This is a genomic window from Synechococcus sp. CS-1329 (assembly GCF_025128055.1).
Taxonomy (GTDB): domain Bacteria; phylum Cyanobacteriota; class Cyanobacteriia; order PCC-6307; family Cyanobiaceae; genus Regnicoccus_A.
Genome location: NZ_JAHLYS010000048.1, coordinates 1 through 111524 on the forward strand (window position 1 = coordinate 1; position 111524 = coordinate 111524).

The window sequence follows — 111524 nt, forward strand, 5'->3', positions numbered from 1 at the left end:
ATCTTCCAATACGCCAGCTTCAACAACAGCCGCAGCCTGCACTTCTTCCTGGCCGCCTGGCCTGTGGTCGGCATCTGGTTCACCGCCCTGGGCGTGAGCACGATGGCCTTCAACCTGAACGGTTTCAACTTCAACCAGTCGGTTCTGGATTCCCAGGGTCGGGTGATCAACACCTGGGCCGACGTGCTCAACCGCGCCAACCTCGGCTTCGAGGTGATGCACGAGCGCAACGCCCACAACTTCCCGCTGGATCTGGCCGCCAGCGAGATCGTGCCCCTGCCACTCACAGCCCCTGTCATCGGCTGACCGGCCTGAGCAGAGCCCACCCTTCTCGGGCTGTGGCGCTCCTCACCCCTGCTTCGGCGGGGGTTTTTCATGGACGCCGCCCGGCGGCCCTGCTCAGCGCCCGGCCGTGGCTGGTGCCGTGTCACAGACCGTTGCACGATCCAGGGGGCACCTCGGGGCTCCTCAGCACGGTTTGTAACGTCGCTTACAAAATCCCCAACTCCCCCATGGATCGTCGATCGGCTTGCTTCAGCCGCCGCCTGCCCATGGGGAGCCGGTTTGGAGGTTCTCTCGGGGCGGCGCTCGCTGCGCTGCTGCTGGTTGCCTGCGGCTCACCCAGCCCCAAGGCCCCCGAGGCCGCCGCGGATCAGCGCCCGGTGGTGCTCACCACCTTCACGGTGCTGGCGGACATGGCGCGCGAGGTGGCCGGCGATCGACTGCAGGTGGAGTCGATCACCAAGCTGGGCTCCGAGATCCACGGCTATGAGCCCACGCCCAGTGACGTGGAGCGCGCCAGCCGGGCCGACCTGATTCTGGAGAACGGCCTCAATCTGGAGCTCTGGGCCCGCAAATTCACGGCGGCGGCCGGCGACGTGCCCGTGGTCACGCTCAGCGAAGGCATCACACCGCTGCCGATCGCCGAGGATGCCTATGCCGGCAAGCCCAATCCCCATGCCTGGATGTCGCCCCAGAAGGCCAAGCGCTACATCGACAACATCGTGACCGCCTTCAGCCGTTTGGATCCGGACGGCGCCGAGAGCTTCCGGGCCAATGGTGAGGCCTACAAGCAACAGCTGGCCCAGCTGGATCAGGAGCTGCGGGCTTCCCTGGCCACCATCCCGGAAGGTCGTCGGGTGCTGGCCACCTGCGAAGGCGCCTTCAGCTATCTCGCCCACGACTACGGCCTCACCGAGGCCTACCTCTGGCCGGTGAACGCCGAGAGCCAGGTCACTCCCCAGCGGATGGCCCGCCTGATCGCCACGGTCCGCGACCGCCAGGTTCCCGCCGTGTTCTGTGAGAGCACCGTGAGCGACACCACCCAGCGGCAGGTGGCCAAGGCCGCCGGCGCCAGCTTTGGCGGCACCTTCTTCGTCGACTCCCTCTCCAAGCCCGACGGCCCCGCCCCCACCCTGCTCCAGATGCAACGCCACAATGTGGGTCTGATCCAAAAGGGTCTGGGTGCCCCTGGGGCGAACGGAGTGACCCCATGAGCGCAGCCCGACCACCCCTGGGCCCCGACAGGCTGCGCATCGAGGCCGACCAGGTCTGCGTTGATTACAACGGCACCATGGCCCTGCACGACGCCAGCCTGCGGCTGGAGGCGGGCTGCATCTGCGGCCTGGTGGGCATGAACGGCGCCGGCAAGACCACCCTGTTCAAGGCCCTGATGGGCTTCCTGCGCCCCTCCAAGGGCTACATCCGCATCAATGGCCTCTCGGTGCGCCAGGCCCAGCGCCAGCAGGCCGTGGCCTATGTGCCCCAGAGCGATGGCGTCGACTGCGCCTTCCCCGTGTCGGTGTGGGATGTGGTGATGATGGGCCGCTACGGCTCGATGAATCTGCTGCGGGTGGCCGGCGCCTCCGACCGCGCCGCGGTGCACCATGCCCTTGAGCGGGTGGAGTTGCTGGAGCTGCGCGACCGGCCGATCGGTGCCCTCTCCGGCGGCCAGCGCAAGCGGGCCTTCCTGGCCAGGGCCATCGCCCAGGACGCCTCGGTGCTGCTGCTGGATGAGCCCTTCAACGGCGTGGATGTGCGCACCGAAAAACTGATGGCCGATCTGTTCATGCAGTTCCGCAAGGAGCAGCGCTCGATCCTGATCTCCACCCACGACCTCAGCCATGTGCGCAATTTCTGCGACCGCGTGGTGCTGATCAACAAGACCGTGCTGGCCTACGGCGAGACCTCTGAGGTGTTCACGCCGGAGAATCTCTCCCTCACCTTCGGTGGCCTGCCGCCCAATCTGTTGATGGGCCCGACGCCCTCCCGCGAGAACGAACGATGACGCTCCTGCTGGCGGCCAGCACGCCGCTCACCTGGCTGCTGGAGCCCATCAGCCATGGCTTCATGCTGCGGGCCCTGCTGGTGAGTGCCCTGGTGGGGGGCGTCTGCGGCCTGCTCTCCTGCTACATGACGCTCAAGGGCTGGGCCCTGATGGGCGATGCCGTGTCCCACGCGGTGATGCCCGGCGTGGTGGTGGCCTATGCCCTGGGCCTGCCGTTTGCGGTGGGGGCCTTCGTGTTCGGGGTGGGCTCGGTGGCGGTGATCGGCTTCGTCAAGCAGAAGTCGCGGGTGAAGGAGGACACGGTGATCGGCCTGGTGTTCACCGGCTTCTTCGCGCTCGGCCTGGTGCTGATCTCGAAGATCCGCAGCAACATCGACCTCACCCACATCCTGTTCGGCAACGTGCTGGGCATCTCCGACAGCGACATCACCGACACCCTGGTGATCTGCGCCATTGTGCTGGCGGTGCTGCTGGTGCTGCGCCGGGATCTGATGCTGTTCTGCTTCGATCCCACCCACGCCCGCTCGATCGGCATCAACACCGGCCTGTTGCACTACCTGCTGCTCTCGGTGTTGTCGCTGGCGGCGGTGGCGGGCCTGCAGACCGTGGGCATCATCCTGGTGGTGGCGATGCTGATCACCCCCGGCGCCACGGCCTACCTGCTCACCGACCGCTTCGACCGCATGACCCTGCTGGCAGTGGCCAGCAGTGTGTTCTCCAGTGCGGGAGGGGTGTACGTGAGCTACTGGACCGACAGCTCCACGGCGGGTTGCATCGTTCTGGTGCAGACGTTCCTGTTCCTGCTCGCCTTCTTCTTTGCCCCTCGCCACGGCATCTTCAGGCAGCACCAGAGCTGAGCCCTGGCAAGGATGGAAGGCGTGAAGCCAGCACCGCTTGCGGTTCAACAGCCGCACTCCAGCAATGCCGATCAGCACTGGCCCTGGTGGCCCCTGCTGCCGCTCTACCCCTATGGACGCCGCCGCACCCTGGTGCGCACGCTGATCCCCGAACAGGTCTGGAGCTTTGAGCAGCTGCAGGGGATTTTCTATGTGGCGGTGCCGATCCGGATGACGGTGCTGCGGCTGCGCCAGGGGCTGCTGCTGCATGCGCCGGTGCCCCCCACCGAGGAGCTGCTGGGGGAACTGCGGGCCCTGGAGCGTCGCTACGGGGCGGTGCGCACGATCGTGCTGCCCACCAGTTCGGGGCTGGAACACAAGCTGCCGGTGCCGGCCATGGCCCGGGCCTTCCCCGGCGCCGAAGTCTGGGTGAGCCCGCAGCAGTGGAGCTTTCCGCTGGCACTGCCCCTGTCGTGGCTGGGGTTTCCCCGCAGCCGCACCCGGGTGCTCCTGGCGGATGGCCTGCCCCACGCTGACGAACTCAGCTGGCATCCCCTCGGTCCCCTCGATCTGGGGATCGGCACCTTCATGGAGCTGGCCTGCCTGCACAAGGCGAGCGGGACCCTGCTGGTCACCGATGCCCTGGTGGCGATCCCGCCGGCGCCACCGCCACTGTTCGAAGGCGACCCCACACCGCTGCTCTTCCATGGCCGCGACCGGGGCGATCAGCCCCTGATCGACACCCCTGAGCAGCGGCGGCGCGGCTGGTGGCGGATGGTGCTGTTCGCCTCCTACCTCCAACCCCAATCGGTACAGGTGCCCAGCTTCAGTGAGGTGCTCAGCCAGGCCTGGCAACCGGGGCTGCGTCAGCCCAGGGCCTATTTCGGCCTCTATCCCTTTCGCTGGTCGCCCGGCTGGGAGGCGGAGTTCAGGGCCCTGCTGGGACCCCGCGGTGAAGCCCGCCTGCAGGTGGCGCCGGTGCTGGAGCGGCTGGTGTTCCCCCGCTGCCGGGAGGCCCTGCTGACCTGGCTGGAGAAGCTCGGCGAACTGGGGCAGCTGCGCTGGATCGTGCCCGCCCACTACGACGCGCCGGTGGCCTGCTCAGCCGGTGATCTCCTGGCCCTGGCCAGCGCCATCAGGCAACGGCCGTGGGCCAGTTCCGAGGGCTCCTGGGGCTACCTGGCCGGCATCGATCAGACCCTGCTGCGCTGGGGTGTGGTGCCCAGCGCAGCAGGGGGAGACCCGAACCTCAGAGCTTGAGTTCGCCTGGATCCACATCCAGGCCCCCTTCGCCGAAGAGGGTGGTTTCCAGCTCCATCCGCTGCTCCATCTGGCGCAGGAAATAGCCGGTCATCATCGCGGAGGCCAGCAGGCCGGCGAGGTTGTCGCGGTTGGTCTGAATCTTCACCTCGAACTGCTCACCGGGGAGCATCCCCAGCAGTCCTTGAACGTTGTGGCGAATGATGTCCTGGATGTCGCCGCTGGCCGAGCGGGCCACCCGCTGAAGCACATCAGGTGACTGATCCTGGAGATACTGAATCAGGGAATTCCCGCTGATCGCTTCGCTGTCGGTGGTCAGGAACTCCGGGTTGAACATGCCCCTCCGGCGTGATCCGTTTCTGGTACGGAACCCTAACGCAAGGTTTCAGATCAACCGATCGCCGCAGGTGGTGAAGACCGAAGGGGGCCGAGATGGCTCAGGGGCCAGTAACGGAACACGGCGGTGCCGATCACGTGGTCGGCCGGCAGCGGACCCCAGAGGTGAGAATCGAGGCTGGCATTGCGGTTGTCTCCCATCACCAGCAGGTGACCCGCCGGCACGGTGAGGGCCGCGAGGTCGTAATCGATCGGCTCACTCAGCCAGGGTTCACTCACCGCCTCACCGTTGCGGCGCAGTTCTCCGGCGGCCACTTCGATCAGGTCGCCGGGTACCCCCACCACCCGCTTGATCAGGGCGGCGCGGGGGTCGTAGCCGGCGGCCAGCAGTGGATCGGGCGGACGAAAAACCACGATCGTTCCGAGCGGCAGAGCCGGCGCCAGCCGAGGCCTGAGTTTTTCCACCAGAATCCGGTCCTCCAGCTGCAGGGTGGGCAGCATCGAGCCCGAGGGGATCCAGCGGGGCTCCATCACCTGCCAACGCAGCAGCAGGGCCACCGCCACCCAGAGCAGCAGCGGAACCAGCTGGCGGGCGAACCCCCAGCGGCGGCTGGGGCCGGCGGGCGTCATCGCGGTGGGGGGCGGGAGGGGATTGGGCATGATCGCTCCATCCTGAAGCGGTGGCGGACCCAGTGAGCCAGGAGCTGCCTCCCCAGCACGGTGATCGGGCTGAGGCCAACCTGCGGGCCGCGGCACAGCTGCTGCTGGAGCTGATGACCCTTGGGGTGAGGCGGGTGGTGCTCTGCCCGGGCAGCCGCTCGGGGCCCCTGGCGGCGGCGGCAGGGCTGCTGCTGCAGCGGGGCCTGGAGCTGCACACGGCCATCGATGAGCGCTCGGCGGGGTTCTTCGCCCTGGGGTTGGCCAGGGCCGAGGGCCGGCCAGCGGTGGTGATCACCACCTCCGGCACCGCCGTGGCCAACCTGCTGCCGGCGGTGGTGGAGGCGGGCAGTGGCGCCATCCCGCTGCTGCTGCTCAGCGCCGACCGTCCGCTGCGCCTGAAGAACTGCGGTGCCAACCAGACGGTGAACCAGGAGGAGTTCCTCGCCCCCTGCTGCCGCTGGTTCGCCCAGGCCGATGACCGGGGCCTGGGCGCCATGGAGCCCAGGGCCATCCGGGAGCTGGCCCGCCAGGCCCACCGCAGCGCCCTGGCGGCCCCGATGGGGCCGGTGCACCTGAATCTGCCCTTCGAGGAACCGCTCCATGCCAGCGCAGAGGCCCTGCAGCGCCTGGCCGCTGAACTGGGCACCGCAGCCGAAGCCAGCGCTGCTATCCCGGCTGACGCCTCAACTGACGCCCCAGCGGAAAGCAGCGGAGAGCTCGGTCTGCTCGGGTTGGATCCCGATCGCCCCGGCCTGATCGTGGCGGGTCCCTGGCGGGGCAGGCCCCAGCAGTGGCCAGCCTTTGTGGAGGCGCTGAGGCGCTGGCAGCGGCGCAGTGGCTGGCCGCTGCTGGCCGATGGGCTCTCCGGCCTGCGGGGCCTGGCCGATCTGGAGCTGGTGAGCGGCTACGACCTGATCCTCGACGACCCCGACCCCGGGCTGACGCCCCCCCAGCTGCTGAGGCTCGGCCCTCTGCCCGCCAGCAGGCGGCTGCAGCGCTGGCTGGCGCAGGGCGGCGGCCGGCAGGTGTTGATCAGCGAAGGGGATCCGCGACCGCTCGATCCGCTGGGCACAGTGACGGCCAGCTGCAGTGTTGGCCTCTCGTCCTGGTGCGCCGCCCTGCCGGTGGCTCTCTGGCAGGGCGGCGACGGCACCACCGCCCACCAGGGCGATCTGGCGCGCTGGCGTGCCGCCGAGGGCGACACCCAGCAGTGGCTGAACACCCAACTGAACCAGCCTGGGGCCAGCCAGCCCGACGAACCCAGCCTGGCCCGGGCCCTGAGTCAGCTGCTGCCACCGGGCCTGGCGGTGATGCTGGCCAGCAGCAGCCCTGTGCGCGACTGGGAGAGCTTCGCCGATCCCAGCGGCCCCGCCCGGCCCGTTCATGGTTTTCGCGGGGCCTCCGGCATCGATGGCACCCTGTCGCTGGCGGCCGGGCTGGCGGAGAGCCTCGGCAAGCTGGTGCTGCTCAGCGGCGATCTGGCCCTGCTCCACGACGCCAACGGCTGGCTCTGGCACCACCGCCTGCGGGGGCAGCTCACCGTGGTGCTGATCGAGAACGGTGGCGGCGGCATCTTCGAGCAGCTGCCGATCCGGGCGGCGGCTGGGCTGGATTTCGAGCGCCTCTTCGCCATGGCTCAGCCCCTGGATCACACCGCCCTGGCCACCGCCCATGGGGTGCCCTGGCGGCGGGTAGGGGCCCTGGCCGAACTGGGCGAAGCCCTCGCCTGGGCCCTGGAGCGGCCCGTGGCCCTGCTGGAGGTGAGAACCGACCGCCAGGCCGATGCCCGGTTGCGCCAGCGTCTGCGCCAGGACCGGCCGCGCCCACAGCTCAGAATGACTGCGCCCCAGCCCCCGCCGCGATGAGCGCTGATCCCCAGCCGGCCGCTGCCCCCGCTTCTGGCCCGGTGTTGCCGGGGGAGAGCCTGGTGGACTGGCAGCCCGCCGCCAGCTACGAGGACATCCGCTTCGACCTCTGTGGGGAGGGGATCGCCCGGATCGCCATCAACCGTCCGGCCAAGCGCAACGCCTTCCGCCCGCGCACGGTGGTGGAGCTCTACGACGCCTTCAGCCGGGTGCGCGACAACCCGCGGGTGGGCGCGGTGCTGTTCACCGGTGTGGGCCCGGCCGCCGACGGTGGCTACGCCTTCTGCGCCGGCGGCGATCAGAGCGTGCGTGGCGATGGCGGCTACCTCGATGAAAGCGGCCTGCCGCGGCTGAACGTGCTCGATCTGCAACGCCAGATCCGCTCCCTGCCCAAGGTGGTGATCGCCCTGGTGGCGGGCTACGCCATCGGCGGCGGCCAGGTGCTGCACCTGCTCTGCGACCTCAGCCTGGCGGCGGAGAACGCCGTCTTCGGCCAGACGGGTCCGCGGGTGGGCAGCTTCGATGGCGGTTTCGGCGCCGGCTACCTGGCGCGGCTGGTGGGCCAGCGCAAGGCCCGCGAGATCTGGTTCCTCTGCCGCCGCTACAGCGCTGAAGAGGCCCTGGCCATGGGCCTGGTGAATGCGGTGGTGCCGCTCCATGAGCTGGAGGCCGAGGGGGTGCGCTGGGCCCGGGAAGTGCTGCAGCACAGCCCCACGGCGATCCGTTGCCTCAAGGCCTCCTTCAACGCCGAAACCGATGGATTGGCCGGCATCCAGGAGCTGGCGGGCCAGGCCACCCACCTCTTCTATCGAACGGCCGAGGGTCAGGAGGGGCGCAACGCCTTCCTGGAGAAGCGCGACCCCGACTTCAGCGATTCCCCTTGGTTGCCCTGAACCAGGCGCCGCCACCAAAGGGCGCTTGAATTGCAGCATCGGATACAGAACCCATGGTCTGGCGGCAGCTGGAGATCCATCGGCTGTGCTCGCCGGCCGCCCGGCGCAGGGCTCCCCCCTCACTGCGCTGCCACACCCTCACCAGTAGCTCCAGCGCCTGCTGCCGGCCGACATCGCCGGGGTTGCCGTCGGCCGGCACAGGCTCCGGCAGCGACTGGCGCTGCAGCGGCATCGACCGCTGCTCTCCCTGCTCCAGCAGGGCCAGGGCGATCAGATAGGGAGCATCAGCCATAGAACTGGGCAGCGGAGGTCCCTGACACAGTGGCTCCCGGCTCGGCGCGGCTGCTCTTGAGCCGCTTGGCTAACTTGAGAATCAAGAGCGTCTGAATCAACCCCTGGCTGCGCCCCCCCGCTTCACCGTCCCCCTGGCGACCCTGCTGCTCGGTGGCCTGCTCAGCCCGGTTGGCGCCCTGGCCGAAGGCCAGCCCCTGCCACTGGCTACGGCTCCCCAGGCCTGGCATCCCCCGGTGGCGCTCCCCCACACCCCTGCACTCCAACCGCTGCGCCAGAGAGCGCTGGAAGCTCAACCCAGTGCGCAGCCCCGGGCGGCCGTGGCGGTCGCCTCGCCAGGTCCCCAGCGCAGCCTGGTCCTTCACCGCGGCAAGCGGCAGGTGGTGGTGGTGGAAGAGGGCCGCGAATTACGGCGTTTCCCTGTGGCGGTGGGCATGCCCGGCTGGGAGACGCCCCTGGGCCGTTTCCAGGTGATCGAGATGGCTCCCAATCCCACCTGGAAGCATCCGGTGAGCGGCAAGCTCTATCCCCCAGGCCCCAGCAACCCCCTGGGCAGCCGCTGGATCGGCTTCCACCGTGACTGCGCCGGCAGAAGCGGCTTCAACGGCCAGCAGCACCTGGAGGTGAAAGGCTGCGTCACCGCCGGCTTCCACGGCACCCCCCAGCGGGAGAGCATCGGCCAGGCGGTGTCCCACGGCTGCGTGCGCATGTACGACGAGAACGTGCGTGACCTGTTTGATCTGGTGCGCATGGGCACCGTGGTGACGGTGCTGCCCTGAGTCCCTGGACCTGGAGTCCGGCGGTCTGAGCAGGGCAGCAAACGTAGAGTTCGGCCCTCCCCTGCGTTCTCCCCATGCGCGTGTTATTCGCCGCCGCCGAGTGCGCCCCGATGATCAAGGTGGGGGGCATGGGTGATGTGGTGGGGTCGCTGCCACCGGCGGTGGCGGCCCTCGGCCACGACGTGCGCACGATCATGCCGGGCTACGGCAGGCTCTGGAGCCGCCTGGAGGTCCCCACCGAGCCGGTCTGGCGAGGCCGGGCCATGGGCAATGATTTCGCCGTCTATGAAACCCGGCATCCGACCCATGGCTTGCCGCTGTATCTCATCGGCCATCCGGTCTTCGATCCCGAGCGCATCTACGGCGGCGAGGATGAGGATTGGCGCTTCACGTTCTTCGCCAACGCCGCCGCTGAATTCGCCTGGAATCACTGGAAACCAGAGGTCTTTCACTGCCACGACTGGCACACCGGCATGATCCCGGTCTGGATGCACCAGGACCCTGAGATCAGCACGGTCTTCACCATTCACAACCTCGAGTATCAGGGCCCCTGGCGCTGGAAACTCGAACGCATGACCTGGATTCCCTGGTACATGCAGGGAGACCACACCATGGCCGCCGCTCTGCTCTATGCCGATCGGGTCAATGCCGTCTCCCCCACCTATGCCCAGGAGATCCGCACGCCCGAGTATGGCGAGCGCCTCGATGGCCTGCTGAATTACATCAGCGGCAAATTGCGCGGCATTCTCAACGGCATCGACACCGAAGCCTGGAATCCCGCCAGCGACACGCTGCTGCCCGCCTGCTTCAGCGCCACCGACATGGCCCCGAGAGCCACCAACAAACAGGTGCTGCAGGAGCGCATGGGGCTGGAGGTGAACCCCGACACCTATCTGATGGGGATGGTGAGCCGGCTGGTGGACCAGAAGGGGGTGGACCTGCTGCTGCAGGTGGCCGACCGGGTGCTGGCCTATTCCGACAGCCAGATCGTGGTGCTGGGCACCGGCGACCGCAGCTATGAGTCGGGCCTCTGGCAGATGGCTTCCCGCCATCCCGGCCGCTTCTCCGTCTTCCTCACCTACGACGATGCCCTGGCCCGGTTGATCTATGCCGGTGCCGATGCCTTCTTGATGCCCAGTCGCTTCGAACCCTGCGGCATCAGTCAGATGCTGGCGATGCGCTATGGCTGCATCCCGATCGTGCGCAAGGTGGGGGGCCTGGTGGACACCGTCCAGCCCCATGTGCCCGCCGAGCACAGCGGCACGGGCTTCTGCTTTGATCGCTATGAGCCGGTGGATTTTTACACCACCATCGTTCGTTCCTGGGAGGCCTATCGCCACAGCCACAGCTGGCGGGAGCTGCAGTTGCGTGCCATGGCGGTGGACCACAGCTGGACCCGCTCGGCCCTGGAGTACGACGCCATGTACCGCGATGTGCGCGGGGTGAAACAACCCACCCCCTCAGCCGCCGATGTGGAGCAGTTCTCCCTCGGTCAGGAGGCCGACCCCAGCCTCGTCCCCTCCGCTGGATCGACCCAGGCGGCGACCTCAGGACAAACGGCTGAAGCCTCGGCCGCCGCCGCCCGGCCGGCCGGGGGCGGCGGTCCCCGCAATCCCCTCTCCGCTCTCTTGCGCCGCGGCCAGGGCTGAGCATGGAACGCTCCGGCTCTGAGCTGCCGGTCGTTTACGAAAGCCCCTGGCGGGCCCTGGGGCGGGATCTGCGCGCCGTGGCCGCCAGCTGCGGGCTGGCCCTGAGGCGGCTGTGGCGGCGCCAATGGCAGGGAGATCTACCCCTGCCGGCGTTCTGGCCCCGGCGTCAGGCCACCCTGTTCTGGCCCGCTGTGCTGCTGCTGGCGGTGATCCTGCTGACGCTGGCGGGACATCTCTCGCATCGGCAGTGGCGCCCAGCAGCAGCCAAGAGCCCAGCCATCGATCCGCTGGCGGCGCCGCTGAACGCCGGCGAGGGCTCCAGGGAGGAAGCAGCCGTGACCAACGACTCAGCTGCAGCCATGGACTCCTACTCCTCTGAAGCCGGGGACACCACGCCCGAGCGAGAGCCAGAGCCCCAGAACGATCTGCCTGACAGCGCAGGCAGCAGTGACAGGAGCACCCTCAGCAGCGCCCCAGTTGTGCTGCCCCAGGGCTTCAACGACGACTCAGGCCTGCTGCTGTCGGCCCCAGCCAGCCGCAGCGCCACGCTGCTGAACCTGCAGATTTCAGCGGCGTTCGGGACCCTGCCTGAGGGCGAGCGGCAACGGCTGGCGCAGCAGTGGTGGCAGCAGGCCCTTGGCCTGGGCTATGAGCAGCTGCGGCTGATCGGGCCAGGCGGCGCGGCCGTGGGCCGGACCGCCGTCGTGGGCGGCGGCATGATTCTGCTCGATTCATTCAATGCGGGCGGAAGCGATGCGGCTGGAGACTCTGGTGGAGCTGTGGGGACCGCCGATCGAAGCCGCTCCCGCTGATCCAGGGGCCAGCTTCAGCCGCATCAGCAGCGACAGCCGCGAGCTGGAGAGCGGCTGTCTGTTCGTGCCGCTGGTGGGGGAGCGCTTCGATGGCCACCGCTTCCTGGCGTCGGCACTGGAGCAGGGAGCCCTGGGGAGCCTGGCCCAGCGCGACCGCCTCAGCCCCGGGCAGGCCGAAGCTCTGGTGCACGCCAATGGCGGCCGGATCTGGCTGGTGGACGACACCCAGGCGGCCTACCAGGAGCTGGGGCGCCTCTGGCGCCGCCAGGGCAACGCTCCTGTGATCGCCGTGACCGGCTCAGCCGGCAAGACCACCACCCGCGAGCTGATCCGTTCCGTGCTGGCCCCCCTCGGGCCGGTGCTCGCCAGTGTGGGCAATGAGAACAACGACATCGGCGTGCCGCTCACCCTGCTCAGGGCCGACGCAGGGCACCGTGCCGTGGTGGTGGAGATGGGCATGCGCGGCCTGGGGGAGATCGAGAGGCTCAGCCGCTGCGCCGAACCCGACATCACCGTGATCACCAACCTCGGCACGGCTCACATCGGCCGTCTGGGCAGCCGTGAGGCCATCGCCACGGCCAAGTGCGAGATCGTCACGGCTCTGCGCCCCGATGGACTGGTGGTGATCCCTGCCGGTGATCCCCTGCTGGAGGCCAGCCTCGCCGCCGTCTGGAGTGGCCGGGTGGTCCGCGTGGCCCTTCAAGGCGACCCGCCGGGCCCTCAACCGGCCCAGCTGCTGGGCCGCCTGGAGGCCGCGGCCGACGGCGAGCGGCTGATCTGGGGGCACGCCCAGCCGGGGGCGGCGGAGCACAGCACCGAGCTGCCCTTGCCGGGCCGCCACAACGCCCGCAACCTGCTGCTGGCCCTGGCGGTGGCCTGCGAGCTGGGGGTGGATCCCCTGACGCTTCAGCGGCTGGAGGTGGACCTGCCGGGCGGGCGCAGCCGGAGGATCCACCTTCAGGGGATCGAGGTGCTTGATGAGACCTACAACGCCTCCCCCGAAGCGATGCTGGCGGCCCTGGACCTGCTGGCAACCCAGCCTGGCCGCCGCTTTGCGGCCCTGGGCACCATGCTTGAGCTGGGGGAGCAGAGCACCGAGCTGCACCGTCGGGTGGGGGAGCGGGCCCAGGCCCTCGGGCTCGATGGCCTGGTGATCGTGGCGGGAGGCGCCGAGGGGGACGCCCTTCTGGCTGGTGCCGCCGGCCTGCCGCGGCTGCAACGGCTCGAGGCGCCCGCTGAAGCCGCCGAAACACTGCTGGGCTGGCTGGAGCCCGGCGATCACCTGCTGCTGAAGGCCAGCCGTGGGGTGGCCCTGGAGCGGCTGCTGCCCCTGCTGGAGCAGGGGCTCAGCCCCGCGGCGGACTCCAGTCGGTCTTGATCAGCTGGGGGGCGCGGCCCAGGGCCAGGGCACCGGCGGGCACATCACGGGTGAGGGTGGAGCCCGCCCCCACCGTCACACCGGCACCGAGCACGATCGGGGCCACCAGCACCGAATTGGCGCCCGTCTTGCTGCCGGCACCCACCACCGTGCGGTGCTTGCGCACGCCGTCGTAGTTGGCGGTGATCGTGCCCGCCCCCACGTTCACCCCCGCCCCCAGATCGGCATCCCCGAGGTAGCTGAGGTGGTTGGCCTTGCAGCCGGCGGCCAGGTGGCTGTTCTTGACCTCCACAAAATTGCCGATGCGGCAGCCGCTCTCCAGCCGCGCCCCCGCGCGCAGCTGGGCGAAGGGACCCACCACGCAGCCGCCGGCCACACTCACCTCACGCAGCACCGAATAGAGCACGTCCACGTCGTCCTCGAGCTGGCTGTCCTCAATCAGGCAGCCGGGGCCGATGCGGCAACCGCTGCCGATACTGGTGCGGCCCCGGAAATGGCACTGGGGCTCCACCAGCACATCCCGACCGAAGCGGGTGCCCTCGCTGAGGGTGCAGCTGGCTGGATCCACGAAGCTCACCCCCTCCGCCATCCAGTGGGAGCGCAGCCGCTCCTGCAGCGCGATCTCACACTGGGCCAGCTGCATCCGGTCGTTGATGCCGGCGATTTCAGCGGCGTCCGCCACCTCCACGTGCACCGCCGGGCTGAGCATCGCCACGGTGTCGGTGAGGTAGAGCTCGCCCTGGTCGTTATCCGTGCTCAGCTGGGGCAGCACCTCAGCCAGGGCGCGCCAGTTGAAGCAGTAGATGCCGGCATTGGTGAGGTCGTTGCGGCGCTGCTCCTCGCTGCAGTCGCGGTGCTCCACGATCGCCTCCACCTGACCCAGCTCATCGGTGAACACCCGGCCGTAGCCACTGGGGTCGGCCAGCCGGGCCGTGAGCAGGCTCACCGCGGCACCCGAGGCCCGATGCCGCTCCAGCAATGCCGCCAGGGTGGCGGGCCGCAGCAGGGGCACATCGCCATTGAGCACCAGCAGCTCCCCCTCAAACCCCTCCAGGGGTCCGAGCAGCTGTTGCACGGCATGGCCCGTGCCGTTCTGGGGTTGCTGCAGGGCGAACTCCAGGCCCTCCAGATAGGCGAGGGAGGAGCGCACCCGCTCGGCCTGGTGGCCCACGATCAGGAGCTGACGCTGGGGGTCGAGGTGGCGGCAACTGGCCAGCACCCGCTCCACCAGGGTGGCCCCCGCCAGGGATTGCAGCACCTTGGGTCGATCGCTCTTCATCCGGGTGCCCTTTCCTGCAGCCAGCACGGCAACGGCGAGCATCGGCGGATCAAGGCGGCTGGGCACGGAATCTACCGGGCCCCTCCGGGCAGGCCCCAGCGCCGCCGCCAGACGCTGGCCGGCTCCGCCCCGCTGAGGGCCTGGGCGCTGAGGCGCTCGGTCAGGATCGTGCTGGCGGCGGCTGTACCGCTGGGGTCGCGGTAGGGCTCACCGGCCCGGCTCAGCAGATGCTCCCGCTCCATCGCCGAAAGGGGCCGCCACCAGGGCGACGACGGCTCCAGCTCCGGGCCTGCCACGGTGCCGGCGCTCCAGGCCCCGTTTGGGTCGTCACCAAGATCGTCACCAGCCTCAGCCCCTGGATCACTGGCTTCGGATCGCAGCGCCGCCAGCGGCAGGCCCGCCGCCATCAGGCTGCGCCGGGGGGCGGCGGCCGAGCAGTAGGTGAGCAGGCGGCCGCGGGGAGCCAAGAGCCCAGAGAGAGCAGCCAGGAACTCCTGGCTCCAGAGCTGGGGGCAATGGCGCGGCGAGAAGGCATCGAGCATCACCAGATCGCAGCGCCCGGCAACCTGCCCCAGCAGCGCCTCGATCTGCCCGCGGGCATCCCCCCAGAGCATCTCACCCCGGCCGTGGGGGCTCAGCCAGCGGCCACTGGTCTGAAGCTGCTGGAGCAGATCCAGACCGAGCGCCGGCTGCCACTGGCGGCGGAAGCAGGGCTGCGCCAGCGCCAGGGCCAGAGGGGACGGATCGATCTCCAGGCCGAACCAGCGCAGGCGGATCCCCAGCGGCACCGCCGCTTCCAGCAGCGCGGCGCTGTTGGTGCCCAGCCCCACACAGACGTCCACCAGCGTCAGCTCCTCACCGGCGCTGAAGCGCTCCAGCTGGGCTGGGTTCACATAGGTGCAGTGCGCTTCAAGCAGGGCGCCCCTGCGGGAATGGAACCCCTCGGCGAACTCAGCGCTGTGCAGACTGAAGCTGCCGTCGTCGGTGATCCGCGGGCTGAGATGACCCGTGGCCGGGGCCTTGGGCGTCACCCCGCCGGGCCGGTGGGGTCGGCCTGCAGGCGCGCCAGATCCTCCCAGAAGCCCGGGTAGGACACGGCCGCTGCCTCACTGCGGTGCAGCCAGCTGGCGGAGTCGGCCACCTGGGCCGCCACCGCCAGGCTCATGGCCACCCGGTGATCGGTTTCGCTGTCGAGCTCAGCGCCATGGAGCGGACGGCCACCCTGAATCACCATCCCATCGGCGGTTTCCTCCAGATCGGCCCCCATCGCCCCCAGCTGGCGGGCCATCACCGCCAGGCGGTCAGTTTCCTTGACGCGCAGTTCCTCGGCATCGCGGATGCGGCTCACCCCCTCGGCGCAGCAGGCCGCCACCGCCAGGATCGGGATTTCATCCACCAGGCGCGGGATGAGATCGCCACCGATCTCGAAGGCCTTGAGCGGACCATGGCTGACGCGCACATCCCCCACCGGCTCACCGGCCACATCGCGGGGATTGAGCACCTCCAGCTGCACCTCCATCTGCTCCAGCACCTCGAGGATGCCGGTGCGGGTGGGGTTGAGACCCACGTTCTCCACGGTGATCTCGGCCCCGGGGGTGATGGCGGCGGCCACCAGCCAGAAGGCCGCCGAACTGATGTCACCCGGCACCACCACCGTCAGCCCCCGCAGGCTGGAGCCGGGATGGAGACAGATCAGGCGTCCCATGTCGCCACCCACCTCGAGGTTGGCGCCGAAGGCCCTGAGCATGCGTTCGCTGTGGTCGCGGGAGCGGGCCGGCTCGATCACGGTGGTGGAACCACTGGCCGTGAGGGCCGCCAGCAGCAGCGCCGATTTCACCTGGGCCGAGGCCACAGGGGTGCCGATGACGGCGCCATGGAGCTGGTGCCCCTCGATCGCCAGGGGGGCGAAGTTGGCGCCAGCCCGGCCATGGATCTGGGCGCCCATGGTGGCCAGGGGCTGCCCCACCCGGGCCATCGGCCGCCGCCGCAGCGACGCATCACCATTGAGCACGAAATGGCGGCCGCAGCGGCCCGCCAGCAGCCCCAGCATCAGGCGCATGGTGGTGCCGGAATTGCCGCAATCGAGCACATCCTCGGGCTCCTGCAGGCCGTCGAGGCCCACGCCCTGCACCAGCACCGCTGCACCGGCCTGGATCGGGCTGATCCTCACACCCATGGCCCGCAGGCAGGCAGCGGTGCTGAGGGGGTCCTCGGCGGGCAGAAGTCCCTCGATGCGGGTTTCACCTTCGGCGATGGCACCGAAGAGCAGGGCCCGGTGGGAGATCGATTTATCACCCGGCACCCGTACCGTTCCCCGCAGGCTGTGCCTGCGACCCGCACCGGCGTTGGAGCCCAGGGTCAGGGGGCTGCCGGAGGGGGTGGCGACGGCCATGAGCTCGAGGGGCGAGGCGAAGGGGGGAATCGTGCGAGCCTAGGGCTGAGCTTCCGCTGGAAACTGCGGCGACTGGGAGCCGTAGAGGCGATCGCCGGCATCGCCGAGGCCAGGAACGATGCGGAAGGCCCCGTCCAGCTCGGGATCGATGCAGGCCGTGTACACCTTGAGATCGGGGAAGCGCCTGCCGACGGCCGTGAGCCCGGGTCTGGCCGCCAGGGCCGTGATCACGAGCAACCGTTGGCCGCTCACTCCCCGGGCCTCCAGACGCTCCAGCACCTGGATCAGGCTGCCACCGGTGGCCAGCATCGGATCGAAGACCATCACCCCCACCCGCTCACCGATGCGCTCCGGCAGGGAATCGAGATAGCAGCTGGCCTCACCCGTGCGCTCATCCCGCACCAGACCCACATGGGCCACGCGGGCGGAGGGCAACACCGCTCTGGCGCCTTCCCACAGCCCCAGCCCGGCCCGCAGCACCGGCACCGCCAGCACGGGCACCGAGGGATCCACCACCGTCCCGTCGCAGACGGCCAGAGGGGTCTGCACCTGCAGGGAGCGCTGGGGCAACCATTCGCGCACAGCTTCATAGGTGAGCCAGTGCCCCAGTTCGGCCATGGCGGTGGCGAACAGCGGCGAAGGGGTCTGCTGATCCCGCAGCACGGTGAGCCAGTGGGCGATCAGGGGATGGGGTGGAACGACCACCCGCAGCGACATGCTCATGTGCCATAGCTTGAGCGGTCACGCTACGTGCGCCTTGTCGTCTGCTCCTCGGGGCTTCAGCCCCCACCCGTCTTCCTGGCAGCGCGTCCTGCGCCCTGTCTGGCCACTGCTGGCGGGGCTGATCCTGCTGGTGGGCAGCTGGCTGGTGGTGGGGGTGGGCAGCGCTGAGGCGATCACGGCGCCGGAGCTGCGCGGCCAGCGGGCCCTGCAGGATCTCCAGCCCGACATGCACGGCCGTGATCTGCGTCAGCAGGAATTCCTCAAGGCCTCGATGGGCGGCTACGACCTCAGCGGCAGCGATCTGCGCGGTGCCGTGTTCAACTCCAGCGATCTCAGCAACAGCAATCTGAGCGAGGCCAACCTCGAAAACGCGGTGGCCTTCGCCACCCGCTTCGATGGGGCCGATCTGAGCGGGGCCGTGTTGCGCAACGCCATGCTCATGCAGAGTCGCTTCACCGGGGCTCAGATCGATGGGGCCGATTTCAGCGATGCCGTGCTGGATCTGTCCCAGGTCAAGGCGCTCTGCTCCCGCGCCGATGGCGTCAACCCCAGCACCGGGGTGTCCACCCTTGAAAGCCTGGGCTGCCGGTAGCATCACAGTCCGGTTCCGGTGGAGAACAGCCACCGGGGGCAAGGGGGAAAGACCGGTGCAAATCCGGCACTGTCCCGCAGCTGTGAAGCCCGTGCTCCGGTCGATCGCCGCCGCACGAGCCAGTCAGAACACCCGCCGGTTCTTCCCCCTTGCTCCGGCGCGGACCGGCTTTCCAGACCATGCTCTCCCTGTCACGGGATCCAGGTCAGCTGCCCCAGCCGGCACGGACCACACCCCAGACCTCCCGCCCCAGCCACTCCTCAGCAGGCGGTGTGCTCGCCCTGATCGGGTTGCTCCCCCTGCTGCTGCTCTCGCTGCTGGCGGCGCCGGCCTCAGCCCACCACGTGATGGAGATCTTCGGCTTCAAGGAGGGGCCCATGGCCGGCTTCCTCAGCGGAGTGGGCCATCCGCTGCTGGGTCCTGACCACCTGCTCTTTCTGCTCAGCCTCGGTCTGGTGGGTCTGCAGCAGCCGCTGCGCTGGGTGATCGGCCTGCTGGCCATCGGCCTGAGCTCCACCGCCCTCGGTCTGGTGCTGCCCGTGCTGCCCGGCAGCGAGCTGCTGGTGGCCCTCTCGCTGGTGGCCACCGGCCTGGTGGTGCTGGGCCGCTGGCCCCGCTGGATCCTTCTGCCCGCCATCGCTCTGCACGGCAGCGTGCTCAGCGAGGCCGTTCTGGGCTGGTCGATCTCGGCCCAGATTCCCTACCTGCTCGGTCTGCTGATCAGTCAGGGAATCCTGCTGGTCGTGGCCGTCACCCTGGTGCGCTCCTGGGCCCGGAGGCTCCAGCCCGCCAACCTGCGGCTGCTGGCGGGGCTGCTGATGGGCATCGGCGGCACGTTCGCCTGGACCCAGCTGGTGCCCTGACCATGACCTCCCCAACCTCAACTCCACTGGCGCCCCCCGCCAGTGGGCGGCTGCCGGTCACCGTGGTGACTGGATTTCTCGGCGCCGGCAAAACCACCCTTCTGCGCCAGCTGCTGCTCAACAGCGGCCAGCGCCTGGCGGTGCTGGTCAATGAATTCGGCGAGGTGGGCATCGATGGAGCCCTTTTGCGCAGCTGTGGCTTCTGCCCTGAGGAGGAGCTGGAGGGCCGGCTGGTGGAGCTGGCCAACGGCTGCCTCTGCTGCACTGTTCAAGACGAGTTCCTGCCCACCATGCAGATCCTGCTGGCCCGGGCCGATCGCCTCGACGGCATCGTGGTCGAGACCAGTGGTCTGGCGCTGCCCGAGCCGCTGGTGCAGGCCTTTCAGTGGCCTGAGATCCGCACCCGCACCCGCGTCAATGGCGTGGTGGCGGTGGTGGATGGTGAAGCTCTGGCCCAGGGCAGCGTGGTGGGTGATCCGGCGGCCCTGGAGCGTCAACGGGCGGCTGATCCCAGCCTCGATCACCTCAGCGACCTCGAGGACCTCTTCCGCGACCAGCTGGCGGCGGCGGACCTGGTGCTGATGAGCCGGGCCGATCGGCTCGAGACCTCCCAGAGCGAGGCCATCCAGCGGCAACTGGCGCCCCTCTGCCGGCCTGGAGTGCAGGTGCTGCCGATGGTGCGTGGAGCCGTCCCCACCGAGCTGCTGCTGGGTCTGGAGCGAGTGCAGCCGGCCGGCGCCGCCCAGGGCTCGGATCATCACCACCATGACGATCACGATCACGACCACCACGACAACGACCACGACCACGTCCATGACCACAGTCATGTGCCGATGCAATCGCTGGCGCTGGAGCTGCCGGGCGACTTCGATCGCCAGGCCCTGGAACGTCTGCTGGTGGAGCAGATCGTCGAGCAGGGGATCCTGCGGCTGAAGGGCTGGTTGCGCCAGAGCGGCAAACCACGGCCCCTGCAGATCCAGGCGGTGGGTCCGCGGCTCGAGTGCTGGTACGACCGCCAGCCTGCCGAGGCCCCAGGCGACGGCAGCTCCGGCCTGCAGCTGGTGGTGCTGGGCCTGCGCCTCGACCGGGAGCGGCTGGAGCAGGCCCTGGGCGCCGCCGCCCTCAGCCGCCAGGCCTGAAACGGCCCTCAGGTCCTCAGGTCCTCAGGTCCTCAGTCCAGCGGGAAGGAGCCCTTGGCACAGAGCCCGTCCCAGCAAAGGGCGTGGTCATCCCTCCAGCGGCCACTCACCGGCTGCCAGGGGCCGCTGGCGCGACGCATCTCGACACTGCCGCGCCCATCGTGGCGAAAGACCACCCGCAGGTCCCCAAGGTCGATCTGCCAGCGCTCCCCCACCGACTGCACCGTCATCACACAGGGGTGCCAGGGGCCATCCCCCAGGCGGCATTGCACGGGGTAGGCCGGTGGCTCGGCCCCCAGTGCCGTTCGCGCCGCCCAGCCCAACCCCATCGTCAGGACCGCCGCCAGGGCCAGCAGGGGTGGAGCGCGCATGGCCCTGGCCTTCTCCAACTCACCCTTTCAAGCTGGATCTGGGCCTGGCGGGAGGGGAACACGGGCTGCCAAGATTTAACAAATGCCTCGGCTCCCTGGTGCCTCGCTTTCACGCCCGTGTGCTGGTCTCCCTGAGGCCCTCGGTTCTCGATCCGGCCGGAGAGGCCACCCGTGCCGCCAGCAATCGCCTGGGGGTCTCAGGGGTGAGCCGCCTGCGCATCGGCAAGGCGGTGGAACTGGAGATCGAAGCCCCCGATGCCGACACGGCCCGCGCGCGGGTGGAGCTGCTCAGCGACCGGTTGCTGGCCAATCCGGTGATCGAGAACTGGGAGCTGGAGCTCAGCGAAATCGCCACCGGCACTGCCGGTCTGTCGGCATGACCATCGGTGTGGTGGTCTTCCCCGGCTCCAACTGCGACCGGGACGTGGGCTGGGCGGCCGAGGGCTGCCTGGGTATCCCCACCCGCTTCCTCTGGCATGAGGAGCGCGACCTGGCCGGTCTCGAGGCTGTCGTGCTGCCCGGTGGCTTCAGCTATGGCGACTACCTCCGCTGTGGCGCCATTGCCCGCTTCGCGCCGGTGCTGGAGGAAGTGGTGGCGTTTGCCGCCAGGGGAGGGCCCGTGCTGGGCATCTGCAATGGCTTTCAGATTCTCACCGAACTGGGTCTGCTGCCCGGTGCCCTCACCCGCAACAGCCGCCTTCACTTCGTCTGTGAGCCCACAGCCCTGACGGTGCGCCCAGGCGAGTGCCGCTGGCTCTCCGGCTACGACGAGGCCGAAGTGATCCAGCTGCCGATCGCCCATGGCGAAGGCCGCTACCAGTGCGATCCCGCCAGTCTGGAGGCCATGGAGCAGGCCGGCCAGGTGGTGCTGCGCTACGAAGCCAACCCCAACGGTTCCGTGGGTGATGTGGCGGGGCTGTGCAACTCCACCGGCAATGTGCTTGGCCTGATGCCCCACCCGGAGCGGGCCTGCGACCCCCGCACCGGCGGCCTCGACGGTCAGCGCCTGTTCGCCAGCCTGCTGGGCTGAGGCGCCGCCCCGTGGTGGGCAGGCAGCAAAGGTGGCCAACAAAAAAGGGGCCCCTGGGGGCCCCAACGGGGGATCAAGGGTCTGTGGTCCCTGATCACCACCGGCAGATCACGGTCCGCTGATCAGTTGACGGCGGCGAAGAACTCCTTGCTGCCGACGGGATCCGGCTTCATGGTCTTCTCGCCTGGGGTCCAGTTGGCGGGGCAGACTTCATCGGGGTTGGCCTGGGTGTACTGGAAGGCCTGCAGGACCCGCAGGGTCTCCTCGACGTTGCGACCCACCCCCAGGTTGTTGATGGTGGCGTGCTGGATCACACCCTCGGGATCGATGATGAACAGGCCGCGCAGGGCCACACCGGCGTCCTCGTCGAGCACGCTGTAGGCGGAGGCGATCTCCTTCTTGAGATCGGCCACCAGGGGGTAGGCGATGTCACCGAGGCCGCCCTGCTTGCGGTCGGTCTGGATCCAGGCCAGGTGAGAGAACTGGCTGTCCACGGACACGCCCAGCACTTCGGTGTTGCGGCTGGTGAAATCGCCGAAGCGGTCGCTGAAGGCGGTGATCTCCGTGGGGCAGACGAAGGTGAAATCGAGGGGGTAGAAGAAGAGCACCACGTACTTGCCGCGGTACTGGGAGAGGGAGACCGTCTGGAACTCCTGGTCGACCACAGCGGTGGCCGTGAAATCAGGGGCCTGCAGACCGACGAGCCGGGACATGCTTGTGAAGGGGGTGACGAAGGGGAAAAGACCGGCTCAGTCCGAACTCGGACCGACTACCAGTTGATACGGCAACAATTTATCACGGAACCCTGGCGGAGCTGCCCTTACGATGCAGGAGGCGACGACGGCTGAGGCCCCGCCCCCTTCCACAGCCTTTTTCTGATGTCCTGGGACCCTGTCCTGCTTCGCAAGTACAACAACACCGGTCACTTCCGCCTGCTCAGCCAGCTGCGCAGCGAACTGAAAACCAGCCCCCTCAACCGGGAGGAACCCGGCGACGAGGATGGTGGCGGCCGCTCCCGCACCGGCACCCTGGTGCGAGCCGTGGATGTGCGCCCCCAGCTCTATGGCCGCGCCCGTCGCTTTGCCGGCCCGGCTCCGGCACCGAATCTGCCTCCGGCCGCCGCAGACGGGGGCTCCGGCTCCGCCAGCTTCCGCGAGCGCCTCAACGCTGTCGAGATGCGCTGAACTTCCCCGGCCGGGGCCCGTTCCAACCAAAAACCCCAGGCCTGCAAAGACCTGGGGTTGCATGGTGAGTGAACGGGCATTCACAAGCACCAAAATGGCTCGGGGGAGACTTGAACTCCCGACCTTGGGGTTATGAATCCCACGCTCTAACCAGCTGAGCTACCGAGCCGCTTGTAAGGACTTTAAACGATCGGCCTCCCTCTCCAGACCTGGGGAGAGGGAGATGGCAAAGATGGAGATCAGGCCCTGCCGGGGAGGAATTGAAGCGGATTTGCAGCCCCACGGCCAGGAGGATGAATCTCGAAATGGAGATGGGGACCGGTGCTGCGCCCGGTGCTGCCCATGGCCGAGATCTGGGTGCCCTGGGACACCTGTTGTCCCACCCGCACGAGCACGCGGCTGTTGTGGCCGTAGAGCGACTTGCTGCCGTCAGGATGGCGGATCTCCACCAGATAGCCGTAGCCGCCGTCGTGCCAGCCGGCATAGGTGACCTGACCGCCCTGGGCCGCCACGATCGGCGTTCCCACATTGCTGGCGATGTCGATGCCCTTGTGCATCCGTCCCCAGCGCCAGCCATAGCCAGAAGTGAAGACGCCGCGGGCCGGCCAGATCCAGCCACTGCCGATCTGGGGGGGCTCCGTGCGCTGATCACCCGGATTGTTGAAGCCGGGGAGATCGGGCCAACTCAGGCCACCGCTGCCCACGGGCTTAAGACCCAGCACCATGCGCGAGCGGGTCGAGCCGGCTTTGGACACGCGAATCTGGCTTCCTTCCACGAGGCGGGCCGCCTCCAGGCCGGGGTTGAGCCGCAACAGGTCCTGGATGCTCAGCTTGTAGCGCTGGGCGAGCTTGACCAGGTTGTCGCCGAAACGCACCACACCCGTGCTCTCCACAGGCGGGGGCTCCTTCAGGGGAGCCGAGCGACGCAGTTCGCTGGTGTCGAGCGAGGCCAGCTGCTTGGCCGTGGAGGCCTTGGAGGAGGGCAGCACCAGCCAGTCGCCAGTGCTGAAGGAATGGTCTTCATTGACATCGTTGAGCTTGGCCAGGGGGGTTTCCTGAACCCTCAGCTGACTGGCCAGCTCCTCAAGACTGATCTCACTGCGAACGCGGACCCAGAGCTTGTCGCGGAACGCGCTGGGAAGGGCGGCAAGAAGCTGAGGCTCGGCCGCCGGAGGCAGTGTCACCACCTCAGGATCGATCTCGAGGCGCTCAGGCATCGTTTCAAAACCGGGGCGGCGCGCGTCGGCGATGCCGGGGATGGCCCCGGCAGCCACGAGCGAGAGAACCGGCATGGTCCCCAGCAGCGGCAGGATCAGATGCAAAGGCTTCATGCAGGTATTCACGCGTTGGACAGAGCCCGATGGAGAAGCCACTATCCCCGGACCGCGCTGAGAGTAGCGGCCTGAACCATCTGGCACAAGTCTTCTTGGGTCAGCCCCTTGATCGTCAGGAATGATCTTGCCAGCGGCTGACCACTTCCATCCCTGTCTCCAACTGGCGCAGGGCCTCAAACAGCACCACCGCCACCGAGACCGAGAGATTCAAGCTGCGCACCCCGCCGCCGTGGCGCACGGAGCGGGGCATGGGGATTGTCAGGCGCAGGTCGGCCTGCTCAAGCAACTCCGGCGGCAGGCCGTCGCTCTCCCGCCCGAACAGCAGCCAATCGTCGCGGCGGTAGGTGCAGTGCTGATAGGGCTGATCGGCCTGACTGCTCAAGGCCAGCAACCGCCCTCCCCGCCGCTGGCGCTCGGCGTGCAGGGCCTCGAAACCGGGATGGACGTGCAGGGGCACCCAGGGCCAGTAGTCGAGTCCGGCCCGCTTGAGCTGGCGGTCGTCGAGGCTGAACCCCAGCGGCTCGATCAGGTGAAGCTCAGCTCCGGTGGCGGCGCAGGTGCGGGCCACATTGCCGGTGTTGGGAGGAATCTGGGGCTGGAACAGCACCACCCTGGGCAGGCCGCTCACAGCTCAGGCACCGGCAGGCTGAGGGCGCGCAGATCGAGCGCACGGCCCTGGACCACCAGCCAGCTGGCCTGGGCCAGGGGCTGCAGTCGCTGCTGGAGCGCCCCAAGCCGATCCCGGAAACGACCGCCGATCGCGGTGGCGGGCACCACGCCCCAACCGACCTCCTCCGTCACCAGCACCTGGGGCGCAGGGCAGTTCAGGAGTGCCTTCAGCAGGCCCTGTTGGCGGCGTTCCCAGGCCTCGGCATCGAGATCGAGGAAGTGGGCCAGCCAGGTGCCGAGCGAATCGATCAGCAGCTGCTGATCGGAGGATGCGCGGCCCAGGGCCGCCTCCAGCTCCCCTTGCACCTCCCAGGTGGCCCAGTGGCCGGGACGTCGGCTGCGGTGCAGCTCAAGGCGCTGCTGCCAGGCCTGATCATCCCCAGCCAGCGCTCCGGTGGCGATGTAGAGCACCGGACGGCCGGCGCGGGCCACCAGATGCTCGGCCCAGCGGCTCTTGCCACTGCGGCTGGGGCCACTCACCAGGGTCAGCCCGGCTGCAGCAGGCCGATCAACCACCGCCATTCATGTTGCGCAGGGTGGCCACCGAGGATGGCGACACACGGTTGAGATAGCGGAAGATCCAATATTTGAAGATCGTTGCCAGGATCACCGGGAACGTTGCAATAAACAGAAGAATAAAGTTCTCACGCTGCGGCAGTCCCAGGTGATTGGCTACACCATCAAGCAATACAGTCCATCCCTCTGGGCTGTGAAAGCCCACAAAGATATCAGTGAACAGAATGATCGCAAAGGCCTTGGCACTGTCACTCAGCCCATAGACAAGTTCATCGATGAACCCACGCAGCACACGAATTTCCTCCTGACCAAAGACACACACCAAAGCGAAGCCCAGCATGGCGAAGCCATCGGAGATCACGTTCTTGATGGCCCGGGTGCTCTGGCTGTCCGCCTCCAGCTTCAATTCCTCGGCCCGCAGCGCCAGCGCCTGATGCAGCTCCTCATTGGTGGGCAGCACAGAGCCCTTGAGCAGGGCATCGAACTCGATCTCCGCCTTGTAGATGCGCAGCTTCTCCACGGCCGCCTCCTCCAGCTGCGGCTTGGTGTAACTCAGAAAAGGCACATGGGGCGCAAAGCGATCCACCACGGGGGAGATCACAAAGGAGCGGCTGGCCTGCTGCATCAACAGGGGAACCAGCACCAGCAGCAGCAGGATGCGCAGGGACACCAGTGTGGTGTTGCGCTTGCGCCGGAAGCCCGCCACCACCGTGGCCTCAGCTTCTGGGTCCAGCTGCTGGCGCACCCGCTCCACCGCCCCCATCAGGCTGCGGGGAATCAAATCAGGCGAGCGGCTGAAGCTGGCGGTGCTGGAGCGCGAGTCGTAGCGGGCCTCCACCGACTCGATCAGCTGCAGCTGGCGCTGTTGCTGGGAATCCAGTTCGTGGCGGCGGGGCAGCAGTTGCTCGAGGCTCTCGCGGCAGAGCTGGAGGGCGACCCGAAAGCGGCGCAGCATCTGGCCGCGCACCTGACGGGGCACGCTCAGCTCCAGGTCGGTGCGCACAGGCCGATCTGCGAAGAACTCGATCTCGATGCTCTGGATCAGCAGGGCGGCCTCGTAGGCCCGCTCCAGCTGCATCACAAGATCGCTGGAGCGCGCCTTGCCGAACGTACCCATCCAGTCGCGCAGGGCCATCGGTGATCAGCGTGAGAAAACCCACCAGGTGAGCATCGGCACGATGGTGCCCACCGCCAGCAACACGATCACCCACTGGAAGCCGTTGCTGTTGGCGGTCTCCTCCCGGCTGGGAATGTTGCTGACCAGGGGGGCCGCTGTCTCCTCCAGGGGCGGCCCGGGATCTTCACCGCCGTGAAGCACCGTCACCAGACGGTCGAGGGCATCGAGGGAAGCCTGGCGATAGCGGGTCCCGAGCCGCAGGGGAACGGCCATGGTGCTGTCGGCGGTGTCGCGCAGCAGCGGAGCCGGCAGTTGCTCCAGCAGATCGGGGCTGGCCACCACCGCAGCGGTGTTGGTCTGGGCGTCGATCAACACCAGCAGCTCAGACTCATCGTTGGGCTCGGCAATCGCCCAGGCCTCGAGTTCCTGCTCGCCAAGCTCTTCGAGTTCCAGGCCGTAGTCGAGGCGGGGGACGGTGAGCAGCCGGGCCTGGACGTGATCGCTCTCCAGGTCGGCCAGGCGGTGTTCCAGTTCCGCGGAGGTGGAGCGACTGAACAGGTCCGCCGCATCGATCAGATGCTGAGAGGCCGGCGGTGTGGGCAGGTCACGCACCCCCACGGCCCAGGCAGGAGCAGCGCTGAGCAGGGGAATCACCAGGGCGGTGAGCACGGCCAGCAATCGGTTCAGCAGGCGCACGGGCGGTGGGGTACGGGTCGTTGACTCACAGTTTGCCCTCAGCTGGCCAGGCTGTCGCGGTTGAGGGCCTCAATCGCCGCGAGAATCTGACCGGCCTTACCCCCAGGCAGGTCGAGCTGAACCGCCAGGCTCTGCAGGAAGACCCTCTCGCTGGCCTGGACCACCCGGTCGCTGTGGACCAGCTGAGCGGCCACCGCCAGGGCCGTTTCGCGCTGTTCGCCGCTCAGGACCGGCACCGCTGCACGCACCAGCGCCTCCAGCCCCCCCTGGCGCAGCTCAGCCAGCAGGGAATCAAACAGCTCGGCCATGGCCAGATCGGAGAGGTCGGCGTAGGGACTGCGGTATTGCAGCAGCCCCCGCAGGGCCTTGGCCTCCTCGCGACCGAGGCTGCCGTCACAGGCGACAGCGGCCAGGGCGATGGCGGCAAAGGCCTGACTGACATCCATGGGGTGGGGAGCAATGACGGCCCCATTCCAGCAACGGGGCCTGCCAGGGGGCAGGCTGGCCGCTGGAATCCGTGTCAGCGTTCACGCTGACGCTCAGCTCTGCCCTCTCGACCATGCCCACTCCGGCCCGTTTCACCCTGGCGGCAGGGGTGCTCGGACTTGGTCTCTGTCTGCTCAATCAGCTCAGCGCTGGCGAGCTGAGCCCGGCCCTGCAGCGCGCCGGGGTGCTCGCCAGCCTGATGGCGGTGGGCCTGATGCTGGTGGCCGTGCTCTGGACCCGGGCTGTGCCCCTCGCCCCCGAGCGGGTGGAGCTGCAGGGGGAGCAGGGGCTGGAGCTGGCGCCCGAGATGGCCCAGGAGCTCGCCCTGGAGCTGGCCTGGGGCAGCCGCCTGTTGCTCACCGCCACCCCGGCCGCCAGCCTGCTGATCCACTGGAGGGGCATGACGCTGCTGCGGCGGGGCCTGCTGGGGACCAATCCGTTTGAACCAGGGGAGATCTGCCGCCGGGCCAGCAGCACGGCCCGGGCCATCTCCCTGGTGAGCCTCAAGCTCTACCCCGGCCGCGATGAATTCCGTTGCCTGCCAGAGGGCACACCGGCGGTGCTGGTGCAGCCCATCGGCAGCGAGGGTTGGCTGCTGGCCGGCGGCTGGTCGCCACGCTGCTTCAGCCGCAGTGATGAGGTCTGGATCGAGGGCTGGGCCGACAAGCTCAGAACGTCACTGGAGCAGGCTGACGGCGTTCCTTCGAAGCAGGAGGAATCTTCAGCTCCGAGAACACCCGTCCCCCCGGGGTCGTGAACTCAGCCAGACCCTTGGCTCCGACCTTGCCGAACAGCCGTTCGCTGCGGGTGATCTGCTGGTTCTGATCCCGCTCCAGCAGAACCCCCCCCACCGCTTCGATCTCCTGGCGGCCCCAGTTCCAGCGGCATTCCCTGGCCTGCAGCCGTTCGCCGGGCTGGCGCAGGCGGCAACCGCTGGGAATGATCGCCATCGTCTCGCCCAGCATCAGGCGCAGGGAATCACCAGCCACGTGCGTCTGGTCGGCCACGCCGGTGAAGGGCAGATCGGTGCTGAGCACCTGCTCCTTGGCGTTCCAGCGGGTGCGCTGACCGTTGAAGACCGCCTTGCGCGAGGGATCCACGAAGCGCACCGGTCCCAGCAGGTCCACCACCTCCTCCCGGGTGTTCCCCTCCAGCGACGAACCGGTGACGGTCTGGATGGTGCCTGTCTCGCCGGCGGGGCGCCGCTCCCCCTTCACCGGACCGGCCGCCACCAGAGCACCGGTCTTGGCCAGCCAGTCGGCCCGGCTCACGCGCAGATCCAGTTCCGGCTGCTGCAGGCGCGTGGGGCCGCGCAATTCCAGCTTCTCCTTGTCGAGCAGAAAGCGGGCCGTGGACGAACTCAGGCGGCTCTTCCGTTCCGTGAGCACGGGCTTGCGGTCGATCTCCATCAGCTGCTTGCTGGGCGTCCAGCGCACCCGATCGCCGCTGATCAGCGAGCCCCTGGGGCCGAGCACCTGAATGCGCACCTTGCCCTCCAGCTGAATCACCTCGCCATCGTTGATCACCAGACCACTGGTGGCCTGCACCTTGTAGCGGGGCTTGCCGGCGGCGTAGATCACCCCGCGCGGCTCGGTGGCGCGGGCCACCCGGCGCTGCAGGTCGTAACGGGCCTGGGGGCTGGTGAGCTCCCAGGCCGGCCGGCCTTGGCCATCCTGCTGACGCAGGTTGAGCGAGCGGAACACGAAGGGTTGGGGCGCCTTGGGTTTGGGCGGCTTGCGATCGCAGCCCACCAGCAGCACCAGCGCCATGCCGAGGATCAGGGCCCTGGGCAGCACAGTCCTCACAGACTCAGTCTTCGCAGGCTCAGTCCTCACAGTGGGCCGTCCAGTTCCAGGCGGGCCATCACCGGCTCCGGCTCCGGCAGCGGCGTGCCTGCCGCCAGCGATCCCCAGGTCAGGCGCTGCTGCCAGGGAACCTGCTCGCCATCGGGGCCGTCCTGGCCGCCAGCCACGGCGCCACTGGGGGCCAGGGGCTGATTGAGCTGAAGCAACATGCGGCCGGAGAGATCAGGAAGGATCGGGGCCAGCAGCAACGCCACCTGCCTGGTCGCCTCCAGCACCGCGTAGAGGTCGTCGGCCACCTGCTGCCGCTGCCCCTCCTGCTTCATTCGGCTCCAGGGCGCCTGGTCGTTGAGGTAGCCGTTGGCGCTGATGGCGAGCTGCAGGGCGGCGGCGGCGGCCTGGCGGAAATCCAGCCGCTCCAGGCCATCGATCACCTGCTCGCGGGCCAGCTGGGCCGCCTGGGCCAGCGGATGGTGGCTGCCCACGGCCTCACTGGGGGATGGGACCGCCTGATCAAACCAACGCCGGGCCATCGAGGAGGTGCGGTTGAGCAGGTTGCCGATCGTGTTGGCCAGGTCGTTGTTAACCAGGTCGCTGAAGCGCTGCTGCTGCACATCACCGTCGTCGCCGAAGGGGATATCGCGCAGCAGGTACCAGCGCACGGCATCGGGGCCGCAGCGCTCCAGCAGCTCGCCGGGATCGAGCACGTTGCCGAGCGATTTGCCCATCTTCTGTCCCTCGCGGGTGAGGAAGCCATGGCCGAACACCCGCCCCGGCAACTCCAGCCCTGCCGAGAGCAACATGGCCGGCCAGTAGACGGCATGAAAGCGCAGGATGTCCTTGCCGATCACATGGATGCTCGCCGGCCAGCCCCGCTGGCTCAGCAGCGCCAGATCAGGGGCATCGCCGGGCTCCAGCAGAGCCGTGAGGTAACCGAGCAGCGCATCGAACCACACATAGAACGTGTGACCCTGATGGCCGGGAACGGGGATTCCCCAGGGCAGGTCCAGCCGGGAGATCGAGAAGTCGCGCAGCCCCTGGGCCACGAAGTTCTCCACCTCGCGGCGACGGCTGGCGGGGGCAATGAAACCGGGTCGCTGGATCAGCTCCTCGATCGCCGACTGGTAACGGGAGAGCCGAAAGAAGAGATTGAGCTCGTCGCGCCATTCCAGCGGCCGCTGGTGGGTGCTGCACTGGGGCGTGCGGGCCTCGGGGGGATCGTCCTTGAATTCCTCGCAGGCCACGCAGTACCAGCCCCGCTGGCGCCCCTCCACCACATCGCCGGCCGCTTCCACCCGCCGGTAGAACTGCTCCACCAGCAGACGGTGGCGGGGGTCGGTGGTGCGGATGAAGCGGTCGTGGCTGATCTGCCAGCGCTGCCACAGGGCCCTGTACTGATCACTCACCAAGTCGCAGTGGGCCTGGGGGGTGAGCCCGGCCACCTCGGCAGTGCGCTGGATCTTCAGACCGTGCTCATCGCAGCCGGTGATGAACAGCACCGGCCGTCCCATCAGCCGCTGGAAACGGGCCAGGGCATCACAGGCCAGCGTGGTGTAAGCGCTGCCGAGATGGGGCTTGTCGTTGACGTAATAGAGGGGAGTGGTGAGGGTGTAAGTCATCGGCGTTGGTGAAGGGCCCGCTGCGCCGCCAGAGCGGCCCTGCGCCGGGGCCGGATCCTACCGAGTGCCTCTGCGCAGCCAGTCACGCCGGCCCTGGGCCCCACGGATCGGCACAATCGAGCAGCCGGTTTCATCCCTGTGGTCAGCGGCCCGATGCGAGCGAGAGACGATCAGGCCGCCGTGGTGGTCTGGGGTGGTGGCAGCGGCGGCGTGGCTGCCGCCCTGCAGGCCGCCCGCGGCGGTGCCGACACCCTGCTGCTGACGCCAGGACCCTGGCTGGGGGGCATGGTGAGTGCGGCGGGGGTCTGCGCGCCGGATGGCAACGAGCTCAGTCCCTGGCAGAGCGGGATCTGGGGAGCACTGCTGCGGGCCCTGCAGCGGCAGGAACCCGAAGGCCTTGACCACAACTGGGTGAGCTGCTTCGGCTGGCGACCCGCCAGCGCCGAGCGGGTGCTGCGCGGCTGGGTGGCCGCTGAGCCCCGGCTGCGCTGGTGGAGCGGCTGCCGGCTGCATCAGCTGGAGCGCAGCGGCACCCGGCTCACAGCCCTGGTGCTGGAGCACCGCGGTGAACTGGTGCGGCTGGCTCTGGATCTGGCCATCGACGGCAGCGATCGCGGCGATCTGCTGCCCCTGGCCCAGGTGCCCTTCCGCTTCGGCTGGGAGGCCAGCGACGACTGGGCTGAACCCAGCGCCCCCAGCCGCCAGCGACTGGGGAGCGAACCGTTCTTCCAGCGCCAGCCGCTGCAATCCCCCACCTGGGTGGTACTGGCCCGGGAATCGGAGGGTCCCTGCCCGCAGGGGAGCCCGGTGGCCACTCCGTTCGAGCGGGCCACCGAGACCTTTGGCCTGCAGCGCACCCTCAGCTACGGCCGGCTGCCCGGTGGCCTGGTGATGCTCAACTGGCCCCTGCATGGCAACGACTGGCACGACGGCCTCGAGCGCGGCTTCGGCGACGATCTCAGCGCCCAGGCGGAGCTGGAGCAAGCCATGCGGGACCACAGCCTGGCGTTTCTCGCCGCCCTGCAGGAGGCCTCCGGCGGCTGGCTGCAGCCCGCCCAGGTGTTCCCCGAGGCCGGCTGTGCCGGCTCTGCGCTGGCGGGTCCTTCGTCGCTGGCCCTGATGCCCTACTGGCGCGAGGGGCGGCGGCTGGTGGGCCACAGCCTGGTGCTGGAGCAGGATCTGCTGCCCCTGATCCCAGCGAGCGCCAAGGGCGGCCCCGACGACGACGGGGCCTGGATCGGGCCGATCCCGCGCGACCGGCAGGGCCGCTGCAGCTCGATCGCGGTGGGCAACTACGCCAACGATCACCACTATCCCGGCGCCGACTGGCCCCTGGCCCCCAAGAGCTGCCGCTGGGGCGGCCGCTGGAGCGGCACGCCGTTCATGCTTCCCTACGGAGCGCTGGTGAGCGCCGATCTCGACAACCTGCTGACGGCGGACAAGGCCATCAGCTGCAGCCACATGGCCAACGGAGCCACCCGGCTGCAGCCGCTGATCCTCAACATCGGCCAGGCGGCCGGGGCCGCAGCCGCCCTCTGCGTCGCCACCGGCACGGCGCCTGCCGACCTCGACGTGCGGCTTGTGCAGGAGGCCCTGATCAGCGATGGGGCGGCCCCGGCCGGACCGATGCCCCTCTGGGACACCCCCTGGCACCACCCCCAGTGGCAGGAGCGCCAGCGCCGAGCTCTCCAGGATCCCGGACTGCTGCAACCCAAGGGAAGCCTGAGTGGCAGCTCAGCCCCCAGCCCTTTCGATGCACCGGCCGAACCCCATGAACAGGCCTTCGCCGGCACCCTGGTGCCCGATGGAGCCGGTGGCTACAGCCTTGAGGGGCCCACGCGCTCCTGGCCGTTGATCACCCTGGAGCCAGGCCTGCACCACTGGCTGCGGCAGCAGACGGCCCCCCGGCCGCTGCGCCTGATCGGTGTGGCCAATCCCTGGGGTCCCTGGCTGCGGGTGTCGCGGCTGGAGGCGGGATCGCTGCCGGCCTAGCGGGCATCCAGCCGCAGCAGATCGGAGAGGGAATCCACCTGTTGGACCTGAACCGTGAGCGCATCCCCCGGCTGAGACGACTCCGGAGCGCGCACGGCCTGATCCATCGCCAGGGCCTCCAGATGCACCAGCGCCAGCCGGTCCTGGGGACGCAACCAGCGCAGGAACACCGCCGCCCAACGCTCCTCGCGGTGCTGCTCAAACCAGACCTGCTGCCAGTGGCGCTGATCCTCGCGGCTGATCTGGATGCCTTCGCGGATCACTGGATCCAGCCGCTCCAGCAGCTCAGCCATCTCGGTGGCCTCCAGGGGCTCACCGCCGCCGAGGCTGGCGGCCAGTTGCCGCTGGGCCACCAGGTCGGCGTAACGGCGGATCGGTGAGGTGGCCTGCACATAGGCCGGCAACCCCAGGCTGAAATGGGGGCTCACTGAAGCGCTGGTGCTGCCGCGACTGAGGCAACGGCGCAGGGCCGCGTGGCGCACGGGTCCTTCCGGAAGGGCCTCCAGCTCGCTCTCGGGCGGCAGCTCACTGGTCGGCTGGCCGCGGAACGGCATGGCCAGGCCCAGATCAGCGGCGTGGGAGGCCACCACCGAACCGGTGAGGATCATCGCTTCGGCCACCAGGGCCCGCGCCGCCGAGGGATCGGTGATTTCCAGGGCGGCCTCATCGCCCTGGCGGCGGATCCGCCCTTCGCTCTGCTCCATCGAGAGGGCGCCGCGGGCATGACGCCAGCGGCGGCGGCGATCCAGCAGATCCTGCAGCTGGGCCAGGTCGGGCTCCTCGGGCGGGGCCAGATCGATCAGGGCATCGCCATCGCCGTAGGTGAGGCGGTAGGTGGGGCGAATCCAGCTGCGCACGAGTTCATGGCGCTCCACGCTGCCGTCTGCGGCCAGCTCCACCGCACAGCTCCAGGCGGCACAGCGCTGCCCCTGACGCAGGCTGAACGGACCCACCGCCAGGGCCAGGGGGAACATCGGCACCACCCCGGAGGCCAGGTAAAGGCTGGAGCCCCGGCGGCGGGCCTCCAGATCGAGGGGAGAGCCGCTGGCCACCAGCCGCCCGGGATCGGCGATGTGAACCCAGAGACGCAGCCCACCCCCATCAAGCGGTTCGAGGGCCACGGCGTCATCGATCTCCTCGGTGTCGGCGTCATCGAGGGTGTAGCTGCGCAGGCCGGTGAGATCACGGCGGTTTTCATCCCCTGGCAGCTCCTGTTCTGCCTGGGCCAGCAGCCGCTCGGCCTCCGCCAGCAGGGCTGGATCGAAGCCCTGATCCCAGACGCTGCTGCGCAGCGACGGCAGGTCATGGGGCGACCACTGGCCCAGATCCACCAGCAGCCGGCGCACCGGCCCGGGTTCGGCGGCGCAGTGGGCCGCCTGCAGGCCCCGGCGCAGTTCCGGGTCGGAGAGCTCCTCGATCTCGCCGGCAGCAAAAGCCAGCAGCTGCTGCAGATGCCGGTTCTGGGCGGGATCGAGCTCCGCGGACTGGAGAGGGGTGCGCCGGCTGAGCAGGCCAAACCAGTGCTGCAGCCGCCGTTCCTCCAGCACCTGTCGGTGGCGGTCGTGGCGCAGCTGGCGCAGATCCCGCAGGGAGCGGGGGTGAACCCGGCCCTGGCGCCAGCGAAACAGGTGCTGCTCGCCCTGCTGCAACCAGCACCAGCAGGCGGCCCTGGTGGCCGGACCATCGGCACCGGCCACCAGCTCACTGAACTCCTCCAGGCTCACCCCCTGCTCAGGAGGATCCTCCACCAGCAGCAGCCAAGCCGCTCCCAGATCGCGACGACCCGGGGATGCGGCCACCAGGGCTGCAGGCACCAGCTGCCAGGGGGGCTGATCCAGGCGGGCAGGCGGATCCTGAAGGCCTGGCAGGGACGCCAGCAGGTCCAGCTGCCGCATCGGCAGCGTCTGGGAACGGGCGTCCCAGCCGGCCTTGAGACGGGCACGACTGCCCTGGATCGCTTCGATCAAGGCCAGTTCAGGACCTTTCGAGCCGTTCAGACCGACGAGATCACCCGGCTGCAACCGTCATGCTCCGCTGGGGCAGGAGAAGCACCGCTCAGCCTTCGGGATTCACGAAGGGCAGCAGCGCCACGATCCGGGCCCGCTTGACGGCATTGGTGAGGTCGCGCTGCTGCTTGGCGGTGAGACCAGACAGACGACGGGGAAGGATCTTGCCGCGCTCGGTGATGAACTTCTTGAGCAGATCGACATCCTTGTAGTCGATCGGGTCACCGGGCTTGATCGGTGAGAGGCGCTTCTTGAAAAAGGAACTGGACATGGGTGGGCGAAAACGGACAGGGGAATGAAGGACGAGCTGCTGGGGTGTGCGCCCTTGGGCGAGCGACCCCGGACCTCACTTGATCTCTTTGTGAGCCGTGCTCTTGTTGCAGTGAGGGCAGAACTTCTTCAGCTCCAGCCGTTCGGTGGTGTTGCGGCGATTCTTCTGGGAGGTGTAACGGGACACCCCGGGAGAGCGCTTGGCGGGATTGGACCGGCATTCGGTGCACTCGAGAGTGATCACGATCCGGACGCCCTTGTTCTTGGCCATAGGAAGGACGTGCGCCGCTTGATGCGAGGCGAAATGACAATCCGGCACTTTACCCTCCCGGGCTCCGCCATTCCGATCCTTAGGATCTGGACCCTGATTGATGCAGACGGATGCGGGTCTCGCTCCAGTGGTTGCGGGACCTGGTCTCCTGCGATGGGCCGGTCCAGGAGCTCGCCGAGCGGCTCTCCATCGCCGGCTTTGAGGTGGAGGCCATCGACGACCTCGCCAGCCAGGCCGCGGGCGTGGTGGTGGGCTATGTCGAAGATCGGCAGCCCCATCCCGGTGCCGACCGCCTGAGCGTCTGTCAGCTGAGGGTGACGGGGCCCGGATCTGCCGAAGCGCCGCTGCAGGTGGTCTGCGGCGCCGCCAACGTGCGCGCCGGCATCCATGTGCCCGTGGCCCTGGTGGGCGCCCACCTCAGCGCCGTGGATCTGACGATCCAGGCCAGCGAGCTGCGGGGCGTGGCCAGCAGCGGCATGATCTGCTCCCTCAAGGAACTGGGGCTGACGGGCAACTCCGACGGCATCGCCGTGCTCGACGAACTGCTGGAGGTGGTGCCGGCCGTGGGCACTCCGGTGGCGGCGGCCCTTGGCCTCGACGATCAGGTGCTGGAGCTGGCGATCACCGCCAACCGCCCCGACGGCCTCTCGATGCTGGGCATCGCCCGGGAAGTGGCCGCCCTCACCGGCGGCCGGCTCAGCCTGCCCCCCGCCGCACCCGTGATCCCCGCCGAGCCCTTGCCGGTGGATCCGGCCAGCGCCGCCGCGATCGAAGCCGGCGGCCTGTTCAGCCTCACCGCCCTGAGCGGCGTGCGGGTGGAGCCCTCGCCGGCCTGGCTGCAGCGTCGCCTGGAGCGGGCCGGCCTGCGGCCGATCAACACCGTGGTCGACATCACCAATCTGGTGATGCTGGAAACAGGTCAGCCGCTGCATGCCTTCGACCAGGGCCGGCTGGCGCTGTCGGGGGGCGGGCCAGCCGACCCGGCGGCCCTGGGCCTGCGCTCCGCCCGGGCGGCTGAAGCCTTTTCTGGCCTCGATGGCTCCAGCCATGAGCTGGGTCCTGAAGCGCTGGTGGTGACCTACGGCGATCAACCGATCGCCCTGGCCGGCGTGATCGGCGGCGCCGACTCGGCGGTGCAGGCCGACACCACGGCCATCTGGCTGGAAGCGGCGATGTTCAGCGCCGAAGCCGTGCGCCGCAGTGCCCGCAGCGTCGGCCTGCGCACCGATGCCAGCGCCCGCTTCGAGAAGGGCCTACCCCGTGAGGTCACCCTGACGGCCGCCGACCGGGCCGTGCAACTGCTGCAGGAGCTGGCGGGCGGCCAGGTGGAAGGCCGCTGGCTGCATCAGCGCCCCCATCAGCCGGTGCAGCCCCTGCGCCTGCGCCGCGATGCCCTGCACAACCTGTTGGGCCCGGTGCTGGTGGATGGTCAGGCCGAAGACCTGGCCGATGCACGGATCGAGCAGACCCTCACGGCCCTGGGCTGCAGCCTGCAGGCCGACGACGGCGAAAGCTGGCTGGTGTCGGTACCCCCCTCCCGCTCGATGGATCTCACCCGGGAGGTGGATCTGATCGAGGAGGTGGCTCGGCTGGTGGGTTACGACCACTTCGCCAGCCACCTGCCCGATCCGATCGAGTCCGGCGGGCTCGAACCCGGCCAGCAGGCGGAGCGCTGGTTACGGCAGGCGCTCTGCCAGGCCGGCCTGCAGGAAACCTGCTCCTTTTCGCTGGTGCCTGCCCAGGGCCTGATCGAGCACGCCCCGCGGCTGGGGCTCACCAATCCCCTGCTCACCGACTACGGCCACCTGCGCGACAGCCTGCTCGATGAACTGCTGCTGGCCGCCCGGCGCAACCTGCAGGCCTCAATGCCGGGCTTCTGGGCCTTCGAGATCGGCCGTGTCTTTCAGAGCGAGGGGGAGAGCCTGAGCGAGCGCAGCGAGCTGGCCGGAGTGATCTGCGGCGAGCGCCGCTCGGAGCTCTGGAGCAGCGCCGGCAAGGGACGCAACCTCGACTACTTCGAGGCCCGCGGTGTGCTGCAGCGGGCCCTGGCCGCCCTGAAGATCCCTTGCGAGGACCGGCCCAACGCTGACCATCCCCTGCTGCACCCGGGCCGGGCCGCCGAGCTGGTGGTGGAGGGCCGGGTGGCGGGCTGGTTCGGCCAGTTGCATCCGCAGCGGGCCGAAGCCCTCGATCTGCCGGAGGCCACCCACCTGTTCCAGCTCGCCCTGACTCCACTGCTGGACGCCGCCACCCGGCGCAACCGCTGGCAACCGGCTTTCGCCCCTTACGCCACCGTGCCGGCCTCCGAGCGCGACCTGGCCCTGGTGGTTCCCGATGCCGTCAGCGCCGCCCAGCTGCTGAGCGCCATCCGCAAGGCCGGCAAACCGCTGCTGGAATCGGCGGAACTGATCGACCGCTACGTGGGCAGCCAGGTGGAGGCGGGCCACGCCAGCCAGGCCTTCCGCCTGCGCTACCGCGATGCCCGCCGCACCCTGACCGAGGCGGAGGTGGAGCAGGCCCACTCCAAGATTGTGGGCGCCCTGCAGAAGCAGTTCGGCGCCGCCAGACGCTCCTAGGGCTCCGCGGCGCCGACGCAGGGCTCAGCTGCCGGGGATCTCGAAGGTGCGCTCCAGCACGGCCAAAGCCTCCACATGCTGGGTCTGGGGGAAGAAATCGATCGGCTGGACCCGCAGCAGACGCAGGGTTCCCGCCGCTGTGAGCCGGGCCAGGTCGCGGGCCAGGGTGGCGGGGTTGCAGCTGAGGTAGGCCACCCGCTCGGGAGGGGCGGCCAGGATCGCGTCGCAGACCCGCTCCGGCAGCCCCTTGCGCGGCGGATCCAGCAGCAGTCCATCGGCACCCTCTAGCGCTTCGGGCAGGGCCAGGGCCACATCGGCGGCCTCGAGGGTGAGGCCATTGAGCCCGTTGAGCCCGGCATTGAGCCGGGCCTGCTCGACGCTGGAGGGGTGCTGCTCCAGGCCCAGCACCCTGGCGCCGGCGGCGGCCAAAGGCAGGCTGAAGGTGCCGATGCCGCAGTAGGCATCCACCAGCCGGCGGCCGGGGGCGGGGCGCAGGGCCTCGATCAGCAGGGGCACCAGGCGCTCGGCCTGGGCGGTGTGCACCTGAAAGAAGGTGTCCGGGCCGATGCGCAGCTCCAGGCCCGCGAAGCTGTCGTTGAGCCAGGGGCGGCCGGCGATCTCAAGGGTGCGGGGCCCCATCAGGGTGTTGGTGGGCAGGGGCTGGATGTTGAGACCGACGCCCACCAGTTCCGGCCAGCGCTCCATCCAGATCTCCGCCATCGCCGCCAGGTCGGGCAGGTCGCTGTGGCTGCTGATCAAGGTGAGCAGCACTTCACCGCTGTGGTGGCCGACCCGCAGGGCCAGGTGACGCAGGCCGCCTCCCTCGCTGAGATCCACATCCACCGGCCAGTCGCTCTGCTCGAGATCGAGCTTGAGGGGAGCGATCATCCGATCGATGCGGGGATCGAGCACCGGGCAGCGATTCATGTTGACAATCCTGTGGGTGCCGCTGCGGTAGAAGCCCGCCCGCAGCTGCCCGTCGGGGCAGCGCTCCAGGGGAATCGTGGTGCGGTTGCGGTAAGCCAGCGGGCTGGCGGCCGCCAGAATCGGCTCCACCTCCAGGCTCTGGCCGCCGATGCGGCGCATGGCCTGCTGCACCAGGTCCTGTTTCCAGGTCAGCTGGGCCTGGTCGTTGAGGTGTTGAACACCGCAGCCGCCGCAGTCGGAGGCCAGGATGCAGGGAGGCTGACGCCGCTCGGGCGAATCGTTGTGGCGCTCCAGAGGGTGAGCCACCAGGTGACGCTGGGCCTTGTGGTGCACCCGGGCCCGCACCTGCTCTCCGGGCAAGGCCTCGGGCACGAAGACCACCAGGTCAGGGGACGACCCGTCGGTGGAGGCGATGCGTGCCACCCCCTGGCCGTGGTGGTTGAGGCCGGAGATGCACAGATCCAGGTCCGTACCTGGGACCGGCAAGGGAAGTCCCATGGGGATCGGAGCGCTGTGGGTCGTTGAGCAAACCCTAGATGCAAAGGGGCGTTACATCTGAAGACGTCCTGCCGCAAGGGGGTTCCCGGATCGATAAAGTGATCAGGCGCCTGGTGTCCTCGATGAGCGTCGTTCGGGATCTGATCCTCCAAGCCGATGATCAGCTGCGGTATCCCAGTGGCGGAGAGCTCCGCTCGATGGCGCAGTATCTCTCTGGTGGTGCCCAGCGCATCCGTGTGGCTCGCGCCCTGGCTGCCAACGAGAAAAAGGTTGTCGATGAGGCCGCCCGCCTCCTCTTCACCCGCAAGCCTGACTATGTGGCCCAGGGCGGCAATGCCTACGGCCAGAAGCAACGGGCCCAGTGCCTGCGGGACTTCAGCTGGTATCTGCGCCTGGTGACCTACGGCGTGCTGGCCGGCAGCACCGAGAAGATCCAGGAGATCGGCCTCAACGGGGCCCGCGAGATGTACAACAGTCTCGGAGTGCCCATGGCGGGCATGGTCGAGAGCATGCGCGCCCTCAAGGAAGCCTCCCTCTCCCTGCTCGGCAACGAGGATGCCTCCAGTGCCGCCCCCTACTTCGACTACCTGATTCAGGGCATGCAGACCCAGGGCTGAGCTCTGAGGCCAAAGACTTCACAAGGCAACGCAGGTTCGTCAGCCCGCCAACGGCAGTCTCACGCTGAAAAGGCTCCCAGCCCCCAGCTTTGACGACACGTTGATCTCCCCTTGATGGCGGCGAACGATCGCTGCCGCGATGGAAAGGCCCAAGCCTGTGCCACCCTGACTCCGGGAGCGCCCCCCATCACTGCGGAAGAAACGATCAAAGAGGCGCCGCTGATCGGCAGGGCTGATGCCGATGCCGTTGTCCCTCACCTGCAGTAGCGCCTGATGTCCCTCCCGGCTCAGGCTCAGCACCACCTCCCCGCCGCTGGGGGTGTAGTGAATTGCATTCAACAGCAGGTTGAACACCAGCCGATAAAGCTCGGATTCCACAGCCAGCAGCTCGAGGCTTGGATCCCCACCCAGCAGCTGCAGTTGAACCCCTGCTGCCGCAGCCGCCTCACTGGTCTCCTCCACGAGGTCGCGCCCAATCTGAGTCAAGGAACAGAGCTGTCGTGCCGCGACTGTCTCGGGAGCATCGAGGCGGGCCAGAAACAAGAGATCTGTGATCAAGCGGCTCAGCCGTTGTCCCTGCCCGTGGACCACCGTCAGGGTCTGCTCGATCCCCATGTTTTCAGCGGGCTGCTGTCTTCTGTAGGCCTCCACCACGGCTAGCAGGTTGGCCAGAGGTGCGCGCAGTTCGTGAGCTGCATCGGCGGTGAACTGCTCCTGCTGCCGGTACGCCGCCAGCAGAGGGCTCATCGCCAGACCCGACAGCCACCAACTGGCCAGGCCCGCCACCAGTAGGGCGAACACAACAATCGTCTGAGTTGCCCACCAGAGCCGTTCCCGCTCTGCGTCGAGCCCGCTCAAGCTGCGCCCGATTTGCAGATAACCCCAATCCTGCTCCTTCGCATTTGCGCCAGGGTGCGCTGGCGTATGGGAACGGTGCAGGTGGATCGAATACTGCAGAAAGCGATCGCCCCCTGGCCCCGCCACCACCGACCAGGCGGGGCCGGAGAGTTCAGTCTTGGCTCGTGGCGAATGAATTGGCGATCCCGGGGAATGGGCGATCAGAACGCCGCGGGGATCCAGCAGGCGCAGATAGAACCGCTCCGGGTCCGTGACGCTCACGGCATGACGCGAGATCAGTGAGGGGGGAAACGGACAGGGATCGCCTACCAGGCAAAGACCGGGAAGCACAGCGGCCAGCTGGGGAGAGGGCTTGGCTTCTTGTGGCAACAATGGCTTGAGACTGTCATGCAAGGTGCCGGCCAGGGTTTCCACCTCGCGCTCGAGGGCGGTCCAGTTGGCACGCATCAGCAGGCCAAACATTCCAAAGCCAGCGCTATAGAGAATCACCCCGATCACCGCCAGGTAGACAGCCGCCAGTCGCAGGCGGCTGCGGGGGATGGGTCCAGGCTTGGCCACGGCGACACCTCCTATGGCTCAGGATCCGGATCGAAGCGATAGCCCTTCGAGGGCACGGTCTCAATTGGAGAGGCCAGCCCGTAGCTGGCGATCTTGCGCCGCAACAGACGCACCTGGGCCGCGACCACATTGCTGATCGGATCCTCATCCAATGACCAGAGCTGAGAGCGCAGCCGCGCTCCCGGAATGATCACTTGTGGATGCTCCATGAAGTAGGCCATCAGCTGGAGTTCCTTGGCGGACAGGGTGATCCTGGTGGTTTTCTTTCCCCGCTGAACGGTGAGGCAGCCCTCGGCCGGATCCAGCACATAGGGCCCGGAACTGAGCAGTGGCTCGCGGTAATTGGGCTGGCGGCGTTGCAGCGCCCGGATCCTCGCCAGTAGTTCCTCCATCGCAAAGGGCTTGCTCAGGTAGTCGTCAGCGCCGGCATCAAGGCCTTGCACCCGGTGGCTGGTGTCGGCCAGCGCCGTAAGCATCAACACCGGCAGGGTCAGACCGGCCCCGCGCACCCGCCGGCAGAGCTCAACCCCGGAAAGGCCTGGCAGCATCCAATCGACGATCGCCAGGCTGTAGGTGGTCAGCTCACCACTGAGCAGGGTCCAACCTTCTAGGCCACTGGTGCAGCGATCCACCACGTGCCCTTCACGCTGCAGCACGGTCTGGATGGCCGCAGCCAGATCCTCTTCGTCTTCCACCAGCAGGATCCGCAGCGGCATCAGGGGTCGGCTCCAGCGGGCAGATGCTAGGCAGCACAGCCGATTTCACCTGTTTTTCATCGCGGTTGCGCCATCCTCCGCCTATCCACCGTTCCCATGGGCCTTGGTCAACCGATTCCTGCAGCTGGCGGCTCGAGCCAGCCTCTCCACCGCTGCCCTGCTCGCTATCGCCACGGCATCACCGCTAGCCAGGGCCCACGTGGGCCACGGTGATGAGTTCCAGCAGCAGGGCGATGCCCGCCAGGTGCAGCGCAATGCCGACAGCGATGGGCTGCTCGGTGTGGCCACGGCCAAGCCCGAACAAGGACCTGATGGCCTGACCGTGCCCTCCACAGCTCTGGTGGATGCCAATGGCAAGCCACTGCTTTTTGTGCAGACCGAGAAGACCTACGACCCAGTCTCTGTGGAGACCGGAGCCGACCAGGGAGACCGAGTCGTCGTGACGGGAGGAATCGATCCCACCGATGACGTTGTGGTCTCAGGCGCGCTCTTGCTCTACGCCGAGTCCAAGAAGACCCAGCAGGCCGAGCCTGCCGCCGCCAGTGCCAAACCGGCGGAAGCAGCAGAAACCAACGCTGCAGGAGTCAGCAACCTTCCGGTTCCTGTGCTGGCGGCTGGGGCCGTGGTCTTTCTGGCTGGTGGAGGGATCTGGCTGAGCCGCCGCAAGAAGACCAATGCTTGAACGGCTGCTCAATGCCACCCTGCGCTTTTCGATCGCCCGCCGCTGGCTGATCGTGGCTGCAGCCCTCATGATCAGCGTCTGGGGCGTGCTGGCCGTCGGCCAGATGCCGCTGGATGTGTTCCCACCGTTTGCGCCACCGCAGGTGGATGTGCAGACCAGCGCCGCCGGTCTTTCGCCGGAAGAGGTGGAATCCCGCCTCACCCTGCCGATCGAATCGGCCGTCAACGGCATCGCCGGGGTGGAGACCGTGCGCTCCTCCTCCAAGGCGGGGCTGTCGATGGTGCAGGTGGTGTTCAACCAGAACGCCGACATCTATCGGGCCCGCCAGTCGGTCGCCGAGCGGCTGCAGCAGGTCACCCCCCAGCTGCCTGCCAATGCCAGCGCCCCGGAACTGTCACCACTGGTCTCTCCGCTGGGCACGATCCTGCAGCTCGCCTTCACGGTGAACGGGGATGGCGCCACCTCGCTGCTGGATCTGCAGCAGATGGTGCTGCGCTCCTATCGCCAGGCGATCCTGGCGGTGCCGGGTGTGGCCCAGGTGACGATCTACGGCGGCGATGAACAGCAGTTTCAGGTGTTGCTCGATCCCCAGGAGCTGCAGGTCCAGAGCGTCTCGCTTCAGGCGGTGATTGAGGGGGTGTCTGAGGCGATGGCGACCAGCCCCGGCGGCTTCCTGATCGCCGGCGGCCAGGAGCGACTCATTCGCCCCCTGGCTCAGATCACCCAGGTCACCGATCTGGCCAATGCCGCCGTCCGCAATCAACAGGGCCAACCGGTCCTGCTCTCCACCCTGGCGGAGGTGAAGCGCGGTGTGGCGCTCAAGCGTGGGGACGCCAGCTTCAACGGCAAACCCTCGGTGGTGCTGATGGTGATCAAGCAGCCTGATGTCGACACCCCCACGGTGACGCGCGCCGTGGAGCAACGCGTGGCCGAACTGAACCGGACTCTGCCAGCAGATGTGCAGATTCACCGTACCTTCCGCCAAAGCGACTTCATCGACAGCGCGATTCGCAATGTGAGTGAGTCGTTGCTGCAGGGAGTAGTGATTGTCTCACTGGTGATCGTGCTGTTCCTGATGAACTGGCGCGCCGCCGTGATCAGCCTCAGTGCCATTCCGCTGTCCCTGTTGATCGGGCTGATGCTGATGAAGGCCCTGGGCCTCGGCATCAACACCATGACCCTCGGCGGTCTGGTGGTGGCGATCGGATCGGTGGTCGATGACTCGATCGTTGACATGGAGAACTGTTACCGCGGCCTGCGCAGCAACCAGGGGAGCAATAAGCCGAAATCTTCTCTGCAGGTGGTGTTTAATACCTCGGTGGAGGTGCGCCAACCGGTGCTGTTCTCCACCGTGATCATCGCGGTGGTGTTTGCGCCGATCTTTTCGCTCACCGGGGTGGAAGGGCGCATCTTTGCGCCCATGGGTCTGGCCTATCTGTTATCCATCGGCGCCTCCACGCTGGTGGCAGTTACCCTCTCCCCGGCCCTCTGTGCCATCTTGCTGGCGCCGGTGCAACTGCCGGAGGAGAACACCTGGCTGGCCAACCAGGCCGAGCGGCTCTACGGTCCGATTCTTGACCTCACGCTGGCCTGGCCCAAGCGGGTGTTTGCCCTGGCCCTTGCGCTGCTGGTGGCCACCAGCCTGGTCCTGCCGGCCCTAGGGCGGGTGTTCCTGCCCGAATTCCGCGAGAAGTCGCTGGTCAACTCGATGGTGCTTTACCCCGGGGTATCACTGGAGATGACCAACCGTGCCGGTCAGGCCCTCACCCGTTCCCTGCAGAACAATCCATTCTTTGAGTGGGTGCAGGTGCGCACCGGCCGGGCTCCCGGTGATGCCGATGGCGCTGGCGTGAACCTGGCACACGTGGACGTGGAGCTGAGCGATCAGGCCATGGCTAACCGCCCTGCCGCCATTGCCGAACTACGCAAGGCGTTCCTGAGTCTTCCCGGCGTGGCCCCAAACATCGGCGGCTTCATCTCCCACCGCATGGATGAGGTGCTCTCCGGGGTGCGCAGCGCCATCGCCATCAAGATCTATGGCACTGATCTGGGCGAGCTGCGTCGCCTTGGCGAAGCGGTGGAGAAGGCCATCGAGCCGATTGCGGGTGTGGTGGATCTGCAACTGGAGCCGCAACTACCCATCCCCCAGGTGCAGATCCACTACGACCGCCCGCTGGCAGCGGCCCTGGGGCTGACGGTGGATGAACTCTCGCAGGCAGTGGAAATCGCCCTCAACGGCAAGGTAGCCGGCCACGTGGTCGAGGCCGGGGTGCGCAGCGACGTGTTGGTGCAGCTCAAGGAGGACACCCGCCAGAGCCTCAATGCCATTCGCTCGGTGCCGGTGGCGTTTGTCAACGGAATGACGGTGCCCCTCGGCAGCGTCGCCTGGATTGAGGAAGGGCTGGGCTCCAACGTCGTCAACCGGGAGGACGTTTCCCGCTTGATCGTGGTATCCACAAACGTGAGCGGCCGCCCACTGGGCAGTGTGGTGAAAGACATTCAGCGCACGATCGCTCGCGAAGTGCGCCTGCCCCAGGGCTACACAATTCGCTATGGCGGCCAGTTTGAATCGGAGGAACGAGCGACCGCCAGTCTGGTCTCGTACAGCCTGGTTGCCGCAGTTGTGATCAGCGTGCTGATGGTGGTCTCCATCAAGTCACTGCCAGCCACGGTGGCGATCATGCTCAACCTGCCCCTGGCCCTGATCGGTGGGGTGATGGCGGTGTTACTGACTGGGGGCGTGTTGTCGATCGCCTCGCTGATCGGCTTCATCACCCTGTTTGGCATTGCCGTGCGCAACGGCCTGCTGCTGGTCGACAACTACAACCGCCGCCACGCCGATGGTCAGCCCCTGGCCCAAGTGATCCGAGAGGGAAGCCTGGAGCGACTGAACGCGATCCTGATGACCGCCCTTTCCTCGGCCCTCGGTGCCCTGCCTCTGGCCATGGCCTTCGGTGCCGGCAACGAAATCCTGCAGCCCCTGGCGATCGTGGTGCTTGGCGGTCTGATCACCTCCACGGCGCTGACGCTGCTTGTGATTCCGGCGCTTTACGCGCAGTTTGGTCAATGGCTTCTGCCCCCAGTCGCGACTCCCTCCCCTTCCCTTCCTGCTTCCCAGCTATGAATCTGAGCCTCAACCGCATCACGAATCGGCTGCGCCAGCCCCGGTTGCTGCTTGCCCTGGCCGTTGGCGGATCGCTGCTGGTGGGCTTTGCTCTGGGCCGCTTTCAAGGTGGGGCTGCCACCTTGGAAGCGCCCACAGGGGCGGCAAAAGAGAGCTCAGATCGTGGCGTTTCCATCGCCATGAGTGATGAGCAACTGCGTCGTTCGGGGCTCAGCACCATCCGCCCTGAAGTGAGCGTGGGCACCGAACGCCCGATGTCAGGTTTTGTAGAAGCAGCTGTTGGAGCGCAATCCAATGTGGGCATGCCGGTGGCGGGCCTCATCCTTCGCGTGCTTGTGGCGCCAGGCGGTGCTGTAAGCGCCGGTGAGCCGATCGCTGAAGTGCAGAGTCCCGATGCGGCGGTGGCGCGAGCCGACGCTGAGGCGGCCAAGGCCACGGCACAGTCGCTGGCTTATCAGTACCGTCTGGTCGGCCCGGCAGCACAGCAGGGTGCTCTGTCGGCACAGGAATTGGAGAGCCGCCGCATTGCCAGCGTGACCGCAGCCAGCAGCGCCCGTGCTGCGGCGGCTACGGCCACGGCGATGGGACAACCCGATGCCATGGGACGCCTGTTGGTCCGAAGCCCGATCCATGGCCAGATCACGGCGGTGAAGACGTCACCCGGAGCGGTGCTTCAAGCGGGTGAAGTAGTCGCCCAGATCAACGATGCCCGTGGCAGCGAACTGCGCTTCCTGGTGTCGCCGGTGCTGGCCGCCAACCTGAAGAGCGGCCAGCTGATGCGCGTGAAGGCGGGATCGAGAGATCTGCGTGCTCGCGTGGTGGCGGTCGCCCCCGACAGCAGCACAGGAAACAGAGTCACGGTAGTGCGCGCCCAGTTGGTGGATGCCACGATGCCTCCTGCCGGCACAGCGGTGACGGGCTTTGTGCTGGTGCCGGCCTCCGAACAACGGTTCATGGTGCCGGCCGATGCCATTCAGTTGGTCAATGGCTCGACAGTGGTCTTCCGTTACCAACGGGGTGTGGTGGAGACAGTGCCGGTGGTGGTGGGCCAGCAGTCGGCTGAGCGGGCTGAAATCCTGCGAGGCGTGCGCGGCGGAGATCTGCTGCTGAGCGGCAACACGGCCAAGCTGCGCACCGCCCTGGCCGGGCAATAGCGTTCAGACCACGACTGATGGTGGTATGGGCCGGGATTATTGAGGGCCAGCTCCCCCCGGCGGGCACCGCCGGGACGGCGTTCGTGACTGTGCCGTCCGCGCAACGGCGGTTCACGCTTCCGACCGATGCCGTGCAGCTGCGTAACGGCCAGCCCGTGGTGTTCCGCTATCGCCGCGGCATCGCTGAACTAGCGACGGTGGTGATCGCTCGCCGCAACGGCGAGCGGGTGAGCATCCTTTCGGGCTTGAGCGGAGCGGTGACGACCTGGTCCTGACAGGCAACACTTCCGTGCTGCTCTCCTGCCGGACCGATTCGAAACCGTGACGACGTGTTGCTGCGGACGTCCTCAGGGAGACGCCCGCAGCGAATGGAGGCCCCAGCGCTGGGGCTTCTCAATCATGGCAACAGACCTAAGGGGAATACTTCAGGGCCTGACCTTTTCACATACCCCCAGATACTGCAGGCGGGCTCGGGTGGTGTCTGCCACCATCACGAAGTCCAGATCCTCCGTATCAAATGAGACCCGCTCATTGCGACCCTGCACGGGAATCGTGAAGCGGACGTCATCATCACGGAACAAGGCCGGCACCGTTGTGGTTTTGCCATCGATGACAACCGCAACTTGCTGAGACCTTCGATCAAGCTGAAGCTCGAAGGTCCAGTTGCGGCGACCCCTTGGCTTGACTGGAGAAAACTTGACGTAGCCAGTCGTGCGCTTAAAACGACAGCTGTAACCGGAAGCCTCCAGATGGTTGACAGCGACAGCCGGTGCGCCATCGATCGCGATCGGCAGGAGCAGGGAAGTGGCAGCTGCGAATCGAATTGCAAACGCTCTCATGTTGGGCGTACTGGAGAGATGTACAAGAGGTAATTCTATTGATTCCCAGGGTCATCAGTGGCATTCTCTGGCGGCAAAAGCAAGCGCATCTCGCTCCCAGTCCCTCAACAGAACAGCCCTCGCATGTCTGCGGATCAGGCCTCGTGGTGTGTCGCCTTCAACGCCCCGTATCCCTGCTCTCCGTAACCGCGAGAGATCGCCACTCTATGCAGAGATCCTGGTCACATGGAAGTGCCAAGTCCTGTCGGAGTGACTGGCAGCGCGAGCACACCAGAGTCCAATTAATCTTGTTCAGAACATTTATTGGAGCGACCTATCTTTGCCCAAAGGTTGCAGTTGCTCCAGTGGGTATGAATCGTTACGGGAAACCTTTTGACGCCGATCATCGCATGCCGTGCCTACCGAGGAATCAGCACCCGCGCGACTTCCTGAGAGGATTCAATCTCAGTCTGTGTTGAGGTCTGGAGGAAGGCTGATCTCAGCCGTGCGATGGAAGACAATTCGTTGGCGCATCAGATGATGGCTACCTCGGCGCGAGTTTTGAGGCATCACAGCCTGCGCCGATGTGTTCCCAGTCTCCGGGGGAATGGCGCGGTCGTCTTACGATCAATTGGTGGACAAGCACAGTCGCCGCCACGTGGAAGGAATCGATCTCAAGGCGGTGATCCGCGGCGGCAGCCTTCAGCGCCGGAACGCAATCCTGATGACGGCCCTCACCTCGGCCCTGGGCATGCTGCCGCTGGCCCTGGCCTTTAGGGCAGGCAACGAGATCCTCCAACCCCTGGCGATTGTGGTGCTCGGTGGTTTGATCACCTCCACCAGCCCCACCCTGCTGGTGCTCCCGGCCCTCCATGCCAGTTTCGGACGCTGGTTGCTCACCCGCCTCCGGAAGCCTGCGCGAGGCTTGAAGCCATTGGCGGTGATCCTGTGACGGGAGTGAGGGGCAACCCGCAGCGCTGGGGCCTGATCGCCGGCCTGCTGGCTGCCGTGTTCTTCGGCCTCAGCGCACCGTTGATCAGCGTCATCAGCCACGAAGGTTCGCCGCTGATGATCGCCGCGCTGCTCTACGGAGGAGCTGCCATCGCTCTGGTGGTGGTGCGGGGGGTCCTGGGCCATCAGCAGGAGGAGTCACCGGTTCAGCGCCGTGACCTGCCACCGCTGCTGGGGCTCACCGTTCTGGGGGGGATGGTTGGTCCGATCTGCCTGGTGCAGGGTCTCACCCTGCTTTCGGCGGGCTCCGCTTCGCTGCTGCTGAATCTGGAAGCGGTGTTCACGCTGCTGATCGCGGTGCTGATCGGCTGTGAACACCTCAGCCGCAAGGGGCTGATCGCTGCTGTTCTGACCATAGGAGGTGCCGTACTGCTCACGAAAGGTTCCTTGAACGGTGCCAGCCTGCAGGGCGCGCTGCTGATCGGCGGGGCTTGTCTTGCCTGGGGGATCGACAACAACCTCAGCCAACGCCTCAGTTTGTGCAACCCAATTCAGATCGCGCTGCTGAAGGCGATCGGAGCCTCGGTTCCCATGCTTATCCTGGCCCTCGCTGCCCGGCAGTCCATACCGGCCTGGCCCGTTCTTCTGGCGTTGCTATCGATTGGCGCCGTTGGGTATGGCCTCTCGATCTGGCTGGATTTGCTCGCTCTTCGCCACCTGGGTGCGGCGCGGGAATCCGTGGTGTTTTCAACGGCGCCTTTCGTGGGCCTGCTCTTCTCCCTGCTGGTGCTGCGGGAAGCCTTCACCGGTGGCATGGTGATGGCGTCAGCCGCGATGCTGCTCGGCGTCGCCCTGCTGCTCAAGGAAGATCATTCCCACTTGCATCGGCACCAGGCGCTCCACCATGCCCACCGTCACCGCCACGACCTCGCCGGTGGCGACCCGCACCACAGCCACAACCATCCTGGGGATGGCATGGGCCCAGCCAACCCACAAAGGTCTTACTGGCATGCCCATGAGCATCAGCATGCTCCGATTGAACACGAGCATGCCCACGTCAGTGACGCGCATCACCGCCATGATCACAGCCAGGAACTGTGATGAACGAGAGCTCAATCAGCGGAAATGAGGAGATCCAAGCGATGGGCCAGTGCGACGAGCGGCCCGGACTTGAGCCATAGTCCGTGATGATTTACTCCAGCAACTCCAGCAGATCTCCGAGCGAAGGTGATGGAACTCTGGAGGGGATAGTCCAGCACCAAGTCGGTGTCGATCGAGAAGTCCTGCGCTGACACCCAGGCGCAGTGAGGGACTGATCAGATGAAACTGGATTGAGCTGGCGAAAGACCTGGATGAATAGTCTCATCTTGGTCTATGCATGAGTCCAGTTATTGGACATTATTGAGATAAGTGAATGTGTCGCCAGCCCTTCGACCCGAGCGCCTCCAAGGGAGCAACCAGACCAATCGGCTGCACTGACCGCAAAAACCATCAGCCTGAACTCAGCCAGCCAAGCTGAGGCAACTTCCAGAGTTGCAACAAACGTGGATGAACAGCCGCCAATTCTTCGCCCCTTTGGAATAATCTTTCTCATCTCATAAGGGATGAAATATAGGTCTCGCCTCAAGATCCATTCAGGACAAATAGGATTTATCAGGTGAGCCCCGCGCCTTGGCCGGAGGCCTGAGCCAAGGGAGAGCGAGGATCCGGATCCCGAGGTCAAGCCGTGAGTCCACGCAGCCCTAGGGAGTTGCTCAGCTGACTCACTTGGAATCCATTTCAAGACTCGCTATGCGTCTTAGCCTAGACACTTTCATCCAGATTGAGTCCAAGTCTTGGACCGAGTAGGCCTCTCATTTGAGATGGTTAAGAAGCAATTGCGCTCGGCCTCCCGGCCCAGCTGTGATCCAACCCCAAAAATCGCCCATTCAGCGTCATCGCAGCAGAGCGATGGGGCTCTGACAGACAGAATCATTCGCGTACCTGTGTCTACAGCAGGTACGCGAAATCGAAAAAGCTTGCCTTCACTGTCATTTGAGCGGCCAGATCGGCCCTGGACTGTGTGTCCAGGCCGGCTTGGACACACAGTCCAGGGTCTGCTGCTGAAGAGGGCCAATCGCTCCCCTCAAGGACTCGGCAACCTGAAGAGAACCAGAAGGAGTTCGCACGAGCAGCTCCAGCCAGAGCGGACCCGCTATTCCCTTGGTCTCATCGGCATCCAGAAATTGGTCTTGGGAACTTCGAGTGAGACTGCTACTAGGACCAGCTCAGGGTCTAGATTGAGACAACTGAAACAGGTTAGCGGGCTTCCCTTTCAGGTTTTGCGGCGGTAAAGCTCCTTGAGCCATTGATAAGCCTCATTGAGGCGGCGCATCGCATCGGCGCTGCCTCCTGAATCGGGGTGGTGGCTCATGGCCTGCTCGCGATAGGCCTCTCGGATCTGATGGAGGCTGAGTTGGTGCCCCGGTGCAGTGGGCAGGGCCAGCACCTTCAACGCACCCTGCAACGTCATCGTGTGCTCCAAGGTCTGGAAGGAGGTGCCCTGCCGCCGCCGGCGGAAGCGATTCACAAAGCGGCGGATCAAGGTGGGAATCCGCAGGGTGATGGTGCCGGTGCTGAAGGGATCCTCCAGCAAGCCAGCGGCCACGATCACCCGGTTGAACATGGGCGGTCCCGGGGGCCAACCACTGACGAAACCGCTGATCCACTGCTCGATCAGGGCCCAGGTGAAGGGCCGCCCCTCCGCCTGATCCGACTGGGCCCAGATGTCGCGGGCCAGCCAGAGCAAGGCGGCCTCCAGAACGGCCTCATTCGCTGCCGTTCCGTAAAGATTGAGCCAGTGCTCATCAGCCGCCAACAGCGCCTGATCCAGTTCCGGTGCCTGAACCGAGGGCAGCGGTTCAGCGGCGGCGGGCCGCGGATGCAGGCTGCGCTTCAACCGCGCCGACGACTGACGCACGAACCCTGGCAGGTCGATGCCGCTTCGGCCGGTGCTCTGGCGCGACTCCTGGGGCTGCCCATGGCGGGCAGGTCTGGCGATGGTCTCGAGCGCGGGCTGATCTGCCAGCCCACTCTCTTCATCCATGGCGTCGAGGGACAGCAGATCCCCGGCCAGCCCCGTGACCAGCACCAGAGCCCGGCAGGCATCCAGGCCCTCATCGAGAACCTCCTCCAGCTGGTCAGCATCCCCCTCGCCTTCGAAATCCTGGTCGCTGGGGAAGAGATCATCGAGCAAACGCTCAAGCAGGGCGCCACGACTGCGGTGCCCCAGCTGCTTGCAAAGCTCATCGATCTGCTCCACCTGGGCGACGGGCAGGATGAGCTGAATTCTCTGGCGATCCGCTTTTGTCTCGTCGGGTGGCACAGAAACCTGATCAGGACGGGCTTAACGGCCCATCAACTGCCTGAGAAAGCGTTGCTGGACATCGGCGGCCTCGTGGTAGCGATCCCGCAGCTGTTGAGTCTCCTGGGGAGAGGCTGGCTTGGATGTGCCCACAGGCACTTCCGCCAGGCTGGGTAGCGTCTGGGGCGCCTGGTTGAAGAGCCTCAGGGGCGGCAGCGGGGGCAACCAGGCTGGCACCAGTGCCGGCATCGACAGGGGCGGTGGCGGTGACGTGGGCCTGACGTTGGCGGGCTGGACCGGTGGGCGGGCCGGAACAGGCGCGGCAGCCGGGGGCCTGACGGCCCGGGCCGGGGCAGCAACGGCTGGAGCTGGAGCCTGCTGACCGGCCGCCACCGCGGGCGGAGCGGCGGCTGGTGCGGTCCTGCGCTTCGCAGCTGCCGCGTCTGAGGCCGCCGCCGCGCGGGCCAGTTCCACCCGGCGCTCCCGTTCGCGCAGCTGGGCCAGCTGGTAGGCCGGCACCACGCTGAGCAGATGCCCCGGGGTGGCATCGGCGGGGTAGACCATGCTCACCTTGACGCGATTGTTGACACCCGGGAGCAGGTTCAACTGCCTCAGGGAAAGGCTCTCTCCGGAGCGCATGCCCACGTGAACTTCGCCATAGCCAGCATCAGTTTCGATCCCGATTGATCCACGAAAGGCGGTGAACTGGCGGCCATTGGCGGTGGGGTGGCTGAAGACCAGTTCGTAGGGTCCTGACCCCTTGAGGTTCAGCTCCACGTCAAAGCGCACGCCATAGGTGCCGACGTTGTCGAGGGAGGAATCGACCATGCGACTGGCCAGTTCATTGACCTGGATCTCACGGGTGCCGAAATGGTGGCGATTGGTGCTGGTGAAGGGCACATGCAGGGGGGCCTGACTGAGGTCGTGGCTGATGCTGGCCGCGAAGGCATCCCCCAGGGCCACGCCGCCAACCCTGGAGAACACCTGCCGGTTCTGGATTTTGGGCAACATGCTCAGGTAAATGCGGCCCGGGGCCAGGATCCCCTGATCGAGAACTGCGATCAGATCGGCATCGCTGCGGGGATCCTCCGCCGCCACCACCGCCATCTGGAAGGGACCATCACTGCGGCCGCTGAGCAGGCCGTTGGCGATGCCGCGGGCGGGCAGCTGCGTATGGAAGAGCACGGCCCGACTCTTGGGGGGAATGGTGAACCGCTCGGGCATCTTCGAATCAAGCTGGTTGCGCAGCATGATCACCGCCGTGGCGTCGCCAGGCCCGGTATTCCAGGGCCTGGGACCCAGCGGCTTGACACCCATCAGGCGATCCGCCAGATAGGGGGCCTCAAAGCTGTTGCGCACGGCGCCCCGATCGAATTCGAGCGTGACCGGCTTCGTGCCGGGGTTGATCACGATCGTGGCCAGGGTGAGCTGGCCTCGCACCAGGCCATAGCCCAGCCGAGTGGCATCCTCGGGGTAATACTTGTGGTGCATGTGCAGACCGAATTCACCGTTGAAGGTGAACGTGGAATTGCTCAGGCTCTGGCCTGTTTCCCGTGCCACAGCCGATCCAGGGGCTGTATTGATCAAGATGCCCGGGCCGAACACCTCCTCCGGCTGGTTGGAGTGGAGCACCGGGACGGCGTTAAAACGGCCCTGCAGAGGCCGGGCTGCCTGCCCGGACATCAGCTGGATGTAGGAAGCCCGAGCTGCGGGCGCCTCCAGAACGACGCCGGCCGTGCCGGAGAGGGCGGCCATGGTGGCGAGACCGATGGGACCTAGTGTTCTCAATCTGATTCTCAAGTTGGACGGCTTTGCGGTGTTGGGCTGGTCGCTCCATGGCCTGCCATGGAGAAGGCGACGCATCAGGGGTGGACCGCTCGCTAGAACCGTCCTTACACGTGACATTTTCTCATGTTTCCTCCCTTGCCCTGCTTCGGGGCCTCCAGCTGCGACCCCGCCTCCAGTCGCCGGCAGCATCAAGAGCGCAAGCTGCACATGCTCACCTACTGGCGGGACGGGGTCGAGCGTCAACTGGCGGCCGTGAATGCCGCGATCAGCACACTGGAGAAGCAGATGGCCCGTGACGGGAGCCAAGGGCAGGGCTGAAGCCCAGTCCTTCACCCTCCAGGCGCTGTCTCAAGGTATCCAGAGCCCGGGCCAGCAGGCGATGAACAGTCATCGGGCTGACCTGCATCTTGCGGGCCGTGCCCCTGAGGCTCTGCCCTGCCAGCACTACCTCCCTGACCACGGTGCGCTGACGAAGCTCCAGTTCGGCCAGCAGCGCCATGATCCGCTCGCCGGCCTCACAGCCTGCGGGCCCCTCCTCCAGTTCAGTCTCGGCGGCGACGAGCCTGTCCTCCTCTCCCGCCAGGCTCACCGGCCTGCCCAGCTGTCGCAGCTGCTCGAAGCGCTGCCACTGGGCCTCACTCAGGCCCAGCTGCCTGGCAAGGCTGACACCGGTGAGCGGTTCCTGGCACGGATTGGTGGCGGCCGCTTCACCAAGCTGGCTCTGCTGCAAGCGGCGCAGGCGATCTTCCAGCTCCCGCTGGCGGCGTGGCAGCCGGATCACAGGCGCCTGATCACGGAGGTAGTGGAGGATCGCTCCGCGGATGTGGTGGCGGGCAAAGGCCTCGAACGGGGTGCCCTGATCGCTCTGGAACAACTCAGCAGCCCTGAGCAGCCCCAGCAGCCCCACCTGGGTCAGGTCGTCGCGACCCTCGCGGCAGAGGGAGCTGTAGTGGTGGGCGATCGGTCGCACCAGCTCCAGGTGCTTGGCCACCCGGTCGTTGCGCTGGCGCAGCCGCCGGCTCAGACCGGGCCGGCCGGGGCGGGATTGAAGCAGGGAAACGCTGGTCATCGGAATTGAGACAGGTGGATGTAAAGGAGAACGAGCTGGATGGGCTCGGCAGCCCGATCCAGGAGCCACGGCCTCAGTGCCGCTGCCCCCTTTCCAGATACGGACCAGCCAGCGGGTTCTGGCAACCGTGTAACCACGGAATGGCCAGAGCTCAGCCCCTGGCCGCCGCCACCGCCTGCAGCAGGGCCCAGGGTCCCCGGCCTTGCAGCCAGTCCAGCTCCGAGCGCTCGCTCAGCAGCAGGTAGCCAGCGAAGCCAAGAGCATTGAGGCTGAAACCCGCCATATGCTCCCGCTGGCGGCGCACCGTCAGGAACCAGTGGTCGCTGAAGATCAGGTTGTAGGGATGGCGGGGCCTGGGATCGCCGGCGGGATCACCCAGGCCGAGGGCCCTGGCCTGGGCGCGATAGGTGGCGGCCAGGGCCTGGGCCCCCTCACCGGGCTGGCGGCGGCTGAGCTGGTACGCCCAGGGCCAGGGTCGCTCCACTCCTGCCAGCTGAGCCTGCAGCAGCGGCTCCAGCGGGCAGGCCGCCTCGTTGTCGTGGCGCGGCAGCAGCTGCAGATGACGGTGGGGTTGGCTGGCGCCGGCTTCGGCGCAGCTGTTGAAGAACCAGAGCCCGCCGGTGTCGGCATCCACATGGGCCACCGCCGTCCAGTCGTGCTCCTCGAGCCAGCCCGACTGGGGGTGATAGTCCTGGGTGATCAGCAACACATGGCCCGCCTGGACGGGGTACTTGTTGAGCAGCACCAGGTGCCGCTGTCCCAGCAGGCGCACCTGCAGGCTCGAATCCCAGGGGCGGAAGGGGTTGGGCTTGGGTCCCTGGGGCCGCAGGTGCTTCGGGGTGGCGGAGAGCAGGCGGCGCAGCTGAAACGGTTCCCAGCCCTGGGGCGGGAGCAGCTCCGTTTCCAGGGGAACAAGACTGCCGCTGCCGAGGGCCTCACGGCTGCGCTCCAGCGCTTCAGCCCAGATCCGTTCAGCTCGCTCCACCGATCTGCAACCGTGCCAGGGAGGCCCCCTGGTAGTAGTGACCGAGAATCTGGTTGTAACGCTGACCCTGCAGGGCCAGTTGCTGGGCGCCTTCCTGACTCATGCTCGCCCCCAGATGGCCATGGGCCTCCACGGTGATCTGGGAATTGGCGGCGTAAAGGCTCTCGACGATGCCCCCCTGGTAACTGAGGATGAGTCCATTGGTGCGCTCAGTGGCCTCCCGGGTCCGGGCCGTGACCGACTCCAGTCCGCGGTAGGCCTGCCAGCGGGTGGTGTCCCCCAGGTGCCAGTGGGGATTGGCGGGCCGGGCCAGGTGCGCCAGGGCATAGGAGCGGGCGGCCACCGCCTGGGCCTTGAGGGCCTCCATCGACCAGGAACTGGGCATTTCTGCCCCCACCACCGAGGCGATGTAACGCTCCAGGGGTAGATGGTTGATCGGCGTGATGCCGTCGCCCTCGCGCAGCAGGCGCAGCCGGCCCTCATAGGGCGATCCGTTGACCAGCAAGGCCTGACCGCCGGGGCTCTCCAGCCAGAGATCAGCGCTGCTCTGGCGGCTCCAGTCCACAGGCTCCCCCGCCGCGCCGCGCTGCAGCAGCCGGCCATCGCCGCTGAGCAGCTGCCAGGGGCCCGCGGCCGAGAGCGTGGGTCGACCGGCCTGGCGCAGCAGGGCCACCCGCGCCTCCAGGGGAACGGGGCGACCAGCGGCCGGCTCCACCAGGGCCAGGTCGCCGCTGGGGGCGGCACCGGAGGGGGCTGGTGGGAGGCCCGCATCAGCGCGGCGTGCCTGGATCTCGCCCAGCTGCCGCGCCTCGGCCTGGCGGTCGGGATCATCGGCGGCGGTGGCCGGCAGCAGCTCCTCCATCACCCTGGAATCGAGGCTGGAACGCGGTTCGGTGAGGGTCTGCTGAGCCAGGAAACCAAGGCCCAGGACCACCACGCTCAGGGGCGCGCTCACCAGCACCCGGTTCAGGCGGGGCCGGGCCGACAGCAGCTCCAGTCCGCGGTTTCCCCAGCGATGACACCAGCGCTCAAGCGGCCATCCCATAGCAGTTGACCCGCACCCGATAGCCGGATCATGCCTGAAGACAGCCGATCACACACCATCCCACCCCCCTGGGGCGAGGGTTGCCAGCCCACCACCCGCTCACGCCCCAGCTGATCACACCACCATGGAGCCACCAGGGCATGGGCCGATCCCGTGACCGGATCTTCACTGATGCCCAGACCCGGCGCCAGGAAACGCAGCTGGTAGTCGGCTGGCAGGCCCTGCACCGTGGGGTTCTGGGTGGGGTTCTGGGTGGGGTTCTGGTCGCTGGCCTCCAACGCCTGCATCAGCACCAGGCCCTGGCGCAATTCCCCGCGCAACTCCTGCGCCAGAGTGTCCCCGTTGAGGCCGGCCAGGGGGAACTGCGGCGGCAGCAGCACCACCCAGTAGCCCAGGGCCGATCGCCAGCTGCCCAGAGGGGTGCCCGCCAGCGACGGGCCCAGCTCGCAGGGCAGGGGTGAAGGCTCCAGACCCCCGGAAGGGAGGACCAGCTGAGCGCGGCCCGCACGGCTCGGGCTCAGGCTCACCAGCAGCGGTCCTGAGCGGCTGTGCAGACGGGTGGAGGCCCCTGGTGCCAGCAATCCCCAATGGCCAAGGGCCAGGGCGGAGGCCAGGGTGGCGTGACCACAGAGCGGAACTTCGCAGTGGGGGGTGAACCAGCGCAGGGCCCACTCAGCGGGGTCTTCAGCAGCGGCTCCTGGGCGGCCGATGGGCAGAAGAAAAGCTGTCTCCGACTGCCGCAGCTGGGCCGCCACCGCCTGCATCCAGGCGGCTGGCAGCGGCCGCTCCAGCGCCACCACCGCGGCACCGTTGCCCTGGAGCGGACGCTCGGCAAAGGCCGTGATCAAGGCCGCCGGCAGAGAACCGTTGCTCATCGTTCCTCTGGCTTGAGATCGCGCTCCATCAGGGCACTCACCACCTCAGGGGGGGTGATGCGACCTTCAATCAGGCCCACCACCTGGGCACAGATCGGCAGGTGAACTCCGCCCTGCTGCGCCAGGGCCAGGGCCGCGACGGCCGTTGATGGGCCCTCCACGGTGGCACCGATGGACCGGACCGCCTCCTCGGCACTGAGCCCCTCCGCCAGCTGCAGACCGAAGCGGTAATTGCGGCTGAGGCGGCTGTTGGCCGTGGCCAGCAGATCTCCCAGCCCCGCCAGTCCGTAGAGGGTGTCGGGGTCACCGCCCAGCCGCTGGCTGAGGCGGCCCATCTCCGCCAGCCCACGGGTGAGCAGAGAGGCCTTGGCGTTGGCTCCCAGGCCCAGCCCATCGCAGACACCGGCCGCCACGGCCATCACGTTCTTGAGGGCGCCGGAGAGCTCGGTGCCGATCGGATCGCTGTTGGTGTAGAGCCGCAGTTGATCGCCGCTGAGCTGCTGCTGCAGCGACTGGGCGAGATCGGAGTGGAGTGAAGCCAGCACACTGGCTGCCGGCAGCCCCTCCTCCAGCTCGCCGGCCAGGTTGGGGCCACTCAGCACCAGGCTGGAGAGGCTGGGGATCGCGCGCTGCCAGAGCTGGGAAGCGGTGAGGAGTTGCTGCAGGTTCAGGCCCTTGGTGCAGCTGATCAGCGGCAGCCCCGCAGGCCAGCGGCAGGAGAGCCGCTGAGAGAGATCCGGCACGCCGGCCATGGCGATGGCACAGACGATCACATCCTGATGCGCCAGCACCTCAGCGGGCTCGCCGCCACTGCGACGCGACCAGGTGCTGATCCTGTGGCCACCCTGGCGGAACACCTGGCCCAGGGCCCGGCCCCAAGCGCCCTGCCCGTAGATGCCGATGCGCAGTGCCATCCGGCCATCATGAGCCATTCCACCTTCGGCCCTCCCTGCCCATGTCGACGCCGGCCCCGGCAGCTGGAGCCCCTGAAGCCCCCCAGGAGCTCGCCCACTGGCAGGGGGATGCCCTGGTGGTGGGAGGCGGCGGCATCGGCCAGGCGCTGCTCCAGGCCCTGGCCCAGCGGGCCCCCGGCCTGAGGCTGTGGGGCACCAGCCGGAGCCCGTGGTCCACGCGGAGCGTGGTGCCGCCCGAGCGGGCCCTCACCCTCGACCTCAGCGACGAGGCCAGCCTCGAGGCCTGTGCCAGGCGGCTGCGGCAGGAGACGGTGCGGCTGCGGCTGGTGATCAACAGCGCCGGTCTGCTCCACGACGGGGATCTGCAACCGGAGAAGCGGCTGCAGCAGCTGAGGCGGGACTCGCTGGAGCGCCTGTTCAGTGTCAATGCCTATGGCCCGGTGCTGCTGGCCCAGGCCCTGGAGCCGCTGCTGCCCCGCCAGGAGCCACTGCACTTCGCCAGCCTCTCAGCGCGGGTGGGCAGCATCGGCGACAACCAGCTGGGGGGCTGGTACGGCTACCGGGCGGCCAAGGCCGCCCAGAACCAGCTGCTGCGCTGCCTGGCCCTGGAGTGGCAGCGGCGCCTGCCCCTGGCCTGCGTGAGCCTGCTCCATCCCGGCACCACCGCCACGGCGCTCTCCGAACCCTTCCGCGGCTCGGTGCCGCCGGAGCGGCTGTTCAGCCCGGAGCGGGCCGCCGGCCAGCTGCTCGATGTGATCGCCGCCCAGCGGCCGGCGGACACCGGCCGCTTCCTGGCCTGGGACGGCACCACGATTCCCTGGTGAGGGCTCAGCTCTGCGGTGTGGCCGTATGGGCGAAGGCCTGAAGCAGCTCGAGGGGAATCAGCTCCAGGCAGGAGGCTTCGCTGGCCTCCAGCCGCACCGGTGGGGCCACACCGTCGTCGTGGGCCTCCAGCCAACGGGGGGCACAGACGCACCAGTGATCGCCGGCCTTGAGGCCGGCAAAGCCGTAGTCGGGCCTGGGGGTGCTCAGGTCGTTGCCCTGGGAGAGGGAGTAGCGCAGAAACAGATCCGTGATGACGCAACAGACCGTATGCCGGCCATGGTCGGCGGGATCGGTGCGGCAGTGGCCATCGCGGAACCAGCCGGTCATCGGCTCACAGCCGCAGATCACCAGAGGCTGCCCCAGCACATTCAGCGCGGCAGAGCTGGGAGCTATCGACGATTGATCCACGCAAAATCCCTGGCATGAGTGACGAGTCTGACCATGGATCAGACCATCGGCGCGAACGAAATTCTGTGGGGAGGTTGACGGATTCGGGGGGGCAGGCGTTAAAGGTCATTGAGCAGCGGTGCTGGAAGGCTTCCTTCTGCCGCCCTTCCGCCTTGCCTTCAACACCTTCATGAGCTGGGATTTCGCCGAAGACGCTGCCTTCATGGCCCTGTACGACGCCTTCAAGGAAAGCGGTGAAACCTCCGCCATGGAATTTCTCGCCCATGGGGAGGGGGCCTTCCACTTCCAGGAACTCACCCAGAACGCCGCGGGTGAGGGTTTTGACCTGAGCGACTCGACCAGCCTCGTGGCGTTCCAGCAGGAGGTCATCGACAGCCTTGAGTCGCTCTGAGCCTCGCCTCAGCTGTAGAAGAAATCGATCTCCTTGGTTTTGAGGCCATCCCAGCCGGCGGCCTTGAGGCGGGCATCGAGGCTGGCCTGATCCAGGTGCTTCGAGCCCGTCTTCACCACCCGGTTGCGCATCGACTTCCGTACGCCGCTGCGGGCCCGCGCCGCCTCCAGGGCCATCACCTCGTTGTAGAGGCTGAGCATCTCGGCAGGAATCGGGCTTCTATCGAGATCAACGCCGGCGGCGATCGCCGCATCGACACCATCAGGACCGGCAATCGCCATGGCAGTTCATGCGGAGACCCCCTCAGCCTGCCACTGACCCCTCTGAGCAGGGACGGGAGCCTCAGGCACTGAAATAGCGGGCGCGGCTGTGCAGTGCCACCAGGGCAGTGGTGCTCTGCTCGGGCTCCAGCTGATCGCTCTCATCCATGGTCAGACCGATGCGGCCTGCATCGAGCCAGTCCAGCTGCTGGCGGGAATCGGCCACGTTGGGGCAGGCCGGATAGCCGAAGGAGTAGCGGCTGCCGCGGTAGCGCTGGGCCAGCACGTCGCGCAGGACCGTCGGTTCCTCGGCCGCGAAGCCCAGCTCGCGGCGGATGCGGGCGTGGGTCCACTCCGCCAGGGCCTCCGCCATCTGCACCCCCAGACCATGGAAATAGAGGTAGTCGCTGTAGCGATCGGCGGCGAACAGCTCGCGGGCAAAGGCGCTGGCCCGCTCGCCCATGGTCACCGCCTGCATCGGCAGCACATCCCTGGGCCTGCCGTCGCGCAGATCGCGGAAGAAATCGGCGATGCAGTAGCGGTTGCCGCCCCGCTGCCGCGGCAGCTCGAAGCGGCCGATCTCCCGCTCGCCGCCCTCGGGTTCAAACACCACCAAGGCATTGCCATCGCGGCCGCAGGGGAAGTAGCCGTAGGCCACCCGTGGCGTGAGCAGAGCCTCCTGGCGACAACGCTCGATCCAGCTCTGCAGCACGGGCTCGGCCTTCTCGGCCAGCATCGCCTCATAGGCCTGGCGGCTCTGCTCCTGGCCCTTGCGCAGCTGCCACTGGCCGGCGAAGAGAGCATTGCGGTCGAGATAGGCGAACACCTCATCGAGGGGAATCTCCCCCTCCTGAATCAGGGCACTGCCCAGGAAGGGCGGCTCCACGGGGGGTTCCTCCGGCACCACCTCGGAGCGATGGCTGGTGATGGCGGGGGGGCTGGTTCCTGGGGCCTGATCGCCCGGGCCGGCCGCTTCAAGCTCAGCGGCTGACTCAGCGGCAGCAGCCGGTTCGGGCTCCAGTCCCAGCCCGGCGGGGGCACCGGCGAGGAATCCCAGCTGGTCGTCCCACTGGCCGGCCTTGCGGGCCTCCGAGAGCGCATCCATGAAGCGCAGGTCGGCGAAGGCATCGCGGCCATAGATCACCTGGCCGTTGTACACCGAGCGGCAGTCCTTTTGCACGAAGCGGGGAGTGAGGGCCGCACCGCCGAGGATCACCGGAGCGGTGATGCCCGCCTCATTGAAGGCCTGCAGATTGTCCTTCATGAAGGCAGTGGATTTCACCAGCAGTCCGCTCATGGCAATGCAATCAGCCTGGTGCAGCTGCTGGGCTTCGATGATGGCCTCTATCCCCTGCTTGATGCCAAGGTTGATGACCTCATAACCATTGTTGGTGAGGATGATATCCACCAGATTCTTGCCGATGTCGTGCACGTCACCCTTGACGGTAGCGATCAGAAACTTGGCCTTGGCACTGCTCACCCCATCGATCTTGTCCATGTGCGGCTCGAGAAAAGCCACGGCGGCCTTCATCGTTTCAGCGCTCTGGAGCACAAAAGGCAGTTGCATCTGCCCGGAGCCGAACAGCTCACCCACCACCTTCATGCCGTCGAGCAGAAAGGTGTTGATGATCTGCAAGGGCGGGTGACTGGTCATGGCCTCCTGCAGGGCCGGCTCAAGGCCGATGCGCTCGCCATCGATGATGTGCTGACGCAGTCGGGCCTCCACGGGCAGATCGGCCAGGCTTGGCCCAGAGGCCCTCGCCTCCTTGGCGCTGACCCCCTCGAACAGGCCGGTGAGCACGGTGAGCGGGTCGTAGGTGCAGATCGCCCCTGCCGCCGCCGTCCCCGTTGCCCCGGCCGCTGTCGACTCGAACCGGCGCTGGTCGTTGATCAGATCACGGCAGATCTGCTGATGCTCCTCTGTGATCTTCACCAGAGGAAGAATCTTGGCAGGGCTGACGATGGCAGCATCAAGGCCGGCTGCGCAGCAGTCGTGCAGGAAGACGGAATTGAGCACGATCCGGGCCGCCGGTGAGAGCCCGAAGCTCACATTGCTCACCCCCAGCACCACATGAACACCGGGCAGATGCTCACGAATCAGGCGGATGGCCTCGATCGTGGCGGCGGCATTGCGGCGGTCCTCCTCGATGCCGGTGGAGATGGGCAGCGCCAGGGGGTCGTAGAAGATCTCATGGGCCGGGATTCCAAACTCCACGGCATCGCGATAGGCCCGCTGGGCAATCGCGAATTTGCGCTCCGCCGTGCGGGCCATACCCTCCTCATCGATGGTGCCCACCACCACCCCGGCGCCATAGCGGCGAGCCAGCTCCAGCACCTTGAAGAAGCGCTCATCGCCATCCTCGTAGTTGGTGGAGTTGAGGATGCACTTGCCACCGGCCACCTTCAGGCCGGCCTCCATCTTCTGCCACTCCGTGGAATCCAGCATCAGCGGCAGATTCACATTGGTGACCAGACGACTGACCAGGTCGTGCATGTCTTTCTCGCCATCGCGCCCGACATAGTCGACGTTGACATCGAGCACATGGGCGTTCTCCTTGATCTGGCCACGGGCGAGGGCCACCAGCCCGTCCCAGTCCTCGGCGTTGAGCAGATCACGCACCTTCCTCGAACCGCTGGCGTTGAGCCGCTCGCCGATGATCAGGAAGGAGTTGTCCTGGTGATACGGGGTGACTCCATAGATCGAGGCCGCCGCCGGCTCCCACTGCAGAGCGGGCCGCTGCAGCCGCTGCTCCGGCAGGCGCACGGGGCGGGGGCTGGGCTGCAGATCCGCCGCCAGCTCGGCGAGGGCAGCGATGTGGCTGGGGGTGGTGCCGCAGCAGCCACCGATCACCTGCACCCCCAGATCCTCAACGAAGTGGAGCAGCTGCAGTCGCAGCTCCATGGGCGTGAGCCGGTAGTGAGCCACACCGCCCACATTCTCAGGCAATCCGGCGTTGGGGATGCAACTGATCACAAACGGACTGTGCTCGCTCAGATAGCGCATGTGCGCCTTCATCTGCTCCGGTCCGGTGGCGCAGTTGAGGCCGAGCACGTCGATCGGGAAGGGCTCCAGGATCGAGACCACCGCGGCGATATCGGAGCCCACCAGCATCGTGCCGGTGGTTTCCATCGTGACCGAGACCATCAGCGGCCGCCGCTGGCCGGCCGCCGCGAAGGCCTCCTCAAGACCATGGAGCGCCGCCTTGATCTGCAGCACGTCCTGGCAGGTCTCGACGATGAACAGATCGACATCGCCGGCCAGCAGACCAGCCGCCTGCTCGCGGAAGGAGGCCTTCATCGTGTCGAAGTCGATGTGGCCGAGGGTGGGCAGTTTCGTGGTGGGGCCCATGGAGCCGGCCACGAAGCGGGGCTTGGCGGGGGTGCTGTAGCGATCAGCCATGTCCCGGGCCAGCTCAGCGGCCCGCTGGTTGAGGGCAAAGGCCTGGTCCTCCAGCCCGTATTCCGCCAGCACGATCGAGGCCGCCCCGAAGGTGTCGGTTTCGATCACATCACAGCCCGCCTCCAGAAACTGGGCGTGCACGGCCTGCACGGCATCGGGCCGGGTGAAGACCAGGTTCTCGTTGCAGCCCTCAAGGGCGGCGCCGCCGAAATCCTCGGCATCCAGGTCCATCTGCTGCAGCGAGGTGCCGGTGGCACCGTCGAAGACCACCACGGGCCTGCCGGGACCATGCAGATGCTCAAGGAACCCGACTCGGCGGGCCCCTGCTGTTGTTGTCGCCGTGCCGCCCACCAGTGCCGTCATTGCATCAACGTGCCGACGGTCACTCTAGAAATCAGTCGCGCAGGCGGATGCGGGTGACCCAGTGGTCGTAGCTGGGATCGTTGCCGATGGTGATCTGGGTGAGCCGCTCCCGCAGTCGCTCCATCACCGGCCGCTCCGTGGGCAGGTCGGTGGTCTCCACCCGCCGCACCGGAGTCACCCGCGCCGCCGTGCCACTGAGGAACACCTCATCGGCGATGAACAGCTCGGTCTTGTCGACCGCCCGCTCGATCACCGGAATGTCGAGGGCACGGGCCAGCTCCATCAGGCTGGCGCGGGTGATGCCCTCGAGAATGTCCTGATCAACGCCGGGGGTGATCAGCACGCCATCGCGCACGATGAACAGGTTCATGCCGCTGGCCTCGCTCACCTTGCCGCGGCTGTTGAGCAGCAGGGCTTCATCGAAGCCGCTCTTGACCGCCTCGGTCTTGGCCAGGGAGCTGGTGATGTAAGCGCCGCTGATCTTGCCGCGCAGCGGCAGGGAGCGGTCCTCCTGGCGGGTCCAGCTGCTGACGCGGCAGCTGACACCATCGGGGGAGAGGTAGTCGCCCAGTTCGATGCCGTAAATCAGGAAATCGGTCTCGATGTCGTGCAGGCGCGGGGCGATGCCGAGGTCACTGGTGTAGACAAACGGCCGCAGATAGATCGGGGTGGTGGGCCGGTTGGCCTGCAGAAAGGCGTCGATGGCGCCGAGGATGGTGCTCTCCTCCAGCTCGGCCAGCAGCAGCCGAGCGCTCTGGCTCAGCCGGCGGGCATGGCGGTCGGCGCGGAAGAGCAGGATTTCACCTGGATCGGCTGGGTTGGGCAGGGCCCGCATCCCCCCGAAGGCACCGGTGCCGTAATGCAGCGCGTGGGTGGCCACCGAAAGGGTGGCCTCGGCGAACGGAACGCAACCGCCTTGGAACCAGGCGTAGGGGAGAAACTTCTGCATGCAGGGTCGCTTGGGAAGGGCGTGGAGCGGGGGGCACCGCACCGTGGTCGGGCCTCGATCTTCTCACCGTCAGGACCGAGGATGTCTGGATGCATCGGCTCGCAGCAGTTCCCGGCGCCACCGGCGACACGGATGGTCCCCTCTATGTGGAGCAGCCCTCGGCGCCCCTGTTGCTGCTCAGCAGCGCTGACACCGATCTGAGCACCCTCGCGGACCTGCTGGACGATGAGCCGACTCTGCTGAGCCAGGAGGTGCGCGGTCTCAACCTCGCGGCCCTGAATCATCCGGCTGTGATCGATCACTACCTGGCCACCAGCCTGGGGGCCACCCGGCTGGTGGTGGTGCGCCTGCTGGGAGGCCGTGGCCACTGGAGCTATGGCCTGGAGCAGCTGCGTCACTGGGCTGACGGCCCTGGCCGTCAGCTGGTGGTGGTGGCCGGCACCAGCGACGAAGAGGGGGACCTGGCCAGCCTGGGCAGCGTGGCTCCGGCCCTGGCCCTGGCGATCGGTCGCTGCCTCCGGGAAGGGGGGCGCACCAACCTGCGCCGGGTGCTGCTCTGTCTCGATGCCCTGCTGATGGGGGAGCCACCCGAGCCGCCCCAGCTGGAACCCCTCAGCGATCCCTCCCCCCACGACTGGAGGGAGGATCCCGGCCCCCGGGTGGGCCTGGTGCTCTACCGCGCCCTGCTGCAGGCGGGCGACACCGCCCTGGCGGAGGCCACCCTGGCGGCCCTGCGCCAGCGCGGGCTCTGCCCCAGGGCCCTGTGGGTGAGCGGCCTGCGCGACGCAGGCGTGCAGCGCGGGGTGGCCGACCTGCTGGGGCGCGAAGCCGTCCAGGCGGTGCTCTGCACCACCTCCTTCGCTTCGGTGCAGTTCGAGGAGGCGGGCCTCGGCGCCCCCCTCTGGGAGGCTCTGAACGTGCCGGTGCTGCAGCTGCTCTGCAGCAGCTCCAGCCGCGAGCGCTGGCGCAGCAGCAGCATCGGCCTGAGCCCGCTCGACCTCAGTCTGCAGGTGGCGCTGCCCGAGCTCGATGGCCGCCTCAGCACCCGGGTGGGGGCCTTCAAGGAAGCGGCGGAGCAGGCCGATGAGCGGCTCACCACCGCTCTGCACCGCTACCGGCCCGACCTCGAACGACTCGACTGGATCGCCCAGCTGGTGCAGGCCTGGGTGACTCTGCGCGGCACGGCGCCGGCCCAGCGGCGTCTGTCACTGGTGCTCGCCAACTACCCCACCCGCAACAGCCGCCTGGCCAATGGCGTCGGCCTCGACACCCCCGCCAGTGCGGCGGCGATGCTGCACTGGCTGGCCGCCGCCGGCTACGACCTCGGTGCAGCCCAGGGGCAGCCGCCGGATGGGCAGCTTCCCCAGAGCGGCCAGGAGCTGATCGAACAATTGCTGGCGGGCCGCAGCAACGACGCCGAGAGCAGCCACAGGCCGGCCCTCGACCACCTCCCCCTGGCCACCTATCAGCGCTGGTATGACGCCCTGCCCCAGGAGGGTCGCCAGCTGATCGAGCGGCGCTGGGGCTCAGCGGACCAGGACAGCGGACTGGAGCGCAGCGCCGCTGGCGCCGGTTTCCCGATCCGGGGTCTGCGCTTCGGCCGCATCCATGTGCTGATCCAGCCGGAGCGGGGCTACGACCGCGACCCCAGCCTCAACTACCACAGCCCCGATCTACCCCCCACCCACGCCTACCTGGCCCAGTACCTCTGGCTGCGGCAGGTGGAGGGATCCCAGCTGGTGGTGCACGTGGGCAAGCACGGCAATCTGGAGTGGCTGCCGGGCAAGGGGCTGGGGCTCTCCAACCAGTGCTTCCCCGAATGGGCCCTGGGGCCGATGCCCCACCTCTACCCCTTCATCGTCAACGATCCCGGCGAAGGGTCCCAGGCCAAGCGCCGTGCCCAGGCCGTGATCCTCGATCACCTCACCCCACCGCTGGGGCGGGCGGGGCTGCATGGGCCCCTCCAGACCCTGGAGGCCCTGCTGGATGAGTACTGGGAGGCCTGCCAGCTGGGCAGCGCCCGGGTGGCCCCCCTGCGCCAGCGGTTGGCCGAAACCCTCGAGGCCCTGGAGCTGCCGCTGGAGGCCAGCGATCTCGAGAGCCGCATCGACCGCGCCGACGGCTACCTCTGTGAGCTCAAGGAGGCCCAGATCCGCACGGGCCTGCACACCTTCGGCCACCTGCCCGCCCCGGAGCCGCTGCTGGAGCTGCTGCTCTGCCTGGCGCGGCCACCCCTGGCCGAGGGGCCCGGGCTCACCCAGGCCCTGGCCAAGGATCTGGGCCTGGCGCTCGACCCCTGGGCCGATCCGGAGGAAGAGCCGCTGGACGCCTCTGACCGGCGGCGGCTGCTGGCGCTAGCACCGGAGGCGGCCCAGGCCTGCCGCCGGGTCGGGGATGGCGTGGCCCTGCTGGAGGAACGGGCCCTGGAGCTGCTGCGCTCCCTGCTGGAGCCGGTGGTGGAGATCCCCCCCTGCGGCCCCTGCACCCGCTCGGTGCTGGAGCGGGTGCGCGGCGATCTGATCCCACAGCTGCTGCGCTGCGGTGAGGCGGAGCGGGAGTCCTTTCTGGCGGGGGTGGCGGGGGAGCGCATTGCCGCCGGTCCGTCTGGGGCCCCCACCCGCGGCCGGCCCGACCTGCTGCCCACCGGCCGCAATTTCTACAGCGTTGATCTGCGTGGACTGCCCAGCGAAGCGGCCTGGGACCTGGGGCGGCGCAGCGCCGAGCTGCTGCTGGACCTGCACCTGCAGGAGGAGGGCGACGACCTGCGCCACCTGGCCCTCTCGGTGTGGGGGACGGCAACGATGCGTAATGGCGGCGAAGACATCGCCCAGGCCCTGGCCCTGATGGGGGTGCGGCCGGTCTGGGATGGGCCGACGCGGCGGATGGTGGACCTGGAGGTGATCCCGCTGGGATTGCTGGGGCGGCCGCGGGTGGATGTGACCCTGCGCATCTCCGGCCTGTTCCGCGATGCCTTCCCCCAGCTGGTGGGCTGGATGAACCGGGCCACGGCCCTGGTGGCGGGCCTACAGGAGGCGGAGTCCGACAATCCCCTGGCGGCGGCACTGATCCGCGAGGGTCATTGCGCCCGGGTGTATGGCTCAGCGCCAGGGGCCTACGGCGCCGGACTGCAGGGCCTGATCGACAGCGGCCAGTGGGAGGAGCGCAGCGATCTGGGCGAGGCCTACCTCAACTGGAGCAGCTGGCGGTATGAGGGCAGCGGTGAGGCGATCGCCGATCGCGACGGCCTGGAACAACGGCTGCGCCAGGTTCAGGTGGTGCTGCACAACCAGGACAACCGCGAGCATGATCTGCTCGATTCCGACGATTACTACCAGTTCCAGGGGGGCCTGAGCGCCGCCACCGAGCGGGTGCGCGGCACGGCTCCGGCCCTCTGGTTTGGTGATCACTCCCGCCACCAGCGGCCCCGCCTGCATCGCCTGGAACGGGAGCTCGACAAGGTGCTGCGCTCACGGGTGCTCAATCCCCGCTGGATCAACGGCATGCGGGCCCATGGCTACAAGGGGGGCTTCGAGCTGGCCGCCAGCCTCGACTACCTCTTCGCCTACGACGCCAGCACCGGCCGGGTGCCGGACTGGAGCTATGGGGCCATCTGTGACACCTGGCTGGGTGATGAAACCCTGCTGGAGTTCCTGCGCCAGACCAATCCCTGGGCCCTGCGCGACATGGCCGAGCGCTTGCTGGAAGCCCACAACCGCAGCCTGTGGGAGGGGGCCAGCCCGGAGCAACTGCAGCACCTCAAGGGATTGGTGCTCAGCAGTGAACGTCTGGTGGAAGGCTGAGCACCGTGGAGATCAGCCTCAGCCGGGCCGGGGGGTGGCGATCGATCAGGAGTTCATCTCTCTGGCCATGTCTTTGAAGGCATCGATGGTGCCGGGTTTGCCCTTCTGCAGACCGGTGCTCGGCTGATCATCGCCGCCGCTGCCGGCGGGCTTGCGGGCGGCGGGGGCTGAGCCACCCGCGGCGTTGACGCCACCCACGGCAGAGCCCCTCAGCCGCTTGCTCAGCTCGGCAGAGCTCATCTTCTCCACGAAGGTCTTCTTCACCGGCTTGGGCACGCCACCGCTGAGGCTGGTGGCAGCGGCCTTGATCTCGGTGCCTGGCATGCCCGTGCTGGCCCTTTCGAGCCGGGCGGCCATCGAATCCACCTCCTGGATCATTTCCTTGTTGCCGGGGTTGTCGGCATTACCGGGAAAGGTGTGGCGAATCTTGTTGGAGCGCCGCATGAAATTGACATCGCCCAGGCTGCTGGAGGCGTCTGCGTCGAGGTAGAAGCTCTCTTCCTGCTTGGCTTTCTCCGGTTTGGCTTTGGCGGCCTTGGAGGTGAAAGCTCCTTCGGAGCGGTTGCCGAGCAGACGATCGAAGAGACCCATGGTCAGGGAACGGAAACCTGCCAATGAGCCTAGCGGCCACCAAGCCCCAGCCCATGGGTATCTGTACCGCAACTTGTCAGCAATCCCAGCCGATTGAGCTGGGCGGCGATTGACTCACAGACCAGTGGCGAGGGGCGCCAGCACGGACTCTGTTCGTAGTCGTAGTAGGCCTCGGCGCCATCGAATCCCAGCTCCGCCGCTGCCGTGATCAGCAGGTGGTACGGAAGGCGGTAGCGGGCGGGATGGGCCAGCAGAGCCAGCCCGCCGGCGGCATGGATCGCCCGTCGCACGGCCCCGGCCCGGAGCGCCGGGCCCACCACGGCGTTGCCCTCCAGGTAGGGGGCCAGGGCGGCATGGCCCGGGTCGAAACCCAGCCCCAGCACATGCACCAGGCAGCCCTCCAGCAGGCAGCTGATCTCCACACCGCTCCAGAGCGTGGGGACCTGCCAACCCCGCTGGCGGTGCTGCTCCAGCCGCCGTTGCAGGGGCCCGAGGGCCGCCGTGCTGTGGTGATCGGTGACAGCGAAGTGCTCCAGGCCCCGATCCACCGCCTGGTCGGCCAGCCACTCAGGCTGGAGGCTGCCGTCGCTGCAGGTGGTGTGGCAGTGGAAATTGAGCCGCCCGGGGCAGCAGGACGGCTCCACCCGTCGCAACACCGCCACCAGCGGATGTTCAGGGGCCATCAGCCGCTCAGGTGCCACCGGCCAGCGCCTCCTGTTCCGCGCGAAGGCGTCGCCAGCGGGCATAGAACTGGATCGAGCCGGCCATCGCCACCACCAGGGCCACCAGGAACCAGGTGGCCGCACCGGTGGGGAACTGGCCCTTGAACACCACCAGCATCACCACCAGCACCAACATCAGGGTGGGGAGCTCGTTGAGGGCCCGCAGCTGTCGCCCGCTCCAGCGGCAGCGACCCTCGCGCAACTGGCCCATCAGGCGATAACAGAACCAGTGGTAGGCCAGCAGGGCCAGCACCACGGCCAGCTTGGCGTGCATCCAGCCCTGCTTCAGCCAGAGGGGCTGGGCCACCAGCAGACCCACCGCCATGGCCACCGCCACCACCATGCCCGGGGTGGTGATGATGTTGGCCAGACGCCGCTCCATCAGGGTGTATTGCTGCTGAAAGGCGCCGCGCAGGGGCTCCTCCAGCTCATCCGCCTCCACGTGATAGATGAACAGACGCACCAGATAGAACAACCCGGCAAACCACACCACAACCCCGACGATGTGCAGGGTCTTGAACCAGAGATAGGCCTCCGCTGGCAGGACCGGGAGCGTCATCGGGGCAAAGCAGAACGGTGGTCTCAAGCTAGGGGAGCTGCTCCTCCGCCTCGGTGGCCTCGTGATGAACCAGGGCCGCAGCGGCGATGGCCTGGCGCTCCCCGGCATCGAGCTTGTCGAGATGGGCGAGCATCAGGGCCATGCGCGGGTTGCCGCGCAGCACGGCCTCATGGCGGTCCAGAAAATTCCAGTAGAGGGTGGTGAACGGGCAGGCGCGGGGGCCGGTGCGCAGGGCCGGGTCGTAGCGGCAACCCTTGCAATAGGTGCTCATGCGCTGGATGTAGCGACCGCTGGCGGCATAGGGCTTGCTGGCCAGCCGCCCGCCATCGGCATGGAGGCCCATGCCGAGCACATTGGTCTGCATCACCCAGTCGTGACCATCAATGAACAGGGCGTGGAACCAGGCGGTGAGGGCCTGGGGGTCGAGACCGGCCAGCAGTCCGTAGTTGGCCAGCACCATCAGCCGCTGGATGTGATGGGCGTAGCCGCTGGCCGCCACCTCCGCCAGCACCTCATCGACGCAGGCCATGCCACTGCCGCCGAGGGTCTTGAAGAAGCGGGGCAGGGGGCGGTGGTGGCCGTAGGCGTTCAAGCTGGTGTACTCAGGACCGAACCAGTGGTAGAGGCCATGGGTGTATTCACGCCAGCCCAGAATCTGGCGGATCACCCCCTCGAGGCTGGCCAGGGGCAGCGGCTCGCCCCGCTGCTGGCGCTCGGCGCCCGCCTGCTGCAGGCGCTGGATCACCTCCAGGGGATGCAGCAACCCGAGGTTGAGATAGGGGCTGATCAGCGCATGCCAGAGGGTGGGCTGGCCGCTCACCATCGCGTCCTGGTGGGGGCCGAAACCATCGAGGCGGGTGTGGATGAAGTGCTCCAGCACCTCCAGGGCCTGGGCGCGGCTGACCCCCCAGCTGAAGGGTTCGAGTGATCCCGGCAGGCCAGCCGGCTCGGGTCCTTGCTCCAACGCGCGCACCTTCTCGATCACCGCCTGGGTGATGAGATCGGGCTCGAAGCGAAGCGGCTGGGGCCCCTGCAATCCCCGTCCGGGGGGGCGCCGGTTGTCGTGATCAAAATTCCAGCGACCACCCAGGGGTTGGCCGTCCTCGATCAACACCCCGAACCGCCGTCGGCCCTCCCGGTAGAACGTTTCCAGGCGCATGGAGCGCCGGGAGCGGGCCCAGGCGGCGAAGTCCTCCCGGCTCCAGAGAAAGGCATTGGAAGGGATCCAGCGCAGCGGCACGCCGAGGCTGCCGCTCTGCTCCAGCCGCTCCACCGCCTGGCGGAAGGGCCGATCAGCCGGCTCCATCAGCCGCAGCTCCTTCAGCCCATGCCGCTGGATCCAGCCGCTCAGGGCGGCTCCAAAGGCCTCAGCCTCGATCAGATCCACCGTCCAGCCGGCCTGGCGCAGGTCGTGGGCGAAGTGGCGCATGGCGCTCCAGACCAGCACCAGCTTCTGGCGGTGGTAGCGCCTGAACTGCAGCACCGAGCGGCTCTCGATCAGCAGCACCCGTGCCCCGGACGGCTCGACTGAGGCCAGGGCCGCCTGGCAGGGGTGGAGCTGATCCCCCAGCACCCAGAGGCCGATGGCCGCCGTGGTCGTGGCGGGGCTCAACGCTCGTGCCTCATGCCACCGCCAGCGGCTCAGCTGGCGACTCGCCATCGGGCGACTCCTCGGGATCGCCGGGGTGGAAGTAGCTCCACACCTGCTGGGCCAGGGCCGGACCCACTCCGGAGGCGGCGGCGATCTGCTCGGGGCTGGCCAGCTGGATGGCGTCGATCGAGCGGAAGTGACCCAGCAGTTCCTTGACACGCTTCGGGCCGAGGCCGGGGATGTCGGAGAGACGGGAGCGTTTCATCCGCTCACCCCGCTGCTGGCGGTGGAAACTGACCGCGAAGCGGTGGGCCTCATCGCGCAGCCGCCGCAGCAGCAGCAGACCCAGCTGGTCGGGTTCGCTCTCCAGCGGCTGGCTGGCGCCGGGCAGGAACACCTCCTCCCGCTGCTTGGCCAGGGAACAGACCACCAGCTCCTCGTGCAGGTTGAGTTCACGCAGGGCTTCCATCACCGCGGAGAGCTGGCCCTTGCCGCCATCGATCATCACCACGTCGGGCCAGTCGCCCAGTCCGCCGGTATGCAGAGCCGTTCTGGCCGCCCGGCGCAGCTCCGAGAGGTCGGCCCCCTCTGCTTTGGCCTGCGACCAGCGACGGAAGCGCCGCCGCATGATTTCCGCCATCGCCATGAAATCGTCGGAGTGGCCGGCACTGATGCTGCTGCTCTGGATCCGGTATTTGCGGTAGTGCTGCTTGGCGGGCAGCCCATCGACGAAAACCACCTGGGAGGCCACGGCATCACTGCCCTGGATGTGGCTGATGTCGTAGCCCTCGATGCGCCGTGGCGGCTGGGGCAGGTCGAGCAGCTGGGCAAGGTCTTCGGTGGCCAGCTGGTGCTGCTCGGCGCTGCGCTGGGCGCGGCTGAGCTCGAAGGCGGCGTTGCGCTCCACCAGCTCGATCAGATCGGCCTTCTGCTGCCGCTGCGGCTGCGACAGCCGCACCTTGCGGCCCCGCCGCTCACTCAGCCACTCCTGCACCAGCTCCTGGCGGGGCAGGGGGTGTTGCACCAGCACCTCAGGCGGAATCTCCACGGACTCCACCTGGCTGTAGTGCTCCTCCAGCACCCGCTGCAGGATCTCGCCTGGGGCGGCGATGCTGGCATCGGCGGTGTAGCCCAGCCGCCCCACCAGCTTGCCGGCGCGCATCTGGAACAGCTGCACCGCCGCCAGCCTCTGATCACAGGCCAGGGCCAGCACATCCCGCGACACGGAGGCATCGGGCAGGGTCATCTTCTGCTCGGCGGTGAGCTGCTCAAGGCCCTGCAGCTGGTCCCGCACCCGCGCGGCAGCCTCGTAGTCCTCACGCTCGGCGTAGCGCCCCATCTGGCCGCGCAGCAGCTCCAGCAGTTCGTCGCTGCGGCCCTGGAACACCATCGCCACCTTGCGCAGGATCTGCTGGTAGGCCTCGGGGCTGACCTTCTCCTGGCACACCCCGGGGCAGCGGCCGATGTCGAAGTTGAGGCAGGTGCGGTCGCGGTAGAGGGGCTGGGGACGCTGGCGCAGGGGAAACACCCGCTTCACCAGAAAAAACGTGCGCCGCAGCAGGCCCACATCGACGTAGGGGCCGTAGAAGCGATCCAGGGGGCTGCGCAGCCGCCGCCGCCGGGTGATGAAGATGCGCGGGTAGGGCTCGCTCCAGGTGATGCAGAGGTAGGGGTATTTCTTGTCGTCCTTGAGCAGCACGTTGAAGTGCGGCTGGTGGGCCTTGATCAGGTTGGATTCCAGCGCCAGCGCCTCCGCTTCGCTGTCGGTGACGATGAATTCGATCTCACAGATCTGGCGCACCATCAGGCCGATGCGCGGGCTCAGATCGTGGGACTCACGGAAATAGCTGCGCACGCGGCTGCGCAGACTTTTCGACTTGCCGATGTAGAGGATGCGGTCCTCGGCGTCGCGCATCAGATAGCAGCCCGGCTCAGCCGGCAGCTCCTTGAGCCGCTGGCTGAGGCGATCGGGATCGCTCAGGAGGGGCTGGGCGAGGCGGCCCATGGCAGCGGTGTCCGGGGTCTGGCTCAGCCGCCGTACTGCCAGCCGGTGGGGCCCAGTTCAAGGGCCGCTCCATCGCGGTGCAGCACGGCGGTCTTCACTTCGGCCACGAAGACGGTGTGATCCCCATGAACCACCTCACCCACCAGCTCGCACTCCACGGCGCCGAGGGCCGCCTCGAGGATCGGCAGTCCCAGGGCACCCAGGCTGTAGGGGGCGGCGTCGAAGCGGCCGCCGATGCCGTTCTGGGGCTTGAAGAACACCGCCGCCAGGTCCTTCTGGTCGGCCGCGAGCACGTTGAGGGAAAAGCGCCGGGTGCGCTGAATGATGCCGTTGCTGGTGGAGTCGGCCCGCACGGCCATCACCACCAGGGGTGGCTCGAAGGAGCCCTGGGTCACCCAGCTGGCGGTGAAGCCATTGATGGTCTCGCCTTCGGCGACGCCGCAGATGAACAGCCCATGGGGGATCTTGCGCAGCAGCGTCTTTTTGGCGGCGGCGTCGAGGCCGCCACTGGCTGAGCTGGTGGGAGCGTCGGGGGCCATCAACAGGTCGCAATCGATACGACGACTTTAGGCAGCGAGGTCCACGGCGGCGGCGCCATCCATAGGATCCGCGCCATCGCTTCCCCGCGGGGGGCCCCATGACCAAGCCCCCATGAAGGCCGTCTATCCCGGCAGTTTCGATCCGCTCACCCTGGGCCATCTCGACTTGATCGAGCGGGCCGAGCGGCTGTTCAGCGGCCTGGTGGTGGCGGTGCTGCAGAACCCGAGCAAGCAGGCCAGCTTTCCCCTGGAGCAGCGGCTCAGCCAGATCCGCCAGGCCACCTCCCACCTGGAGCGGGTGGAGGTGAGCAGCTTCGACGGCCTCACCGTGGACTTCGCCCGCCGCTGCGACTCCGCCGTGATCCTGCGGGGCCTGCGGGCGATGAGCGATTTCGAATTCGAGCTTCAGATCGCCCACACCAACCGCAGCCTGGCGGCGGAGGTGGAAACCCTGTTCCTGGTCACCGCAGCCCACCACAGCTTTCTCAGCAGCAGCGTGGTCAAGGAGGTGGCCCGCTTCGGTGGAGATGTGCGCCACATGGTGCCGACTGGAGTGGCGGATGACCTCGCCAGGCTCTTTAATCGGTAATCCCCTGCCCCGCTGAGATGGCCGACACTCGGATCAGCGTGCTGGATCAGATCGACCAGCTCGAAGAAATCGTGCTGGAGGGCAGCCGCATTCCATTCAGTGGTGGCCGCCTTGTCAATGAGCAGGACGCCATCGAGCTGATGGACGCGGTGCGCGAGGCGATACCCGCCCAGCTGGACCAGGCCGAGGAGTTGCTGCGCCAGCGAGAGAGCTTCATCGCCCAGGCCCGACAGCAGGCTGAGGAGATCATTGGCCGCGCCCGTCAGGAGCGGGAGCAGCTGATCAATTCCGCCGCCGTGCGCCAGGAGGCCGAGCGACAGGTCACCGAGCTGCGCGAACAGGCGCGCCAGCAGTGCGAGCAACTGCTGCTCTCGGCCCGGCAGCAGGTGGCCCAGGCCGAGCAGGAGCACCAGACTCGTCTGGCCCAGACCGAGCAGCAGTTCAGCAGCCGCCGCCAGCAGCTGGAGCAGGAGTCGATGCAGCGGCGTCAGCAGCTCGACCAGGACTTCGTGGAGATGAAGCGCCAGTTGGCGGAGCAACACGAGCGCTCCCGCCAGCAGAGCCTGCAGGAACTGGAGAAGATCCGCCAGGAGGGGCTGCGCATCCAGCGCGAAAGCCAGAGCGAAGCCGAGCGCCTGCACAACGACGCCCTGCAGTTCCGCCAGCAGACCCAGCAGCAGTGCGAAGCGCTGATCAGCCGCACCCGCCAGGAGGCCACCACGGTTCAGGACGGTGCCAACCGCTACGCCGAGCAGGTGCTCACCGAATTGGAGGGACGGCTGGGCGAGCTGAGCAAGGTGGTGCTGGCCGGCCGTCGTGAACTGGTGCGCATCCAGAGCACCGAGGTGTCCGCCTCCGCCGAGAGGTCCACCACCGCCCAACCGCCTGCCGGAGAGCAGGCGGCGGTGCCCATCAGCCGCGCCCGGCGCGCGGCCTCACGGCTCAGGCAGGTGGCTGGCAGAGGCTGACGTTCTGCACCTCCCGGAGCACCAGGCCGATCCTGGTGTTCGGTGCTCCGGAGCCATTGGAGATCATGCTCACGTAACGAGGCCCATCACTGGTGTTGAGCACGCCACTGATGGAGCGCACGCCGGTGAGGGTGCCGGTCTTGCCGCGGAAGCGGCCCTCCAGGCTGGTGCCCTTGTAGAGGTTGCGCAGGGTCCCCCTCTGGCCAGCCACCGCCATGGAAGCCATGTAGTAGCCGGCATAGGGGTTCTGCCCCATGGTGAGCAGCAGGGCGGCGAGGAAGCGACTGGTGAGGCGATTGGCCCGATCCAGGCCACTGCCATCGGCCACCTGGACCCCCTGCATGGGTAGGCCCTGCTGGTAGAGCCACTGCATCTCGGCCTGACGGCTGACGGCCAGGTCCCAGCTGCCACTGGCCTGGCGCAGCAACACTTCGGCGGTGAAGTTGTGGCTTTCGCTGTTGGCCAGGCTGAGCAGGTTGTGCATCGAAGCCGAGGGCTCCTGATGGATCAGCACCGCGTCCTGGGGCAGCGGTGTCTGGGGGGAGATCACGCTCAACTCCACGGCCTTGCCGCCCTGGCGCACCAGCTCCCTGTTCAGCAGGGTGCGCAGGCGGGAGGTGGGGTTGGACACCGCCATGTCAATGGCGTTGCTGGTGAGGGCCAGACGGGTGATCGGAGCGCCATAGGCATAGGCGCGATCACCTGGATGCCAGCCCTGGGGCCACCAGGCCTGGGGCGGCTCCTCCGCCAGTTGCAGCCGCACCAGGCTGGGAGGCGCTCCATCGGCACCACCGGATCCGAGCGCCAGCTTGGCGAAGCGCTGCAGCTGGGGCACAGCCAGATCGGGGTCACCCTCGCCGGTCAGCCGGAGGGTGCCATCCGACAGCCGCCAGAGACGGGTGGTGAGGCGATAGTCGGGACCGAGACGATCGAGGGCGAAGGCCGTGCTCAGCAGCTTCTGGTTGGAGGCCGGCACCCGCGGCTGCAGCCCGTTCACATCGGCCAACAGACGGCCGCTGCCATCGGCCACCGACACGCTCCAGAGGCCGGCCTCAGAGCCCAGGCTGGCCTGAACCCGCTGCTGCAGGGCTGGGCAGCTCACCTGGCTCTGGAGCCTGGGCAGACCCGCCGCCGCTGGGGAGCCCGGCAGGCGTGCCAGGGGATCGGCGGCCAGCACCGGCAGGCCCGGCAGCAGGCTGAAGCCCACGGCGAAGGCAGCGGCCAGCGGGCGCTGGAGGCGGTGGGCCTGGGGTTGCGATTGGAGTGGGGACATCATCAGCATTTCAGGATTGGCCAAGGAGAAGACCGCTCACGGAGCCGTTGAGGCGGTAGTTGCGACCCTCCAGTTCCACCGGGGCGCCGATCTTGAGGTTCTGGTTGCCGAAAACCACGCCGCCATCGGTCTTGCGGCCCTGGCCCTCGAGGACGAAGCGGGCGTCAAGGGACCCCACCAGGGCCTGGTTCGGATCCTCCGCGGTGACGACGCTACCGTCGGGTTGCAGGGCCACCAACCTGCGCTGCAGCCGCTGCAGGTCTTTGAGCCTGACGGTGCCGTGCGGTTGGTTGCGGATCACGATGCTCACCTTGCCCTCCTCCCGGGCGGCAGCAATCAGCCCTTCAGGATCAGCGGAGGGAATGCCGCGCACATCGACAATCACCGTGACCGGCTGCAGGGCTCCGGTGGCGGTGGCCACGGCACCACTGAGTTTGGGGCTCCAGAGCACACCACCGACGGCCAGCAGCACGGCGGCGCCGGCGCCGACATCGACCAGACCCCAGCGGGAGGAAGCGCGTGGTGCTGCGGGGGTGGGCTCGGGGGGCATGGGCAAGGGGCAGACGCGCAACTTTAAGGAGGCTTTGCCGCCGCGGCCAGGGGGTCAGCGACGGCTCAGGGGCCGCCAAGCCAGGGACTTCTAGTTGTTCAGGCTGCCGATGAAGCGGTCGAGGGCCCGCAGGCCCTCCGCCACATCGGGACCCTGCTCAGACCTGAGGGCCTCCGCCTGCTGCTCCGCATCGGGCTTCTGATCGAAGCTGGCGGCTGGGCGGTAGCCATCGGGATCCAGGCGGTAGAGCTCCCAGGGGCCGGGGGCAGCGAAGCGAAGAGCTCCGTTCTCCAGGGGCAACAGGGCATAGGCCGCCCGCCAGGTAGCCAGGAATCCCCGGCGGCGCTCCCGGGCCACGCTGCCGATGCCCACGGCGGCATCCTCGAGACGTCCGTTCAGCAACGCCACGGCGCCGCGGTGGGCCTGGCAGAGGCGCTCCACCTCTTCGTACTCAGTCTGGGCCGGCTCCACCAGCACCAGCAGAGCCTCGGCGGAGGGATCGCTGTCCTGCTCCTGACGCCGCAGCTGTTCGCTCAGGGAACCCAGCTGGGGAGCCAGGTCAGGGGCATCCCGGCGGGCCAGGGCGGCGGCCCCGGCATCGGGAAAGAGCAGGCGCAGCGGGCGCTCAGCGGGGTTGAGGGCCGCCAGCAGCCTCAGGGCCAGGGGCAGCAGCTTGAGCCCCTCAAAACGCAGCTCCATGGTCCAGCGACCGTTGGGGTTCTCGCTCAGGGCCTGGTGGAGGGCCACCACGGCCTCAGCTTCGGCGCTGCGCAGATCGGCAGGAAGCACGCGGTATCTCGCCACAGATTCGCGACCCTACCCAAACTCCGCGGCTGCCACCGCCCGGCGAGCGCGCTCGAAACGGGCGGGGACGGAGTGGAGCTGCTCCTCATTCAGCCAGGGCCCCAGGCTCAGACGCAGACCGCTGGCCGCCAGCTCGGGCGGGTAGCCCATGGCCTGCAGCACCGGGCTGCCGCCGGCGCGTCCCCCCTGGCAGGCACTGCCGCTGCTCACCGCCAGGCCCTCGCGCCAGAGGGCCTGCACCAGGCGGCGGCCGGGCAGGGGGCGGCCGGCCCCGTCGCGCACCAGCACACTGAGGTGATGGGGCAAGCGCTCGCTCGGGCAGCCAGTGAGCTCCACGCCGCCAAGGGCCTGCAGGGCCTGCCGGAGCTGGTCCCGCCAGGGCTCCAGGGGATCGCGGCCGCCGTGCTGCTCCAGCCGCCGCTGGGCCAGCTGCAGGGCCTGGGCGAAACCCGCCGCCAGCACCACCGGCTCAGTGCCGGAGCGCAGCCCTCCCTCCTGGCCACCGCCGGCGATCATCGGCCGCAGCTCCAGGCCGGGACGGACCAACAAAGCGCCGATTCCCCTGGGGCCCTCCAGCTTGTGGGCGGTGAAGCTGAGCAGATCCAGCGGCATCGACGCGAAGTCGATGGGGCGATGGCCCACCACCTGCACGGCGTCGCTGTGCAGGATCACGCCGGCCCGACGACAGCGCTCAGCGATGGCCTGCAACGGCTGCAGTGTGCCCACCTCGCTCTGACCCCAGATCAATGACACCAACCGGGTGGGGGGTTCCAGCAGGGCTTCGAGCCGGTCCAGCCGCAGTCGGCCCAGCTGATCCACCGGCAGGCGCTCCACGCTCCAGCCCGAGCCGACCAAGCGCGCGGCGGCAGCCTCCACCGCCGGATGCTCCACCGCCGAGATCAGCAGCCGGCCGGGGGGCAGGGCCGCGGCGGCCCCCAGCAGCGCCAGGTGAGCCGCCTCGGTGCCCCCGGAGCAGAAGGTGAGCTGCTGGGCCTCAGCACCGAGCAGGGCGGCGATCGTCTGGCGGCTGCGTTCGAGCGAGTCGGCCGCCGCCAGCCCATAGCCATGCAGGCTGGAGGGGTTGGCCCAGGCGCAGGCCGTGGCGGCGGCCATGGCCTCCAGCACCGCCTCGGCCGGGGGAGCACCAGCCGAGGCATCGAGGTAGAGCGGCTGAGCAGCAGCGGCGGGGACGCCAGCCAGCGTCACGGAACCGGACGCTCGGGCCCGTCAGCATCGCGGCCGAGCCTGGCCTGACCGCGGGCTTCCAGGGTCTGGGCCGCCATGGAGACCAGATCATCGAGGGAGCGGCTCTCCAGCAGCACCTCCACCCGGCGGCGGGCCTCGGCGCTGGGACAGGCGTCCGGCCGCTGGCAGCCTTCGGTGCAGGCCGTGGCGCAGCTGAACTGATCGTCCGCCACCACTGCAAACGGTTCCGGCGCAGCGGCCGGAGCGCTGGGTGGAGCCAGCACTCCGTCGAACACCGGTTCCGCGGGGCCCGTCATGAACAGATGGTTCGTGCGCGGGTCCCAGTCGATCCAGAGGGAGCCACCGGGCAGATCCAGCCGGGCCGAGCGGGCGCTCAGGCCGAGGCGATGGCAGGCCACCAGGGTGGCGCAGGCACCGGTGCCACAGGCCAGGGTGGGACCGGCGCCCCGCTCCCAGACGCGCATCACCAGATGATCGGAGCTGAGCGCCTGGACGAAATGGACATTGGTGCGAGCCGGGAAAACGGGGTGCTGCTCCAGCAGGGGGCCGAAGCGCTCCAGGTCCACCGTCTCCAGCTCCGCCACCGGGATCACCGCGTGGGGATTGCCCATGCCTGCGGCGGCCACCGCGAAGCGGACCCTCTCCACCTCCAGCTCCCCCTGGGGCAGACCGGCCGGGCCGATCGCCAGGGTGGTGGGCACCTGTTCGGGCAGCAGGAACGGCTGGCCCATGTCAACGCGCACCGTGCCATCGCTCAGCAGTTCGGGCACCATCCGGCCGGCCATGGTCTCCACCTGCCAGGTCCTGCCGGCTGGATCGCCGTCGCTGTCGGCGAGGAAACGGGCCAGGCAGCGGATGCCGTTGCCACACATCTCCGCTTCGCTGCCGTCGGCATTGAAGATGCGCATGCGCAGTTCCCCGTCGCCTTCGGGGGGCAAAACGAGGATCACCCCGTCACCGCCCACGCCGAAACGCCGGTCGCAGATCCAGCGCACCCGCTCCGGATCGAGGCCGAACAGCTCCTGGGACTCGGCGGCCTCGCGCCCGTCGAGCAGCAGAAAGTCATTGCCCAGCCCCTGGTACTTGCTGAATGCCAGCACGGCCCTCATCCCGATCCACATAGCCTGAATCCTATGGAGACCAACGACCTGGATTCCAGCCTGCCCGGGGTGCGCCTCCTTCAGAACTGGGTGCGCCAGCGCACGACCCTGCGGGTCCGCTTCCCCAGCGGCGAGCAGCTTGAAGGCTGTCTCGACTGGCAGGACCCCGAGTTTCTGGCCCTGCGGCCCGCCGATGCCCAGCAGCCGGTGCTGATCCGCCGCGCCGCCCTCGAAACGATCCAAGCCCTGGAGTGAGCCCAAGCCCTGGAGTGAGCCGAGACGGAGCCGCCCTGGCGGCTGTGGCACGATCACAGCCACGCACTCAACGGCTGATGCGAACCGGCCGAATCCGGAACATGGCCGAGCCCGACACCCGATCCAGCAGCGGCTCCAGCTCGGAGGGCAGCCGCTACCACCCCGAGGCGATCGAGGCCGCCTGGCAGCTCCGCTGGCAGGAGCAGGGCCTGCACCGAACACCTGAAACCGACGGCGGCGACGAGGCCAGTGGCAGCGGCGACGACACCTTCTACGCCCTCTCGATGTTCCCCTATCCCTCGGGGAACCTGCACATGGGCCATGTGCGCAACTACGTGATCACCGATGTGATCGCCCGGGTGCAGCGGCTGCGTGGCCGCAGGGTGCTGCATCCGATGGGCTGGGATGCCTTCGGTCTGCCGGCGGAGAACGCCGCGATCGAGCGGGGCGTGGATCCCGGCGACTGGACCGACGCCAACATCGCCCAGATGCGCTCCCAGCTGCAGCGCCTCGGCCTTTCGATCGACTGGGACCGGGAGGTGGCCACCTGCCACGCCGACTATTACCGCTGGACCCAGTGGCTGTTCCTCCAGTTCCACGAGGCGGGGCTGGCCTACCGCAAGGAAGCGACGGTCAACTGGGATCCGATCGATCAGACGGTGCTGGCCAATGAGCAGGTGGACGGCGAGGGCCGCTCCTGGCGCTCCGGGGCGAAGGTGGAGAAGCGACAGTTGCGCCAGTGGTTTCTGCGCATCACCGACTACGCCGAAGCCCTGCTCGATGACCTCGACCAGCTCGATGGCTGGCCGGAGCGGGTGCGCACGATGCAGTCGAACTGGATCGGCCGCTCGGTGGGAGCCCAGCTGCACTTCCCGATCCTCCCGGCGGCAGGAGCCGCCAGCGCAACCGCCGGCGGAGCTGCGGATGCTGCGGATTCGGACCACTCGATCACGGTCTTCACCACCCGCCCCGACACGGTGTACGGGGTGAGCTACCTGGTGCTGGCCCCGGAGCACCCGCTGGTGGCCCGCCTCACTGCCCCCGAGCAGCGCCTGGCGGTGGAGGCCTTCTGTGATCTGGTCAGCGACCAGAGCGAACTGGAGCGCACCGCCGAGGACCAGCCCAAGCGCGGGGTGCCCCTGGGCACCAGCGTGCGCAATCCCTTCAACGGCGAAGCGATTCCCCTCTGGATCGCCGATTACGTCCTGGCCGACTACGGCAGCGGCGCCGTGATGGGGGTTCCCGCCCACGACCAGCGTGATTTCGTCTTCGCCCGCCAGTACGAGCTGCCGGTGAAGCGGGTGATCGTGCCCGAAGGAGCCCAGGAGCAGGCCTACGACGGCGGCGCCTGGACGGCGGGCGGTCGCCTGGTGCACTCCGGACCCTTCGATGGCCTCGAGGCCGCCGAAGCCCGCGCCGGAATCGTGGCCCTGGCCGAAGAGCGCGGCTGGGGTGAGGGCAAGGTGAGCTATCGCCTGCGCGACTGGCTGATCTCCCGCCAGCGCTACTGGGGCTGCCCGATCCCGATGATCCACTGCGGCAGCTGCGGAGTGGTGCCGGTGCCGGCGGAGCAGCTGCCGGTGGAGCTGCCCAGGGATCTGGCCTTCAGCGGCAAGGGCGGCTCACCCCTGACTCAGCTGGAGAGCTGGGTGAACGTGGCCTGCCCCAGCTGCGGCCAGCCAGCCCGGCGGGAGACCGACACGATGGACACCTTCATCTGCTCGTCGTGGTACTACCTGCGCTACAGCGATCCCCACAACACCCAACTGCCGTTCGAGCGCGCCGCGGCCGACCGCTGGATGCCCGTGGATCAGTACGTGGGCGGCATCGAGCACGCGATCCTGCACCTGCTCTATTCCCGCTTCTTCACCAAGGTGCTGCGCGACCGGGGCCTGCTCAGCTTCGATGAACCCTTCCAGCGTCTGCTCACCCAGGGGATGGTGCAGGCCATCACCTACAAGAACCCACAGACCGGCAAGTACGTGGCACCGGCCGATGTGGCCGATCCCAGCGATCCCCGCGATCCGATCGATGGCGAGCGTCTCGACACCTTCTTCGAGAAGATGTCCAAGTCGAAGGGCAACGGCGTCGATCCAGCCGTGGTGATCAACCGCTACGGGGCCGACACCGCCCGCATGTTCATCCTGTTCAAGGCGCCTCCGGAGAAGGATCTGGAGTGGGACGACGCCGATGTGGAGGGGCAGTTCCGCTTCCTGCAGCGGCTGTGGCGGCTGGTGGATGGGGCCGTGGCCCGCGGTCTGCGCCTGAACCATGCAGGCGGCCCAGGCACACCCCCAGAAGCCGTCAACCCGGCTGAACAGGCCCTGCGCCGGGCCGTTCACGGCGCCATCACCGCCATCGACGACGACCTCGCCCCCGGCCACTACCAGTTCAACACCGCTGTCTCGGAGCTGATGAAGCTCAGCAACGCCATGGGGCCCCAGCTGGAGACGGCGGGCGAAGCCGTGGCGATCGAAGCCCTGGGCGCCCTGGTGATCCTGCTGGCCCCCTTCGCGCCCCACCTGGCCGAGGAGCTCTGGGACCGGCTGGGTGGAGACGGCAGCGTGCACAGCCAGCGCTGGCCGGTGGCCGACCCCAGCGCCCTGATCCAGGACACCGTGCCCCTGGTGATCCAGGTGAAGGGCAAGGTGCGGGGCCAGCTGGAGGTGCCCGCCGATGCCGATGCCGCCACCCTGGAGCGGCTGGCCCTCGAGAGCGACATCGCCCTCAAGTGGCTGGAGGGCCAGGCGCCGCGCCGGGTGATCGTGGTGCCCGGCAAGCTCGTCAACCTGGTGCCCTAGACCCGCTGCCCTGGGCCTCGCCCAGCAGTGCCGAGCCGTGGTGGCGCAGGTGGTCGTCGATGAAGCTGGCGATGAAGAAGTAGCTGTGGTCGTAGCCCGGCTGGCGCCTCAGCAGCAGCGGGTGGCCCACGTCCCGGGCCGCCGCCTCCAGATCATCCGGCCGCAGCTGGCTCTCCAGAAAGGGATCGTCAAGACCCTGATCAATCAGCAGCGGCAGCCGCTCCGACGCTGAGGCGATCAGCTCGCAGGCATCCCAGGCCCTCCAGCTGGAGCGATCAGCGCCGAGATAGCGACCGAAGGCCTTCTCTCCCCAGGGACAGCGGCTGGGGTGGCTGATGGGCGCAAAGGCCGACACCGACTCGTACAGCCCGGGATGACGCAGGGCACAGACCAGGGCGCCATGGCCCCCCATCGAATGGCCGCTGATGCCGCGGCGGCCGTTGAGGGGCAACTGCCGCTCCAGCAGCGCCGGCAGCTCCTCCACCACGTAGTCGTGCATGCGGTAGTGGCGCGACCAGGGCTCCTCGCTGGCATTGAGATAGAAACCGGCCCCGTGGCCGAAATCCCAGGCCCCATCGGGATCGCCAGGCACCTCGGGGCCCCGGGGGCTGGTGTCAGGAGCGATCAGAGCCAGGCCGAGGCTGGCGGCCAGCCGCTGGGCTCCGGCCTTCTGCATGACGTTCTCGTCGGTGCAGGTGAGCCCCGAGAGCCAGTACAAGGCCGGCACGGCGGCTCCCGAGAGAGCCTGGGGCGGCAGATACACCGCCAGGGTCATCTCGCACGCCAGCACCTCGGAATGGTGCCGGTAGCGCCGGTGCAGCCCACCGAAGCAGCGGTTCTCACTGAGCGGGCTGAGCGGGCTCGGCGGGGGGGAGGGGGCCATCAGCGGTTGAAGTGGATCACCGAGCGGATGCTCTGGCCGGCATGCATCAGCTCAAAGGCCCTGTTGATCTCCTCCAGGGGCATGGTGTGGGTGATGAAGGTATCGAGCGGAATCTCCCCCCTCTCGAAGCGCTCCACGTAGCCCGGCAGTTCCGTGCGGCCGCGCACGCCACCGAAGGCCGAGCCCCGCCAGACGCGGCCCGTCACCAACTGGAAGGGGCGGGTGGAGATCTCCTGGCCAGCGCCGGCGACGCCGATGATCGTGGATTCACCCCAGCCCTTGTGGCAGCACTCCAGGGCCGCCCGCATCACCTGGACATTGCCGATGCACTCGAAGGAGTAGTCGACACCGCCATCGCTGAGATCGATCACCACCTCCTGGATCGGGGCGTCGAAGGCGCTGGGATCGAGGCAATCGCTGGCACCCAGCTGCCGGGCGATGGCGAACTTCTCCGGGTTGGTGTCGATGGCGATGATGCGACTGGCTCCGGCCATCACCGCACCGATGATCACCGCCAGGCCGATGCCCCCCAGCCCGAAGACGGCCACCGTGCTACCGGGTTGCACCTTGGCGGTGTTGAGCACCGCGCCGATGCCGGTGGTGACGCCGCAGCCGAGCAGGCACACCTTCTCCAGCGGTGCCTGCTTGCTGATTCGGGCCACGGCGATCTCGGGCACCACGGTGTACTCCGAGAAGGTGGAGGTGCCCATGTAATGGTGAATCAGCTGGCCACCCCTGGAGAAGCGGCTGGTGCCGTCTGGCATCAGGCCCCGACCCTGGGTGCCGCGGATCGCCTGGCAGAGGTTGGTCTTGCCGGAGAGGCAGTAGCTGCAGGCCCGGCACTCCGGTGTGTAGAGGGGAATCACGTGGTCCCCCACCGCCACAGAGGTCACGCCGGCTCCCACCTCCTCCACGATCGCTCCGCCCTCATGGCCGAGCACGGCGGGGAAGATCCCCTCAGGGTCCTGGCCCGAGAGGGTGAAGGCATCGGTGTGACACACCCCGCTGGCCACCACCCGCAGCAGCACCTCGCCCGCCGCCGGTGGAGCCACCTCGATCTCGGTGATCTCCAGGGGCTGGCCTGCCGCCCAGGCCACCGCAGCGCGGGAACGGATCATGGCCGCAAAGGAGCGGAACTTAGCAACAGTGCCAGGGGCCACCCATGGGGCTCACACCTTCCGGAACACCAGGCCGGCCGGATCACCCCAGTCGCCCTCGGCGCCATAGCCCCGGTCATTGCCGCAGAGGTGGCGCAGGATCCAGAAGGCCGCCTCAGGGCTGGGAAGCTGCAGCTCCTCCTGGATCGCGGCCACTGAGCGGGGTTTCCCATCGGCCAGCAACACCTCCACCCGGACCTGAAGCTCAAGGATCGTGGCAGCGGCCTTCTTGCCCGCCTCCACGCCGGGCTGGTCGTAGGCGTTGACGTTCACCAGTTCGGCGTAGAGGCCCACAGCCCGCTCGAACAGGCCCACCAGAGCCCCCAGGCTGCGGGCATCGAAGCGGCGCAGGCTGATCGAAAGGCTCTGGCGACCACCCTCAGTGAGGGCGGAGCGGGTGCCCTGCAGGAATCCGTCGAGGAAATCGCCGGGGTACTCCCCGCCGATGGGGGCCACATCGGCGGGATCATCGAGGGCTTCGATGAAGGTGACGAAAAAATTGTCGACCCCGTCGCGGAGCTGCTGCACGTAGGCGTGCTGATCGCTGGAGCCCTTGTTGCCATAGACCGCGATCCCCTGATGCACCTGGCGGCCGTCGCGATCAAGGCGCTTGCCCAGCGATTCCATCACCAGCTGTTGCAGGTAGCGGCTGAAGACCTCCAAGCGGTCGCGGTAGGGGAGCAGCACCATGTCGCGGCCACCGGCACCGCCTCCGGCCACGTGCCAGGCCGCCGCCATCAGGGCAGCGGGGTTCAAGCGCAGGTGGGGCACGCGGGTGGCCGCATCCATCCGGGCCGCCCCTTCCAGGAACCCATGGAGATCGGCACCGATCAGCGCCGCCGGCAGCAGACCGACGGCGCTGGTGATGCTGGTGCGTCCCCCCACCCAATCGAACATGTCGAAGCGGGCCAGCCAGCCCTCAGCCTGGGCCAGCTGATCCAACTCAGAGCCCACCATGGTGACCGCCACCGCCTGCCGGGCCCAGGATCCGTCGAGGGACTCCAGCCGGGCCCGGGCCTGCTCCATGCCCAGGCGTGGCTCGGGCGTCCCCCCCGACTTGCTCACCACCACCACCAGAGTGGTGCGCAGGCGATCACCGAGGGCCGAGAGGGTGCGGCTCATGCCCTGGGGATCGACGTTGTCGAAGAAGTGGAACGGCAGCCCCACCCCCTCCTGCTGGAGCGCACGCAGGATCAGCAGGGGACCCAGACCCGAGCCGCCGATGCCGATCCAGAGCACATCGGTGAAGGGCGTGCCCGAGGGCGACGGGCACGCGCCTCCGATCACCTGCTGACCGAAGGTGTCGATCCGCTCCACCTCGGCCTGGATGTGGGCGGCCGCCTGCGGATCGGGTGCCAATTCAGGGGTGCGCAGCCAGTAATGGCCCACCTGACGCCCCTCGTCGGGGTTGGCGATCGCACCCGACTCCAGAGCCTGCATCGCCGAAAAGGCCTGATCAAAGGCGGGCTCAAGGGCGTCCAGGTGAGCCTGGTTGAGGGCCATGCGGCTGACATCAACCCAGACACCCAGGTCGTCGTGATGCCAGAGCATTTGACAGAAGCGCTGCCACTGCACCTGCGGCTGATGGCTGCTGTAATCCGGAAGCGTCGTCATACGGGCGGGTTTCACGAATCAGCTGCCGAGGCTGAACCTATCCGTGGATGGTCTCGGAAGGAAGCGCAGGGGCGCAAGGCCACACCGAAGCGGGGCAGAACAGGCGGTTTGGTGGGGACAGAAACACAAACGACCCCGAAAGCTGGATTGTTCAATGCGAACCGTTAATCTTCAAGAAATTTTCGATTTGGTCTGACTGTTTGACGACACGTCCTCCCATGGTTTCGTTCTCCGCCGGGGGCGGATCGAAGCGCTGGGCCGTGTCCCTCGCCGCCGCTGTCTCACTGCTGTGCCTGTCCTCAGGCTCTCCCGAGCGGGCCATCACCAGCTCCTCATTGCTCACCGAACCTGGCCTCACCGCCAGCCTCAGCACCGACAGCAGCGATCCGGATGGCCTGACCAGTGAAGGGCAGCGGCCCGATCCGATCGACTTCACTCCGGAGGAGTTGAAGGAGCTGCAGCGCCGCTTCGGCGTGCACGGCCCCCAGGCTCCTCTGGCCCAGTTGTTCACCCGTGGGCTGGATCAACTGACCCCGCTGCGGGCCCGCACCGTGGAGCGGCTCGAGGAGCTGAGGCCCACGATCCTGCAGGAGAGCCGCCGCCACCAGATCAATCCGATGCTGGTGGCCGCCGTTCTCTTTGATGAGATTCAGCATGCCAAACCTGGCGAAGACCTACCCCTGGCGGCCCAGTCAGGCTTGTTCAGCACCCATGGGCCCGCCCAGCTCGGCATCGGCGAACTGATCCATCAGGGGCTGCTCCCTGCAGAACCCACCGACGAACAGATTCAGGCCGCACGGCTGGAGTTGCTGGATCCTGATCGCAACGTCACCCTGCTGGTGGGCAAGTTTGCCCGCCTGATCCGAGCTCTGGATCTGCCCACAGACCGGCAACTGCAGGCCAGCCGCAGCCCCCGCGATGCCAAGGCGCTGGCCACCCTCGCCTACCTGCACAACGGCAAGCTCGATTACCCCGCCCGCATTCTCAGCTACATGCAGGACCCTGAGCTGCATGCCCTGATCTATTCGGAGCGCAAGCCGCAGCTCTCGCCGCTGATCTGAAGCTGGCTGGCCATTGATCTGAGGCCAGGCCTGCGCCTCAACAGAGCTGACCGAGCGCGGCCAGCCGGCTCTCGAGCTCAGACCAGTCAAAGCTGCGTGGATCTGCGCGCTCCCCGCCCAGGTCCACCTGACGGTGGGTGGTGATGTGGTCGGCAGGGATCGGGAAGCGGCCCATCCAGTCGGCGAGGACCAGGGCCAGGGCGTCGTACTGCTTGCCGCTGTAGCCGCTGTGGCCACTGTCGTTGTCTTCCCCATCCAGGGGGGTTTCCAGGCTGATGTGCAAGGCGAAGTTGTTGATCGATCCGCCCACCCGCGGATTGGTGACCACCCAGCGACCATTGAAGGCGGAGTTGCCGGCACCGAAAGCCCGTTGGCTGGGATCGAGCACATCGATCACCTGGCCGTCAAGACCGATCAGGGTGTGATAGCTCACCTGATCCTCATCCCTGGGGTGGGGGGTCTGGAAGGTGCTCAGGGCTGAGCCGATGCCAAACACCGTTTCGTGCAGGACCACCACCTGGGGAGTGGGATCGACCGGATTGCCGAAGGCATCGCTCTTGAAGCGCACCCCGTAGTTGCTGGGGTCGATGGTGAGGCGTTGCCGGCGCACGGACAGCGCGGAGAGCTCCCCTTCCAGCCGCTGGCGCAGGCGCGGATCGAGGTCAACGCACTGACGGGCCATCGGGCTGACCCAGGCCGGCCGAGGCGGCGGCGGGGGCGCGGGCCGGCGCGGTGGCAGCTGACGGGAGGGGCTGGGCTGGGTGACCTGCTCCAGCAATTGCAGCAACGACGGACGGCTGGCGGCCTCGGAGCTGGCGCTGAGATCGCGGGCCAGCCAGCCCAGGCCCCCGAGCCCCAGAACCGCCCCGGCTCCCAGCAGACCCAGGGCCAGGGGATGGGCGCGCAGGCGCTGCAGCAGGCCGCTCAACACGGCACCACTCCCAGCCACTGGCGGCGGCGCTCCAGCTCCCCTGGGCCAGCGGCTGGATCCAGCAGCAGCCGCCAGCGCTCGATCGCCGGCGGCGCCGCGGTGATGGCCAGGCTGCGCAGGTGCCCCCGCCGGCAGATGGTGAGGCTCTGGCGCTGATCGGCCTGCAGCAGCGTGCTCAGGTCTTCGGGCTTGCGCAGACGCAGCCCGTCAAGGGCGATCAGTTCATCTCCCAGCACCACACCAGCCCGCTGGGCGGGACCACTCCGCAGCACCCGAACCACCTCCAGAGCCCCTCCTGCCTGCAGTGAGGCCTTCAGACCCAGGTGGGGGGCCTGGGCTCGCTGCGGCTCCAGCCTCAGCCCCACATCCTGGAGATAGGCGGGCAGATCAGGGTCTTCAAAACCATCCAGCCAGGCCGGCAGGCGATCGGCCAGAGCGGGCGATCGGGCCGTGAAGGCCTCAAGCAGATCGTGCTCCCGGTAGCCCCGGCCCCAGCGGCCAAAGCTGGCCCAAAGATCACGCAGCACCTGGGCCAGGCACGATCCCGCGCGGCGCAATTCCAGATCCAGCACCAAGGAGAGGATCGCTCCTTTGAGGTAATAGCTGATCTGACTATCGTCGCTGTTGGCCTCCCGCCGGTAGAGCTTCACCCAGGCCTCCTCAGAGCTCTGACGCAGGCTCTGACCATGGAAACGCCCCGGAGTGAGCAGGTATCGGTTGAGATCAGTGCCGAAATCCTCGATCACATCATCTTCGCTTGATAAGCCAGCCAGATGGGGCAGCAGTTGGTCGAAATAACTGGTGACCCCTTCGGCGAACCACAGGCCGGACACAATCACCGGACTGTGGTAATCGATCGGACAGAGGGCCGCAGGCCGGAGCCGGCGCACATTCCATTGGTGCAGGTATTCATGGGCCGCCAGTTGCAGCAACTGGCGGTATCCCTCGGGCTTGCGCAGGCTCTGGTGGGAGAACTGCAGCACCGTGGAGGTGTCGTGCTCCAGGCCGCCGTAGCCCTGATCGAGTAGGTGCAACACAAACAGATAATCGGGAGCCGCGGGAACCGGCTCACCCATCAGCCGGCAGCAGGCCTCACACACCGCCGCCAGGTCCTGCAACAGCGTGGGCCGGGCCATGAGCAGGCCATCCGCCGCCGCCGCCGCCATGGCATCCCAGCAGACCCAGCGGTGGGGCACGCCAGCCACGCTGAAGTGGTGCTCCCGGTGGGGGCCCACTTCCACCGGGGTGTCCAGCAGCTGATCAAAATCTCTGGCCAGCCAGCTGCCATCGGCCTGAAGCGGCAGCGGCACGAAGGGCCGCCATCCCTCCGGCAAGCAGAGGCTGAGGCGATGGGGAGCCCAGCGCTCCCCCTCCACCTCCAGCACCAGGGCCGCGAGGGCCAGAAAACCGTGGTCGCCATCGAGGTGACAGGTGCGCACGGTCAGGTCGGCGGCCAGCACCCGATAGCGGATCTCCAATGGCTCCCCGGAGGGCAGCTCCAGCCGCCAGCCGGAGGGGTCGATGCGGCTCGGCAGCAGCCGCTGATCGCCCTGGCGAATCTCCAGGCCTTCGAGGTGGCGGGCGTAGTCGCGGATCAGATAGGAGCCCGGAGTCCAGGCGGGCAGGCGCAGCCGCAGCACCGGCGTGGTCGGCGTGCAGCGAAGGCAGACATGGACCAGGTGGCTGTGGGGCTCGCTCAGATCCAGAGAAAGGTCCACCACCCAGGCTTCAGGACGCCAGGTCGATCGTGGCCATCGGCAGCTGCAGGGCCGCGTCTCTGAGGGCGAGCCGAGCGGCGTAGCGCCTGGTGAGGAGGCCGATGAAGGTCTGCAGGCGACGGGAGCGGCTCAGGCGCTGCAGGTCGCCCAGCAGCGCCAGGTTGCCATCAGGCTGGCGGCACCAACCGATCCACTGGTCGCCGGCGAAGCGCACCTTGAGATCCACCGCTGTGCTCTCGCCGGCAAAGCCTTCAAGCACACCCGCTCGGATCGGTTCACAACCCAGGTCGCTCAGGCAGGCTGCCAGCAGATCCAGATCACGGATCACCGTGGGCAGGATGGAGAGATGGGACAAGACGTCAATGCCCGCTTCCTCAGACCTTAGCGATCGGCCCGGTTGTGTCCAGTGGCCGTTGGCACAGCCCTGGCCCCTGCAGACCAACGAGCTGCGGCTGGGGGTGATGGCCTCCGGGGAGGGCTCCAACTTCGAGGCACTGGTGACGGCCTGCCGCGAAGGCCCACTGCGGGGCCGTGTGCTCCAACTGGTGGTCAACAATCCCGGCTGCGGCGCCATGGCGAGGGCCCAGCGGCTGGGGATCCCCTGCGCCCTGGTGGATCACCGCCACCACCACAGCCGCGAGCAGCTCGATGGCGCCCTGATCCAGACCTTCGCCGCCAGCGGGGTGGATCTGGTGGTGATGGCCGGCTGGATGCGGATCGTCACTCCGCGGCTGATCGGAGCCTTCCCCTCGCGCCTGATCAACATCCATCCCTCGCTGTTGCCCAGCTTCCGCGGCCTTGATGCCGTGGGCCAGGCCCTCGCCGCGGGGGTCACCCTCAGTGGCTGCACCGCTCACCTGGTCAGCGAAGACCTCGACGGCGGGCCGATCCTGGCCCAGGCCACCGTTCCGGTGCTGCCCGGCGACGACCGAAGCAGCCTGGCGGCCAGGATTCACCGCCAGGAGCACCGCCTGCTGCCATTGGCGGTGGCCCTGGCCGCCGCTCGGCTCAGGGATAGAACGGCAGCAGCGGCAGACCCATCGGCGCCGGCAGGCCCGCCATCAGGTTGAGGCACTGCACGCCCTGGCCCGCCTGGCCCTTGACCAGGTTGTCGACGGCGCTCATCAGGATCAGCTGACCAGTGCGGCTGTCCACCTGAACCGAGAGCAGGGCCCGGTTGGTCTGGCGGGTCCATTTGGTGGAGGGGTAGGTGCCCACCGGCAGCACCTCCACGCAGGGGCTGTGGCGGTAGACGGCCCGGAGCACCGTGGTGCAGTCTTCGGCGGTCAGCCCCGGATCGCGCAGCCGGCCGTAGACCGTGGCCAGCAGGCCCCGCACCATCGGCATCAGGTGCGGAGTGAACTGCAGCTGGATCGGCTGCCCAGCCACCTGGCTGGCGGTCTGCTCGATCTCGCTGGTGTGGCGGTGTCCCACCACGCCATAGGGAGCGACGGCCTCGGAGGCTTCCGCCAGCAGCAGGTTCTCCTTGGCGGCGCGGCCACCGCCGGAGGTTCCCGTTTTGGCATCGATGATGATCCCGCTGCGATCAATCAACCCCTGCTTGAGAAAAGGCAGCAGCGGTAGCAAGCTGGCGGTGGGGAAACAACCGGGGGCCGCCACCAACCGCGCCCCGGCCACACGCTCCTCCGCCCACTCCACCAGCCCGTAGACCGCCTCCCTGCAGAGGGCTCCGTCGTGGCGCTCGAACCGTTCCGCCTCGCTGGAGTACACCTCCTGCCACTGGGCCAGGGAGCGGTAGCGGTAATCGGCGGAGAGGTCCACCACCTTCACGCCCCGCTCCAGCAGGGGGGGCACCAGCTGGGAGGCCAGCCCACTGGGAAGGCTGAGCACGGCGAAATCGGCGGCGGCGGCGATCGCATCCGGGTCAGGGGCCCGCACCACCGGGTTGCCCTCCAGGGGCAGGAAGGGCACCAGTTCGCTCCAGGCGTGGCCGGCACTGCGTTCACCCCCCAGAAAACTGACCACGAATTCCGGGTGGTGCTGGAGCAGGCGCAGGGTCTGGAGGCCGCCGTAGCCGCTGGCGCCGATCACCGCGACGCGCCGAGCTGCTGTGGGGCTGACCATGCCGGTGGATCTGGGGGGCTGATCGTACCGGTCCCCCGCTCACGTTGAGCCCGCAACTGATAGAGAATGCCGGGTACCTGATCCCGCTGTTCTGACTGTTCGCTCCGAGCGTTCCGCTCCCCTCGCCGGCGCCGTTGACGCCCTCCCCCGCACGGATTCGGGCCAGGCCCCGATCCGTTTCGATTCGATCGCCGATGCCCTCGCGGGCATTCGCAACGGCGAAATGATCGTGGTTGTTGATGATGAAAATCGCGAAAACGAAGGTGATCTGATCTGCGCGGCCCAGTTCGCCACGCCCGAGCAGATCAACTTCATGGCCACCGAAGCCCGTGGCCTGATCTGCCTGGCGATGGAAGGCGAGCGGCTCGACGAACTCGAGCTGCCCCTGATGGTGGATCGCAACACCGACAGCAACCAGACCGCCTTCACCGTCAGCGTCGATGCCGGGCCGGAGAACGGCGTGAGCACAGGCATCAGCGCCGACGACCGCGCCCGCACGATCCAGGTGGCGATCCATCCCGCCAGCCGCCCTGCCGACCTGCGCCGGCCCGGGCACATCTTCCCCCTGCGGGCCCGCCAGGGCGGGGTGCTCAAGCGAGCCGGTCACACCGAGGCGGCCGTCGATCTGGCCCGCCTCTCCGGTCTCTACCCCGCCGGGGTGATCTGTGAGATCCAGAACTCCGATGGCTCGATGGCCCGCCTGCCGCAGCTGGCGAGCTACGCCCGGCGCCACGGCCTGCGCCTGATCAACATCGCCGATCTGATCAGCTACCGGCTGGAGACGGAGCGCTTCGTGCGCCGCCAGGCGGAAGCCGAGATGCCGAGTGCCTTCGGTCAGTTCCGAGCGATCGGCTACCGCAATGAGCTCGACGACAGTGAGCACGTGGCCATCGTCAAAGGGCGGCCCGAGCTGGCCAGCTCTCCGGTGCTGGTGCGGGTGCACTCGGAATGTCTCACCGGTGACGCCTTCGGCTCTCTGCGCTGCGACTGCCGGCCCCAGCTGGAGGCGGCCCTGCGCATGATCGAAGCCGCCGGCGAGGGGGTGGTGGTGTATCTGCGCCAGGAGGGCCGGGGCATCGGCCTGATCAACAAACTCAGGGCCTACAGCCTTCAGGATGGCGGCCTTGACACCGTCGAGGCCAATGAGCGCCTCGGTTTTCCCGCTGACCTGCGCAACTACGGCGTCGGCGCCCAGATCCTCAGTGATCTGGGGGTGCATCACCTGCGCCTGATCACCAACAACCCGCGCAAGATCGCCGGTCTCGGCGGTTACGGGCTGAAGGTGGAAGATCGGGTGCCGCTGGTGATGGATCCGGGCCTCCACAACGCCGCCTACCTGCTCACCAAGCAGACCAAACTCGGCCATCTGATGCAACCCGGTCCAGCCCGGGAGCAGACGGGCGCGGGCGGACCCACAGCGGTGATCGCCTGGAGCGCCACCAGCCTGGAGCCCGAGCAGGCCGAAGCCGAGCACTGGCCCCAGCTGCGGCAGTGGGCCAGCCAGCGGGGACTGGACCTGCGGCGGGAGGAGCATCCGCGCCTGCTGGCCCTGCTGGGGCAACCGCAGCTGGCGCTGTTGCTCGTCCAGCAGGCCGGAGGGGAGCAGCGCCTGGCCGAGGCCGATCTGCTCTCAGCCCTGACCTTGATGGCCGGCTGGAGCGGCACCCGGGCGGTGAGCCTGCTGCTGAGCCCCGATGCCCAGCGCAGCGCCCACCCCAGCGCCACCCTGGAGCCCGAGCTCCGGCCGCTGCAGGAGCTCACCCAGGTGAACCCCCAGCTGGCGGCCTCGGCCGGGGCCTTCATGCGCTGGGGCTGAGACCCCAGCCTCAGGGCAGGATCGTCAGCTTGGTGATGCGGGTGCCCTTGCGGATCGCCATCACCACATCCATGGTGCTGGCCTGCCCGAACACGGTGTGCACCCCATCGAGGTGGGGCTGGGCGTCGTGGCAGAGGAAGAACTGACTGCCGCCGGTGTTCTTGCCGGCATGGGCCATCGAGAGGGTGCCTGCCTGGTGCTTACGGCTGTTGATCTCGCAAGGGATCATGTAACCGGGGCCGCCGGTGCCGGGGGTGCCACTGGCGCCGGCGCGGGTGTTGGGACAACCGCCCTGGGCCATGAAGCCATCGATGACGCGGTGAAAGGCCAGACCGTCGTAGAAGCCCGATTCGGCCAGCTTGACGAAGTTGGCGACGCTGCCGGGGGCATCGGTGTCGAACAGTTCGATCTCCAGCGTTCCTGCCTCGGTCTCCATCAAAGCTTTGGTCATGGGGCTCAGTGCAAAGGCGGACTGTATCGACTCTCGGGTAGAACGGTCCTCAGTCCTGAACGGGGCTTTCCCCTCAGTCGGTCAAGTCCATGAGCTCCAACGCCGCCACTGCGAGCCCGGGCCTCGACCTGGGCCGGGCACGCCTCGGGGTGCTCGGTGGCAGCGGCCTCTATGCCATCGATGGGCTCGAAGACACCCGTGAGCTCACCGTGGACACGCCCTTCGGGCCGCCGTCGGACAGCCTGCGCCTGGGCAGGATCGGAGGCCTGGAGGTGGTGTTCCTCGCCCGCCACGGCCGCCACCACAACCACCTGCCCTCGGAAGTGCCCTACCGGGCCAACCTCTGGGCCCTGCGTTCCCTGGGGGTGCGCTGGATCCTCTCCTGCTCCGCCGTGGGATCACTGCAGGATCCCCTGCGGCCCCTCGACATGGTGGTGCCGGATCAGTTCATCGACCGCACCCACGCCAGGCCCGCGAGCTTCTTCGGTGGCGGCGCCGTGGCCCATGTGGGCAACGCCGATCCGTTCTGCCCGAGCCTCAGCCGGCTGCTGGCCGATGTGGCTGAAAGCCTGATGCCCACGGGCCGCCAGCTGCACCGCCGCGGCACCTACCTCTGCATGGAGGGTCCGGCCTTCTCCACCCGGGCCGAGTCGAACCTCTACCGCAGCTGGGGCTGCTCAGTGATCGGCATGACCAACCACAGCGAGGCCCGCCTGGCCCGGGAAGCCGAGATGGCCTACGCCACTCTGGCCATGGTCACCGACTACGACTGCTGGCACGGCGATCACGCCTCGGTGAGCGTGGATCTGGTGATCGAGAACCTGCACGCCAATGCGGCTCTGGCCCAGCAGATCGTGGCGGTGGCGGCGGAGCGGATCGATGCCCAGCGGCCACTCAGCAGCTCCCACAGCGCCCTGCGCGATGCCCTGATGACCCCGAAAGAGCAGGTGCCGGCGGAAACCCGCCGCAGGCTCGACCTGTTCACCTCCCCCTACTGGGGACCGTTCGAGCCGGCCGGTGCCACCCAGGCCAGCTAGCTGGTCAGAGCAGCGGACGCTCAGGCCAGCTGGGCGCCGAGCTGCTCCAGGGCCGGGCGCACCTGGCCGCCGTGGGCGTCGAGGGCCTGATCAGCCTGCTCGGCATTCAGACCGGCGGCGGCCATCACCAGGGCGCGCTTGACCGAGCCACCGGCGGCGGCCAGCAGCTCATAGCCCCGCTCGCGCTCCACCCCGGCCAGATCCCTGAGGATGCGCAGGGCGCGATCTTCCAATTTACTGTTGGTGACGGCCACATCCACCATGCGGTTGCCATACACCTTGCCCAGCCGCACCATCACTCCGGTGGAGAGGATGTTCAGGGCCATCTTGGTGGCGGTGCCGGCCTTGAGCCGGGTGGAGCCGGTGAGCAGCTCCGCCCCGGTGACCAGACGGATGTCGATGGCGCCGGGCATCGGTGCCTGCTCCTTGGGCACGCAGGCCATGGCGATCGCCAGGGCGCCGAGGGAGCAGGCATGCTCCAGGCCGCCGAGCACATAGGGGGTGGTGCCGCCGGCGGCGATGCCCACCAGGGCGTCGGCGGAGCTGAAGCCCCGCTCGATCAGGTCGTGGCGTCCGGCTTCACGCAGGTCTTCAAGGCCTTCGGAGCTACGCAGCAGGGCCGGTGCACCGCCGGCCAGCACACCCTGCACCAGTTCAGGATCGGTGCAGAACGTGGGGGGGCACTCGGCTGCGTCGAGGACGCCGAGGCGCCCGGAGGTGCCGGCACCGAGATAAAACAAGCGACCACCGGCCCGCAGGCGGGCACTGATGGCCTCCACCGCCTCGGCCAGGGCCGGTGCCGCCGCCTCCATGGCCAGCAGCGCTTTCTCATCCTCCCGACAGAACAGATCCACCAGTTCACTGGAGCTGAGCCGATCGAGGCTGGCACTGGCGGGGTTGGCCTGCTCAGTGAGCAGATGGCCGCGGTCGGGGGCAGAGGATCCAGCCGGGGCGGCGTTGGCGTCGGGAGCGATCACAGCAGGCCCTCCAGGCGACGGCGGAAGGCTTCGAGCTCAGCGCTCTCGGGGCCACGGCCTTCGCCGCCGTCCTGGGAAGCGGCGGAGCGAGAGGGCTCATCCTTCCAGTGGGTGAGATCCATATTCCGCTCCGGCGGGGCGATCAACAGCCGCTCCTCCGCTGAGCTGGGCAGGAAGCCGGTGGGCACGAAGCGGGCTTCATAGCCCGCCTGGCCGCAGAACAGTTCCATCTCCTCCCGCTCGATCGCCTCCACGCTGGGAACAGGAAAATCCTGGGCCTCCAGCAGACCGGCATAGCGCTCGGCATCATCCCGTTCCTCGAACAGCAGCACCACGGTGCGGCCACTCAGCTCCAGGGAGTGAATGCCTTCGTTGTCGGTGCCGGCCTCGAACAGCAGCACATGAACGGGCATGACGCGAACCAATCCCAGCGGCTCAGTGTCCCATTGATTGGGCCCCGGGCCCAAGGACCGCTCAACCGTCGCCGGACAATTCCTCCAGACGTCTGTAGAGCGCCACTTCGGAGTCGTTGAGCTGCTCAGGCAGAACGATGCGCAACTCCACCAACTGATCGCCCCGCCGCTCCCCCTGGCTGAGGCCCAGGCCCCGCAGCCGCAGCAGACGGCCACTGGAGGAGCAGGGGGGCACCGTGAGCTGCACCCGGCCCTCGAGGGTGGGCACCACCACCTTGCAGCCCAGGGCCGCTTCGGCCGGCGAGAGCTCCAGGTCGTAGAGCACCCGCAGGCCATCGATGCGCAGGCCATCGGGGCGGCGCACCCGCAGCTGCAGGAAATGGTCGGCCCCACCTGGAGCCACACCGGCCAGGCGCAGCCGCCAGCCATCCCCCGCCAGGGGGGGGGTCCAGAGCTCCACCGCCAGGCCTCCGGGCAGCTCCAGCTCCAGCCGCGTGCCGTCAAGGGCCTGTTCCGGGCTGAGCTCCACCAGCGTCTCCAGGTCGCTGGCGGCCTGCACCGGCGGCGGCGGCGGCGGGGCATGGGTCACCTCGACCCCGGGCCCCTGCCGGAACTGAGCCGCTGGCGGGCGCTGGGCAGACTCGGATCGCCGGCTGGACTCAGGCGGGTCGTACGCAGGATCGGGCTCTGGCGACCGGCGGTCGTCGGGGCGGGCCTGACGGCCGAACAGGGCGTCGAGGTAGTCGTCGAACTCGGGGAAGCCCGTGGCGAAGGGGTCAGCGCGCTCACCCCGCAGCGAGCCGGGATCGAGCCCCGATTCCCAGGCCTGGCGGCGGCGGGGGTCCGAGAGCACGGCGTAGGCCTCGTTGACCCGCTTGAAGCGCTCCTCGGCCACCGGATCGTTGCCGTTGAGATCCGGATGCCAACGGCGCGCCTGGGCGCGGAAGCCGCGCTTGAGCTCGGCGGCATCGGCCCCCGGGCTCAGCCCAAGGACCGCCCAGTGGTCATCACCGACCGTGGCGGTGGGGGTGGGGGTGCGGCTCACCGCCCTCAGTCCTCAGCCCAGGGATCATCGGCCCTGGGGCTGGGTCGCCGGCGCCCTTCAGCGGGCCAGTCGCCAGCACTGCGGCGCGAGGGCGCCGGGGCGGCGGCCGGTTCATAGCGATCGGAGCGATCGGGGGGAGGCGGCTCGCGGCGGGGTGGCTCGGGCCTGGAGCGCTCCAGACGTGGATTTTCGTAGGAGGAATAGCCCTCCTCCTGGTAGCCGCCGTAGCGGGTCGGGGGCGCCCAGGGGTCACCTCCCCAGCGCTCGGAAGACCCGGGGCGAGAGCGATCCCATTCGTCCCAGTCGTCGTCATCCGAGAAGAGGTCGTCCTTGATCGAGCCCAGGGTGTTCTTGAGGCCCTGCAGGGGGCCAGCGTCCGTCTTGCGCTCGCTGATCAGGCGGCGGTTGAGGCCATAGAGGGCTTCCTGCAGCTGACTGACAGCCAGGTCGAGTTCCGCCGGGTCGGCATCGTTGAGCTGCACCTGCACCTCGCCCAGGGCCATCTCCACGGAGCGCTGCTGCCTCTCCGCCCCGTAGGGACCGAGCTCGAGGGCGGCATCACGCAGACGGCGCTCCGCCTGGGCCACCAGGGTCTGGGCCCGGTTGAGCCGATCCACCACCACACGCTTGCGCCGGTCTTCGGCGGACTTGAGCTGGGCCTCCTCCAGCAGAGCCTGAATCTCGGCTTCACTGAGGTTGGAGCCCCCCTGAATGCTGACGCTCTGCTGGCGGCCGGTGGTGCGGTCGGTGGCCGACACCTGCAGCAGGCCGTTGGCATCGATGTCGAGCGACACCTGCACCTGGGGCACACCCCTGGGGGCGGGCGGAATGCCCGAGAGCCGGAAACGCCCCAGGGATTTGTTGTCCGCCGCCATCTGGCGCTCCCCCTGGAGCACATGGATCTCGACCGCCGACTGGTTGGCCTCGGAGGTGCTGAACACATCCGAGCGGCGCACGGGAATGGGGGTGTTGCGGGGAATCAGCACTTTCATCACCCCGCCGATCGTCTCCAGCCCCAGCGAGAGGGGTGTGACGTCGTTGAGCATCAGATCGCGCAGGTCACCGGTGAGGATGCCGGCCTGCACCGCCGCACCAATGGCCACCACCTCATCGGGGTTGACCGACTGGCAGGGTTCGCGCGGAATCAGGGTGCGCACCATCTCCTGCACCATCGGCATGCGGGTGCTGCCGCCCACCAGCACCACGTCATCAATGTCGTCGGCGCTGAAACCGGAATCACGCAGGGCCCGCTGGACCGGGCGCATCAGGCGATCGAGCAGATCGGGGCAGAGGGATTCAAAGGTGCGCCGCTCCAGGCTGGTCTCGATGTGCAGGGGACCTTCGGGGCCGGTGGCGATGAACGGCAGCGAGATCGGCGTGGTGGTGACGCCGGAGAGTTCCTGCTTGGCCTTCTCGGCCGCCTCACTGAGCCGCTGCAGCGCCTGACGATCGCGGCGCAGATCGATCTGGTGCCGGCTCTCGAAAGCCGCAGCCAGCCAGTCAACGACGCGCAGGTCCCAGTCGTTGCCACCCAGCTGGGTGTCGCCGCTGGTGGCCTTCACATCGAAGACACCATTGGCAATGCGCAGCACCGACACATCAAAGGTGCCACCGCCCAGGTCGAACACCAGCACCCGCTTGACCGCGCTGCGGTCGAAGCCGTAGGCCAGGGCCGCGGCGGTGGGTTCATTCAGGATCCGCTCCACCGTGAGCCCCGCCAGGCGGCCGGCATCGCGGGTGGCCTGACGCTGGGCATCGTTGAAATAGGCGGGCACGGTGATCACCGCCGCTTCCACCGGTTCACCCAGGTAGGTGGCGGCATCGTCCACGAGTTTGCGCAGAATGCTGGCCAGCAGCTCCTCCGGCGCGTATTCCCGCTCGGTGATGGGGCAGAGGATGCGAACATTGCCCTGGTCGTTGGCCCGCACCGTGTAGGGCACCGCCAGGCTGCCGTCGTCGAGTTCATCCCAGCCGCGGCCGGCGAAACGCTTGAGATTGGCGAAGGTGTTGCGGGGATTGAGCACCAGCTGGCGGCGGGCAAGCTGACCCACCAGCAGCTCCTGATCACGGCTGAAGCCCACCACCGAGGGCGTGGTGCGGCCCCCTTCGGCACTGGCGATCACCTGGGGCCGACCCCCCTCCAGCACTGCCACCACCGAGTTGGTGGTGCCCAGGTCAATGCCAACGATCCGGCCCATGCATCCCCAAAGCGAAGCCCCAAACTACTGGCTTCCTGACCGGAAGCCTGCGGTGTGGCTGCGCCTCCCGCGGCCACACCCCCACAGGTGTTAAGGCGTTCTTAGTGGTCGCGGCCCTGGATCGCAACCTAGGTTCTGGTGATGGGTCGTCCCACAGGACCACTCGATGTCTCTTCACTCGTTCCATGGTGATCCGATCTGAATCGGACCAGGATCAGTTCACTCTGCGCCGCCGCCCCTGGGCCGAGCGCAGCATCGATCGCGGCTTCAAGCGGCTGACGATCGTGCTGGCCTCGCTGGTGGCCGTGGTGCTGCTCGGCATCTTCCTGACGGTTTTCAGCGGGGCCCGCGAGGCGATGGCCACCTTTGGCCTCTCCTTCCTGGTCACCTCCGGCTGGGATCCGGTCAACAGCCAGTACGGGGCCTTCACGGCGATCTACGGCACGTTGGTGTCGTCGCTGCTGGCCCTGTTCATCGCCGTGCCGCTGGGGGTGGGCACCGCCATCTTCATCACCGAAAATCTGATCCCGCGCAGCTGGCGCGAGGTGATCGGCGTGATGGTGGAGCTACTGGCGGCGATCCCCTCGGTGGTGCTGGGGCTGTGGGCCATCTTCGTGATGGAGCCGTTGATCAGACCCTTCCTCAATCTCCTGCACCAGAGCCTGGGCTGGTTTCCCCTGTTCTCAACCACCCCCAAGGGACCCGGCATGGCGCCGGCGGTGCTGATCCTTGTGGTGATGATCCTGCCGATCATCACCGCCATTTCCAGGGATGCGCTCAATCAGGTGCCCCAGGAGCTGCGCCAAGGTGCCTACGGCGTCGGCAGCACGCGCTGGATCGCCATCTTCAATGTGATTCTGCCGGCGGCTCTCTCTTCGATCATCGGTGGAGTGATGCTGGCCCTGGGCCGTGCCATGGGCGAAACCATGGCCGTGACCATGATCATCGGCAACTCGATGAACTTCAGCTGGTCACTGCTGGCTCCAGGCAACACCATCTCCGCCATGCTCGCCAACCAGTTCGGTGAGGCCGATGGCATTCAGGTGTCAGCACTTCTGTATGCAGCTTTGATTCTGATGCTGCTCACTTTCGCCGTGAACATCATGGCGCAATGGATCGTCCGTAAGTTCAGCCTGAGCTACAACTGAGCAGCCCGCCATGACCCTTGCCACACCAGTCCGTACCGCCGGATCACTCCTGTTCAATCCAGGGCTGAAGCGGAACCGCACCGACAAACTCTTCACCTCGATCGCCGCACTGTTCAGTCTGATCGCGGTGCTGCCTCTGTTTCTGGTGCTGATCTATGTGCTGATCCAGGGGGGTCAGCTGATCAGCGTCAGCCTGTTCACCCAGCTTCCCCCGGCACCGGGGCTGGAGGGTGGCGGCATCGCCAACGCCATCATCGGCACCTTCGTGGTCACCCTGGTGGCCTCCCTGATCGCCATTCCCGTGGGAGTGGGAGGAGGGGTCTACCTGGCGGAATACGCCAGCAGCGGCTGGTTCGCCCAGTTCATCCGCGTCGGCAACGACATTCTCGCCGGAGTGCCCTCGATCATCTGCGGGGTGTTCGTGTACAGCGCCGTTGTCGCCACCCGCCTGTTCTTCGGTCAGTCCTATTCCGCCCTGGCTGGTGGCATCGCCCTGGCGGTCCTGATGCTGCCCACGGTGATCAAAACCACCGATGAAGCCCTGAAGCTGGTGCCCCAGGAGTTGAGCTGGGGAGCCATCGGCGTCGGGGCTTCGAAGTTCGTGACGATCACACGCATCACCCTGCCCAGCGCCTTCACCCCGATCGCCACCGGGGTGGTGCTGGCCATCGCCCGCGCCGCCGGAGAAACGGCACCCCTGATCTTCACGGCCCTGTTCTCACCCTTCTGGCCCGAGGGGCTGTTCAACCCGATTGCGTCGATGTCGGTGTTGATCTTCAACTTCGCGATCATGCCTTACGAAGCCCAGAACTCCCTGGCCTGGGCCGCTTCGTTTGTGCTCGTGATCCTGATCCTCGGCGCCAATCTCCTGGCCCGCTGGATTCGCCGGTTCGCCTCCAGCTAGCTCCCTGCGCTCGGACATCATTCCCACCACCCTGCACCCAGCCATGACCAGCACCCTGAATCAGCCCAGCACCAGCGCCACCCTGCCCAGCTGCCTCAGCCTGGAGAACGTCACCATCAGCTACGGCAGCTTTGAGGCCGTGCGGGATGTCTACATGGACATCCCCCGCAACCGGGTGACCGCCTTCATCGGCCCTTCGGGCTGTGGCAAATCAACGGTTCTGCGCGCCCTCAACCGCATGAATGATCTGATCGAGGGCTGTAGCCTGCGCGGTCGCGTGGTGTTCGATGGTCAGGACATGTATGCCCGTGAGGTGGATCCAGTGGAGGTGCGTCGCCGCATCGGCATGGTGTTTCAGAAGCCCAATCCCTTTCCCAAGAGCATCTACGAAAACATCGCCTTCGGGGCGCGCATCAATGGCTACAAGGGTGATATGGACGAACTGGTGGAGCGTTCCCTGCGCAAGGCCGCCATCTGGGATGAAACCAAGGACAAGCTCAAAGAGAGTGGCAACGCCCTCTCCGGCGGCCAGCAGCAGCGGCTCTGCATCGCCCGCGCCATTGCCGTGGAGCCGGAAGTGATCCTGATGGACGAGCCCTGCTCGGCACTGGATCCGATCTCCACCCTCAAGATCGAGGAGATGATGCATGAGCTCAAGAAAAGCTTCACCATCGTGATCGTCACCCACAACATGCAGCAGGCGGTGCGGGTGTCGGACTACACAGCCTTCTTCAATGCCGAAGCTGTCGATGGCGGCAGCGGCAAGGTGGGCTACCTGGTGGAATTCAACGACACCGAGCGCATCTTCAACGCCCCGGTGCAGCAGGCCACCCAGGATTACGTCACCGGCCGCTTCGGCTGAAGCTCCCACTGGCCCCTGTCAAGCAGCCCGTCCAACAGCTGGACAGGCTGAAACGAAGGGCTTGCTCAGGGGCCGATGAAGGCATAAAAAAGCCGGCTGCAGGAGCCGGCTTTTGTGTTGAAAGCGGAGAGGGAGGGATTCGAACCCTCGATAGAGTTGCCCCTATACAGCATTTCCAGTGCTGCGCCTTCGACCACTCGGCCACCTCTCCAGCGGCTGTTATGGGGCAGATGTCAATGTAGCAGTCAGCCCAGAGGGTCCAATTCCATCCGATGACACGACGCTTCCCGATCACGGTGCACTGGCGGCAGGAACAACGGCTGATCCGATTGGAGGTCCCTGAAGGGGAGTACATCCTGCGCAGTTTTGAAGCCCAGGGTCAGCCGCTGCCCTTCAGCTGCCGCAACGGCTGCTGCACCACCTGTGCCGTACGCGTGATCTCCGGCGAGATCGATCAGCAGGAGGCCCTGGGGCTCTCCCAGGACCTGCGCCGGCAGGGCTACGGCCTGCTCTGCGTGGCCAGAGCCACCGGCCCCCTCGAGGTGGAGACCCAGGACGAGGACGAGGTTTACGAGCTGCAGTTCGGCCGCTATTTCGGCCGGGGCCGGGTGACGCCGGGCCTGCCCCTGGAGGAGGAGTGATGGAAGCCTCGCCAACGGACACTCGCCAGCCAGCGCCCAGCCTCTCCGCCCAGGCCCTGCTCGATTCAGCCCTGGGGTTTCCCGAGCTTGAACGGTTGGCGGCTGTGGCCCGGGAGGCCGCCAGTGCCGGCGCCCGGGTGCTGGCCCACCACTTCGGCAAGCTGGAGTCGATCCGCGAGAAGGGCCGGGCCGGCGATCTGGTCACCGAGGCCGATCTGGCGGCGGAGCAGGCGGTGCTGGCCATCCTTGAAGCCCGCACGCCGGAGCTGGGGGTGCTGGCCGAGGAAAGCGGGCGCAGCCGCACAGGCTCGGATCTGGAGTGGTGCGTCGATCCCCTCGATGGCACCACCAACTACGCCCATGGCTATCCCTTCTTCGCCACCTCGATCGGTCTCACCTGGAAAGGGGCTCCGCTGCTGGGGGCCATCAGCGTGCCGGCCCTGGACGAGCTCTACTGGGCGGCCCCCGGCCTGGGGGCCTGGTGCAACCAGCGGCCGCTGCAGGTGAGCGGCTGCCACGACCTCGCCGCCTCGCTGCTGGTCACGGGCTTCGCCTACGACCGCCAGAGCCAGCCGGACACCAACTACGCCGAGTTCTGCTGGTTCACCCACCGCACCCATGGCGTACGCCGCGGCGGGGCAGCGGCGGTGGATCTGGCCTTCGTGGCCGCCGGCCGGCTCGATGGCTACTGGGAACGGGGCCTCTCCCCCTGGGACCTGGCCGCAGGGGTGGTGCTGGTGGAGCAGGCCGGTGGGGTGGTCAGCCGTTACGACGGCGGTGCCGCCAGCCTCGCCGAAGGCCGGCTGATCGCCTGCACGCCCGCCCTGCAGGCGGCCCTGATCGAAGGTCTGGGCCAGTGCCAGCCCCTGCCCGGAGAGCTGTTCGGGGCTCCGGAGCTGGGCCCCTGAGCGATCGCTCCATAGGATCCAGCGTCTCCCGTCCCCCAGCCCCTCCGCCCCCATGGCCCTGCAACCCGCCGCCGGCGCCAGGGATCTCCACCCCCGCCAGGTGGACCGCAACCGCCAGCTCTGCCAGCGCCTGGCCGCGGTGTACCGCCAGTGGGGCTACCAGGAGGTGGCACCGCCGATGGTGGAGCGACTCGACACCCTCGAGGCCGGCGGTGGCATTGCCGAGCGCGAGGTGATGCGCCTCACGGCTGAGGAACCGCTGGGGCTGCGGCCCGAGCTGACCGCCTCGATCGCCCGGGCCGCCTGCACCCGACTGGCTGATCGTCCCCGGCCATTGCGTCTGTGGGCCGAGGGCAGCACCTTTCGCAGCTTCACCGGCGACGGCGGCGGTCAGCGCCTGAGTGAGCGCCTCCAGAGCGGCGTGGAGCTGCTGGGGGTGCGTTCCGCGGCGGCGGATGCCGAGCTGATGGCCCTGCTGCTGGCCTGCAGCGAAACCCTTGGCCTGCAGGCCAGCCACCAGCCGCGGCTGCTGGTGGGCCACCACGGCGTGCTCTCCGCCCTGCTCGACGAGCTGCCCGCCGACCAGCGCTCCAGCGCCCGTCAGGCCCTCTCAGGCTTCGATCCCCTGGCGATCGCGCGCCTGCCCCTGGCCCAGGCCCAGATCGAGCGGCTGCAGGAGCTGATGCGCCTGCGCGGCGCACCGGCGATGGTGCTGAGCCAGCTGCGCCGCCATCTGGGGGAGAGCCCTTTGATTGATGAGCTGGCCGCTGCCCTGGAGATCGTTGAGCCCACGGCCGCTCGGCTGGGGATCGGCCTGCAGCTGGATCCCAGCTTCCAACCCCATTTCGACCTCTACGACGGAATCGTGCTCAAGCTGGTCTGTCTTGGGGCCGAGGCGCCGGTGGAGATCGCCAGCGGCGGCCGCTACGACGCCCTGGTGGGCCGCTTCGGGGCAGCCGCCAGCGAAGCGGCCGGTGTGGGCTTCGGCTTCTCGATCGAGGACATCCGCGACCTGCTGCTCAGACCCGGTGCCCGCGATCCGGCCGGCCGGCCAGTGCTGGTGGCCTACGGCCAGGGTTCCAACCTGGCCGCCGCCCTGGAGGCCCTCGCCGGTCTGCACGGGCAGGGCCAGAGCGCCGAGCTGCTCCCCGAGGCCTGCCCCAGCCGGGAGGAGGCCGAAGCCACCGCCCAGCGCCGGGGTTGCTCAGCCCTGGAGTGGCTCCCCTGAGCCCAGGACAGCTCCAGGAGCCGCCGCCGCCAGCGGCAGCATTTCTAAGATCAAGTCCCGCAGCACATTTCAGTCATGGCCCACAGCATCGTCACCGACATCTGTGAGGGCGTGGCCGATTGCGTCGATGCCTGCCCGGTGGCCTGCATCCACCCCGGCCAGGGAGCCAACAGCAAGGGCACATCCTTCTATTGGATCAATTTCGACACCTGCATCGACTGCGGCATCTGCCTGCAGGTCTGCCCGGTGAGCGGCGCGATTCTGCCGGAGGAGCGCGCCGATCTGCAGCGGTCGGATTAACCGGCCACCGGCCGCTCCGCCATCAGACGGTCCCACGAGGCACTCCCGCCGGAGCCCAGGTTCGGAGACCCCTCCTTGCAGTGGCTTGAGCCCGGTGGAGGGACGAGCCTAAGGTCAGCTCAAATCCTTACAAGCTGACGGAATCATGGCGGTGCTGGAACAGGGTCAGATTCAGATCCACACCGAGAACATCTTCCCGATCATCAAAAAGGCCGTCTATTCCGGCCACGAGGTGTTCCTCAGGGAACTGGTCAGCAACGGAGTGGATGCCATCAGCAAGCGCCGCATGGCCGCCATGGCTGGCGACTGCAGTGAGGGCGCCGAAGGGCTGGTGAGCATCAGGATCGATCGCGAGGCCAAAACCCTCACCATCAGCGATAACGGCATCGGCATGGTGGCCGATGAGGTGAAGCGCTACATCAACCAGGTGGCCTTCTCCAGCGCCGAAGACTTCCTCGAGAAGTACAAGCGTGAAGATGACGCGATCATCGGCCATTTCGGCCTCGGCTTCTACTCCAGCTTCATGGTGGCCGAGCGGGTGGAGCTGATCAGCCTCAGTGCCAGCCCCGGCAGTGAAGCCGTGCGCTGGAGCTGCGACGGCTCCCCCAACTTCAGCCTGGAAACGGGCGAGCGCGCCGAACCCGGCACCGATGTGATCCTGCATCTGCAGGAGGAGGAGCTGGAATACATCGAGCCGGCCCGCATCCGCTCCCTGATCACCACCTACTGCGACTTCCTGCCGGTGGAGGTGCAACTGGAGGGAGAAACGGTGAACAAGCGGGAGGCACCCTGGCGCAAGAGCCCGCGGGACCTCAGCGACGAGGATTACATCGCCCTCTACCGCTACCTCTATCCCTTCCAGGGAGACCCCCTGCTCTGGGTCCATCTCAACACCGACTACCCCTACACCCTGCAGGGCATCCTCTACTTCCCCAGGATCACCGGCCGCGCCGACTGGGAGAAGGGCGAGATCCGCCTCTACTGCAATCAGGTGTTCGTTTCCGATTCGATCAAGGAGGTGGTGCCCCGTTACCTGCTGCCCCTGCGCGGGGTGATCGACTCCCCCGACATCCCCCTCAACGTCAGTCGCAGTGCCCTGCAGACAGATCGGCGGGTGCGCTCGATCGGCGGCTTCGTGGCCAAGAAGGTGGGGGACCGGCTCAAGGAGCTGCACCGCGATGAGCCCACCCGCTACGCCGAGATCTGGGAGGGAATCGCCCCCTTCATCAAGATCGGCGCGATGGAAGACGAGAAGTTCGCCGATCAGGTGGCCGAGCTGATCCTGTTCGGCACCAGCGCAGCAGCGGCCGAGCCCGATCCGATCGCCGTGGGCGAGAAGGCCTACACCACCCTCACTGGCTACCGCCACCGTCTGCAGAGCAGCGAGGAGCAACGCATCCTCTATTGCACCGATGAAGCGGCCCAGGCGGGGCCGCTGGCCCTCTGGCGCGGTCAGGGGGCGGAGGTGCTGCTGGCCGACACCCTGATCGATGCCCAGTTCATCCCCTGGCTTGAAGACCGCCACAGCGAGCTGAAGTTCCAGCGGGTGGACGCGGAACTCGACGCCAGCATCCAGGAGCAGGAGAGCAGCCTGAGCGATGCCGACGGCAGCGACAGCTCCGAGAAGTTGCGGGAGCTGTTCTGCAGCGCCCTGGCCAACGACAAGGTGACCATCCAGGTCCAGGCGCTCAAGGGGGAGAACACCCCGGCGGCCCTGATCCTGCTGCCGGAGCAGATGCGCCGCCTCAACGACATCGGTGCTCTGATGGAGCAGCGCCTGCCCGGACTGCCCGATCACCACGTGCTGGTGGTCAACCGCCGTCACCCCCTGGTGGCCGGCCTGCAGAAACTCTCCAGCGGCGCCGTGCTCACGGGAGTGGGTACCAGCTCCCCCAGCCAGCAGCTGGCCCAGGAACTCAGTGGCCACATCTATGAACTGGCCCGCCTGGCGGTGGGGGGCCTTGAGCCCAACCAACTGGCCGGTTTCCAGCAGCGCAGCGCCGACCTGATGGGCCGGCTGATGGAGCGGGGCCTCTGAGGGCCCAGTTGGGGGTGCATCCCCTTTGTTAAGGTGCACCCCTGCTTATTTGATGCTTCCATGTCCCGGGTTTGTCAGCTCACCGGCAAGCGCGCCAACAACGGCATGGCTGTCAGCCATTCCCACGTGCGCACCAAGAAACTCCAACAGGTGAACCTGCAGGAGCGCCGCCTCTGGTGGGCCGAAGGCAACCGCTGGGTGAAACTGCGGGTCGCCACCAGCACCCTGCGCACCATTCAGAAGAAAGGCCTCGGCGCCTACGCTCGCGAACTGGGCGTCAACCTGGCCAAACTCTGACTCTGCCAAGAGGTCAGCCGTTGTGAATCGCCGCCAACTCCTGCAAGGAGCGCTCCTTCACAGCGGCGCAGCGTTGGTTATGCCAGCCGCAGTTTCGGCGTGGCTGAGCTGGCCCAGCAGGGCTCAGGCCATGGGAGGCACTCTGCCTGGCCTTGATCAACCAGCGCCCGCGTTCAGCCTGCCGGGCTTCGGGCCCGGCCTCGATGGCTCCGGCAGGCTCGGGCTGGATCAGTTCAGTGGTCGCTGGCTGGCTCTTTACTTCTATCCCAAGGATTTCACCGGCGGCTGCACCCTTGAGGCGCGGGGATTTCAACGGGATCTCCAGCAGTTTCACCAACTCAATGCCGAGGTGGTGGGCATCAGCGCAGACGATGTTGCTGAGCATGCCTCCTTCTGTGACAGCGAAGGGCTGGTGTTTCCGCTGCTCTCCGATCCCGGCGGTGCCGTGAGCCAGCGCTACGGGTCCTGGATCGCTCCTTTCTCCCAGCGGCACACCTTTCTGATTGATCCCGAGGGGGTGCTGCGGGCCCGCTGGGTGGCGGTACGCCCCTTGGGCCACAGCCTCGAGGTGCTGGATGAACTCCAGCGCCTGCAGGCCTGAGTGAACGCTGGCCTGGGCCTCGCCCTCAGCGTCCCAGCCAGCGGCTCAGCAGCTCAGCATGAACCTGGCATCCCAGGCGCAGTTCCTCGATCCGCTGCGGTGGAGGGGGGTTCTGCAGCTGCTGCAACCACTGCAGCTCCAGGGTGCTGGCGTCCTGGAGCTGCTCCAGCTCGAAGCAGGGGCAGGCCAGCGCCTCGGCGGCGGCACGCACCTTGGGGTCGTAGCTGAGGGCCGCCAGGGGGGCACCGGCCAGGGCCGCCACGATCAATCCGTGCAGCCGCATCGACAGCACCAGGGCGGCGCCGCTGAAGAGTTCCATCGCCTCTTCGGGTGTGGCCACAAGCACTTCGCGGCTGCGCTGGGCCAG

General features: G+C 67.8%; 106 protein-coding genes, 2 tRNA genes, 2 pseudogenes and 1 riboswitch (1 of these 111 running past the window's edge). Of the genes and pseudogenes, 48 read left to right on the forward strand and 62 right to left on the reverse strand.

Annotation, left to right across the window (positions count from 1 at the left end):
• The 5 genes and pseudogenes from KQ304_RS12755 to KQ304_RS12775 all read left to right on the forward strand — a co-directional run.
• A pseudogene (locus KQ304_RS12755) lies at nt 1-306 on the forward strand (photosystem II q(b) protein); the annotation flags it as partial.
• 245 nt (nt 307-551) lie between these two features.
• A complete protein-coding gene (locus KQ304_RS12760; RefSeq protein ID WP_259737445.1) occupies nt 552-1496 on the forward strand; it encodes a metal ABC transporter substrate-binding protein in 945 nt (314 codons plus the stop codon).
• On the forward strand, nt 1493-2287 hold the full coding sequence (locus KQ304_RS12765) for a metal ABC transporter ATP-binding protein (protein ID WP_259737446.1): 795 nt from the start codon (nt 1493-1495) through the stop codon (nt 2285-2287). Before KQ304_RS12760 ends, KQ304_RS12765 begins: the two co-directional genes overlap by 4 nt.
• On the forward strand, nt 2284-3144 hold the full coding sequence (locus KQ304_RS12770) for a metal ABC transporter permease (RefSeq protein WP_259737447.1): 861 nt from the start codon (nt 2284-2286) through the stop codon (nt 3142-3144). The genes KQ304_RS12765 and KQ304_RS12770 overlap by 4 nt, the downstream gene beginning before the upstream one ends.
• A 21-nt stretch (nt 3145-3165) precedes the next feature.
• Nucleotides 3166-4383, forward strand: coding sequence for a DUF4336 domain-containing protein (locus KQ304_RS12775; RefSeq protein ID WP_259737448.1), 1218 nt, complete (start codon nt 3166-3168; stop codon nt 4381-4383).
• On the opposite strand, the gene KQ304_RS12780 is transcribed toward KQ304_RS12775, so the two are convergent.
• Complete coding sequence (locus tag KQ304_RS12780) at nt 4373-4720, reverse strand: DUF760 domain-containing protein (protein ID WP_259737449.1); 348 nt, start codon at nt 4718-4720, stop codon at nt 4373-4375. The genes KQ304_RS12775 and KQ304_RS12780 overlap by 11 nt on opposite strands.
• A 53-nt stretch (nt 4721-4773) precedes the next feature.
• Nucleotides 4774-5379 (reverse strand): signal peptidase I, encoded by a 606-nt coding sequence (lepB, locus tag KQ304_RS12785; protein ID WP_259737450.1) that lies wholly within the window; start codon nt 5377-5379, stop codon nt 4774-4776.
• 113 nt (nt 5380-5492) lie between these two features.
• Here lepB and menD point away from each other — a divergent pair, with 113 nt between their 5' ends.
• Both menD and menB read left to right on the forward strand, forming a co-directional pair.
• A complete protein-coding gene (menD, locus tag KQ304_RS12790; protein ID WP_399229493.1) occupies nt 5493-7244 on the forward strand; it encodes a 2-succinyl-5-enolpyruvyl-6-hydroxy-3-cyclohexene-1-carboxylic-acid synthase in 1752 nt (583 codons plus the stop codon).
• On the forward strand, nt 7241-8137 hold the full coding sequence (menB, locus tag KQ304_RS12795; RefSeq protein ID WP_259737452.1) for a 1,4-dihydroxy-2-naphthoyl-CoA synthase: 897 nt from the start codon (nt 7241-7243) through the stop codon (nt 8135-8137). Before menD ends, menB begins: the two co-directional genes overlap by 4 nt.
• Here menB and KQ304_RS12800 read toward each other — a convergent pair.
• Entirely contained in the window at nt 8112-8429 is a 318-nt protein-coding gene (locus KQ304_RS12800; protein ID WP_259737453.1) for a hypothetical protein, read from the reverse strand. The two genes, menB and KQ304_RS12800, sit on opposite strands and share 26 nt — an antisense overlap.
• Complete coding sequence (locus KQ304_RS12805) at nt 8422-8724, reverse strand: hypothetical protein (RefSeq protein ID WP_259737454.1); 303 nt, start codon at nt 8722-8724, stop codon at nt 8422-8424. Before KQ304_RS12805 ends, KQ304_RS12800 begins: the two co-directional genes overlap by 8 nt.
• A gap of 24 nt (nt 8725-8748) precedes the next feature.
• Here KQ304_RS12805 and KQ304_RS12810 point away from each other — a divergent pair, with 24 nt between their 5' ends.
• The 4 genes from KQ304_RS12810 (at nt 8749) to murF (ending at nt 13046) form a co-directional block, all read left to right on the forward strand.
• Nucleotides 8749-9207, forward strand: coding sequence for a L,D-transpeptidase (locus KQ304_RS12810; RefSeq protein WP_259737455.1), 459 nt, complete (start codon nt 8749-8751; stop codon nt 9205-9207).
• Between the two features lie 74 nt (nt 9208-9281).
• On the forward strand, nt 9282-10856 hold the full coding sequence (gene glgA, locus KQ304_RS12815) for a glycogen synthase GlgA (RefSeq protein WP_259737456.1): 1575 nt from the start codon (nt 9282-9284) through the stop codon (nt 10854-10856).
• 2 nt (nt 10857-10858) lie between these two features.
• Complete coding sequence (locus KQ304_RS12820; RefSeq protein WP_259737457.1) at nt 10859-11668, forward strand: hypothetical protein; 810 nt, start codon at nt 10859-10861, stop codon at nt 11666-11668.
• Nucleotides 11610-13046 carry a UDP-N-acetylmuramoyl-tripeptide--D-alanyl-D-alanine ligase gene (murF, locus tag KQ304_RS12825; protein ID WP_259737458.1) on the forward strand — a complete coding sequence of 479 codons (1437 nt, stop codon included), beginning with the start codon at nt 11610-11612 and terminating at the stop codon, nt 13044-13046. The genes KQ304_RS12820 and murF overlap by 59 nt, the downstream gene beginning before the upstream one ends.
• Here the strand turns inward: murF and glmU are convergent.
• From glmU to upp, 4 genes are read right to left on the reverse strand one after another with little or no spacing between them, the layout of a single operon-like run.
• A complete protein-coding gene (gene glmU / locus KQ304_RS12830) occupies nt 13015-14367 on the reverse strand; it encodes a bifunctional UDP-N-acetylglucosamine diphosphorylase/glucosamine-1-phosphate N-acetyltransferase GlmU (RefSeq protein ID WP_259737459.1) in 1353 nt (450 codons plus the stop codon). The two genes, murF and glmU, sit on opposite strands and share 32 nt — an antisense overlap.
• 29 nt (nt 14368-14396) lie before the next feature.
• On the reverse strand, nt 14397-15356 hold the full coding sequence (locus tag KQ304_RS12835) for an MnmC family methyltransferase (protein WP_259737460.1): 960 nt from the start codon (nt 15354-15356) through the stop codon (nt 14397-14399).
• Nucleotides 15353-16717: a 3-phosphoshikimate 1-carboxyvinyltransferase gene (gene aroA / locus KQ304_RS12840; protein ID WP_259737461.1), complete on the reverse strand. Its 1365-nt coding sequence runs from the start codon at nt 16715-16717 to the stop codon at nt 15353-15355. The genes KQ304_RS12835 and aroA overlap by 4 nt, the downstream gene beginning before the upstream one ends.
• 39 nt (nt 16718-16756) lie before the next feature.
• Entirely contained in the window at nt 16757-17440 is a 684-nt protein-coding gene (upp, locus tag KQ304_RS12845; RefSeq protein WP_259737462.1) for a uracil phosphoribosyltransferase, read from the reverse strand.
• 34 nt (nt 17441-17474) lie between these two features.
• Between upp and KQ304_RS12850 the strand changes: the two genes are divergently transcribed.
• From KQ304_RS12850 to cobW, 3 genes are all read left to right on the forward strand, one after another.
• On the forward strand, nt 17475-18032 hold the full coding sequence (locus KQ304_RS12850; RefSeq protein WP_399229413.1) for a pentapeptide repeat-containing protein: 558 nt from the start codon (nt 17475-17477) through the stop codon (nt 18030-18032).
• Nucleotides 18026-18187, forward strand: a riboswitch (cobalamin riboswitch). Its footprint overlaps the gene before it by 7 nt.
• A gap of 24 nt (nt 18188-18211) precedes the next feature.
• Complete coding sequence (locus tag KQ304_RS12855; protein WP_259737463.1) at nt 18212-18895, forward strand: HupE/UreJ family protein; 684 nt, start codon at nt 18212-18214, stop codon at nt 18893-18895.
• A 2-nt stretch (nt 18896-18897) separates the two neighbouring features.
• Entirely contained in the window at nt 18898-20034 is a 1137-nt protein-coding gene (cobW, locus tag KQ304_RS12860) for a cobalamin biosynthesis protein CobW (RefSeq protein WP_259737464.1), read from the forward strand.
• A gap of 32 nt (nt 20035-20066) precedes the next feature.
• Here cobW and KQ304_RS12865 read toward each other — a convergent pair whose 3' ends face one another.
• A complete protein-coding gene (locus KQ304_RS12865) occupies nt 20067-20405 on the reverse strand; it encodes a hypothetical protein (protein WP_259737465.1) in 339 nt (112 codons plus the stop codon).
• 98 nt (nt 20406-20503) lie between these two features.
• Between KQ304_RS12865 and purS the strand changes: the two genes are divergently transcribed.
• Both purS and purQ read left to right on the forward strand, forming a co-directional pair.
• Complete coding sequence (gene purS / locus KQ304_RS12870) at nt 20504-20785, forward strand: phosphoribosylformylglycinamidine synthase subunit PurS (protein WP_259737466.1); 282 nt, start codon at nt 20504-20506, stop codon at nt 20783-20785.
• A complete protein-coding gene (purQ, locus tag KQ304_RS12875) occupies nt 20782-21435 on the forward strand; it encodes a phosphoribosylformylglycinamidine synthase subunit PurQ (protein WP_259737467.1) in 654 nt (217 codons plus the stop codon). The genes purS and purQ overlap by 4 nt, the downstream gene beginning before the upstream one ends.
• A 122-nt stretch (nt 21436-21557) precedes the next feature.
• On the opposite strand, the gene KQ304_RS12880 is transcribed toward purQ, so the two are convergent.
• Nucleotides 21558-22148, reverse strand: coding sequence for a peroxiredoxin (locus KQ304_RS12880; RefSeq protein ID WP_259737468.1), 591 nt, complete (start codon nt 22146-22148; stop codon nt 21558-21560).
• 165 nt (nt 22149-22313) lie between these two features.
• Here KQ304_RS12880 and KQ304_RS12885 point away from each other — a divergent pair, with 165 nt between their 5' ends.
• Entirely contained in the window at nt 22314-22619 is a 306-nt protein-coding gene (locus KQ304_RS12885; protein WP_259737469.1) for a hypothetical protein, read from the forward strand.
• Nucleotides 22620-22714: 95 nt separating this feature from the next.
• Here KQ304_RS12885 and KQ304_RS12890 read toward each other — a convergent pair.
• From KQ304_RS12890 to KQ304_RS12920, 7 genes are all read right to left on the reverse strand, one after another.
• A tRNA-Met gene (locus tag KQ304_RS12890) sits at nt 22715-22788 on the reverse strand.
• 70 nt (nt 22789-22858) lie between these two features.
• Nucleotides 22859-23950 carry a M23 family metallopeptidase gene (locus tag KQ304_RS12895; RefSeq protein ID WP_259737470.1) on the reverse strand — a complete coding sequence of 364 codons (1092 nt, stop codon included), beginning with the start codon at nt 23948-23950 and terminating at the stop codon, nt 22859-22861.
• A gap of 115 nt (nt 23951-24065) precedes the next feature.
• On the reverse strand, nt 24066-24572 hold the full coding sequence (locus tag KQ304_RS12900; RefSeq protein ID WP_259737574.1) for a tRNA (cytidine(34)-2'-O)-methyltransferase: 507 nt from the start codon (nt 24570-24572) through the stop codon (nt 24066-24068).
• A gap of 5 nt (nt 24573-24577) precedes the next feature.
• Nucleotides 24578-25144: a bifunctional adenosylcobinamide kinase/adenosylcobinamide-phosphate guanylyltransferase gene (gene cobU / locus KQ304_RS12905; RefSeq protein ID WP_259737471.1), complete on the reverse strand. Its 567-nt coding sequence runs from the start codon at nt 25142-25144 to the stop codon at nt 24578-24580.
• Complete coding sequence (pxcA, locus tag KQ304_RS12910; protein WP_259737472.1) at nt 25131-26273, reverse strand: proton extrusion protein PcxA; 1143 nt, start codon at nt 26271-26273, stop codon at nt 25131-25133. The genes cobU and pxcA overlap by 14 nt, the downstream gene beginning before the upstream one ends.
• A 6-nt stretch (nt 26274-26279) precedes the next feature.
• Nucleotides 26280-26951, reverse strand: a complete 672-nt coding sequence (gene psb32, locus KQ304_RS12915; RefSeq protein ID WP_259737473.1) for a photosystem II repair protein Psb32 — start codon at nt 26949-26951, stop codon at nt 26280-26282.
• A 38-nt stretch (nt 26952-26989) separates the two neighbouring features.
• On the reverse strand, nt 26990-27397 hold the full coding sequence (locus KQ304_RS12920; protein WP_259737474.1) for a tellurite resistance TerB family protein: 408 nt from the start codon (nt 27395-27397) through the stop codon (nt 26990-26992).
• Nucleotides 27398-27468: 71 nt separating this feature from the next.
• Here KQ304_RS12920 and KQ304_RS12925 point away from each other — a divergent pair, with 71 nt between their 5' ends.
• The gene (locus KQ304_RS12925) at nt 27469-28194 is read left to right on the forward strand and encodes a cofactor assembly of complex C subunit B (protein WP_311133916.1); all 726 of its coding nucleotides are present in this window, start codon (nt 27469-27471) and stop codon (nt 28192-28194) included.
• Here KQ304_RS12925 and lptC read toward each other — a convergent pair.
• Both lptC and metG read right to left on the reverse strand, forming a co-directional pair.
• Entirely contained in the window at nt 28106-29242 is a 1137-nt protein-coding gene (lptC, locus tag KQ304_RS12930) for an LPS export ABC transporter periplasmic protein LptC (protein WP_259737475.1), read from the reverse strand. The two genes, KQ304_RS12925 and lptC, sit on opposite strands and share 89 nt — an antisense overlap.
• Nucleotides 29243-29268: 26 nt before the next feature.
• Nucleotides 29269-30858: a methionine--tRNA ligase gene (gene metG, locus KQ304_RS12935; protein WP_259737476.1), complete on the reverse strand. Its 1590-nt coding sequence runs from the start codon at nt 30856-30858 to the stop codon at nt 29269-29271.
• A gap of 153 nt (nt 30859-31011) precedes the next feature.
• On the opposite strand from metG, the gene KQ304_RS12940 reads away from it, so the two are divergent.
• Nucleotides 31012-32850, forward strand: coding sequence for an FAD-dependent oxidoreductase (locus tag KQ304_RS12940; protein WP_259737477.1), 1839 nt, complete (start codon nt 31012-31014; stop codon nt 32848-32850).
• Here KQ304_RS12940 and KQ304_RS12945 read toward each other — a convergent pair.
• The 3 genes from KQ304_RS12945 to rpmG all read right to left on the reverse strand — a co-directional run bounded on the left by KQ304_RS12945 (nt 32847) and on the right by rpmG (nt 35397).
• Nucleotides 32847-34871, reverse strand: a complete 2025-nt coding sequence (locus KQ304_RS12945; RefSeq protein ID WP_259737478.1) for a ribonuclease catalytic domain-containing protein — start codon at nt 34869-34871, stop codon at nt 32847-32849. The two genes, KQ304_RS12940 and KQ304_RS12945, sit on opposite strands and share 4 nt — an antisense overlap.
• A 34-nt stretch (nt 34872-34905) precedes the next feature.
• Nucleotides 34906-35127, reverse strand: a complete 222-nt coding sequence (rpsR, locus tag KQ304_RS12950) for a 30S ribosomal protein S18 (protein WP_006171444.1) — start codon at nt 35125-35127, stop codon at nt 34906-34908.
• 75 nt (nt 35128-35202) lie between these two features.
• Nucleotides 35203-35397, reverse strand: coding sequence for a 50S ribosomal protein L33 (rpmG, locus tag KQ304_RS12955; RefSeq protein ID WP_255108049.1), 195 nt, complete (start codon nt 35395-35397; stop codon nt 35203-35205).
• 110 nt (nt 35398-35507) lie between these two features.
• On the opposite strand from rpmG, the gene pheT reads away from it, so the two are divergent.
• Nucleotides 35508-37973, forward strand: coding sequence for a phenylalanine--tRNA ligase subunit beta (pheT, locus tag KQ304_RS12960; RefSeq protein ID WP_259737479.1), 2466 nt, complete (start codon nt 35508-35510; stop codon nt 37971-37973).
• A 24-nt stretch (nt 37974-37997) separates the two neighbouring features.
• Here pheT and rlmD read toward each other — a convergent pair whose 3' ends face one another.
• Nucleotides 37998-39398 carry a 23S rRNA (uracil(1939)-C(5))-methyltransferase RlmD gene (gene rlmD / locus KQ304_RS12965; RefSeq protein ID WP_259737480.1) on the reverse strand — a complete coding sequence of 467 codons (1401 nt, stop codon included), beginning with the start codon at nt 39396-39398 and terminating at the stop codon, nt 37998-38000.
• Nucleotides 39399-39520: 122 nt separating this feature from the next.
• Between rlmD and apcD the strand changes: the two genes are divergently transcribed.
• The gene (apcD, locus tag KQ304_RS12970; RefSeq protein WP_259737481.1) at nt 39521-40015 is read left to right on the forward strand and encodes an allophycocyanin subunit alpha-B; all 495 of its coding nucleotides are present in this window, start codon (nt 39521-39523) and stop codon (nt 40013-40015) included.
• 39 nt (nt 40016-40054) lie between these two features.
• On the opposite strand, the gene rppB is transcribed toward apcD, so the two are convergent.
• Complete coding sequence (gene rppB / locus KQ304_RS12975) at nt 40055-41431, reverse strand: two-component system sensor histidine kinase RppB (protein WP_259737482.1); 1377 nt, start codon at nt 41429-41431, stop codon at nt 40055-40057.
• Between the two features lie 11 nt (nt 41432-41442).
• Complete coding sequence (rppA, locus tag KQ304_RS12980; RefSeq protein ID WP_259737576.1) at nt 41443-42141, reverse strand: two-component system response regulator RppA; 699 nt, start codon at nt 42139-42141, stop codon at nt 41443-41445.
• A 109-nt stretch (nt 42142-42250) separates the two neighbouring features.
• Here rppA and KQ304_RS12985 point away from each other — a divergent pair, with 109 nt between their 5' ends.
• From KQ304_RS12985 to KQ304_RS13000, 4 genes are all read left to right on the forward strand, one after another.
• Nucleotides 42251-42829 carry an efflux RND transporter periplasmic adaptor subunit gene (locus KQ304_RS12985; protein WP_259737483.1) on the forward strand — a complete coding sequence of 193 codons (579 nt, stop codon included), beginning with the start codon at nt 42251-42253 and terminating at the stop codon, nt 42827-42829.
• Nucleotides 42822-45953: an efflux RND transporter permease subunit gene (locus KQ304_RS12990; protein ID WP_259737484.1), complete on the forward strand. Its 3132-nt coding sequence runs from the start codon at nt 42822-42824 to the stop codon at nt 45951-45953. The genes KQ304_RS12985 and KQ304_RS12990 overlap by 8 nt, the downstream gene beginning before the upstream one ends.
• Nucleotides 45950-47107, forward strand: coding sequence for an efflux RND transporter periplasmic adaptor subunit (locus KQ304_RS12995; RefSeq protein WP_259737485.1), 1158 nt, complete (start codon nt 45950-45952; stop codon nt 47105-47107). The genes KQ304_RS12990 and KQ304_RS12995 overlap by 4 nt, the downstream gene beginning before the upstream one ends.
• Before the next feature lie 131 nt (nt 47108-47238).
• Nucleotides 47239-47382, forward strand: a complete 144-nt coding sequence (locus KQ304_RS13000; protein ID WP_259737486.1) for a hypothetical protein — start codon at nt 47239-47241, stop codon at nt 47380-47382.
• Between the two features lie 150 nt (nt 47383-47532).
• Here KQ304_RS13000 and KQ304_RS13005 read toward each other — a convergent pair whose 3' ends face one another.
• A complete protein-coding gene (locus KQ304_RS13005) occupies nt 47533-47946 on the reverse strand; it encodes a hypothetical protein (RefSeq protein WP_259737487.1) in 414 nt (137 codons plus the stop codon).
• Nucleotides 47947-48556: 610 nt separating this feature from the next.
• On the opposite strand from KQ304_RS13005, the pseudogene KQ304_RS13010 reads away from it, so the two are divergent.
• Both KQ304_RS13010 and KQ304_RS13015 read left to right on the forward strand, forming a co-directional pair.
• Nucleotides 48557-48877 (forward strand): annotated as a pseudogene (locus KQ304_RS13010) (efflux RND transporter permease subunit); the annotation flags it as partial.
• Between the two features lie 5 nt (nt 48878-48882).
• Entirely contained in the window at nt 48883-49977 is a 1095-nt protein-coding gene (locus KQ304_RS13015; protein WP_259737577.1) for a DMT family transporter, read from the forward strand.
• Nucleotides 49978-51190: 1213 nt separating this feature from the next.
• Here the strand turns inward: KQ304_RS13015 and KQ304_RS13020 are convergent.
• The 7 genes from KQ304_RS13020 to KQ304_RS13050 form a co-directional block, all read right to left on the reverse strand.
• Nucleotides 51191-52240 carry a J domain-containing protein gene (locus tag KQ304_RS13020; protein WP_259737489.1) on the reverse strand — a complete coding sequence of 350 codons (1050 nt, stop codon included), beginning with the start codon at nt 52238-52240 and terminating at the stop codon, nt 51191-51193.
• Nucleotides 52241-52261: 21 nt separating this feature from the next.
• Complete coding sequence (locus tag KQ304_RS13025; protein WP_259737490.1) at nt 52262-53974, reverse strand: DUF3370 domain-containing protein; 1713 nt, start codon at nt 53972-53974, stop codon at nt 52262-52264.
• A gap of 298 nt (nt 53975-54272) precedes the next feature.
• Entirely contained in the window at nt 54273-55076 is an 804-nt protein-coding gene (locus KQ304_RS13030; RefSeq protein WP_259737491.1) for a sigma-70 family RNA polymerase sigma factor, read from the reverse strand.
• A 151-nt stretch (nt 55077-55227) separates the two neighbouring features.
• Nucleotides 55228-56061, reverse strand: coding sequence for an ATP adenylyltransferase (locus tag KQ304_RS13035; RefSeq protein WP_259737492.1), 834 nt, complete (start codon nt 56059-56061; stop codon nt 55228-55230).
• Nucleotides 56048-57106 carry a SpoIID/LytB domain-containing protein gene (locus KQ304_RS13040; RefSeq protein WP_259737493.1) on the reverse strand — a complete coding sequence of 353 codons (1059 nt, stop codon included), beginning with the start codon at nt 57104-57106 and terminating at the stop codon, nt 56048-56050. Before KQ304_RS13040 ends, KQ304_RS13035 begins: the two co-directional genes overlap by 14 nt.
• Complete coding sequence (locus KQ304_RS13045; RefSeq protein ID WP_259737494.1) at nt 57028-57981, reverse strand: PhzF family phenazine biosynthesis protein; 954 nt, start codon at nt 57979-57981, stop codon at nt 57028-57030. Before KQ304_RS13045 ends, KQ304_RS13040 begins: the two co-directional genes overlap by 79 nt.
• Nucleotides 57978-58895 (reverse strand): NAD(P)H-dependent glycerol-3-phosphate dehydrogenase, encoded by a 918-nt coding sequence (locus KQ304_RS13050; RefSeq protein ID WP_259737495.1) that lies wholly within the window; start codon nt 58893-58895, stop codon nt 57978-57980. The genes KQ304_RS13045 and KQ304_RS13050 overlap by 4 nt, the downstream gene beginning before the upstream one ends.
• 41 nt (nt 58896-58936) lie before the next feature.
• Between KQ304_RS13050 and KQ304_RS13055 the strand changes: the two genes are divergently transcribed.
• Nucleotides 58937-59719, forward strand: coding sequence for an SDR family NAD(P)-dependent oxidoreductase (locus tag KQ304_RS13055; RefSeq protein ID WP_259737496.1), 783 nt, complete (start codon nt 58937-58939; stop codon nt 59717-59719).
• A 4-nt stretch (nt 59720-59723) separates the two neighbouring features.
• Here the strand turns inward: KQ304_RS13055 and KQ304_RS13060 are convergent, their stop codons facing one another.
• Nucleotides 59724-60128, reverse strand: a complete 405-nt coding sequence (locus KQ304_RS13060) for a DUF2237 family protein (RefSeq protein WP_259737497.1) — start codon at nt 60126-60128, stop codon at nt 59724-59726.
• A 169-nt stretch (nt 60129-60297) separates the two neighbouring features.
• Between KQ304_RS13060 and KQ304_RS13065 the strand changes: the two genes are divergently transcribed.
• Nucleotides 60298-60519, forward strand: a complete 222-nt coding sequence (locus KQ304_RS13065; protein ID WP_259737578.1) for a hypothetical protein — start codon at nt 60298-60300, stop codon at nt 60517-60519.
• Nucleotides 60520-60527: 8 nt separating this feature from the next.
• On the opposite strand, the gene KQ304_RS13070 is transcribed toward KQ304_RS13065, so the two are convergent.
• The 3 genes from KQ304_RS13070 to KQ304_RS13080 all read right to left on the reverse strand — a co-directional run bounded on the left by KQ304_RS13070 (nt 60528) and on the right by KQ304_RS13080 (nt 65491).
• Complete coding sequence (locus tag KQ304_RS13070; RefSeq protein ID WP_259737498.1) at nt 60528-60800, reverse strand: DUF4090 family protein; 273 nt, start codon at nt 60798-60800, stop codon at nt 60528-60530.
• 61 nt (nt 60801-60861) lie between these two features.
• Complete coding sequence (metH, locus tag KQ304_RS13075) at nt 60862-64542, reverse strand: methionine synthase (RefSeq protein WP_259737499.1); 3681 nt, start codon at nt 64540-64542, stop codon at nt 60862-60864.
• A 31-nt stretch (nt 64543-64573) separates the two neighbouring features.
• Nucleotides 64574-65491, reverse strand: coding sequence for a branched-chain amino acid transaminase (locus tag KQ304_RS13080; protein ID WP_259737500.1), 918 nt, complete (start codon nt 65489-65491; stop codon nt 64574-64576).
• A gap of 89 nt (nt 65492-65580) precedes the next feature.
• Here KQ304_RS13080 and cobN point away from each other — a divergent pair, with 89 nt between their 5' ends.
• Complete coding sequence (cobN, locus tag KQ304_RS13085; RefSeq protein WP_259737501.1) at nt 65581-69291, forward strand: cobaltochelatase subunit CobN; 3711 nt, start codon at nt 65581-65583, stop codon at nt 69289-69291.
• Between the two features lie 45 nt (nt 69292-69336).
• Here cobN and KQ304_RS13090 read toward each other — a convergent pair whose 3' ends face one another.
• From KQ304_RS13090 to KQ304_RS13115, 6 genes are read right to left on the reverse strand one after another with little or no spacing between them, the layout of a single operon-like run.
• Nucleotides 69337-69882 (reverse strand): hypothetical protein, encoded by a 546-nt coding sequence (locus KQ304_RS13090; RefSeq protein WP_259737502.1) that lies wholly within the window; start codon nt 69880-69882, stop codon nt 69337-69339.
• A 29-nt stretch (nt 69883-69911) separates the two neighbouring features.
• The gene (locus KQ304_RS13095; RefSeq protein ID WP_259737503.1) at nt 69912-70565 is read right to left on the reverse strand and encodes a PHP domain-containing protein; all 654 of its coding nucleotides are present in this window, start codon (nt 70563-70565) and stop codon (nt 69912-69914) included.
• 7 nt (nt 70566-70572) lie between these two features.
• A complete protein-coding gene (gene hemJ / locus KQ304_RS13100; protein ID WP_259737504.1) occupies nt 70573-71163 on the reverse strand; it encodes a protoporphyrinogen oxidase HemJ in 591 nt (196 codons plus the stop codon).
• 28 nt (nt 71164-71191) lie between these two features.
• Nucleotides 71192-72775 (reverse strand): cryptochrome/photolyase family protein, encoded by a 1584-nt coding sequence (locus KQ304_RS13105; protein ID WP_259737505.1) that lies wholly within the window; start codon nt 72773-72775, stop codon nt 71192-71194.
• 10 nt (nt 72776-72785) lie between these two features.
• Complete coding sequence (gene uvrC, locus KQ304_RS13110; RefSeq protein ID WP_259737506.1) at nt 72786-74759, reverse strand: excinuclease ABC subunit UvrC; 1974 nt, start codon at nt 74757-74759, stop codon at nt 72786-72788.
• A gap of 23 nt (nt 74760-74782) precedes the next feature.
• Entirely contained in the window at nt 74783-75298 is a 516-nt protein-coding gene (locus tag KQ304_RS13115; RefSeq protein ID WP_259737507.1) for a flavin reductase family protein, read from the reverse strand.
• Nucleotides 75299-75410: 112 nt separating this feature from the next.
• Between KQ304_RS13115 and coaD the strand changes: the two genes are divergently transcribed.
• Nucleotides 75411-75887: a pantetheine-phosphate adenylyltransferase gene (gene coaD, locus KQ304_RS13120; RefSeq protein ID WP_259737508.1), complete on the forward strand. Its 477-nt coding sequence runs from the start codon at nt 75411-75413 to the stop codon at nt 75885-75887.
• Nucleotides 75888-75904: 17 nt separating this feature from the next.
• Complete coding sequence (locus KQ304_RS13125; protein ID WP_259737509.1) at nt 75905-76855, forward strand: hypothetical protein; 951 nt, start codon at nt 75905-75907, stop codon at nt 76853-76855.
• Here the strand turns inward: KQ304_RS13125 and KQ304_RS13130 are convergent.
• From KQ304_RS13130 to dapF, 5 genes are all read right to left on the reverse strand, one after another.
• A complete protein-coding gene (locus tag KQ304_RS13130) occupies nt 76830-78128 on the reverse strand; it encodes a D-alanyl-D-alanine carboxypeptidase/D-alanyl-D-alanine-endopeptidase (RefSeq protein ID WP_399229441.1) in 1299 nt (432 codons plus the stop codon). The two genes, KQ304_RS13125 and KQ304_RS13130, sit on opposite strands and share 26 nt — an antisense overlap.
• Before the next feature lie 10 nt (nt 78129-78138).
• On the reverse strand, nt 78139-78678 hold the full coding sequence (locus KQ304_RS13135; RefSeq protein ID WP_259737579.1) for a DUF4330 domain-containing protein: 540 nt from the start codon (nt 78676-78678) through the stop codon (nt 78139-78141).
• A 90-nt stretch (nt 78679-78768) separates the two neighbouring features.
• A complete protein-coding gene (locus KQ304_RS13140; protein WP_259737580.1) occupies nt 78769-79467 on the reverse strand; it encodes a DUF1995 family protein in 699 nt (232 codons plus the stop codon).
• Nucleotides 79468-79494: 27 nt separating this feature from the next.
• Nucleotides 79495-80688 (reverse strand): cysteine desulfurase family protein, encoded by a 1194-nt coding sequence (locus KQ304_RS13145; RefSeq protein WP_259737511.1) that lies wholly within the window; start codon nt 80686-80688, stop codon nt 79495-79497.
• Complete coding sequence (dapF, locus tag KQ304_RS13150; RefSeq protein ID WP_399229444.1) at nt 80685-81797, reverse strand: diaminopimelate epimerase; 1113 nt, start codon at nt 81795-81797, stop codon at nt 80685-80687. The genes KQ304_RS13145 and dapF overlap by 4 nt, the downstream gene beginning before the upstream one ends.
• A gap of 24 nt (nt 81798-81821) precedes the next feature.
• Here dapF and KQ304_RS13155 point away from each other — a divergent pair, with 24 nt between their 5' ends.
• Together KQ304_RS13155 and leuS are read left to right on the forward strand one after the other, a co-directional pair.
• Nucleotides 81822-82043 (forward strand): Hfq-related RNA-binding protein, encoded by a 222-nt coding sequence (locus KQ304_RS13155; RefSeq protein ID WP_259737513.1) that lies wholly within the window; start codon nt 81822-81824, stop codon nt 82041-82043.
• A 101-nt stretch (nt 82044-82144) separates the two neighbouring features.
• A complete protein-coding gene (gene leuS / locus KQ304_RS13160; protein WP_259737514.1) occupies nt 82145-84844 on the forward strand; it encodes a leucine--tRNA ligase in 2700 nt (899 codons plus the stop codon).
• On the opposite strand, the gene fghA is transcribed toward leuS, so the two are convergent.
• The 3 genes from fghA to KQ304_RS13175 are packed head-to-tail and all read right to left on the reverse strand — an operon-like array spanning nt 84828 to nt 88498.
• The gene (fghA, locus tag KQ304_RS13165) at nt 84828-85727 is read right to left on the reverse strand and encodes an S-formylglutathione hydrolase (RefSeq protein ID WP_259737515.1); all 900 of its coding nucleotides are present in this window, start codon (nt 85725-85727) and stop codon (nt 84828-84830) included. The genes leuS and fghA overlap by 17 nt on opposite strands.
• A complete protein-coding gene (locus KQ304_RS13170) occupies nt 85727-86845 on the reverse strand; it encodes an S-(hydroxymethyl)glutathione dehydrogenase/class III alcohol dehydrogenase (RefSeq protein ID WP_399229449.1) in 1119 nt (372 codons plus the stop codon). The genes fghA and KQ304_RS13170 overlap by 1 nt, the downstream gene beginning before the upstream one ends.
• A gap of 51 nt (nt 86846-86896) precedes the next feature.
• Entirely contained in the window at nt 86897-88498 is a 1602-nt protein-coding gene (locus KQ304_RS13175; RefSeq protein ID WP_259737516.1) for a glucose-6-phosphate isomerase, read from the reverse strand.
• Nucleotides 88499-88716: 218 nt separating this feature from the next.
• Here KQ304_RS13175 and KQ304_RS13180 point away from each other — a divergent pair, with 218 nt between their 5' ends.
• Entirely contained in the window at nt 88717-89559 is an 843-nt protein-coding gene (locus KQ304_RS13180) for a helicase DnaB (RefSeq protein WP_259737517.1), read from the forward strand.
• 37 nt (nt 89560-89596) lie between these two features.
• On the opposite strand, the gene KQ304_RS13185 is transcribed toward KQ304_RS13180, so the two are convergent.
• Genes KQ304_RS13185 through KQ304_RS13195 form a run of 3 tightly spaced genes read right to left on the reverse strand, consistent with a single transcriptional unit; the run spans nt 89597 to nt 92563 of the window.
• Nucleotides 89597-90490, reverse strand: a complete 894-nt coding sequence (locus tag KQ304_RS13185; protein ID WP_259737518.1) for an N-acetylmuramoyl-L-alanine amidase — start codon at nt 90488-90490, stop codon at nt 89597-89599.
• Nucleotides 90484-92211 (reverse strand): M61 family metallopeptidase, encoded by a 1728-nt coding sequence (locus tag KQ304_RS13190; protein WP_259737519.1) that lies wholly within the window; start codon nt 92209-92211, stop codon nt 90484-90486. Before KQ304_RS13190 ends, KQ304_RS13185 begins: the two co-directional genes overlap by 7 nt.
• Nucleotides 92212-92218: 7 nt before the next feature.
• Nucleotides 92219-92563, reverse strand: a complete 345-nt coding sequence (locus tag KQ304_RS13195; RefSeq protein ID WP_259737520.1) for a DUF1257 domain-containing protein — start codon at nt 92561-92563, stop codon at nt 92219-92221.
• A 7-nt stretch (nt 92564-92570) separates the two neighbouring features.
• Here KQ304_RS13195 and purN point away from each other — a divergent pair, with 7 nt between their 5' ends.
• Nucleotides 92571-93278 carry a phosphoribosylglycinamide formyltransferase gene (gene purN / locus KQ304_RS13200; protein WP_399229454.1) on the forward strand — a complete coding sequence of 236 codons (708 nt, stop codon included), beginning with the start codon at nt 92571-92573 and terminating at the stop codon, nt 93276-93278.
• Here purN and argC read toward each other — a convergent pair.
• The gene (argC, locus tag KQ304_RS13205) at nt 93217-94293 is read right to left on the reverse strand and encodes an N-acetyl-gamma-glutamyl-phosphate reductase (protein ID WP_259737521.1); all 1077 of its coding nucleotides are present in this window, start codon (nt 94291-94293) and stop codon (nt 93217-93219) included. The genes purN and argC overlap by 62 nt on opposite strands.
• A gap of 223 nt (nt 94294-94516) precedes the next feature.
• Between argC and ribBA the strand changes: the two genes are divergently transcribed.
• Nucleotides 94517-96109, forward strand: coding sequence for a bifunctional 3,4-dihydroxy-2-butanone-4-phosphate synthase/GTP cyclohydrolase II (ribBA, locus tag KQ304_RS13210; protein ID WP_399229457.1), 1593 nt, complete (start codon nt 94517-94519; stop codon nt 96107-96109).
• 10 nt (nt 96110-96119) lie between these two features.
• Here ribBA and KQ304_RS13215 read toward each other — a convergent pair whose 3' ends face one another.
• On the reverse strand, nt 96120-96560 hold the full coding sequence (locus tag KQ304_RS13215; RefSeq protein ID WP_259737522.1) for a peptidylprolyl isomerase: 441 nt from the start codon (nt 96558-96560) through the stop codon (nt 96120-96122).
• A gap of 89 nt (nt 96561-96649) precedes the next feature.
• Here KQ304_RS13215 and mtnP point away from each other — a divergent pair, with 89 nt between their 5' ends.
• Nucleotides 96650-97597 carry an S-methyl-5'-thioadenosine phosphorylase gene (mtnP, locus tag KQ304_RS13220; protein ID WP_259737523.1) on the forward strand — a complete coding sequence of 316 codons (948 nt, stop codon included), beginning with the start codon at nt 96650-96652 and terminating at the stop codon, nt 97595-97597.
• A gap of 20 nt (nt 97598-97617) precedes the next feature.
• Here mtnP and murQ read toward each other — a convergent pair whose 3' ends face one another.
• The 4 genes from murQ to dnaK all read right to left on the reverse strand — a co-directional run bounded on the left by murQ (nt 97618) and on the right by dnaK (nt 102230).
• Complete coding sequence (gene murQ / locus KQ304_RS13225; RefSeq protein WP_259737524.1) at nt 97618-98574, reverse strand: N-acetylmuramic acid 6-phosphate etherase; 957 nt, start codon at nt 98572-98574, stop codon at nt 97618-97620.
• Nucleotides 98571-98987 carry a DUF3110 domain-containing protein gene (locus KQ304_RS13230; RefSeq protein ID WP_259737525.1) on the reverse strand — a complete coding sequence of 139 codons (417 nt, stop codon included), beginning with the start codon at nt 98985-98987 and terminating at the stop codon, nt 98571-98573. The genes murQ and KQ304_RS13230 overlap by 4 nt, the downstream gene beginning before the upstream one ends.
• Before the next feature lie 61 nt (nt 98988-99048).
• The gene (locus KQ304_RS13235) at nt 99049-100032 is read right to left on the reverse strand and encodes a DnaJ domain-containing protein (RefSeq protein WP_259737526.1); all 984 of its coding nucleotides are present in this window, start codon (nt 100030-100032) and stop codon (nt 99049-99051) included.
• Nucleotides 100033-100037: 5 nt separating this feature from the next.
• Nucleotides 100038-102230: a molecular chaperone DnaK gene (dnaK, locus tag KQ304_RS13240; RefSeq protein WP_259737527.1), complete on the reverse strand. Its 2193-nt coding sequence runs from the start codon at nt 102228-102230 to the stop codon at nt 100038-100040.
• A 185-nt stretch (nt 102231-102415) separates the two neighbouring features.
• Here dnaK and pstC point away from each other — a divergent pair, with 185 nt between their 5' ends.
• From pstC to pstB, 3 genes are read left to right on the forward strand one after another with little or no spacing between them, the layout of a single operon-like run.
• A complete protein-coding gene (gene pstC, locus KQ304_RS13245) occupies nt 102416-103378 on the forward strand; it encodes a phosphate ABC transporter permease subunit PstC (RefSeq protein WP_259737528.1) in 963 nt (320 codons plus the stop codon).
• Between the two features lie 10 nt (nt 103379-103388).
• Nucleotides 103389-104282, forward strand: a complete 894-nt coding sequence (pstA, locus tag KQ304_RS13250) for a phosphate ABC transporter permease PstA (RefSeq protein ID WP_259737529.1) — start codon at nt 103389-103391, stop codon at nt 104280-104282.
• A gap of 43 nt (nt 104283-104325) precedes the next feature.
• Nucleotides 104326-105144, forward strand: coding sequence for a phosphate ABC transporter ATP-binding protein PstB (gene pstB / locus KQ304_RS13255; RefSeq protein WP_259737530.1), 819 nt, complete (start codon nt 104326-104328; stop codon nt 105142-105144).
• Nucleotides 105145-105268: 124 nt separating this feature from the next.
• Here the strand turns inward: pstB and KQ304_RS13260 are convergent.
• A tRNA-Ser gene (locus tag KQ304_RS13260) sits at nt 105269-105355 on the reverse strand.
• A gap of 61 nt (nt 105356-105416) precedes the next feature.
• On the opposite strand from KQ304_RS13260, the gene KQ304_RS13265 reads away from it, so the two are divergent.
• From KQ304_RS13265 to KQ304_RS13295, 7 genes are all read left to right on the forward strand, one after another.
• On the forward strand, nt 105417-105785 hold the full coding sequence (locus KQ304_RS13265; RefSeq protein WP_006171508.1) for a 2Fe-2S iron-sulfur cluster-binding protein: 369 nt from the start codon (nt 105417-105419) through the stop codon (nt 105783-105785).
• Nucleotides 105785-106693, forward strand: coding sequence for an inositol monophosphatase family protein (locus KQ304_RS13270; protein ID WP_259737531.1), 909 nt, complete (start codon nt 105785-105787; stop codon nt 106691-106693). Before KQ304_RS13265 ends, KQ304_RS13270 begins: the two co-directional genes overlap by 1 nt.
• A gap of 52 nt (nt 106694-106745) precedes the next feature.
• Entirely contained in the window at nt 106746-107921 is a 1176-nt protein-coding gene (locus tag KQ304_RS13275; protein ID WP_259737532.1) for an ATP phosphoribosyltransferase regulatory subunit, read from the forward strand.
• Between the two features lie 75 nt (nt 107922-107996).
• Nucleotides 107997-108221, forward strand: coding sequence for a ferredoxin family protein (locus tag KQ304_RS13280; protein ID WP_259737533.1), 225 nt, complete (start codon nt 107997-107999; stop codon nt 108219-108221).
• 145 nt (nt 108222-108366) lie between these two features.
• Nucleotides 108367-110259, forward strand: coding sequence for a molecular chaperone HtpG (htpG, locus tag KQ304_RS13285; RefSeq protein ID WP_259737534.1), 1893 nt, complete (start codon nt 108367-108369; stop codon nt 110257-110259).
• A gap of 60 nt (nt 110260-110319) precedes the next feature.
• A complete protein-coding gene (gene rpmB, locus KQ304_RS13290) occupies nt 110320-110556 on the forward strand; it encodes a 50S ribosomal protein L28 (RefSeq protein ID WP_255110279.1) in 237 nt (78 codons plus the stop codon).
• Between the two features lie 22 nt (nt 110557-110578).
• Entirely contained in the window at nt 110579-111157 is a 579-nt protein-coding gene (locus KQ304_RS13295; protein ID WP_399229467.1) for a peroxiredoxin, read from the forward strand.
• Nucleotides 111158-111182: 25 nt separating this feature from the next.
• Here the strand turns inward: KQ304_RS13295 and csaB are convergent, their stop codons facing one another.
• On the reverse strand, nt 111183-111524 hold the 3' end of the coding sequence (csaB, locus tag KQ304_RS13300) for a polysaccharide pyruvyl transferase CsaB (protein WP_259737536.1). 717 nt of this gene lie beyond the right edge of the window; the window shows 342 of its 1059 coding nt (coding positions 718-1059); its start codon lies beyond the right edge, outside the window — the gene reads right to left on this strand; the stop codon is at nt 111183-111185.

Excerpts from the sequence above, each read along its gene's own strand:
- aroA (WP_259737461.1), bottom strand. The coding sequence starts at position 16,717 with ATGGCCGTCGCCACCCCCTCCGGCAGCCCCCTGACCCTGGGCTCCAAC.
- lepB (WP_259737450.1), bottom strand. The coding sequence starts at position 5,379 with ATGCCCAATCCCCTCCCGCCCCCCACCGCGATGACGCCCGCCGGCCCC.
- KQ304_RS13280 (WP_259737533.1), top strand. The coding sequence starts at position 107,997 with ATGGCCCACAGCATCGTCACCGACATCTGTGAGGGCGTGGCCGATTGC.
- menD (WP_399229493.1), top strand. The coding sequence starts at position 5,493 with ATGACCCTTGGGGTGAGGCGGGTGGTGCTCTGCCCGGGCAGCCGCTCG.
- purN (WP_399229454.1), top strand. The coding sequence starts at position 92,571 with ATGCCCGCTTCCTCAGACCTTAGCGATCGGCCCGGTTGTGTCCAGTGG.
- KQ304_RS12765 (WP_259737446.1), top strand. The coding sequence starts at position 1,493 with ATGAGCGCAGCCCGACCACCCCTGGGCCCCGACAGGCTGCGCATCGAG.
- KQ304_RS12990 (WP_259737484.1), top strand. The coding sequence starts at position 42,822 with ATGCTTGAACGGCTGCTCAATGCCACCCTGCGCTTTTCGATCGCCCGC.
- KQ304_RS12940 (WP_259737477.1), top strand. The coding sequence starts at position 31,012 with ATGCGAGCGAGAGACGATCAGGCCGCCGTGGTGGTCTGGGGTGGTGGC.
- rpmG (WP_255108049.1), bottom strand. The coding sequence starts at position 35,397 with ATGGCCAAGAACAAGGGCGTCCGGATCGTGATCACTCTCGAGTGCACC.
- KQ304_RS13170 (WP_399229449.1), bottom strand. The coding sequence starts at position 86,845 with ATGATCCGTTCCCGCGCTGCGGTGGCCTGGGCGGCAGGCCAGCCCCTG.
- KQ304_RS12920 (WP_259737474.1), bottom strand. The coding sequence starts at position 27,397 with ATGGATGTCAGTCAGGCCTTTGCCGCCATCGCCCTGGCCGCTGTCGCC.
- KQ304_RS12995 (WP_259737485.1), top strand. The coding sequence starts at position 45,950 with ATGAATCTGAGCCTCAACCGCATCACGAATCGGCTGCGCCAGCCCCGG.
- dnaK (WP_259737527.1), bottom strand. The coding sequence starts at position 102,230 with ATGGGCCGGATCGTTGGCATTGACCTGGGCACCACCAACTCGGTGGTG.
- KQ304_RS13030 (WP_259737491.1), bottom strand. The coding sequence starts at position 55,076 with ATGACCAGCGTTTCCCTGCTTCAATCCCGCCCCGGCCGGCCCGGTCTG.
- KQ304_RS13230 (WP_259737525.1), bottom strand. The coding sequence starts at position 98,987 with ATGCCCGTTCATGTGCTGCTGTTCGAGGCCGGCACCGACAACGAAGGC.
- argC (WP_259737521.1), bottom strand. The coding sequence starts at position 94,293 with ATGGTCAGCCCCACAGCAGCTCGGCGCGTCGCGGTGATCGGCGCCAGC.
- KQ304_RS12895 (WP_259737470.1), bottom strand. The coding sequence starts at position 23,950 with ATGAAGCCTTTGCATCTGATCCTGCCGCTGCTGGGGACCATGCCGGTT.
- coaD (WP_259737508.1), top strand. The coding sequence starts at position 75,411 with ATGAAGGCCGTCTATCCCGGCAGTTTCGATCCGCTCACCCTGGGCCAT.
- htpG (WP_259737534.1), top strand. The coding sequence starts at position 108,367 with ATGGCGGTGCTGGAACAGGGTCAGATTCAGATCCACACCGAGAACATC.
- KQ304_RS13115 (WP_259737507.1), bottom strand. The coding sequence starts at position 75,298 with ATGGCCCCCGACGCTCCCACCAGCTCAGCCAGTGGCGGCCTCGACGCC.
- metG (WP_259737476.1), bottom strand. The coding sequence starts at position 30,858 with ATGACTTACACCCTCACCACTCCCCTCTATTACGTCAACGACAAGCCC.
- cobU (WP_259737471.1), bottom strand. The coding sequence starts at position 25,144 with ATGGCGGTGGTTGATCGGCCTGCTGCAGCCGGGCTGACCCTGGTGAGT.
- KQ304_RS13005 (WP_259737487.1), bottom strand. The coding sequence starts at position 47,946 with ATGAGAGCGTTTGCAATTCGATTCGCAGCTGCCACTTCCCTGCTCCTG.
- KQ304_RS13135 (WP_259737579.1), bottom strand. The coding sequence starts at position 78,678 with ATGCCCCCCGAGCCCACCCCCGCAGCACCACGCGCTTCCTCCCGCTGG.
- KQ304_RS13095 (WP_259737503.1), bottom strand. The coding sequence starts at position 70,565 with ATGGCCCCTGAACATCCGCTGGTGGCGGTGTTGCGACGGGTGGAGCCG.
- pxcA (WP_259737472.1), bottom strand. The coding sequence starts at position 26,273 with ATGGCCCTGCGCGACTGGATGGGTACGTTCGGCAAGGCGCGCTCCAGC.
- KQ304_RS13275 (WP_259737532.1), top strand. The coding sequence starts at position 106,746 with ATGGCCCTGCAACCCGCCGCCGGCGCCAGGGATCTCCACCCCCGCCAG.
- KQ304_RS13270 (WP_259737531.1), top strand. The coding sequence starts at position 105,785 with ATGGAAGCCTCGCCAACGGACACTCGCCAGCCAGCGCCCAGCCTCTCC.
- hemJ (WP_259737504.1), bottom strand. The coding sequence starts at position 71,163 with ATGACGCTCCCGGTCCTGCCAGCGGAGGCCTATCTCTGGTTCAAGACC.
- upp (WP_259737462.1), bottom strand. The coding sequence starts at position 17,440 with ATGAGCATGTCGCTGCGGGTGGTCGTTCCACCCCATCCCCTGATCGCC.
- menB (WP_259737452.1), top strand. The coding sequence starts at position 7,241 with ATGAGCGCTGATCCCCAGCCGGCCGCTGCCCCCGCTTCTGGCCCGGTG.
- cobW (WP_259737464.1), top strand. The coding sequence starts at position 18,898 with ATGACCTCCCCAACCTCAACTCCACTGGCGCCCCCCGCCAGTGGGCGG.
- mtnP (WP_259737523.1), top strand. The coding sequence starts at position 96,650 with ATGAGCTCCAACGCCGCCACTGCGAGCCCGGGCCTCGACCTGGGCCGG.
- pstC (WP_259737528.1), top strand. The coding sequence starts at position 102,416 with ATGGTGATCCGATCTGAATCGGACCAGGATCAGTTCACTCTGCGCCGC.
- KQ304_RS12885 (WP_259737469.1), top strand. The coding sequence starts at position 22,314 with ATGTCCTGGGACCCTGTCCTGCTTCGCAAGTACAACAACACCGGTCAC.
- apcD (WP_259737481.1), top strand. The coding sequence starts at position 39,521 with ATGAGCGTCGTTCGGGATCTGATCCTCCAAGCCGATGATCAGCTGCGG.
- rlmD (WP_259737480.1), bottom strand. The coding sequence starts at position 39,398 with ATGGGACTTCCCTTGCCGGTCCCAGGTACGGACCTGGATCTGTGCATC.
- KQ304_RS13090 (WP_259737502.1), bottom strand. The coding sequence starts at position 69,882 with ATGGGTCTCTTCGATCGTCTGCTCGGCAACCGCTCCGAAGGAGCTTTC.
- KQ304_RS12770 (WP_259737447.1), top strand. The coding sequence starts at position 2,284 with ATGACGCTCCTGCTGGCGGCCAGCACGCCGCTCACCTGGCTGCTGGAG.
- KQ304_RS13045 (WP_259737494.1), bottom strand. The coding sequence starts at position 57,981 with ATGAGCAACGGTTCTCTGCCGGCGGCCTTGATCACGGCCTTTGCCGAG.
- uvrC (WP_259737506.1), bottom strand. The coding sequence starts at position 74,759 with ATGGGCCGCCTCGCCCAGCCCCTCCTGAGCGATCCCGATCGCCTCAGC.
- KQ304_RS12855 (WP_259737463.1), top strand. The coding sequence starts at position 18,212 with ATGCTCTCCCTGTCACGGGATCCAGGTCAGCTGCCCCAGCCGGCACGG.
- rpmB (WP_255110279.1), top strand. The coding sequence starts at position 110,320 with ATGTCCCGGGTTTGTCAGCTCACCGGCAAGCGCGCCAACAACGGCATG.
- KQ304_RS12760 (WP_259737445.1), top strand. The coding sequence starts at position 552 with ATGGGGAGCCGGTTTGGAGGTTCTCTCGGGGCGGCGCTCGCTGCGCTG.
- pstA (WP_259737529.1), top strand. The coding sequence starts at position 103,389 with ATGACCCTTGCCACACCAGTCCGTACCGCCGGATCACTCCTGTTCAAT.
- purQ (WP_259737467.1), top strand. The coding sequence starts at position 20,782 with ATGACCATCGGTGTGGTGGTCTTCCCCGGCTCCAACTGCGACCGGGAC.
- KQ304_RS13055 (WP_259737496.1), top strand. The coding sequence starts at position 58,937 with ATGTCGACGCCGGCCCCGGCAGCTGGAGCCCCTGAAGCCCCCCAGGAG.
- leuS (WP_259737514.1), top strand. The coding sequence starts at position 82,145 with ATGGCCGAGCCCGACACCCGATCCAGCAGCGGCTCCAGCTCGGAGGGC.
- KQ304_RS13040 (WP_259737493.1), bottom strand. The coding sequence starts at position 57,106 with ATGGGATGGCCGCTTGAGCGCTGGTGTCATCGCTGGGGAAACCGCGGA.
- glmU (WP_259737459.1), bottom strand. The coding sequence starts at position 14,367 with ATGCTCGCCGTTGCCGTGCTGGCTGCAGGAAAGGGCACCCGGATGAAG.
- KQ304_RS12780 (WP_259737449.1), bottom strand. The coding sequence starts at position 4,720 with ATGTTCAACCCGGAGTTCCTGACCACCGACAGCGAAGCGATCAGCGGG.
- dapF (WP_399229444.1), bottom strand. The coding sequence starts at position 81,797 with ATGAGGGCCGTGCTGGCATTCAGCAAGTACCAGGGGCTGGGCAATGAC.
- KQ304_RS12880 (WP_259737468.1), bottom strand. The coding sequence starts at position 22,148 with ATGTCCCGGCTCGTCGGTCTGCAGGCCCCTGATTTCACGGCCACCGCT.
- KQ304_RS12800 (WP_259737453.1), bottom strand. The coding sequence starts at position 8,429 with ATGGCTGATGCTCCCTATCTGATCGCCCTGGCCCTGCTGGAGCAGGGA.
- KQ304_RS13265 (WP_006171508.1), top strand. The coding sequence starts at position 105,417 with ATGACACGACGCTTCCCGATCACGGTGCACTGGCGGCAGGAACAACGG.
- rpsR (WP_006171444.1), bottom strand. The coding sequence starts at position 35,127 with ATGTCCAGTTCCTTTTTCAAGAAGCGCCTCTCACCGATCAAGCCCGGT.
- metH (WP_259737499.1), bottom strand. The coding sequence starts at position 64,542 with ATGACGGCACTGGTGGGCGGCACGGCGACAACAACAGCAGGGGCCCGC.
- KQ304_RS13125 (WP_259737509.1), top strand. The coding sequence starts at position 75,905 with ATGGCCGACACTCGGATCAGCGTGCTGGATCAGATCGACCAGCTCGAA.
- KQ304_RS13050 (WP_259737495.1), bottom strand. The coding sequence starts at position 58,895 with ATGGCACTGCGCATCGGCATCTACGGGCAGGGCGCTTGGGGCCGGGCC.
- KQ304_RS12865 (WP_259737465.1), bottom strand. The coding sequence starts at position 20,405 with ATGCGCGCTCCACCCCTGCTGGCCCTGGCGGCGGTCCTGACGATGGGG.
- cobN (WP_259737501.1), top strand. The coding sequence starts at position 65,581 with ATGCATCGGCTCGCAGCAGTTCCCGGCGCCACCGGCGACACGGATGGT.
- KQ304_RS13065 (WP_259737578.1), top strand. The coding sequence starts at position 60,298 with ATGAGCTGGGATTTCGCCGAAGACGCTGCCTTCATGGCCCTGTACGAC.
- KQ304_RS13130 (WP_399229441.1), bottom strand. The coding sequence starts at position 78,128 with ATGTCCCCACTCCAATCGCAACCCCAGGCCCACCGCCTCCAGCGCCCG.
- KQ304_RS13215 (WP_259737522.1), bottom strand. The coding sequence starts at position 96,560 with ATGACCAAAGCTTTGATGGAGACCGAGGCAGGAACGCTGGAGATCGAA.
- KQ304_RS13080 (WP_259737500.1), bottom strand. The coding sequence starts at position 65,491 with ATGCAGAAGTTTCTCCCCTACGCCTGGTTCCAAGGCGGTTGCGTTCCG.
- glgA (WP_259737456.1), top strand. The coding sequence starts at position 9,282 with ATGCGCGTGTTATTCGCCGCCGCCGAGTGCGCCCCGATGATCAAGGTG.
- KQ304_RS13155 (WP_259737513.1), top strand. The coding sequence starts at position 81,822 with ATGGAGACCAACGACCTGGATTCCAGCCTGCCCGGGGTGCGCCTCCTT.
- murF (WP_259737458.1), top strand. The coding sequence starts at position 11,610 with ATGCGGCTGGAGACTCTGGTGGAGCTGTGGGGACCGCCGATCGAAGCC.
- KQ304_RS12820 (WP_259737457.1), top strand. The coding sequence starts at position 10,859 with ATGGAACGCTCCGGCTCTGAGCTGCCGGTCGTTTACGAAAGCCCCTGG.
- pstB (WP_259737530.1), top strand. The coding sequence starts at position 104,326 with ATGACCAGCACCCTGAATCAGCCCAGCACCAGCGCCACCCTGCCCAGC.
- KQ304_RS13070 (WP_259737498.1), bottom strand. The coding sequence starts at position 60,800 with ATGGCGATTGCCGGTCCTGATGGTGTCGATGCGGCGATCGCCGCCGGC.
- fghA (WP_259737515.1), bottom strand. The coding sequence starts at position 85,727 with ATGGCCCCCTCCCCCCCGCCGAGCCCGCTCAGCCCGCTCAGTGAGAAC.
- ribBA (WP_399229457.1), top strand. The coding sequence starts at position 94,517 with ATGATCGTGGTTGTTGATGATGAAAATCGCGAAAACGAAGGTGATCTG.
- KQ304_RS13025 (WP_259737490.1), bottom strand. The coding sequence starts at position 53,974 with ATGGCCGCCCTCTCCGGCACGGCCGGCGTCGTTCTGGAGGCGCCCGCA.
- pheT (WP_259737479.1), top strand. The coding sequence starts at position 35,508 with ATGCGGGTCTCGCTCCAGTGGTTGCGGGACCTGGTCTCCTGCGATGGG.
- KQ304_RS13180 (WP_259737517.1), top strand. The coding sequence starts at position 88,717 with ATGGTTTCGTTCTCCGCCGGGGGCGGATCGAAGCGCTGGGCCGTGTCC.
- KQ304_RS13175 (WP_259737516.1), bottom strand. The coding sequence starts at position 88,498 with ATGACGACGCTTCCGGATTACAGCAGCCATCAGCCGCAGGTGCAGTGG.